Here is a 115,343-nt window from a genome sequence, read left to right as displayed (position 1 = left end):
CCCCCGTCACCTTGCGCAGCCGAACGAGCGGGGTGTTGCCCATCAGTTCGACGAGCGAGTCGTGTACGTGCACCGCGACATCCTTGTCGTTCAGTGATTGATCTGAGCGCCGCGACCCGGTGGCGCCGCCGGTAAAGCGGCGGAGCGGGTGCGGCTCCGGAAGGTTTCCCGTTTCCGACGTTAGCCGAGATCCAGCGGGCAGGCATCAAAGCGGCAGCGCGCGGGTAGAAAGATGATCACGGAGGGTCAAGGCAGCATGTTGAGAGCATTCACCGCGCGCCGGATCGCGGCGGCGGCGGCCTACGGCGGCGGTGGCATCACCGCCCTCGGCGGCATGACCTTCGGCCTCATCGTCGTCGAGGCCAGGCTCGCCCGCCGGATCATCCAGGCGACGCCCAACGGCGACCCGCCCGCCGCGGACGGCCTGTACGGCGAGCGGGCGGGCGGCGACCCGCTGTCGCTGGTCATGCTCGGCGACTCGACCGCCGCCGGCCTCGGCGTCCACACCTCGGCGGAGACGCCCGCCGCGCTGCTGGCCGGCTGGCTCGCCGAGGCCGCGGGACGGCCCGTCCGGCTGACCACCGTGGCCCGCTCCGGCGCCCGGTCGCAGGCCCTGCACGGCCAGGTCGACCGGGCGGTGCGGGCCCGTCCCGACCTCGCCGTCATCATGATCGGCGCGAACGACGTGACCGGCCGGGTCGGGCCCGCCGAGTCCGTCCGGCACCTGGCGGAGGCCGTCCGGCGGCTGCGCGCCGCGGGCGCCCACGTCGTCGTCGGCACCTGCCCCGACCTCGGCTCGGTGAAGCCGCTGATGCAGCCGCTGCGCTGGTTCGCGCGGCGCGCCTGCCGCCAGCTCGCCGCCGCGCAGACCATCGCCGTCGTCGAGCACGGCGGCCGCTCGGTCTCCCTCGGCGACCTGCTGGGGCGCGAGTTCGCCGCGGACCCGCTGTCGATGTTCTCCGAGGACCGCTACCACCCGTCCGCCCGCGGCTACGCCGCCGCGGCCGCGGCCGTCCTGCCGTCGATGGCGGCGGCGCTCGGCCTCGAGCCGGACCTGCCCGGCGCGGCCGCCCGCCCGGTCGCGCAGGCCGCCGCCGAGGCCGCCGAACGGGCCGGTACCGAGGTCAGCGGCGCCTCCGTCGCGGGCGACGACCGGGGCCCGCGGGGCCGCTGGGCGACGCTGCGGTACCCGCTGCACCGCCCGCTGCGGCGGGCGCTGGTCCGCCCGCTGTCGACCGGCGTCGCCGCGCTCGCGGCCGTCGCCCCGGCGCGCCGGCTGGCGCGCTGCGCGACCGGCATCGCCCAGGCCCGGCAGCGCCTCCGCGACCGCCGCGCACGCCGTCCGGCCGCAGAGACCGGCGGTGGCTGAGCCGACCGGGACCCGTCCGGTCACCGGTAGACGGGCCCCGGCGCCGCCGGGCGCCGTCCGGCCGGCCCGCCGCCCGCGCTTGCGGCGGCCCGGCCGGTGGCACGGCTCCCAGCGTCCGGCGACGCGCGTCCCGGGCGCATGGGGCGGCCGTCACCGCGGCGCCGGGATCCCGGTAAGCCCGCACTTATTGGACGCGCCGTCGACTAAGCCCGGGGGCCGCCGTGCACGGGGCGGCCGCCAGCGGTTAGATTGACCGGGTGACCGGTGAGTAAGTTGACACCGTTCCGGCCGCTGAGACAGGAGACCCGCTATGCCCGAGGCAGTCATCGTCGCGACCGCGCGCTCGCCCATCGGCCGCGCGTTCAAGGGGTCGCTCAAGGACATCCGGCCCGACGACCTCACCGCCCAGATGATCACCGCCGCGATGGCGAAGGTCCCGCAGCTCGGCCCGGACCAGATCGACGATCTGCTGCTCGGCTGCGGGCTGCCCGGCGGCGAGCAGGGCTACAACATGGCCCGCGTCGTGTCCGTCCTGCTGGGCTGGGACAACGTGCCCGGCGCCACGATCACCCGGTACTGCTCGTCCTCGCTCCAGACGACCCGGATGGCGCTGCACGCGATCAAGGCCGGCGAGGCCGACGTGATCGTCTCGGCCGGGGTGGAGACCGTCAGCCGGTTCGCCAAGGGCAGCAGCGACGGCCTCCCCGACACCCAGAACCCGCTGTTCGCGGACGCGCAGGCCCGCACCGCCAAGGCGGGCGAGGGCGGCGCGCCGGTGTGGCACGACCCGCGCGAGGACGGCACGCTCCCCGACATCTACATCGCGATGGGGCAGACCGCCGAGAACGTGGCCGGGCTGCGCGGCGTCAGCCGGCAGGCGCAGGACGAGTTCGGCGTCCGCTCGCAGAACCTCGCCGAGAAGGCGCTCGCCAACGGCTTCTGGGAGAAGGACATCACCCCGGTGACGCTGCCGGACGGCACCGTCGTCGCCAAGGACGACGGCCCCCGGCCCGGCACCACCTACGAGAAGGTGTCGCAGCTCCAGCCGGTGTTCCGCCCCGACGGGACGGTCACCGCGGGCAACTGCTGCCCGCTGAACGACGGCGCCGCCGCGGTCGTCGTGATGAGCGACACCAAGGCCGCCGAGCTCGGCATCACCCCGCTGGCCCGGATCGTGTCGACCGGCGTCACCGGCCTGTCCCCCGAGATCATGGGGCTCGGCCCGGTCGAGGCGTCCCGCAAGGCCCTCGCCAAGGCCGGCATGACGATCGGCGACATCGACCTCGCCGAGATCAACGAGGCGTTCGCGGCGCAGGTGCTGCCGTCCGCCGAGGACCTCGGCATCGACCACGACAAGCTGAACGTCAACGGCGGCGCGATCGCGGTCGGTCACCCGTTCGGCATGACCGGCGCCCGCATCACCTCCACGCTCGTCAACGGGCTCAAGTTCCACGACAAGCAGTTCGGTCTGGAGACGATGTGCGTGGGCGGCGGCCAGGGCATGGCGATGGTTTTGGAGCGCCTCTCCTGAGTCACTCTCCGGGTGGCCCGCGCCGCACGCCCCACAGGGGCGGGCATGCGGGCCACCTGCGCTTTTCCGGGGAATATCCCCGTTACAAATGATCTACGTAACGCAAAAGATAGGTCCCCGTTAGGGTCTTGTCACATGCGGAGAGGTGTTGCAGAGTCAGCAGGAAGAGCCCCGCGACCTGGAGGTGCCAATTGTCACTGAACCACTCGCCGGAGACGCACAGCAAGCTGATCGCCCGGATTCCGCAAGTCACAGGACGTGACATCCCCGAGTGGTTCACCGCCATCGAGAACGGCCCCTCGTTCACCCGCTGCGAGGAGCGCAGCACCTGGCTGGCCGAGGAGCACAACCTCTCGCACGGCTACGCCGCGGCCCTGGTGCGCGAGCACGAGCGCACCCGGCGCGAGCGCCACTACTGACGAAGCACGACCACGGACCCGGTGGGATCCCGCCGGCGGCTGCCCCCGCAGTCGTGCCGCGACGCCGGCACGACCTCGGCGCAGAGATCCCGCACGGATCAGCCCCGCACCGTCCGGCGCGGGGCTGATCATTGCGCGGGCTAGTCGCGCCCGCTGAAGTAGCTGACCAGCCGCAGGATCTCCAGGTAGATCCACACCAGGCTGAGCACCAGCCCGAACGCGCAGTACCACGCGAACTTCTCCGGCGCCCCCTGGCGGACGCCCTGCTCGACGGCGTCGAAGTCCAGCAGCAGGAAGAAGCAGCCGACGAGGATCGCGACGACGCTGAAGACGTAGGCGAGCGGGCTGCCCGGGTCGCGGATGCCGATGCCCTGGTCGCCGCCGAACAGGTGCACGAGCAGGTTGATGATCATCAGCCCGATGAGCGCGGCGCCCGCGGCGATGACGAACTTGGCGAACTTCGGCGTGACCCGGACGATGCGCAGCGCGTAGACGGCGAGCGTCGCGCCGAACGCCAGCGCCGTGCCGATCACGGCCTGGAAGACCACACCGTGGTAGACGTCGTTGTAGGAGTGGCTGACGATGCCGACCACGACCCCGTACACCGCGGCGAACGCCAGCACCAGAGGCGCGTTGGCCTTGCGCCCGAACGTGATGAACGCCCAGATCCCGATCTCGGCGATGAGCGCGACCACCAGCACCGGCACCGCCACCGAGGTGGGAACCGCGACCCAGGCAACAGCCGCAGCAACCACCAGCACGGCCAGGCTAAGAAACCCCCGAACGACAACATCGTCCAAGGTCATGGCCCGCGAGACCGGCGGCGCGTACCCGGGAGCCTGATAACCAGGCGCCCCGTACTGGCCGCCATACGCGGGCGCCCCATATCCGGCGGCACCGTACGCCGCCCCCCGCTGATCGAAGGCGTTCCCCCGAAACGCGGGGTTCCTACTCTCCATCAGAGTCACCACTTTCGGCAGAGATGACCTTCTAATTTACCCAGGGGGGCGACCCCCTGGAACCCCTGTGTTCACCCAGGGGGGCGACCCCCTGGAACCCCTGTGTTTTCCCAGGGGGGCGACCCCCTGGAACCCCCGTCACGGTCGAGAGGCCGTTTCCCCGATCCGCTGGCGCGTCTCGGCGAAACGGCCTCTCGACCGGCGGGCCGGCCGACCTACGGGCGCTGGGCGCCCTACGGCCGCCCGACCCGACCCCCCCGGCACCCGCACCCACACGGACAAACCACAAAAGACACACACAAAGCCGATACACCCAATCGGCGACAGTTCCCAGGCTTGAACCTCAGCCACAAGAACACGGGTCGGGCGGCCGGAGGGCGCCCAGCGCCCGGAGGCCGCACGCCCCGACGGTCGGCGGGCTGTTTCACCGAGACGCGCCAGCGGATCGGGGAAACAGCCCGCCGACCGTCGGGGGTTCCAGGGGGTCGCCCCCCTGGGATAAACAGTGCCCCTGGTCGGACTCGAACCGACACAATGGCTCTTTTAGGGAGCCTGCCTCTGCCATTGGGCTACAGGGGCGGCGTCATCATATCGAGTCAGGGGCCGCCAGCGGCGGGTCCTTTCACGGGGTTTGCGGCCGACGGCCGGGTCCGGCCAGTTCCACAGCGCCAGTCAAGAAGGACGTGCAGACGGCGGGGCGACGGCGGCCGGGCGGCGTTACCCCGTTTCACCTCGGCGGACGGCGATCAGACCGCCGCGTTCTCCTGTGTCTTGCCCGCGGCGAGTTCGAATTCCTGACGCGGCCGTTCCAGCTCGGCGAGCGAGACGATTTCACGGCGGAAGAAGAAGGCGAGCGTCCAGTCCATGGTGATGCGGAACTTGCGGTTGACGGTCGGCATCCGCGACAGGTGGTAGGTGCGGTGCATGAACCACGCGGGGAAGCCGCGCACTTGCAGTCCGTAGACGTTCGCGACGCCCTTGTGCAGGCCGAGGCTCGCCACCGAGCCGACGTAGGCGTGCTTGTACGGCTTGCGCTGCCTGCCGCGCACGTCCGCCGCGACGTTGTCGCCGAGCCGCTTGGCCTGGCGGACGGCGTGCTGGGCGTTGGGGGCGGTGAATTCGCCCTTGCCGCTGAGGTCGGGGACGGCGGCGTTGTCACCGGCCGTGTACACGTGCTCCAAGCCCTCGACGGTCAGTTCGGCGGTGGCCTTGAGACGCCCCTTGTCGTCCACCGGGAGGTCGGTCTCCTTGAGCAGGGGGTGCGGTTTGACGCCGGCCGTCCAGACGAGCGTGCCGGCCTCGAAGTCCTCGCCGTCGCTCAGCACGATGCGCCGTTTCACCGCGGATTTCAGCAGCGTCTTCATTTTGACCTCGATGCCGCGGGCCCGCAGCGCCTCGGCCGTCCAGCGGCCCATCTCCGGGCCCACCTCGGGCAGGATCCGGTCGGTGGCCTCGACCATCACCCAGCGCATCTCGCGGGGGTCGATGGTGGGGTACCACCGGCACGCGTCGCGCGCCATGTCCTCCAATTCGGCCATGGCCTCCACGCCCGCGAAACCGGCGCCGACGAACACGAAGGTCAGCGCCCGCTTCCTGACCTGCTCGTCGTCGGGGTTGGCGGCGGCGATGTCGAGCTGGTGCAGGACGTGGTTGCGCATGAAGATCGCCTCTTCGACGGTCTTGAAGCCGATCCCGCATTCGGCGAGCCCCGGGATGGGCAGGGTGCGCGAGATCGAGCCGAGCGCGATGACGAGCATGTCGTAGGGGATGTCGCGTTCGGCGACGCCGTCGGTCCGCGTCCCGGCCGGGCAGATGGTGACCCGTTTGGCCGCGTGGTCGATCCGCGTCACGAAGCCGTTCACGATCCGGCAGCGGTTCAGGACCTTGCGCAGCGACGCGACCACGTGCCGGGGCTCCAGGTTCCCGGCGGCGGCCTCGGGGAGGAACGGCTGGTAGGTCATGTAGGACTGGGGGTCGATGACGGTGACGGCGACCTCGCCCCGGCGCAGCTCCTTGCGGAGCTTGCGCTGCAGGCGCAGCGCCGTGTACATGCCGACGTACCCGCCGCCGACGATCAGGATCCGCGTCGTGGACCCCCCGTCGCGTGCCGCGGTCCCCGCCGGACCGCTCGGCCGAACTGTTGTTGAAGGCATGTCGGGAGCGATACCCGCCTGCCCGTCCGGCGAACTTCACGGCCACGTCCGGCATCTCACCCGATGTACCGCCGGAAAGGCGGCGGGCCAGGGCCGGACGGGGGCGCCAAGCGGCCGCGGGCGGTGACCGGGACAGGGGCCGGTCACCGCTTCCGGATCGCTTGGCCAAGGCCCTGCCCCGCCGTCGCGGCGGGCACGGCCCGGAACCGGGCTAGCGGTAGTCGCGGGCGCGGGTGAGGACCGCGTCCAGCATGTCCTCGGTGACGCGGCCGGTGAAGGTGTTCTGCTGGCTCGGGTGGTAGCAGCCCAGCAGCAGGACCGGGTCGCGGCGCGTCACCGCGGGCGGCGGCGCCAGCTCGGCCTCCGCGCCGTGGCCGAACTTCGGCCGGGGCCGCGGCACCTCGTAGCCCGCCTGCTTGAGCGCCGGCCACACGCCCTGCCAGGCGAACCCGCCGAGGCACACGATGCAGCGGACGCTCGGCGCGACCATCTCGACCTCGCGGGCCAGCCACGGCAGGCAGGTGGTGCGCTCCAGCGGCGTCGGCTTGTTGTCGGGCGGCGCGCAGCGGACGGTCGCCGCCATCCGCGCGCCGATGAGCCGCTGCCCGTCGCCCGCGTGGACGCTGGTCGGCTGTGAGGCGAGCCCCACCCGGTACAGGGACGCGAACAGCCAGTCGCCCGACCGGTCGCCGGTGAAGATGCGCCCGGTGCGGTTGCCGCCGTGCGCCGCCGGGGCCAGCCCGACGATGAGGACGCGCGGCTCCGGGTCGCCCCAGCCGGCGATGGGCCGCCCCCAGTACTCCTCGCCGGCGAACGCGCGGCGCCGCTGGACGGCGACCTTCTCCCGCCACGCCACCAGGCGGTCGCAGGCCCGGCACACCGACTGGCGGGCGCACAGCTCGGCCAGGCCGGGCGCCTGCGCGGCCAGCTCGACGACCTCGCCGGTGCCGTGCGCGACGGGGGTGTCCGGGGCGGCGGGGTCCTCCGGCCACCCGGATCCGGGCGGCACGAAGGGGGCGTTGGCGGTCGGCATACCACCGATCGTCCCACGCCGTGGCCGGTCGCCGGGCGGTGGCCGGGTTCCGCCGGTGGCGGGTGCGGAGCGGGCCCGGTCGGTACGATGCGTTCGCCGGTCGGGGAGGCGGGTGTCCGGCGCTGCCATTGGGCGAAAGCGGGAGGCGGGAGTGTCGAAACCGGGCTGGTACCCCGATCCCTACGGCACCGGGAGCCTGCGCTGGTGGGACGGCGCGACCTGGACCGAGCGCCTCAACCCCGAGCCGGACCGCCCGCCCCGGCTGCGCCCGCCCGCCCGCGCCGAGGCCGCCGAGCCCCACGCCGCCCCGCACGTCCAGCGACCGAGCTGGGAGCAGGCCCCGTCCGACCAGGCGCTGGACACCTCCGTGCGCGGCCTGCAGCTGCGCGCCGACGAGCAGGCCGTCGCGTACGGGAACGCGTCGTTCCCGTGGCCGCGGGTGGAGTGGGTGGCGTACTGGGCGGCCGAGCGCCCGGCCGGTTCCGGCCACCGGGCCTGCACGCAGTGGATCTTCCAGGCGGGCCGGTTCCCGTTCCACGGCGGCCCGCGCGTCGAGGTGGTGATCGAGCCGGACGGGCTGCCGGGCCGCGGCGGCGAGCCCGAGCAGGTCTGGGGCCGGCTGATCCAGCTGTGCCAGGAGCACTGCGAGCGGCGGCTGGTCACCGAGCTGGCCGGGCGGGTCCGGGCGGGCGAGTCGGTCGACGTGGCGCAGGGCCTGACCGTCCACCCGGGCGGGGTGCGCGGCAACCGGGTGTCGCTGAGCTGGTCGTCGATCTCCGGCGCGGTCGTCGACCGGGGCCGGGTCTGGATCCAGCAGGCCGCCGGCGGCTCCCCGATCCTCTACGTCCCGCAGCAGAACCCGAACGCGGTGCTGATCCCCGCGCTGCTGGCGCGGCTCAAGCGGCAGTAGCGGCCCGGCCGGCCCACCGGCTCACAGCAGGGACCAGGCGATGCCGTCCAGGATGTCGTGCTCGCTGACGACGACGGCGCCGAACCCGTACTCCCGCATGATCCGGTCGAGGATCAGCGCGCCCGCGCCGATCACGTCGACGCGACCCGGGTGCATGACGCCGAACTCGGCGCGCTCGGCCCGGGTGGCGTGCAGCAGGCCGCGCGTCACCTCGTGCACCTGGGTGGCGGTGATGCGCGACAGGTGGATCCGGGACGCGTCGTACTCCGGCAGGTCGAGCGCGATCCCGGCGACGGTGGTGACGGACCCGGCGAGGCCGACGAGCGTGCGCGCCTCGTCCACCGGGACCCGCTCCCGGACGACGGCGAGCGCGGCGTCGATGTCGGCGGCGGCGTTGGAGATCTGCTCGGGCGAGGGCGGGTCGTCCCGCAGGTGCCGCTCGGTCATCCGCACGCAGCCGATGTCGATCGAGCGGGACGCGTCGGCCGAGGAGCTGCCGAGCACGAACTCGGTGGACCCGCCGCCGATGTCGACGACCAGGTAGGGCCGGGCGGGACGCAGCTCGGCGAGCTCGCGGGTGGCGCCGAGGAAGGACAGCTCGGCCTCCTCGTCCCCGCTGATCACCTCGGGGACGACGCCGAAGATGTCGACGACGCCGCTGACGAAGTCGGCGCGGTTGGCCGCGTCGCGGGTGGCGCTGGTCGCCACCACCCGGGTCTTGATCGGGCCGTGCCCGGCGCGGCTGCCGTGCCGCTCGATCAGCGCGGCGTAGCCGCGCATCGCGGTGAACGTCCGCTCCAGCGCGGCGGGCGAGAGCCGGCCGGTCTCGTCGACGCCCTCGCCGAGCCGGACGATCTCCATCCGGCGCTCGACGTCGGTCAGCCGCCCGCCGCCCTCGCCCGGCACGATGTCGGCGATGAGCAGCCGGACGGAGTTCGTCCCGCAGTCGATGGCCGCGACCCGCGTCACGCGTCCTCCCCCGGTTCGGTCTGCGCACCCGGCTCGGCACCCGGCTCGGCCCCCGGCTCGACACAGGGCCCGGACCGCCACCAGTCGGGCAGCGCGTCGAGGGCCTCCCGGCCGAACGGGTTCGCCCCGGGCACCGCCAGCTCGTGCGCGACCAGGGCGTGCAGGCACTTGACGCGGTCGGGCATGCCGCCCGCGCTCTGCATGCCGGCGGGCAGCGGCTCGACGCCCTCCTCGCGGGTGGCCGCGTCCCTGCGGCGCAGGTAGTCCTCGTGGGCGGCGGCGTAGGCGTCCTTGAGGGACGGGTCGTCGGCGAGCCTGGCCTGCATGTCCCGCATGATGCCGCTGCCCTCCAGGGTGCCGATGGCCGAGGCGGCCTTCGGGCAGGTCAGGTAGAACAGCGTGGGAAAGGGCGTCCCGTCGGGCAGCCGGGGCGCGGTCTCGATCACCGCGGGGCGCCCGCACGGGCAGCGGGCCGCCACCGCGCGCACGCCGCGCGGCTCGCGCCCGAGCTGGGCCGCGACGGCGGCCGTGTCACCTGCTTCGATCATCTGTCCCCACCCGCGAGTTCAGCGCGGCCGGTCGGCGGCCTCCACCGATCGCCACAGCGTCTCGTACCAGGGCGGCTTGCGCGCCGGCCCGTCCTGCCGCGCCTGCCGGCCCTCCGCACCGCTGCCGTCCAGCACGATGTAGCACTTTACGTCAGGACGGCAGTAATGGAGCCTTCGCGTGGCCTCACGCTCAATGTACGACTTATCACCCAATTGTTGCTTGCGCAGGGCGAGCTGCTCGACCTGCCGGCGCGCCACCGCCTCCTGGTGCCGCAGGTCGGCGATCTCCTTGCGCTGGGCGATGTACTCCCGGACGGGGTAGGCGAGGCTCAGCGCGATCGCGCACACCACGACCGCGAGGATGGCGGCGCGGCTGGTCAGCGCCGGGTTGCCGCGGCGCCCCCCGGTGCCGTGCTCGTCCGCGGCGCCGTCCCCGGCCGCGCGGTCGCCGTCCCGCCCGCCCTTGCGGCCGGTGCGGTCGTCATCGTCGGCCATCGTCTCCCCTGCCTCCGGCTCGGCCGCCCGGGGCCCGGCGGGACGCGGTCGCCCCCGCCGGGCCCGGGCCTCGGCTCAACCCCGCGCGTCGAAGCGCGGGAACGCGGCGGCGCCGGCGTAGCGCGCCGCGTCGTCCAGCAGTTCCTCGATGCGCAGCAGCTGGTTGTACTTGGCGACGCGGTCGCTGCGGGCCGGGGCGCCGGTCTTGATCTGGCCGCAGTTGGTCGCGACGGCCAGGTCGGCGATCGTGGTGTCCTCGGTCTCGCCGGACCGGTGGCTCATCATGCACTTGAAGCCGCTGGTCTGCGCGAGCGAGACGGCGTCGAGGGTCTCGCTGAGCGTGCCGATCTGGTTGACCTTGACCAGCAGGGCGTTGGCGGCGCCGGACTTGATGCCGCGGCCGAGCCGCTCGGGGTTGGTGACGAACAGGTCGTCGCCGACGAGCTGGACGCGGTCGCCGACGGCGGCGGTCAGGCCCTCCCAGCCGGCCCAGTCCTCCTCGTCGAGCGGGTCCTCGATGGAGACCAGCGGGTAGCCGCTCAGCAGCTCGCCGTAGTAGGCGGCCATGTCGTCGGCGGACCGCTTGGTGCCCTCGAACGCGTACTGGCCGTCGGCGTGGAACTCGCTGGCGGCGACGTCCATCGCGAGCGCGATGTCGCGGCCGGGGGTGAAGCCGGCCTTGCGGATCGCCTCCAGGATGAGGTCGAGCGCGTCCCGGTTGCTCGGCAGGTCGGGGGCGAAGCCGCCCTCGTCGCCGAGGCCGGTGTTCAGGCCCTTGGACTTCAGCACCGACTTCAGCGCGTGGTAGGTCTCGGCGCCCCAGCGCAGCGCCTCGGCGAAGGTGGCCGCGCCGATCGGCGCGATCATGAACTCCTGGACGTCGACGTTGGTGTCGGCGTGCGCGCCGCCGTTCAGGATGTTCATCATCGGGACGGGCAGCAGGTGCGCGTTCGGGCCGCCCACGTAGCGGAACAGCGGCAGGCCGGCCGAGTCGGCGGCGGCCTTGGCGACCGCGAGGCTGACGCCGAGGATCGCGTTGGCGCCGAGCGCGGACTTGGCGGGCGTGCCGTCCAGGTCGACCAGGAGCTGGTCGATCAGCCGCTGGTCGGACGCCGGGTAGCCGACGAGCTTCTCGTCGATGGTCTCGTTGACGGCCTTGACCGCGTTGCGGACGCCCTTGCCGCCGTAGCGCTCACCGCCGTCGCGCAGCTCCACGGCCTCGAACTGGCCGGTGGACGCGCCGCTCGGCACGGCGGCGTGCGCCTCGGTCCCATCGGCGAGCAGGACCTCGACCTCGACGGTCGGATTGCCGCGGGAGTCGAGGATCTCCCGGGCGAGTACGGCCTCGATCGACGACACGGGGAACCCCCTGAGGAAAAGCGGATGGTCGGTGCGGTCACCGAGCCTATCCGCGCCGCCCCCGCGCCGACCAACGGGCTCGCCGTTCGCATAGAGGACAGCCATGACGAAACCGTTCCGGAACGGGGACTTGACGCAGGGCTTGCCAGCCATATCTACTATTCAGGTCTATCCGACTTGATTGATAGGAAAACAGGGCAATGCTTCGAGGACTCACCGGGCGCATCACCGCGGCGGCACTGGCCGCCCTGGTCACGGCGGGCGCGCTCGGCGCCTGCGGCGACGGCGGGGGAACCGGCGACGGTGGCGGGTCCGGGGGGCCGCTTAGGCTCGGGTACTTCCCCAACATCACGCACGCCACCGCCCTCGTCGGCGTCGAGAAGGGCATCTTCGCCAAGCACCTCGGCGCCGCGCCGAAGACGGCGACGTTCAACGCCGGCCCCGCCGCCGTCGAGGCGCTGTTCTCCGGCGCGATCGACGCGACGTTCGTGGGGCCCAACCCGTCCATCAACGCGTGGTCGAAGTCGCACGGCAAGGCCGTCCACATCATCTCCGGAGCGGCGTCGGGCGGCGTCTCCCTCGTGGTCAAGCCCGGCATCAAGGGCGTCCAGGACCTGCGCGGCAAGCGCATCGCGACCCCGCAGCTCGGCAACACCCAGGACGTCGCGCTCCGCCACTGGCTCAAGCAGAACGGCCTCACCGCCAACAAGGACGGCAGCGGCGACGTGAAGGTCGTCCCGCAGGAGAACGCGCAGACGCTCCAGACGTTCGCGCAGGGCGACATCGACGGCGCCTGGGTGCCCGAGCCCTACGCGTCCCGGCTGCTCCTGGAGAGCAAGGGCAAGCGGCTGCTGGACGAGAAGTCGCTGTGGCCGGGCGGCAAGTTCGTCATCACCAACCTCCTCGTCAGCCAGGAGTACGCGAAGAAGAACCCCGAGCAGGTGAAGAAGCTCCTCCAAGGCGTCGTCGAAGCGACCGACTACATCAACCAGAACCGGGCGGACGCGGAGAAGGTGACCAACGACGCGCTCACGAAGCTGAGCGGCAAGCCGCTCAAGCAGGACGTGCTGGCCTCGGCGTTCAAGGAGATCGACTTCACCGTCGACCCGGTCGCGTCCTCGCTCACCGCCGGCGCGCGGCACGCCGAGGAGATCGGCCTGCTCGACAAGACCGACCTCGCCGGGATCTACGACCTCGCGCCGCTCAACGCGGTGCTCAAGGCGGGCGGGAAGCCGCAGGTGGGCGACCGATGAGCGGGACGGCGGCGGTCCGCCTCGACGGCGTCTCCAAGGCGTTCGGCGGCGGCCGGTCGGCGCTGCTCGCGCTCGACCGGGTCTCCCTGGACGTGGCGCCGGGCGAGTTCACCTGCCTGCTCGGCGCGTCCGGCTGCGGCAAGAGCACGCTGCTGAACCTCGTCGCGGACCTGGAGGAGCCGAGCGCCGGGACGATCGACACCGCGGGCGCCCGCGTCGCGCTGATGTTCCAGGAGCCCGCGCTGTTCCCGTGGCTGACCGTGACGGGCAACCTCGAACTCGCGCTCAAGATGCGCGGCGTGCCCCGCGCGGAGCGGCGCGGGCGGGCGGCGGAGCTGCTCGACTCGGTGCACCTCGGCGACTTCGCCAAGAAGCGCCCGCACCAGCTGTCCGGCGGCATGCGCCAGCGCGTCGCGCTCGCCCGCGCGCTGTCGCTCACCGAGGGGGCGGGCGGCGACGCGGCCGGCAAAGGCGTGGCCGGCGGGGACGCGGGCGGGCGGCGGACCGTCCTGCTGATGGACGAGCCGTTCGGCGCGCTCGACGCCATGACCCGCGACCTCCTGCACGACGAGGTCGAGCGGATCTGGCGCGAGCGGAACCTGACCGTGCTGTTCGTCACCCACAACGTGCGGGAGGCGGTGCGGCTCGGCGACCGGGTCGTGCTGCTCAGCAGCCGTCCCGGCCGGGTGGTGGAGGAGTTCCCCGTCCCGATGGGGCGGCCCCGGCGGATCGACTCGCCGGAGGTCGCCGCGCTGGCGGCCGCCATCACCGACCGGCTGCGCGAGGAGGTCGTCCGGCATGGCGCATGAGGTGCTGAAGAAGGGCGGCCCGGCGGACGGCGGGCCCGCGGACGGCGGCGCCGCGGACGGGCGCCGCGACCGGGAGCTGGCCGGGCTCGACGCCCTGGAGCTCGGCGGCGGGACGCGGGTCCGGCTCGCCCGGCGGGCCTGGTCGGCGGCGTGGCCGATGGCCGCGGCCGTGCTGATCGCGCTCGCCGCCTGGCAGGTGGTGGTGTGGAGCGGCTGGAAGGACCCGTGGGTGCTGCCCGGCCCCCGTGACACGCTCCCGGTGTTCTGGGACCAGGTCACCAGCGGGCGGTTCTGGGAGGCGGTCGCGCTGACCATGCGCCGCGCGCTGGTCGGGTTCGCCCTCGCCGTCGCCGCCGGGGTGCTGACCGGCGTGCTGGTGGCGCGGTTCCGGGTGCTGCGGCGCGCGTTCGGGTCGCTGATCACGGGCCTGCAGACGATGCCGTCGATCGCGTGGTTCCCGCTCGCCATCCTGCTGTTCCGGCTGAGCGAGAGCGCGATCCTGTTCGTGGTGATCCTGGGCGCGGCGCCGTCGATCGCCAACGGGCTGATCGCGGGCGTCGACTACACCCCGCCGATCCTGCTTCGCGCGGGGCGGGTGATGGGGCTGCGCGGCGTCCTGCTGTACCGGCACCTGGTCATGCCGGCCTCGCTGCCGGCGTTCGTGGCCGGGCTGAAGCAGGGCTGGGCGTTCGCGTGGCGCAGCCTGATGGCGGGCGAGCTGCTGGTCATCATCGGCGACACGACGTCGCTCGGCGTGCTGCTCTCGCAGGCCAGGGAGCTGAACAACACCGCCGACATGATCTCCTACATGCTGGTGATCCTGATCATCGGGATCGTGATCGACCAGCTGTTCGGGGTCGCGGACGGCGCCGTCAGGCGGCGCTGGGGCGTGGACGCGGCATGACCGGGTTTTACCCGTCCCCCGCGGTGGCGTTTGCCGCATTCCGGCAAGAAATCCCGGGTACTGGCAGATACGTACCCGGGAGGTCGCCATACGCTTCCGGCTTCCCCGGCCGTCCACGGGACTGAGCCACTGGATCTGGCGGGCCGTCCTTCGTCGCCCGGAGATCCGGATCCGGGTGACGCTGGCGGCCGCGCTGGTCGCGCTGGTGCTGTCCGGCGTGCTGTGCACGGTGCTGCTGACGCTGATCAGGCAGCAGGCGCGCACGGACACGATCCGCGGCCTGGCCCGCGACGGGCGCCGGGTGGCGACCGCGCTCAACACCGGCACGCTGCACGGCCCGATCGCGGCGCCCGACGGAGAGCTGCTCCAGGTCACCGACCTGCACGACCGGGTGCTCGCGGCGTCGCCGCGGATGCGCGGCCGGGCGCCGGTGCGGCTGCCGCCGCTGCCGCCCGACGACGACCGCCGCGACGTCCGCCGGTGCGGGCTCGACGCGCCCGGCGGGCGCTGCTTCCTCATCGTCGAGTACCAGGTCGGGATCGGGCCGTCGGCGAAGCTCGTCTACTCGCTGGCCCCCGAGCCGGGGCTGGTGCCGCAGCCGGTGCCGGCGGCGCTGCTCGGGCTCAGCGTCCCGCTCATCACCGGGCTCGTCGGCTACGCGACGTGGCTGTCGGCCAACCGGACGCTGCGGCCCGTCGACGCGATCCGCCGGGAGCTGGACGAGATCACCGCCACCGACCTGGAGCGCCGGGTGCCGGTGCCGGCCCGCCGCGACGAGGTGGGGCTGCTCGCCGAGAGCGTCAACGCGACCCTCGACCGGCTGGAGCAGGCGGTGGCCCGGCAGCGCGGGTTCGTCTCCGACGTCTCGCACGAGCTGCGCAGCCCCCTCACCGCGCTGCGGATGGAGGTGGAGCTGGCGCTGACCGCGCCGGAGGACGCCGACGTGCCGGAGACGCTGCGGGCCGTCCTGGAGAACACCGAGCGGCTGTCGGCGGTGGTGGACGACCTGCTGGCGCTGGCGCGGCTGGAGGCCGACCGCAACTTCCCGCGCGAGGCGGTGGACCTGACGGAGCTGGCGGACGAGGAGGTCCTGCGCCGTCCCCGGCGCACCCAGGTGACCGTCCTGTCGGAGGGCTCGGTGACGGTGGACGGCGGACGCAGCGAACTGGCCCGGTTGCTGACGAACCTGCTGGACAACGCCGACCGGCACGCGGCGTCGGAGGTGACGATGATCCTGCGCGCGGAGCTGCCCGCGACCGCCGTCGTCGAGGTGATCGACGACGGCCCGGGCGTCCCGCCGGAGGACCGCGAGCGGGTGTTCGAGCGGTTCACCCGGCTGGCCGAGGGCCGGCACCGCGACGCGGGCGGCACCGGCCTCGGCCTCGCGATCTCCCGGGACATCGCGGTGGCGCACCAGGGGTCGCTGATCCTCACCGACCGCCTGGACGGCCGCACCGGCGCCCGGTTCGTGCTGCGCCTCCCCCGCCGGTGACCCGCCCGGCGGGGGCGTGCCGACGCGGTGTCAGGCCAGGTCGGCGGCGGTGACGGAGACCTCGACGCCGGGCGCGGGCTCGACGCCCATCGCGCGGGCCAGCTTGCGGAACCTGCCCGCCTCCGCCGCGCGCCCGCGCCGCTCCAGAGTGCGGGCGAGCGCCTCGTGGGCCCAGCCGTTGCAGGGGTCGAGGTCCACGAGGCGGCGGAAGACCGCCTCGGCGCGGCCGAGCTGCGCGCTGTGGAAGTAGGCGCGGCCGAGCAGCTCGACGGCGGCGCGGTTGCCGGGGTCGCCCTCGACGATCGGGGCGAGCAGGCGCGCGGCGCCGGCGTAGTCCTTGGCGTCGAAGAACAGCGTGGCGCGCTCGAACTCCTCGTAGACGGTCATCCCGGCCTCCCCTCGGTCGCGTGGTACAACCCCGCCAACCGGGAGTGCCCCGCCTTTGTTCCCGGCCTGCTCCGGGCGGGTCGCGGCCGGGTTCAGCCGAGGCCGAGCGCGTCGCGGAGGCGCTCGCGCTCGTTCTCGAGCAGCTCGATCTGCCCTTCCAGCTCCTCCCGCTGGGCGAGGTACTGCCCGGAGTCGACGAAGTCGCCGGCGTCACCGGGCGGGTCGGGCAGGTCGGCGCGGAGCCGGTCGAGGGAGTCCTCGACCTGGCCGAGCCTCTCGCGCAGCTCCCCCTCGGACTGGTTCATCTGGTCCTCCCGTCTCGGGCCGCCCGCGCGGGCGGCCCCTGCATGCACCTCTGCATGCCCGCCTCCCGCCGCTCTGCACGCCGCCGCCCCGCCCTGAGACGCTGATCACTGTCAGAACCGGATCACTGTCAGATGCGGATCACTGTCAGATGCGGATCACGGTCTTGCCGCGGGCGCCGCCGGCCCGGTTGGCGGCCAGCGCGCCGGCGGCCTCGGCGAACGGCGCCTCCCACTCGACCCGGACGCGCAGTTCCCCCGCGTCGATGATGTCCGACAGCCGGTCCAGCAGCTCCGCCGACGGCGCGACCTCGAAGTTGATGCCGCGCAACTCCCGCGCCGCCATCGCGTCCGGGTTCACCGCCCAGACGGTGCTCAGGTAGGTGCCGCCGGGGCGCAGCAGCTGCGCGAGGTGCTCGGCCGCGGTCGTGTCGCTCGCCATGTCGAGGATCGCGTCGACCCCGCCGGAGTGGACGGCCAGCACCTGCCCGTTGAGGTCGCCCTTGGAGTGGTCGACGGTCTCGTCCGCGCCGAGGCGCCGCATCGTGCCCGCCATGTCGTCGCGGGCGGTCGCGATCACCTTGGCGCCCGCGCGGGCGGCGAGCTGCACCGCGCTCTGCCCGGTGCCGCCGGTGGCGCCCACGACCAGCACGGTCTGCCCGGCGTCGACGCGCGCCCGGTCCACCATGGCGAGCGCGCTCATGCTCGCGATCGGCACCGCCGCCGCCTGCGTGTAGATCATGCCCGCCGGCATCTTCGCGACCGGCCCGTCGTCGCGGGCGATCGCGTACTCGGCGTAGCTGCCGAGGCCGCGCTCGGGCGCGCCGAAGACCCCGTAGACCTGCTCGCCGTGCCGCAGCCGGGTCACTCCGTCGCCGACCGCGTCCACCACGCCCGCGCCGTCCTGGCCGATGACCAGCGGGAACGACGCGTCGACGGAGTCCTTGAGCAACCCGTCGGCGATCTTCCAGTCCATCGGGTTGAGCCCGGCCGCGATCAGCTTCACCAGGATCTCGCCGGGCCCCGGCTCGGGGCGCGGCAGGTTCATCGGCGCCGGCGTGGCACCGTACTCGGACACGGCGATGGCTCGCATGACGATCGTCCCCCCGATCGGATCCCGCGGGGGTCCCGACGCCCCTGTCGAGCCCTACCCGATCATCGCGACGATCACACGGACCCGCAGGTCGGACGGGTCACATCCCGGCCCCCGCGCGGCGTCACGGCGGCGGCGGCCGGGCCGGGTCGCCGGGCAGCGGCGGGATCGTCACCGGCGGGCGCGGCGGCTGCGGGCCGTCCGGTCCCTCCGGGTCCCCGGGCTGCTCGGGCCGCTCCGGGCCCCGGCTGGCGCGCAGCGTGATGGTCGTGCCGGGCTCGGCCGGGCCGGGGGCGGGCGACATCTCGGCCACCGTCCCCTTCGGGTACCGGTCGGAGGCGACCTGCGCGCCGACGTTGGTGGTGAAGCCCGCGGCGCGGAGCTTGGCGACGGCGTCCCTCAGCTTCATCCCGCGCACGTCGGGCACCTTCACCCGGTCCTCGCCGGACCCCTTGCTGAAGTAGAGCGACGGCGGCCGGTGGAACGACGACGGCTCGGTGTGGCGCAGCGCCCCCGTCATGCTCTGCTGCCAGATCGGCGCGGGGATCGTCGCGCCGAACACGGCGCCGTAGCACCGTCCGTCCATGCAGAGGTTCTCCATCGGGTGCCGGTAGCCGCCGCGCGGGTCGCCGACCCAGACGGCCGCCGCGAGGTCCGGGGTGTACCCGGCGAACCAGGCGGCGGAGAAGTCGTCGACGGTTCCGGTCTTGCCGGCGGCGGGCCGGCCGAGGCCCATCCCCCGCGCCGTGCCCTTGGTGAGGACGCCCTTCAGCACGTAGTTGACGGCGTCGGCGACGCCCTCGTCCAGCACCTGCTCGCAGTCGCGCGGCGGCACCTTCAGCTTGTGCCCCGCCGCGTCCTTGACGGACTTGATGGCGACCGGCTCGCAGTACTCGCCGCGCGCGCCGAACGCGGCGTAGGCGGCGGCGAGCCGCAGCGGGGAGACGGGGTTGAAGCCGAGCGTGAAGGCCGGGTACTGCTCCAGCGGCTTGCCGTTCGCCTGCTTCATCCCGAGCCGCTCGGCCATCCGGACGGTGTCGCAGAGCCCGACCTCCTTCTCCAGCGCGAGGAAGAAGGTGTTGACCGAGTGGTGCGTGCCGGTGACGAGGCTGAACTGCCTGCCGCCCTCGCCGTCGGCGGCGTTGCGCAGCGACGCGCTCGGGTCGCCGACCCGGTCGCCGTCGCAGTTGCGGAAGCCGACCGGGGTGTAGGCGCGCGGCGCCATCAGCCGGGTGCCGAACGGCATGCCCTCGTCCAGCGCGGCGGCGAGCGTGAACGCCTTGAACGTCGACCCGGCCTGCATGCCGATGCTGGAGCCGTGGCTGGCGTCGGCCGCGAAGTTGATCCAGGTCTTGCCGCGCTCCTTGTCGGGCCCGAGGTCGCGGTCGACGACCATCGCCTTGATCTCGCCCGTGCCCGGCTCGACCATCGCCTCGGCGGCGGCCTTGTGCGCGGAGTTCTTCGGCGGGACGTGCCGGTCCACCGCGCGCTGCGCCGCCTTCTGCGCCCGCGGGTCCATGGTGGTGCGGATCGTGAGGCCGCCGCGTTTGAGCAGCTTCTCCCGGTCCTTGGCGGTCTTGCCGAACACCGGGTTGGTGAGGATCTCGCGCTGCACGTAGTCGCAGAAGAACGGCGCCTTACTGGACACGCAGCCGCTGCGGATGTTGTCGATCTTCAGCCCGATGGGCCGGCGCTTGGCCTCGGCCGCCTTGGCGGCGTCGATCCAGCCGAGCGCGGCCATCCGGTCCAGGACGGTGTCGCGGCGCTGCCGGGCCTCGCCGGGGTGCCGGGTCGGGTCGTAGGCGTAGGGGTAGCGGATGATCCCGGCGAGCAGCGCCGCCTGGGGGAGGTCCAGCTGGGAGGCGTGCTTGGAGAAGTAGTGGCGGGACGCGGCCTCGATGCCGTACGCGCCGTCGCCGTAGTAGGCGATGTTGAGGTAGCGGCGCAGGATCTCGTCCTTGCTGAACTTCTCCTCCACCGCGACCGCGTAGCGCAGCTCGCGGATCTTGCGGGCGGTGGTGACCTCCTTGGCGGCCTGCCGCTCCTCGTCGTTGTCGGCCTGGGTGAGCAGCAGGTTCTTCACGTACTGCTGGGTGATGCCGGACCCGCCCTGCGTGACCTGCCCGCTGCTGAGGTTGCTCGCCAGCGCCCGCAGCGTGCCCTGGAGGTCGATGGCGCCGTGCTCGTAGAAGCGGCTGTCCTCGATGGCGAGCACCGCCGTGCGCGCGACCGGCGCGATCTTGTTGAGCGGGACGTCCACCCGGTTCTGGTAGAAGAACGTCGCGAGCTTCGAGCCGTCGGCGGCGAGGATCGTGGACCGCTGCGGGACGCCGGACGTCGTCAGGTTCACCGGGTCGCTGTCGAACCAGCGGGCCGTGTCGCGGGCGCCGACGCCCGCCGTGCACGCGGTGGGCAGCAGCATCAGCGCCACGAGCACCCCGGCGAGGCCGCCGAGCGCGCCCAGCCCGCGCAGCGCGCGGAGCTTCTCGGCGCGGGTCGTGGACGCGGTCAGGATCCGGTGCGGCCGAGGGCGCGGCGGAGCCGGGACACCGCTTCCCGCGTCGCGATTCCCTGGGTCACCATCCGCCCCGGTCGGCACGCGCCTAGAGTAAACGCGCCTTCGCGGACGGACCACCCCATTGCCGATGTTCCGCCCTAATCCCGGCGATCCACGTCCCCGCGACCCGGGCTTCCCCCGTGGATCAGGCGCGCTGCCGCCGTCGTTCCCACGCTTGGACACGTTCGCGGAATACCCGGGAAACGGCGCGCAACTCCGCTTCGGGGTCGGCTCCCCGCTCCACCGCCTCGCGGACGAGGGCGAAAAGCCGCGAACCCAGATCATTCGCCCCGGCCGCGTCGTCCCCGGGCGCCTCACCGGGCCCGGCGAGGCCGGCGGCGAGGTCGGCCGGGGCCTCCATCCGCGCCGCGCGGCGCTGGAGCTGCGCCGCCAGCGACAGCGCGGGCTGCCCCATCGGCACCCCGTCCAGCGCGGACGCCTCCGCGCCGCTCTTGGCCGCCCGCTCGGCCGCCTTGATCTGCTCCCAGTTCGCGTTGACCTCGTCGGCGCCGGAGACGGTCACGTCCGCGAACACGTGCGGATGGCGGCGGACCAGCTTCTCCACGATCGCGGCGGCGACGTCGTCGATGGTGAACGCGGTCTCGTCGTCGCGCTCGGCGGCCACCACCGAGTGGAACGCCACCTGCATCAGCACGTCGCCGAGTTCCTCGCGGAGCGCGCCGTAGTCGCCCGACTCGATCGTGTCGAGGACCTCGTACGCCTCCTCCAGCAGGTACGGGACGAGCGTGGTGTGCGTCTGCTTGCGGTCCCACGGGCATTCGCGGCGCAGCGTGTCCATGACGGAGACCAGGTCGAGCAGCCGCGCGCCGGGCAGGTCGTAGGAGCCGTGCAGCACCTCGACGTCCAGCGGGTCGCTGACGACGAGCGTCCCGACCTCGCGCATCAGGTCCTCGTCGCCCTCGGGGGCGGCGACCCACACGACGTCGGCGGCCCGCGCGTCCGCGACCAGCCGCGCCGCGTCGGGCTCGGCGACGGTCTCGGCGGCGACCCCGGCGTCGCGCAGCGACGGCAGCAGCGGATGGCCGTCGCGCAGCCGGACGGCGCCCGCCGAGCGGAGCGCGTCCCACGCCCGCCAGGTCAGCAGCCCCGGCGCGACCCGGTGCGTGGTCGCCAGCAGTGTCAGCGCCATGCGCCTCAGATACCCGAGTCGGGGCTGGACAGCCGGTAGGTGATCGGAGCGATCTCGAACTTGCCGGGGTCGTAGGTCCCGTAGCGGGGGTTGACCTCGATGTGCATGCCGTTCGCGGTCTGCTGGAACAGCTCGTTCCAGCGCCGGCCGGCCTGCTGCGTCGCCGGGCTCAGCCGATTGTTCATGTCCGCGCCGAACCGCTGCATGACCGCCGCCTGCGTCGCCACCAGGCGCGCCAGGTCGCGGGTGTGGTCGCGGGGCAGCCCGCTCGCCAGCGTGATCGAGCCGGCGCCGCCGCGCCCGTCCAGCGCCCGCACCGCGGTGTCCACCTGCCCGTCGGTGACCTTCACCCCGGCCCGCTCGGCGACCTCGCCGGCGACCTGGAAGTTGATCAGCAGGGTCAGCGCGCCCTGCAGGTCGGACTCGGACTCGCCGGCGAGCTGCGGCGCCGGGTTCGCGGGGTTGGCGCGCAGCTCGTTGGCCGCCGGGTCGGCGCGGAACTGGGTGCGCCAGTCGCGGACGGTCTGGCTGAGCTCGGTGACGGTGATGCGGTCGTCGCCGACGAGGGCGGCGGTGCCGACCTTCGGGGAGCCGCCGCAGCCGGCCAGCGCGCCGGCCGCCAGCGCGACCGCCACCACCGCCTTCACGGACTTACCAGGCACGGAATCCTCGTCTCGTCATGGATCTCGTCGTCGGGGCGGGCCCAGGCTACCGCTTGGCGGCGGTGGACGCCGGTTCGAGGAACAGCGCCTCGACCAGGCCGGTCGCCCACGTCAGCAGCTCCTGGTCGCGCAGCGGCCGGCCGCCGAGCGGCGCGGTCTTCGGCATCGGCACCAGCAGGGTGTCGGTCGCGGGCTTCAGGATGCTCTTCGGGTACAGCCGCTGGAGCCTGACCTGCTTGGAGTCGGGCAGGTTCACCGGCGTGAACTTCACGAAGTTGCCCTGCAGGGTGACGTCGCTCAGCCCGGCCCGGCGCGCCTTCGCGCGGAACCGCGCCACCTCCAGCAGGTTCAGCACCGGGACGGGCAGCGGGCCGAAGCGGTCCTTCAGCTCGTCGTGCACGGCGCCGATCTCGTCGTCGGAGGTGATCGCGGCGATGCGGCGGTAGGCGTCCAGCCGGAGCCGCTCCCCCGGCACGTACTCGTGCGGCAGGTGCGCGTCGACGGGCAGCTCGACCTTCGTCTCGACGGACTCGGCCGCGCCGGCGCCGCCCTCCTTCAGGTCCCGGACGGCCTCCCCGACCATCCGGACGTACAGGTCGAACCCGACCCCGGCGACGTGCCCGGACTGCTCCGCGCCGAGGATGTTGCCCGCGCCCCGGATCTCCAGGTCCTTCATCGCGACGTACATGCCCGCGCCGACCTCGGTGTGCTGCGCCAGCGTCGCGAGCCGCTCGTGCGCGGTCTCGGTCAGCGGCTGCTCCGGCTGGTACAGGAAGTAGGCGTACGCGCGCTCCCGGCCGCGCCCGACGCGCCCGCGCAGCTGGTGCAGCTGCGACAGCCCGTACATGTCGGCGCGGTCGACGATGAGGGTGTTGGCGTTCGGCACGTCCAGGCCGGACTCGACGATCGTGGTCGCGACGAGGACGTCGTAGTTCTTCTCCCAGAAGTCGACCATGACCTTCTCGAGCTCGTTCTCGTTCATCTGCCCGTGCGCGACCGCGACCCGCGCCTCCGGGACGAGCCGGGCCAGGTTCGCCGCGACCTTGTTGATCGAGCGGACCCGGTTGTGCACGAAGAACACCTGGCCCTCGCGCAGCAGCTCGCGGCGGATCGCGGCGGCGATCTGCTTCTCCTCGTACGGGCCGACGAACGTCAGCACCGGGTGCCGCTCCTCCGGCGGGGTGAGGATCGTCGACATCTCCCGGATGCCGGTCAGCCCCATCTCCAGCGTGCGCGGGATCGGCGTCGCGGACATGGCGAGCACGTCCACCTGCGTCCGGAGCCGCTTCAGCTCCTCCTTGTGCTCGACGCCGAACCGCTGCTCCTCGTCGATGATGACGAGCCCGAGGTTCTTGAACCGGGTCTGCGACGACAGGATGCGGTGCGTGCCGACGACGACGTCCACGGTGCCGTCCGACAGCCCGCGCAGCGTCTCCTCGATCTCCTTGTCGGTCTGGAACCGGCTGATCGGCTTCACCACGACGGGGAACGCCGCGAACCGCTCGCTGAACGTCGACATGTGCTGCTGCACCAGCAGCGTCGTCGGGACGAGCACCGCGACCTGCCGGCCGTCCTGCACCGCCTTGAACGCCGCCCGCACCGCGATCTCGGTCTTGCCGTAGCCGACGTCGCCGCAGATCAGCCGGTCCATCGGGGTGGGCTTCTCCATGTCGCCCTTGACCTCGTCGATGGCGGCCAGCTGGTCGGGCGTCTCGTTGTAGGGGAACGCGTCCTCCAGCTCGCGCTGCCAGGGCGTGTCGGGCGCGAACGGGTGGCCGGGGCTCGCCATCCGCGCCGAGTACAGCCGGATCAGCTCCCCGGCGATCTGCTTGACCGCCTTGCGGGCGCGGGACTTGGCCTTCTGCCAGTCGGCGCCGCCGAGCCGGTGCAGGCTCGGCGCCTCGCCGCCGACGTAGCGGGTCAGCTCCTCCAGCTGGTCGGTCGGGACGAACAGCCGGTCGCTCTTGGCGTACTCCAGGATCAGGTACTCACGGGTGGCGCCCTGCACCGTCCGGCTGACCATCTCCACGTACCGGCCGACGCCGTGCTGCTCGTGCACGACGTAGTCGCCCGCCTTGAGCTGCAGCGGGTCGATGCCGCCGCGCCGCCGCGACGGCATGCGCCGCGCGTCCTTGGTGGAGGACTTCTGGCCGGACAGGTCGGTCTCGGTCAGCACCGCGAGCTTGACCGACTCCCAGACGAAGCCGTTCTCCAGCAGCCCCGTCGCGACGGTCACCACGGACGGCTCGGGCGGCGCCGCGAGGTCGGCGCGCCGCGCTCCGATGCCCTCCTCCCCGACGAGCTGGACGAGCCGCTCGGCGGGCCCGTGCCCGGCGGTGACCATCACGACGCGCCAGCCGCCGTCGATCCAGCCCTTCAGGTCGCCGACGACGCGGGACGTGTCGCCCCGGTACGCCTCCGCCGGGACCGCGCCCAGGCTCAGCGCGTCGCCTTCGGGATTGAGCGCCGTCACGCTCCAGCGCGGCAGCCCCAGCTCCGTGCTGTGCTCGCGGACCTCCTCCAGCGAGCGGAACGCGGCGGCGCCGAGGTCGATCGGCGCCTCTCCCCCGGCAGCGGCGTTGACCCAGCTCGCCTCCAGGAACTCCTGGCTCGTGCGGACCAGCTCCACCGCCCGGGTCCGGATCCGCTCCGGCTCGCACACCAGCAGCGCCGACCCGTCCGGCAGCAGGTCGGTGAGCAGCTCCATCCGCTCGGCGAGGACGGGCGAGAACGCCTCCATGCCCTCGACGGTGTCGCCGTCGGCGATCCGGCCGAGGATCTCCTCCAGCGCCGGGTGCTCCTCGGCGAGCAGCTTCGCGCGCTCGCGCACCTGCTCGGTCAGCGGCAGCTCGCGGCACGGCGGCGCCCACAGCCCGCCCTGCGCGACCTCCAGCGACCGCTGGTCGGCGGCCTTGAAGTAGCGGATCTCCTCGACGGTGTCGCCCCAGAACTCCACCCGCAGCGGGTGCTCCTCGGTGGGCGGGAACACGTCCAGGATCCCGCCGCGCACCGCGATCTCGCCGCGCTTCTCCACCAGGTCGACGCGGTGGTACCCGGCCTCCACCAGGCGGCGGACGGCCTCGTCCATGTCGGCGTCCCCGCCGGAGACGAGCCGCACCGGCTCCAGGTCGGCGAGGCCCGCCACGATGGGCTGCAGGACGGCGCGGACCGGCGTCACGACGACGTCCAGCGCGCCGCCCTTCGCCGACCCCTCCTGCGCCTCCTCCTCGGTGGGCGGGCCGCCGGCGCCCGGGTGGACGAGGCGGCGCAGCACCGCGAGCCGCTGCCCGACGGTGTCCGAGCGCGGCGACAGCTTCTCGTGCGGCAGCGTCTCCCACGCCGGGAAGTGCGCGACCCGCGCCGGGTCGATCAGGCTCGACAGCGCGGCGGTCAGGTCCTCGGCCTCGCGGCCGGTCGCGGTCACCGCGAGCACCGTGCCGCCGCCACCGCCGTCACCGTTGCCGCCGTCGCCGCCGCGGTCGCGCAGGGCGCGGCTCAGCGCGGCGGCGAGGACCGGCCAGAGCGCGCCCGGCGCCACGACCTCCTGGTCGGCGCGCGCCCGCCGCAGGGCCTGCTCCAGCCCGGAGTCGGTACACGCAAGGTCAACAAGTCCAGAAAGCGTCATCTTCGCCCGCACATTCGCCGAATAACCCCGAGGCAGGGCAGCCCGAAAACCCGGAAATCCCCTCGGACCCCGGTACCGCCTACCAGACTACGCGCCCGCCGGCCCGCCCCGTGACGTGCCGGGCGCGGCGCTCACGTGCCCGCGATCATCCGCCGCAGCGCCGTGCTGGAGGTGTGCACCGTGTAGGGGAAGTAGACGACCCGCACCCCGACCGCGCCGAGGTCGGCCTCCAGCCGGTCGCCCTTCTCGGTGCCCTTCCAGTCGTCGCCCTTGAACAGCACGTCGAAGCCGAGCTCGCGCCACATGACGACCTTGTCGCTGGACACGTCGGTGACGACCTCGTCCACGCACTCCATGCTGCCGACGATCGCCAGGCGCTCGGCCAGCGGGACGATCGGAGGCCGGCCCTTCACCCGCTCCAGCACCTCGTCGGTGACGACGCCCGCGATCAGCCGGTCGCACTCGCCGCGCGCCCGCCGCAGGATGTTCAGGTGCCCGATGTGGAACATGTCGTAGGCGCCCGGCACGTAGCCGACGACCCCGCTCACCCCGGCGCTCACCGCAGCGCCGCCTCGCGCTCACGGGCCGGCGCGTCCAGCGCGCCGACCTCGCGGAACCACTTCACGGCGGCGGCCAGCAGGAACAGCAGGTTGCCGAGGAAGATCAGCCCGTACAGCGGACGGAACACCGAGGGCGCGCCGAGCAGCAGGAACGCCACGCACAGCAGCCCGTAGTCGGTGGGCACGACCAGCAGCGAGCGGACCAGGGACGGCGCGGCCGCGGGCGGCACCTGCGCGCCGGTCCGGGCGCGGTGCGCGCGGGCCAGCAGGTCCTTGAGGATCATGCCGAAGAACATCACCGCGGCCACGACCGTGAAGCCGACCGGGATCAGCAGGTACGCGGCCTCGTCGAGGTCGCCGAACCGGTACCAGGAGATCAGCACGGCCAGGTGCAGCGCGGAGATCTTGGCGCTGTCGACCATGTGGTCGAGGTACTCGCCGGACATCGAGCCGCCGCCGCGCAGCCGGGCCAGCTGGCCGTCCGCCGCGTCGAAGGCGTACCCGACCATCAGCGCCAGGCAGACCGCGACGCCCAGCCAGGGCGCCGGATCCACCAGCGCGATCAGCGCGATGCCGGTGAAGGTGAACGCGGCGCTGATCCCCGTCACCATGTTCGGGGTCAGGCCGAGCACGTAGGAGGCGGCCGCCAGCAGCCGGCCCAGCTTGCGGTTGACGAACCGCGAGTACGCCGGGGCGCCCTTGGCGGTCTTCTGCGCCATGGCGAGCCGGGACAGCGCGTCCCGGAAACCGGAGGGCCCGCTCACGCGACCGACGCCCTCGGGCCCGCGCCCGGCAGCGCCCCGCGGAGCACCGCGCTGCGCGTCTCGGCCAGGCCGTCGAGCGCCACCACGGCGACGCCCGTCCCGTCCAGGTCGCGCTCGACGTCGGCGGCGGCCGGGGCGTCCAGGGTGCCGGTGAAGACCCGGTGGAAGCCGACGGCCTCGCGGACACCGCGCAGGCCGGCCCCCGCCAGGGGGACGACGTCGGCCACGTACCGCACGTTGGAGACGATCTCCATCCGCTCGATCGCCGGGACGATCGGCCGGGCGCCGAGCAGCTCCTCGGCCGCCTCGTCGGCGAGCACGCCGACCACCAGGCGGTCGCACTGCGCGGCGGCGCGGGTCAGCAGGTCCAGATGCCCCACATGGAAGAGGTCGAAAACCCCCGGCGAGAAGCCGACCACGTGGTGCATGAATTCCCCCTGATAGCGCGCGATGACCGACATGCGGGTGGGTCACGCGTACGTTAGCAGCAATCAAACGCCCAGATGGGGCGGTCGCCGCGACACGGCATCGGCCAAGAATGCGCAAATAGCGGACGGAGCGCAGTCGTGCGGTTACGCTGCGGAATTGTGACCGATCTGCGTACGCCGCCGGTCAGCGACGGCGATCTCTTCTCAGAACGCGCCCGTCAGTACGCCCTAGAGAAGCCCCTGCAGCGGATCCACGTCCTGGAGGCGGGCTGCGGCTGGGGCACGGGCCTGGACCTCGGCGACCACGAGCACCACGTCACGGGCGTCGACATGGAGGCCCCGGAGCTGCGCGCCTACACCTGCGAGCGGCCCGACCTCGACACCTGGTACCTCGGCGACCTGCGCACCGCGCCGATGCCGCCGCGCGCCTTCGACATCGTGCACGCCTCGTACCTGATCGAGCGGGTGCCGCACGCCGAGCTGGTGCTCGACCGGTTCGTCGCCGCGCTGAAGCCCGGCGGGCTGCTGCTGGTCCACCTGCGCGACCGCAACACCGCGTTCGCCTTCCTGGACCGCACGCTCCCCAGCTGGCTGCGCACCGGCCGCCGGAGCCGCACGCGTCCGGTCCGGGCGCCGCGCGCGGGGCGGGGCGGCGGCCGCGGCGGGCGGGGGCCGCGCGGCGCGCACGCCCGCGTCCCCAGCCCGGGCGATGAGCGGGTCGCCGGGCCCGAGTCGGGCACCGCCGCGCCGACGCGGGAGGCGCGCGTGCCGGAGGCCCGTGCGCCTGAGGCCCGTGCCCCTGAGGCCCGCGCGTCGGAGGGCCGTGCGTCGGAGGGCCGGGCCGCCGCGCGGCCGGTCCCGGTCGTCCGGACGAGCCCGCCGCCCGCGGTGTACGGCAAGGTCGCGTCCCGCTCGGGGATGCGCTGGTACTGCGTGATGCGCGGTCTGGTGATCTCCGAGGAGTACACGTCCCGGCAGGCCATCGACGCGCTCGGCGCCGGGACCGGCGTCGCCGATCTGCTGTGCCGGCTGGTGTCGGCGCTCACCCGGGGCCGCCTCACCGCCGACCACAGCGAGATCACCCTGGTCATCCGCAAGCCCGAGAACCGGTTCGCGCGGGTCATCTGACCGGGCCGCCGGGCGGGGCGGGTGTGCGCGGGTCCGGGCCGGCGCAGTATTTTTCCTGCGGAAACTCCCACTGACACGGACGAGCCCGGCTCCCCGCCGCCGGGCGGGATCGGAGATCGCGGTGACCGCCGAAGCCGGCCTTCCCGACACGCTGCGCGACCTGCCCGCCTGCACCCCCGACCCGGTGGAGCTGGCCGATCTGGAACTGCTCCTCGCCGGGGTGTACCGCCCGCTGAGCGGCTTCCTCGGCTCCTTCGACACCGCGATGGTGATCGCCGGCGGGCGGCTGTCGGACGGCACCCCGTGGCCGGTCCCGGTCACGCTGACCGTCCCGAAGGACCTGACCGGGCACGAGCGGATCGTCCTGCAAGACCCGGAGGGCGTGCCGCTCGCCGTGCTCACGGTCGCCGAGGCGTGGCAGGACCCGACCACCCAGGCGTGGCGGCTCGCCGGTCCGCTGGAGGGCCTGCGCGCCCCCGCGCACGGCCCCTTCCACGCCCTGCGCCGCCGCCCCGACGAACTCGACCCCGCTGAGGGCAACCTGCTCGCCGTGGCCACGCGCGAGCCCCTCCACCGCAAGCAGCTCGGCCAACTGCGGCAGGTCGCCGAGCGGCTCAGCGCACAGGTGCTCGTGCTGCCGCTGCTCGGCGGTGAGCACGACGAGTCGCTCGTCCGCGCGCTGCTGGGCGTCCGCAAGGAGCTGCCGGACGGGGCCCGGATCATCCCGGTGCCGCTGCCCGCGCGCGGCACCGGCCCGGAGCAGGACGAGCGCGACGTCCGCCTGCGCGCGCACGTCGCCGCCGCCTACGGCGCCACCCACCTGCTCGCCGACGCCGAGCTGGCGGGCACCGCGATCCCGCTGGTCGTCCCCGAGCCGTGGGCCTACGACGCCGACGTGGAGGTATGGCGGCCGGTCGCGCGCATCGAGCCCGACCACGTGCAGGCCGAGCTGACGCGGGAGCGGCTGCACGAGCTGCTGGACGCGGGCGAGCCCGTGCCCGACTGGTTCACCCCGCCGGCCGTCGCCGCCGAGCTGGCGCTGGCCCGCCCGCCGAAGCGCTCGCGCGGGATCACGGTGTTCTTCACCGGGCTGTCGGGCTCCGGCAAGTCCACGATCGCGCGCGGCCTGTCGGACGCGCTGATCGAGCGCGGCGGCCGGACCGTCACCCTGCTGGACGGCGACGTCGTGCGGCGGATGCTGTCGGCCGGCCTGACGTTCTCGCGTGCCGACCGCGACCTCAACATCCGCCGGATCGGGTTCGTCGCCGCCGAGATCACCCGGCACGGCGGCACCGCGATCTGCGCGCCGATCGCCCCCTACGCGGCGACCCGCGCCGAGGTCCGCCGGATGGTGTCCGCCGTCGGCGACTTCATCCTGGTGCACGTCGCGACGCCGCTGGAGGAGTGCGAGCGCCGCGACCGCAAGGGCCTGTACGCCAAGGCCCGCGCGGGGCAGATCCCGGAGTTCACCGGCATCTCCGACCCCTACGAGGAGCCGGACGACGCCGACCTGACGCTGGACACCTCGCGGATGGCACCGCAGGAGGCGGTCGGCAAGGTCGTCGACCTGCTGGTGGCTGGGGGCTGGGTCCGTCCCGCATAGCGGGCTTTGCCTCTTCTATCCCGTCCGTCTCGTTTGTCCGTCTATAGCCGGGTTACCACGCCCGAGTGGCGTCCTCTACTCTGTAGACGAGTTTTCCTACATGTCAGGTAGGTCATGCCGATGGACTTCGATTGGACGATGGCGCTGGGCTCGTTCCTCGTCGCCATCATCGTCGGGCTCACCGGGATGGGCGGCGGCGCGCTGATGACACCGATGCTCGTCACGTTCTTCGGCGTCAGCCCGCTCGCCGCCGTGTCCAGCGACCTGGTCGCCGCCGCCGTGATGAAGCCGGTGGGCAGCGCCGTCCACTACCGGCAGGGCACGATCAACATGCGGCTGGTCGGCTGGCTGTGCGCGGGCTCGGTGCCCGCCGCGTTCTCCGGCGTGCTGCTGGCGCGGGCGCTCGGCCACGGCGACTCCGTCGAGGACCTGATCAGCAAGGCCATGGGCGTCGCGCTGATGATCGCGGCGATCGGCCTCGTGCTGCGCGCCTACCTGGCCCACCGGGGCCGCGCCGGCGGCGAGGAGGGCGCGGCGGGGAACGAGGCCCCGCAGGTGGTGGTCCGGCCCGTCCCGACGGTGCTCATCGGGATCGTCGGCGGCCTCGTCGTCGGCATCACCTCGGTCGGGTCCGGCTCGCTCATCATCGTCGCGCTGCTCGCCCTGTACCCGGCGCTGAAGGCCAACCAGCTCGTCGGCACCGACCTGCTGCAGGCCGTCCCGCTGGTGTTCGCCGCCGCCATCGGCCACCTGCTGTTCGGCGACTTCCGCATGGAGGTCACCGCCGCCCTGCTCGTCGGCTCCGTCCCCGGCGTCTACCTCGGCTCCAGGATCTCCTCGCGCGCGCCGGGCGGGCTGATCCGCCGCGTGCTGGCGCTCGTCCTGGTCGCGTCCTCGCTGAAGATGTTCGGCGTCGGCGCCGTCCCCCTCGCCTGGACGATGGTGGCCCTCACCGCCGCCACGGTCGCCGCCTGGCTCGTCCTGCGCCGCCGCCCCTCCCCCGCCGCGGCGGGGCCCGGGGACGCGGTCGCGGCCTCAGCCGACGAGCTGGTCCGCTGACGCCGGCACCGGCCGGCCGCCGCGCGGCGGATCGGTCCGGCGCAGCATCCGCCACAGCATGAACGCCGACACCAGCCCGCCCGCGCCCAGGCAGTACGGGGCGAGCGAGGCGTGCCCGGAGTCGGTGGCCAGCAGCACGAGCAGGACGGTCAGCCCGCTCGCGCTCTCCACCCCGCGGATGGCGAACACCGACCGGGACAGCTTGCGCGCCGTCGCCAGGCTGGCCAGCGGCAGCGTGCACGCGAAGCACACCGCGTAGACGCCCCAGCCGCCGAGCGCCACCGCGTCCACCTCGAACGAGCCGCCGGTCACCAGCGGGCCGAGCCAGTCGACCAGCAGGATCCCGGCGAGGCTCATCACCAGCGCGATGCCCGCCATCAGGCCGCAGGCCCGCACCGCCTGCGGGGCCCGCATGGGCGTGCCGGCCCGCTCCGCCTTCGCGAAGTCGCCGAGCAGGAACCAGCCGGCGCCGTTGACGAACGTCAGCGCGGGCGCGAGCAGCAGCCGCGCGGCCTCCACCCCGGCGAGCGCCGCCGTCGACGCGAAACCGGCGATCATGACGCGGGCGAGCAGCAGCGCGGTCGGCCGGATCCCGGCCTGCACCGACCGCCACGCGGAGAACTCCAGGATCTCCCGGAACGCGGTGCCGCGCAGCGGGGCCCGCGCGTACTCGCGGGCGGGGAGCCGCAGCCGGGCGAGCGTGATCGAGGCGACGCACCCCGCGCACATGGCGCCGAGCAGCACCGCAACGGAGGCGTCCGCGCCGAGGGCGAGCGCGCAGCCGAGCACCGCGAGCGTCGTGCCGAGGTAGCAGGCGTCGTTGGCGGCCAGCCGCCAGAACTCCATCCGGGCGGTGAAGATCCGCCGGCCGGTCTCGTTCAGCAGCCACAGCGCCACCAGCAGCGCGAAGACGCCGATGGTGCCGGGCCCGGCGAGGCCCATCAGCGCGGAGACGAGCGCCCCCGCCGCCGAGCCGGCCAGGACGGTGCCCGCCACCGACAGGATCAGCGCGCCCCGGATGCGCGGGTCGAACCGGTCGAAGACGGTGAGGGTGTCGCCGACCCAGCTCGTCTGCACCGCCGTGATCATGACGATGACGGCGAAGAACAACGCGTAGGCGCCGTAGCCGGACGCGCCGAGCGTGCGCGCCCCGAGCGCCTGGACCACCAGGCTGCCGCCGGCCGTCACGAACTGCACGGTGACGGCGCCGCCCGCCGACGCGAGCAGCCGCCCCGCCTTCCCGGCGAGCCCGCCGGCCTTCGCCACGCCCTTCCCCGGCGCCTCCGGGCTCACCTGTCCGCGTCGTAGCGCATCAGGGACGAGTCCTCTTTTCCCTCGCCGTCCGAGGCGGAGGCGGAGGCGGACTCGGCGTCGGCCGCCGGAGTGCGGCCCGGCGCGGACTCCCCGGACTTCGGCTTCCCGGACGACGACCGGCTCGACGAGGACCGGCCCGACGACGACCGCCCCGACGAGGACCGGCTGGACGAAGACGAAGAAGACGACGAGGACGAGGACGACGACGAGGACCGCCCGGTCGACGAGCGCCCGGCCGAGAGCAGCTGCTCATCGGTCACGAAGGTGAGGTCCTCGACGGTGCGGGTGGGGTCGAGGGCGGGGGCGTCGCCGCCGAGCAGCGGATCCGCGGGCGAACCGGTCGCCGGGCGTGTTTCATCCTCCGCGGAGGACTCACCGGCGCGGCCCTTGCCGCGCGTGCCCCGGCGCGGCGGCTTGCCGGACGCGGCGGAGTTCTTGCTCGCGACGCGCGTGCCCCACGTCCCGGAGGAGGACCGCGAGGCCGACCCCGAGCCCGAGCGGGACGCGCCCGCGCCGTTCACCCGGGACGGCCGGCCCGCGTCCCGCTCCGCCGGGGGCGGCGGCGGGGCGGCCGGCATCATCTGCGTCGCCGAGGCCGACGGGGCGGCGAGGCCCGCGTCGTCGGCGTGCCGCGGCCGGCCGTTCCGGTCGGCCGGGGGCGGCGGCGGGGCCTGCCGGCCGCGGGGCCGGCGCCCCCGGCCCCCGGCCGGCGCGGCGGACGGCGGTTCCATGCCGTAGCCGTCGTCGGCGCGACCCCGGTACTCGTCGTAGGGGCGCCCGACCGGAAGCTCGGGCACGCCGCCGCCGGGACCCGCGAGGGCCGGGCCCGCCGGGGCGCCGGCGGGCACCGGGCCGGGCCGCGACCGGCCGCCGCGGTGCGGCGCCGACGCGCGCAGGAACGACACGATGCAGGCGAGGATCGCGCCGATCGCGAACCCGATCGCGGCGTTGCGCGGCAGCTTGCTGGGGTTCGGCGCGGTCGGGTCTGCGGTGTCGAGGAACTGGACGCCGTCGTTGCTCTTGGACCGGGCCGACAGCAGCCCGCTCTCCTCGGCCTGGTACTTGCCGAGCTGGTTGGCGAGCAGCTTGTAGGCCCGGCTGCCCGGCTGGAGCTGCTCCATGTCCTGCGTGACCTTGGTCTCCAGGTCCTTCAGGTTCTGGATCCGCTCATTGAGCTTCGCCACGCTGCTGGAGACGGTGACCTCCTGGTAGGCCTGCAGCACCGCGTTGGCGATGATCGCGGCCTCGGGCATGCTGTCGCCCTTCGCGGTCACCACCACCACGCCGCCGTCGGGCTTGCTGGAGGTCTCCACCCGGCCGCGGAGCTGCTCGCCGCTCAGGCTCGGGCCGCGCTTGCTCTTGACGATCTGGGCGGCGCGGGCCATCACCGGCGTCGAGCCGGCGAACACCGCGCGCTGCGCGGTGTAGGTGGCGTAGCCCTGGCCGGAGACGACGCCCACGCGCAGCGCGTTGTTGTTGTTCGTGGGGTCGGTGACGGCGAACCTGGCGGTCGCGGTGGCGCCGCTGAACAGGATCTGTGTGGCCGCGACGGAGGCGAGCAGCGCGGCCAGCACGATGACGAGCGACATCAGCCGGTAGCGCCAGACGGCCTCGACGAGGCTGATCTCCGGGGTTGCGGGGGTCTGTGCTGTCATCGGGGGCTCTGGGTCCTCAGAACGGCGGACAGGTGGCTAGGCGGGTCGGGTCAGGCCGCGGACGGCCTCCCGCAGCTCGCGGTGGTAGCGGTCCTTGCCGAACCGCCGGGCGGCGTCGGCACGGGCCCGTTTGGCCATCACCAGCGCGCCGTTCCAGTCGTCGAGCAGACGGGCGATCCCGTCGGCGAGGGCCGCGGGGTCGTCGGGCGGCACGCTGATGCCGTTGTCGCCGTCGGTGACGATCTCGACCAGCCCCTGGGTGGCGCTGGCGACCACCGGCCGGCCGGCCAGCATCGCCTCGACCGCGACGTTCCCGAAGGGTTCGACGCGCGAGGGGACGATCGCGATGTCCGCCGCGGCGAACGAGTTCCACACCGAGGCGCGGAAGCCCGCGAACTCCACCCCGCCGTCATCGCCCGCGAGGTCGCGCAGCTCGTCCTCGAACCACTCGTAACCCGGAAAGACGCTGCCGATCAAGGTCAGGGTCGTATCGTACCCGCGCTCCCGGAGCATCCGGACGGCTTTGACCGCGACGTCCGAGCCCTTGCGCGGGGACAGCCGGCCGACCAGCGCGATCCGCGCGGGCGGGCCCGGCTCGGCGCGCGGCGCGACCACCTCGGGCGGCTCCTCGACGCCGTTGTAGATGATCTGGGCGCGGCGCCCGGCGCGGCCGAGGGCGGCGGCGCTGGCCCGGCTGTTCACCACCAGGGACCTCGCCAGCCGCAGCGGCGCCGACAGCGCGGCGCGCACGGGCGCGGGCACGCCGTCCTCGGCCTCGTGGACGTGGCAGAGCGCGGGCACGCGGGCGAGCTTGCCGGCGGCCAGCCACACCGGGATCGTGACGGTGTTGACGTAGAGGGCGGCGGCCCGCTCCCGGCGCAGCAGCCGCCGGGCCGCCGGCAGCGCGCGCAGCGTCGCGACGGCGAGCCGGACGAGCCCGAGCGGCGACATGTACGCCTTGCGCAGCACCGGGACGGGCAGCACGACGATCTCGGCGCCCGCGTCCCGCAGCGCCTCCGACAGCGGCCCGTCGGCGGGCAGGGTGACGATGACGCGCCACTGCGACGCGAGCGAGCGCACCGACTCGATGAGCATCCGGTCGGAGCCGTAGAGGTCGGGCGAGGGGTGCGCCAGCACCACCGTGGACCTCGCGTCCGTGGACCTCGCGTCCGTGGACCTCGCGTCCCGTTCGGCCACTTGCCCTCCTTCTGGCGCGCCCGCCCCCGGGGTACCAGTTCGCGCGACCTTTAGATTAACTGCCTTTTAACGCCGGGGTGCCCGGCTCCCGACGCGTACCCTGAGCCGGGTCGTCAACGGCAGGATTCCGTAAAGAGGTGGGGGTAAGGGTGCGCATCGCCATGGTAGGTACTCGCGGGGTGCCGGCGCGGTACGGCGGGTTCGAGACGGCGGTCGAGGAGATCGGCAAGCGGCTCGCGGCGCGCGGCCACGAGGTCATGGTCTACTGCCGCGGCGAGCGCCATCCCGAGCCCGAGTACCTCGGGATGCGGCTGATCCACCTGCCCGCCATCGAGAAGAAGGTCGCCGAGACGCTCAGCCACACCGGGCTGTCGGTGCTGCACGCGTTCCGCGGCAAGATCGGGCGGGAGGGCGCGGACGTCGCGCTGGTCTTCAACGCCGCCAACGCGCCGCTGCTGCCGGTGCTGCGGACGCTGCGGATCCCGGTCGCCACCCATGTCGACGGGCTGGAGTGGAAGCGCACCAAGTGGAGCGGGACGGGGCAGCGCTACTACCGGGCCGCCGAGTCCATGGCGGTGCGCTGGTCGGACGCGCTCATCGCCGACGCCGTCGGCATCCAGGAGTACTACCGCGAGCGGTTCGGCGCGGAGTCGGTGTTCATCCCCTACGGCGCGCCGATCCTCGCGGAGACCGACACCGCGAAGCTCGCCGAGGCCGGCTACGAGCCCGGCGGGTACCACCTGGTCGTCGCCCGGTTCGAGCCGGAGAACCACGTGCACCTGGCGGTGGAGGGGTACCGGCGGAGCCGGGCCGGGAAGCCGCTCGTGGTGGTGGGGTCGGCGCCGTACGCCGACGAGTACACCGCGCGGGTGAAGGAGCTCGCGGGCGACGACCCGCGCATCACCTTCCTCGGCGGCGTGTGGGACCAGGACCTCCTGGACGCCCTGTACGCGGGCGCGCTGACCTACGTGCACGGCCACTCTGTCGGCGGGACGAACCCGTCGCTGCTGCGCGCGATGGGCGCGGGCGCGTCCGTGCTCGCCTTCGACGTCAACTTCAACCGCGAGGTGCTGGGCGAGGACGCGGGCCGCTTCTTCGCGGACGCGGCCGAGCTGGCCGAGCGGATCGAGGCGGCGGAGGCCGACCCGGGCGCCGCCGCCGACCGCGGCGCGGCGGCGCGCAAGCGGGCCGCCGAGCGCTACGTGTGGGACGACGTGGCCGACTCCTACGAGCGGCTCTGCGCGGACCTGATGGAGCGGCGGCTGTCCCGCAAGACCGTCCGGCCCCGGTGACCGTCCCGCCCGGCTGACCGATTGTGGTCACCGTGAATCGTGGACATAGAACCTCATGGACATGAAGAACGCCCCCCGGCGATCCGCCGGGGGGCGTTCTTCAGGTGCGGACGGTCAGCCGACCGCCTTGGAGGCGGCGCTGGTGATCGTGTTGCCCATGGCGTCCTTCACCCGGATCTTGTAGGTGTGCTTGCCCTTGGGCGGGTTGGCGTCGGTGAAGCTCATCTTCGGCAGGTTCCAGAAGCTGGAGTTCTTCTTCAGCGTGGCGACGGGCGTGGTGCCCTTGTCGCGCAGGACCTCGTAGGTGAGCGCCGTGTTGTCCATGTCCCAGGTGGCCTTCCAGGACACGGTGATCTTCTTGGACCACGCCGTCTTGTACGCGGTGGGCGCGGCGAAGCCGGAGGTCAGCGGCCCCGACTTGTTCGGCGCCTTGGCCTTCGTGGCGAACCGCACGAGGCCCTGCTGGGCCTTGCCGTTCACCCTCGGGAACTCGCCGCCCATGGCGATGTAGTCGGCGTTGCCGGTGACCGCCCAGGCGGCCTGGTACTGCTTGGTGAACGACCCCATCGCCAGGCTCGGGAACCAGTGCAGCAGGCTCGGGACGGGCTGCTTGCGGTAGTTGCTGTTGTTCGACGGGGGCGCCTTGTCGGTGCCGGTGGCGACCCTGGTCTCGGCGAGGGCGCGCTGCCAGCGCCTCGGGGTGACCTCGGGGAACGCGCCGAGCGAGGCGCAGTCGTGCGCGTGGGACACGCTGTAGATCGACTGGCCCTGCGCGAAGATGCCGTAGGTCGCGCCGTAGCAGTTGTCCAGCCACACCAGGTCGCCGTTGGAGGCCTTGGCCGCGAACCGCCCGTCGAACCAGTGGACGCCCTCGCCGTCGGCCGAGGCGAACACGGTGTCGCCCGACACGAACAGGTCGGTCACGTAGGAGAACTTCGAGCCCTGGCGGGCTGGGACGGGCTTGCTCGTCCAGGTCGCGGACGCGCCGTTGGTGGCGTTGACCGCGCCGATGCCGACGCGCTGCGCGCCGTTCAGCTTCTGGAACCGGCCGCCGATCAGCACCCGCTCGTTGCCCGGCGCCATCGCCAGCGCGAACACCTCGTCGTCGTCGGCGGTGGGCCGCCACGTGTCGACGTTGGCGCCGTTCGAGGCCTTCACCGCCGCCAGCCGCGTCCGCGACTTGCCGTTGACGTTGAAGAAGTTCCCGCCGAAGTACACGGTGGAGTTCGTGGCCGCGATGCCGCGCACCTTGTTGGACACCTTCGGCGCGAACGCGTCGACCAGCTTGCCGGTCGCGGTGTCGAACGCGGCGAGGCGGCTGTGGGCCTTGCCGTCGACGCTGGTGAACTCGCCGCCGACGTACACCCGCTTGCCGTCGGGGGACGCCACGATGCGCAGGCCCTGCCCGTTCAGCGAGTGGTTGAACGAGGTGATGAGGTTCCCGGTCGTCAGGTCGAACGCCAGGATGTTCTTCCGCACCACCTCCTTGGCGTTGCCCGGCGCCGTACCCGGCGGGCGCGCCTTGGTGAAGTTGCCGGTGGCGTACACGGTCTTGCCGACCGTCGTCATGCTCCAGACGACGCCGTCGACCTGCCAGGTCGGCAGCGGATCGACGCTCACCGTCGCCGGCGTCCCCGACGGCGGCGCGGTGTCCGCGGCCGCGGCGCCGGCCGGCATGTAGGAGGCGCCCGCGAGCGTGAGCGCGGCGGCTGCCGCCACACCCACCCGCGTGCCGCTCCGGCGCTGACGCAAAAGAGCTCTCACGAGTCGCATCCCCTAGCGCATATGGCCCGAGTGACCCCTGAGGTCACTCCGATCCCCGGAATCCTAGTGGTCGCCGACGGCGCCGGATCGGGCACCTTATGAAATCGTGACCGAAGTCCAGAAGTATGGATTCGCGGTTCGCCCCGCGGGACGAAACGCCGGATGAAGAAAAGTGCCCCGAGGCGTAAACCTCGGGGCACTTTCGCGCGTCGGCGGTCATTTCGCCGCGGCCGGTCAGCCGGTGGCGCGCACCGGTCAGCCGGTGGCGCGCACCGCCTTCAGGTCGTCCACCGACACGACGATGGGCGCGTTGGTGGTGCTGCCCGCCAGGTACGTGCGGAGCCCGACCGCGCCGGGGACCTGCAGCCCGGCGGTGTCGTCGGTGCCGGTCAGCTGCCAGCCGGGCTCGGTGGCGCCGTCGGCCCACACCTTGCCCTTCAGCGTCGTCGGCGCCGTCCCGGTGACCTGGAACCGCAGCCGCAGCCGCTGCCCGGGCGTGTAGGTCAGGCCTGCGACGTTCTGCTCCGCCACGATGACCGTCTCGGCGTTGCCCGCGTCCGTGCGGCTGAGCTGGAACGACACCACGCCGGACGGCCGGAGCCTGACCCTGGCCCGGTAGTCGCCGGCGCCGGGGATCCGGCGCCCGGCGGCCCACACGTACACGCCGTTGCCGGTGCCCTCCTTGTCGACCGACAGCTTGAACGACAGGTCGGTGTCCTGCTCGGACACCGTGCTGAGGTAGCCGCCGCCGCTGTTGGTGGGCGCGCCCAGCGAGACCTTCGCGGCGCCCCCGTCGACCGACAGGACGCCGCCGGAGCCGTTCCGGCTCCACGCGCCGCCGGTGTCGGCGGTGCCCCAGCCGTCGGCGACCGTCCGGCCGAACGCGTCCTCGGCGAGGATGTTCGACGTCGCGTTGACTGCGTGCACCACCTCGCCGGTCGCGCCCTGGTCGTCGGTGACCGTGAGCTTGACGTTGTAGCTCCCGGCCGACTCGTAGGTGTGCGACGGCGTGGCGCCGGTGCCGGTGTGCCCGTCACCGAAGTCCCACGCGTAGCTCGCGATGGACCCGTCGGAGTCGGCGGAGCCGGACCCGTCGAAGGCGCACGCCAGCATGTCGCAGGACGAGGTGAACGCCGCGGACGGCGGCTGGTTCGGCTGGACGGCGCCGGTGCCGACGCCGTGGTGGCGCGTCACCTGGGCCGCGGTGAGCGCGCGCGGGTAGACGGCGACCTCGTCGATCGTGCCGTTCAGGTAGCCGCTGGCCGGCGCGCTCGGCCAGCCGGTGAGGTTGTCGCCGCCGATGCGCCAGTAGCCTGCGTAGGACTGCGCGCTCTTGACGGCCGGGTCGGCGCCGACCTGGGCGCCGTCGACGTACAGCTTCATGCCGTCGGTGCCGGAGAGGCTGCCGACGACGTGGTGCCACTGGCCGTCGTTCAGGCCCGCCGCGCTCTCGACCGTCTTGGTGGCTCCGGGGTAGACGCCGAACACGACGCGCCCGTTGTTGGTCATGTACAGGTGGCGGTCGTTCTTGCTGCTGTTGCCGCTGGTGGCGTTCCCGTACCCGATGATCTTCCCGCCGGCGGTGGACGTCGTCTTCACCCACGCCTCGATGCTGAATTCCTCCGGGGTCGGCGCCGTGCCGCTCGCCGCGGTCCCCGTGGAGCCGCCGCCGAAGCGCACCGCGCGGTCGGGGTCGCCCGACAGCGCGCCCGCCTGGCCGCGGGTCGTGCCCGAGCCGAGCGTGAGGTCGTTCACCCCGGCGTAGTCGTAGCCGGGGCCGCTGGTCTCGCCGAGGCGCCAGTAGGCGGCCGCCCCGTCCTCGCCGACCTCCGCCGTGTACGGACCGGGGGTGCCGCTGCCGGCCGTCGCTGAGTTGGACGCGCCGCTGGTGGCGGCGTTGCCCGCGGGGTCGACCGCGCGGACCCGGTAGGTGTGCGCGGTGCCCGGCTCGGCGGTCGTGTCGAGGAACGCCGCGGTCGGCATGTCCCAGAAGCTGGAGGACTTCTCGACGCTGCCGATCGGCGTCGTGCCGCCGTCGCGGAGCACCTCGTACTTCAGCGTGGCGTTGTCCATGTCCCAGGTGGTCTTCCACGCGACGCGGACGCTGCCGTCGGCCATGCTCTTGGCGGTCGGGGTGCCGAGCTCGCCGCCGTCCGGGCCGGTCTTGTTCGGCGCGTCGGCCTTCAGCGCGAACCGGACGAGCCCCTGCTGGGCCTTGCCGTTCACGCGGGGGAACTCGCCGCCGAGCGCGATGTAGCGGTCGTTCCCGGTGATCGCCCAGGCGGCCTGGTACTGCTTGGTGAACGACCCCATCGCCAGGCTCGGGAACCACTGGAGCAGGCTCGGGACCGGCTGGCCGTTGTAGTTGCTGTTGTTCGACGGGGGCGCCTTGTCGGTGCCGGTCGGGTACGCCGTCTCGGCGAGGGCGCGCTGCCAGCGCCTCGGGGTGACCTCGGGGAATGCGCCGAGCGAGGCGCAGTCGTGCGCGTGGGACACGCTGTAGATCGACTGGCCCTGCGCGAAGATGCCGTAGGTCGCGCCGTAGCAGTTGTCCAGCCACACCAGGTCGCCGTTGGAGGCCTTGGCCGCGAACCGCCCGTCGAACCAGTGGACGCCCTCGCCGTCGGCCGAGGCGAACACGGTGTCGCCCGACACGAACAGGTCGGTCACGTAGGAGAAGTGGGTGCCGTCGCGCGCCGGGACGGGCTTGCTCGTCCAGGTCGCGGACGCGCCGTCGGTGGCGTTGACGGCGCCGATGCCCACCTGCTGGACGCCGTTCAGCTTCTGGAACCGGCCGCCGATCAGCACCCGCTCGTTGCCCGGCGCCATCGCCAGCGCGAACACCTCGTCGTCGTCGGCGGTGGGCCGCCAGGTGTCGACGTTGGTGCCGTCGGACGCCTTCACCGCCGCGAGCCGCGTCCGCGACTTGCCGTTGACGTTGAAGAAGTTCCCGCCCAGGTAGACGGTCGTGTCCGTCGCGGCGATGCCGCGCACCTTGGCCGAGACGTTCGGCGCGAACCCGGCGACGAGCGCGCCCGTCTCGGTGTCGAAGGCCGCGACGTGGTTGCGCGCCTGGCCGTCGACCGCGGTGAACTCGCCGCCGACGTAGACGCGGTCCCCGCTCGGGGACGCCACGATCCGCAGGCCCTGGCCGTTCAGCGAGTGGTCGAACGAGGTGATGAGGTTCCCCGTCGTCAGGTCGAACGCCAGGATGTTGTTACGTTCCACCTCCTGCGCACTGCCCGCCGCCGTCCCCGGCGGGCGCGCCTTGGTGAAGTTGCCGGTGGCGTACACCGTCGTGCCGACCGTCGCCATGCTCCACACGACACCGTCGACCTGCCAGGTCGGCAGCGGGTCGGCACTGACCGTCGCCGGCGTGCCCGGCGGCGGGTCGGTGTCGGCCGCGGCACCGCCCGCGGGCACGAAGGCCCCGAGCAGTGCGGCCGAGAAAGCGGTGACGGCGGCTATCGCCGTTCTGCGGACGCGCGAGACGCGCCGATGCGAAGGTACAGATCTCACTGAGCCGTTCCCCTGAACTTCCGCTCCAGTGGCCCCCACGGTCACCGGAGTAAAGGCAGAGTAACCGAGGCCCCACGTCTACACTGTTCACCCCACGGTTTGACTTTTCCCGGAACCGGTCCTATTCCGGTCACTCACCCCTCTTTCATGGTTCGAGGAGAATGCCGCATGTCCCATCGGGGAGCGCGTCCGCGCAAGCATCTCGTCGCGACGGGGGCGGTACTGGCCCTCGCATTGACGGTGACGGGCTGCTCGGACGGCAAGAAGAAGACGGAGGGGAAGGGAACCCCGCCCCCGCCGCCGAGCACGCAGCCGGAGACGTCGGCGAACGCCGCGCCCGGCTCGCTCGACCTGAAGTCCTCCGAGGGCCTGCGCAAGCCGGTCACCTACAACGACAAGATCAGCGTGCGGATCAGCGGCATCCGCTACGTCAAGAACAAGGCGACCGGCCCCGGCGAGATCACCGGCCGGGTGCTCACCATCTTCACGCTCCGCTTCACCAACGGGTCGGCGAAGCCCCTCGACCTCAACAAGGTCCGCGTGGTGGCCAGGTACGGCCCGCGCAAGGCCGAGGCGCGGCCCACCTCCTACGCCGACATCAACGACTTCTACGGCACGGTGGCGGCCGGCGCGCAGAAGTCGGCGTCCTACGCCTTCGACCTGCCGGCCAGCGGCTACAAGTCGGTGGTGATCGGCGTCAAGTTCGACGAGCGGCACAAGACGGCCCTGTTCACCGGCTCGCTGCAGCGCTGACCGGCCGTTGCCGGTGGCCGGCCGCAACCGGTGGCCGGGCGGGCTCGGCATGGGTACGTTCTGAGTGAGGATCCCGGGGGCAAAGGAACAGGTCACGCCATGGCACGTCATCCGCAGCGCGCCGCACGGCCGCGCCGAGTCATCGCCGTCAGGGTCCTGGCGCTGCCCCTCGTCCTCGGCGTCGGCCTGCTCGGCTGGCAGATCCCCGGTGACAACGACACCGTCCCCGCCACCGAGAACGCGGACGGGCCGCCCGGCGCCGCGCCCGTCGGCAGCACCTCCTACCGGGTGCCGGACGGCGCGCTCTTCGTCTCCCCCTCCGGGGAGGACGGCGCCGACGGCGGCCGCGACCACCCGCTGCGCACCCTCGCCGCCGCGATCGCGAAGGCGCGCTCGGGCGGCACGATCGTCCTGCGCGGCGGTGTCTACCACCAGACCGCGACCGTCCCGGCGGGCAAGCGGCTGACGATCCAGCCGCACCCGCGCGAGGCGGTGTGGTTCGACGGCAGCACGCCCGTCGCGGGCTGGCGGGCGGCCGGCGGCGCCTGGGTCCGGGACGGGTGGACGGCGAAGTTCGACTCCAGCCCGACCTACACCGCCGGCGCGAAGGCCAGCCCCGACGCCGACTTCCAGTTCGTCTCGCCCGACCACCCGATGGCCGCGCACCCCGACCAGGTCTGGGTGGACGGCGTCCCGCAGCGGCAGGTCGGGTCGCTCGAGGAGGTGAAGGGCGGCCGCTTCTACGTGGACGAGCGGGCCCACCGCCTCTACCTGGGCTCCGACCCGCGCGGCCACGACGTCCGCGCGAGCACGCTCGGCGAGGCGTTCACCATCGCGGGCGCGGGGTCCCGGCTGCGCGGCGTCGGGGTGCGCCGGTACGCGACCGCGCTGCCGCGGCTGGGCACCGTGCGGGTCACCGGCGCGGACGTCACGGTGGAGAACGTCGCGGTCACCGACTCGGCCACCACCGGCCTCAGCGTCCTCGCGTCCGGTGCCCGGGTCCGGCGGGTCACCAGCACCCGCAACGGGATGCTCGGCGTCCACGCCAACCAGGCCGACGACCTGCGGCTGGAGAGGGTGCGCAGCGCCGAGAACAACCTGGAGCACTTCAAGTACGCCCCGGTCTCCGGCGGGATCAAGGTCACCCGGTCCCGCAAGGTGGCGGTGACCGACGCCGTGGTCACCGGCAACCTCGGCAAGGGCGTGTGGATGGACGAGTCCGTCTACGACATCACGCTCACCGGCAACCGGATCACCGGCAACGCCGACCACGGCGTCGCCCTGGAGCTCAGCGCGAAGGCGGTCGTCGCGGGCAACGTCATCGCCGCCAACGACGGCGACGGGCTGAAGATCAACAACACCTCCGACGTGCAGGTGTGGAACAACTCCATGGCCGGGAACGGGCGGACGATCCGCATCGTCCAGGACGCCCGCCGCCGCGACGACCCGGGCACGCCCGGCCGCGACCCGCGCCAGAAGGGCCCCGACCCGGAGATGACCTGGCGCATCGGCAAGACGACCGTGAGCAACAACACCCTCGCCGACCCGAGGCCGGGCAGCCCCTGCCTGCTCTGCGTGCAGGACCACACCAACGAGCGGTCCGCGCGCGAGATCGGGCTGACCGTCAACGGCAACGTCTACGTCCGGCCCGACGCCGCCGACCCGCGCGCGCTCATCGTGTGGATGGGCAAGCCCTACGCCGATCTCGGCCGGTTCCGGTCGGTGACCGGGCAGGAGGCGCGGGGCCGGCTCCACGATTCCCGGGCGGCGGCCGGGGCCGAGGGCATGCTCGAACGCACCCTGGGCGCGGACGCCGACGCCGAGGCGGCGGTCCCGCTGCCGCCCGCCGTCGCGAAGCTGCTCGGCAAGCGGCCCGGCACCCGCCACATCGGCGCCTGGACGTCCTGACGCGCCCGCACGCACGCTCTGGGCGGGGGCCGGTCCCGGGCGGTCGCGACGCAGCGGGGACACCCGCCCCGCACCCGTATTCTTGGTCGCGTCCTCAGTGAGCCGGGAGCCTTCCATGACCACCGTTAGGGGCCTGTTCCCGCGTCGCAGGCCGCCGGCGCCGAGCGCCGGCTGGTGGGCCGCGACGCTGCCGCTGGCACTGATGCTCGCCAGCGACTACAAGCTGCGGAGCCGCGACGTCGACCAGGCGGTCGGCGGCAGCGCCGACCTGACCGTGCTGGTGGAGATCGCCGTCTACGGCCTGGCGGCGCTGTACCTGGTGAACAGCTTCGGGCTGCGGCTGCCGCGGCGCCGCGTCTCCGGCCTGCTGCTGTCGGCGTGGGTGTTCGTCGGGTACGCCGCCTTCTCGGCGCTGTGGTCGCCGTTCAAGTCGCTCGGCATCGTGCGCGGCACGCAACTGGTGATCACGATGCTGCTGGCGCAGTTCCTGGCGACCCGCGCGACGCCCGCCGACCTGCGGCGGCTCTCGCACGCGTTCATCGCGATCGTGGTGGCGTCGGTCGCGATCGGCGTCGCGCACCCGTTCCCGCGCACCTCGCACACCGAGGAACGGTTCAACTGGCTGTACGTCCACCCCGTCCAGGCCGGGATCTACCTCGCGGTCGCGGTGCTGCTGACGGTCGGCTACCTGATCCGCTGGACGACGCCGCAGGACCGGCTCTGGCATCCCGCCGTGTACCTGACCGCGCTGGCGGTCCTGACGGGCGCGCTCGTCGCGACCGGGACGCGCGGCGCCGCGCTGGGCTGCGCCGCCGGGCTGGTCGTGCTGCTGTTCGCCGCGCGCGGGCCCAAGGGCCGGGTGGACGTGGTGGTGATGGGCGCGGCCGTCTCCGTCGTCGCGGTCCTCGCGTTCTCCGACAAGATCCTCGCGTTCGTGGCGCGCGGCGAGTCCGCGGAGAAGCTCGCCTCGCTGAACTCGCGGACCGAGCTGTGGACGTTCGCGATGGACGCCTTCGCCAAGGAGCCGTTCTTCGGGCACGGGCTCGGCGCGTCGCGCGGGCTGTTCCTCGACGACATCGGCCTCGGCGGCGGGCACAACGCGTTCGTCAACGCCCTGGTGGACGAGGGGGTGCTCGGCGCGGCGGCGTTCACGGCGCTGCTGATGACGCTCGCGTTCGTGTTGACGATGATGTCCAGGCAGCGGACGCTGCGCGCCGACTCCGGCATGCTGCTCGGCCTGCTCGCCTTCTTCCTCGTCGACAGCATCACCACCGAGGGGCTCGCCGCCCCCGCCAACGTGGCGAGCGCCTGGCTGCTGCTCATGGTCGCGTGGGCGGAGACGCTGCGCCGCCAGGGCGGCGACCCGCTGCCGGCCGCCGCCGCGGCGCCGATCACCGTCCGCGCCGAGGTCGACGACCGCGCGCTCGGCACCGGCGGCGCGAACGGCGCGGGCGGCGCGCTGGGCCCCGGCCCGGTGCCCGGACGGGCCGGGTCAGCCCTGCCGGCGCCCGCGTATGTAGAAGCCCCCGACGAGCACGCCTAGCAGCACCAGGCCGGCGAGCGCGCCGGTGCCGATCACCCCGCCGGGCAGGCCCGACTTGTCGGGGATCGCGACGGGAGCGGCCCGCTCCGTCACCGGCAGCGAGATGGTCGGCCGGGCCCGCGTGGCCGCGTTCGGCTCGGGCAGCACGACCGACCGGAAGACGGGCCGCAGGCCGCCGCCGGCGAGCAGCACCTGCTTGCCGTCGGAGGTGACGCCGAACGCCTTCCCGGCCATCGAGGCCGCGGTCCGCACGACCTGGCCGACGTCCTCGCGGATCCCGCCGAGGACCCGCACGTCCTTGGTGGACTTCAGGACGACCCGGCCGTCCCGGGCGAACTGGCCGCCGCGCACGGGGAACGGCAGGCTCCGCAGCCGGGTCAGCGCGTTCTTGCCGGGGCCGAGGATGCTGGGCAGCGCGAAGACGGCCGCGGAGTCCTCGCCCGTGGTGATGACGTAGAGCCGGCTCTCGTCGGGGTCGGCGATGAGGGTGCTGGCCGCGTGGCCGCCGTCCGGGTAGGCCACCTTGAACGACTTGACCGGCAGCGTGCCGCCCGTCAGCTGGGCGGGCTCGGCGACGCGGTGCAGGGTGAAACCGCCGCTCTGCCCCGCGTTCAGCTCGCAGAGGAACAGCCCGGCCTCGCCGGCGGAGTTCTTCACGACCGTGACCGCGTCCAGGCGCGTGCCCGCCGACGCCCCGGCCAGCGTGTACGCGGCGCGGGTGCGGCCCTTGGTGTCGAGCGCGAACAGCATGGGCCGGCCGCCCGCCGTCGCGACCGTCCACCAGATGTCCGGGTGGGCCATCCCGGCGACCAGGGCGGCGGGCCGGGTGAGGCGGGGGTCGGCCGGGCGGAAGCGGGCCTTGGCGGGGGCCGTGCTCGTCACGGCCGGTGACGGTGACGGTGTCGGTGCCGCCAGCGCCGCCGGCCCGGTCAGCACCACGAGCGCCACCGCCGCGCCGCCCGCGGCGGACCGAAGCACTCGGGGAGGGTGTGCTCTCACAGTGACGTCCAAATCTACGGGGAACCGTGTGGCATTCTTGCGTATGTGGATCCACTCGGCATTAAAGGTACGTACTTGTTCAACCCTCGCGTACACGGCGACGATCGGGGGTCGTTCCACGAGTGGTTCCGCGCCGAGGACCTCCACTCCCGGCTCGGGCACGGGCTGAACCTCGCCCAGGCGAACTGCTCGGTGTCGTCACGCGGAGTGCTGCGCGGCGTGCACTTCGCCGACGTCCCGCCGGGCCAGGCGAAGTACATCACCTGCGTCCGCGGCGCGATCCTGGACGTGGTCGTCGACCTGCGCGTCGGGTCCCCCACCTTCGCCCAGTGGGAACCGGTGCGGCTGGACGAGGAGAACCGCTCCTGCCTGTACGTCGCCGAGGGCATCGGCCACGCCTTCATGGCGCTCACCGACGACGCCACCGTCGTCTACCTGTGCTCGGAGCCGTACGCGCCCGGCCGCGAGCACGGCGTGCACCCGCTCGACCCCGACCTCGCCATCCAGTGGCCGGCGGACGTCGAGCCGGTCCTGTCCGACAAGGACGCGCAGGCCCCCAGCCTGATGGAGGCGCGCGAGCGCGGCCTCCTGCCCGACTACCAGGCCTGCCTCGACCACTACACCAAGCTCGGCCTGCCCAGCTGACGCCCCGTCAGGCGGGCGCCGTCAGGCGGGCGCCGTCAGGCCCACGCGATCAGGCCCGTGCCATCAGGCCCACGCCATCAGGCCCACGCCATCAGGCCCGCGCCGCCGGGCGCCGCGCCTGCGTGAGCGCCGGCCAGGCCGCGTGCAGCGCGGCGCGCCAGTCCCGCATGGGCGGCAGCCCCGCCGCCGCCCAGCGGTCGTGCCCGAGGACGCTGAACGCCGGACGCGCCGCGGGCCGGGGGAACCGGTCGCTCGTCGTCGGCCGCACCCGCCCGGGATCGAGCCCGAGCAGCGTGAACACCTCGCGCGCCAGCCCGTACCAGGTCGTCCGACCCGCGTTCGTGCCGTGGTACACCCCGGGCGGCGCCCCGGACCCGGCCAGCGCCACGACGCGGGCCGCGAGGTCGCCCGTCCACGTCGGCTGGCCGACCTGGTCGTCCACCACCTCGACGCCGTCGCGCTCGGCCGCCAGCCGCATCATCGTGCGGACGAAGTTGGGCCCGTGCGCCCCGTACAGCCACGCCGTCCGCACCACGTAGCCGCGCTCGTAGCCGAGCACCGCCCGCTCCCCCGCGAGCTTCGTGCGGCCGTAGGCGTTGACCGGCGCCGGGACGGCGTCCTCCGGGTACGGCTCGCTGCCCGCGCCGTCGAGCACGTAGTCGGTGGAGATCTGGATCAGCGCGGCGCCGGTGCCCGCGCACCCTTCGGCCAGCGCCGCGGCGGCGGCGCCGTTCACCGCGAGCGCGTCGTCCTCCCGCGCCTCCGCGTCGTCCACGGCGGTCCACGCGGCACAGTTCACCACCGTCGCCGGCCGGTGGCGCCGCAGCGCCGCGCGCACGGCCGCCGGGTCGGTGACGTCCAGGACGTCCCGCCCCGCCGCGACGCACTCGGCGCCGTCCGCGCGCAGCCGCGCGACGAGGTCGGTGCCGAGCATCCCGCCGGCACCGGTGACGAGCCAGGTCACCTCGCGTCCTCCGACCGCTTCTTCAGCGGCTCCCACCAGTCGCGGTTCTCCGCGTACCAGCGGACGGTCGCGGCCAGGCCCTCCTCGAAGCCGACCTCCGGCGCGTACCCGAGCGCGCGCAGCCGGGCGTCCGACAGCGAGTAGCGGCGGTCGTGGCCCTTGCGGTCCGCGACGCGCTCGACCCGGTCCCAGCCGGCGCCGAGCGCCGCCAGCAGCCGGTCGGTCAGCTCCAGGTTCGTCAGCTCCGCCGTCCCGGCGATGTGGTACACCTCGCCGGCGGCGCCCCGCTCGGCCACCACCTGGATGCCGCGGCAGTGGTCGGCCACGTGGATCCAGTCGCGGACGTTGCCGCCGTCGCCGTACAGCGGGACGGTGCGCCCGTCCAGCAGGTTCGTCGCGAACAGCGGGATGACCTTCTCCGGGTACTGGTACGGCCCGTAGTTGTTGCCGCAGCGGGTGATGGACACCGGCAGCCCGTGCGTGCGCGCGTAGGCGCGGGCCATCATGTCCCCGCCCGCCTTCGCCGCCGAGTACGGCGAGTTCGGCGCGAGCGGCGCGTCCTCGTCCCAGCAGCCCTCGTCGACGCTGCCGTACACCTCGTCGGTGGACACCTGCACCACCCGCGGCGTCCCCGCGTCCAGGCACGCCTGCATCAGCGCCTGGACGCCCAGCACGTTCGTGCGGGCGAACTCGGCGCCGCTGGCGATCGACCGGTCCACGTGCGACTCGGCCGCGAAGTTGATCACCACGTCGTGGCCGGGCACCAGCCCGGCGAGCAGCTCGCCGTCGCAGACGTCGCCGTGCACGAACGTGTACCCGCCCTCGACGGGCTCCAGGTTGCGCAGGTTGCCCGCGTAGGTGAGCTTGTCCAGCACCGTGACCTCGGCGCCCGCCCACGCCGGGTAGGCGCCGCCGACCAGTTCGCGGACGTAGTGCGAGCCGATGAACCCGGCGCCGCCGGTGACGAGCACGCGCGGGGCGCCGTCCCGGGGGGCGCGGGCCTGGGGCACGCTCATTTGCTGATCTGCACTTTGCTGTGGTCTCCCAGTACGAGCCGGTGCGCCTTCGGCACCCGGGGGGCGGGCGTGACCTGCGCCTCGCGTCCGATCAGCGAGCACTCGATGCGGCCGACGCCGTCGATGGACGCGCCGCGCAGCACGATGGAGTACTCGATCTCGCTGTCGAGGACCGCGCAGTCACGGTCGATCGAGGTGAAGGGGCCGACATAGGAGTCGCGGATGTCGGAGCCCGCGCCGACGACCGCCGGGCCCACGATGCGGGACCCCGCGACGCGCGCGCCCTTCTCGACCACGACCCGGCCGATCAGCTCGCTGGCCGCGTCCACGTCACCCTCCACACAGGGTTCGACGCCCTCCAGCACCAGCCGGTTGACCTCCAGCATGTCGGTGACGTTGCCGGTGTCCTTCCAGTAGCCGGTGATGGCCGTGGACTCCACGCGGCGGCCGCGCTCGATCAGCCACTGGATCGCGTCGGTGATCTCCAGCTCGCCGCGCCGGGACGGTCGCAGCTCCGCGACCGCCGCGTGCACCGCTGGGCTGAACAGGTACACCCCGACCAGGGCCATCTCGCTCTTCGGCCGCTCCGGCTTCTCCTCCAGCGCCACGACCCGGCCCGCGTCGTCCAGCTCCGCGACGCCGAACGCCCGCGGGTCCGACACGCGGGTCAGCATGATCTGCGCCTCGGGCCGCTCCTCGCGGAACCGCTCCACCAGGTCGGCGATGCCACCGACGATGAAGTTGTCGCCCAGGTACATCACGAAGTCGTCGTCGCCCAGGTACTCCCGGGCGATGAGGACCGCGTGCGCCAGCCCGCGCGGCGCGTCCTGCGGCAGGTAGGTGACCTCCAGGCCGAACCGCGACCCGTCGCCGACCGCCGCGCGGATCTCCGCCGCGGTGTCGCCGACGACGATGCCGACCTCGCGGATCCCCGCGTCCCGGATCGCCTCCAGGCCGTAGAACAGCACCGGCTTGTTCGCCACCGGCACGAGCTGCTTCGCGAACGAGTGAGTGATCGGACGCAGCCGGGACCCCGACCCGCCCGCCAGCACCAGCGCCTTCACGCCGCTACCGCGCCCCGATGATCATGCCCGCCGCGACGGTGTTGTTGGTGGCCTCGTCGATCAGGATGAAGCCGCCGGTGAGCCGGTTGCGGCTGTAGTCGTCCACGAACAGCGGCTGCGTGACGCGCAGCGACACCCGGCCGATCTCGTTCAGGCCGAGCTCCGCCGCCTGCTCGTCGCGGTGCAGGGTGTTGACGTCCAGCCGGTAGTGCAGGTTCTTCACCATCGTCTTCGCGGTGCGGGTCGTGTGCTTGATGACCAGCTTCGAGCGCGGCGTGAGGGTGCGGTCCGGGGTCATCCAGCAGACCATCGCGTCGATGTCCTGCGCGACCTCGGGCCGGTTGTTCGGCCGCGCGATCATGTCGCCGCGGGAGATGTCGATGTCGTCGGCGAGGCGCAGCGTCACCGACATCGGCGCGAACGCCTGCTCCACCGGGCCGCGCGGCCCGTCGATGCGGGTGATCGTCGTGGTCAGCCCGGACGGCAGGTGCACGACCTCGTCGCCCGGCTTCAGCACACCGCCCGCGACCTGGCCCGCGTAGCCGCGGTAGTCGTGCAGGTCCGGGTCGGTCGAGGCGTGCGGCCGGACCACGTACTGCACCGGGAACCGCACGTCGATCAGGTTCCGGTCGGAGGCGATGTGCACGTGCTCCAGGTGGTGCAGCAGCGACGAGCCCTCGTACCAGGGCATGTTCCCGCTGCGCTCGACGACGTTGTCGCCGTGCAGCGCCGAGATCGGCACGAACGTCAGGTCGGTCACGTCCAGCTTGGACGCGAACGCGGTGAACTCGTCCACGATGCGCTCGTACACGCCGCGGTCGTAGTCGACGAGGTCCATCTTGTTGACCGCCACGACCAGGTGCGGGACCTGCAGCAGCGTCGTCAGGAACGCGTGCCGGCGCGACTGCTCCAGGATGCCCTTGCGGGCGTCCACCAGGATGATCGCGAGGTCGGCGGTGGAGGCGCCGGTCACCATGTTCCGGGTGTACTGGATGTGCCCCGGCGTGTCCGCGATGATGAACTTGCGGCGCGGCGTCGCGAAGTAGCGGTACGCCACGTCGATCGTGATGCCCTGCTCCCGCTCGGCGCGCAGCCCGTCGGTCAGCAGCGCGAGGTTGGTGTACTCCTCGCCCCGCTCGGTGCTCGTGCGCTCCACCGACTCCAGCTGGTCCTCGAAGATCGACTTGGAGTCGAACAGCAGCCGGCCGATCAGCGTCGACTTGCCGTCGTCCACGCTGCCGGCGGTGGCGAACCGCAGCAGGTCCATCGGCTTGCCCGCGGGCTCCTCGTTGCCGGCCATCAGAAGTAGCCCTCCTTCTTGCGGTCCTCCATCGCGGCCTCGCTCGTCCGGTCGTCGGCGCGGGTCTGGCCGCGCTCGGTGATCCGGGTCGCCGCGATCTCCTCGATCACCTCGTCCAGCGTCGCCGCCGCCGACTTCACCGCGCCCGTGCAGGACGCGTCGCCGACCGTCCGGTACCGGACCGTCGCCTCGAACTCCGGCTCGTCGTCGCCGCGGTTCGCAAAGCCCGTCTCGGCGTCCAGCAGCAGCCCGTCGCGCTCGAACACCCGCCGGGAGTGCGCGAAGTAGATCGAGGGGAGCGCGATCTCCTCCCGCCGGACGTAGTCCCAGATGTCGAGCTCCGTCCAGTTCGACAGCGGGAACACCCGGACGTGCTCGCCCTGCTCGATCCTGGTGTTGAACAGGTTCCACAGCTCGGGGCGCTGGTTCTTCGGGTCCCACTGGCCGAACTCGTCGCGGAACGACACCACCCGCTCCTTGGCGCGGGCCTTCTCCTCGTCGCGCCGCGCCCCGCCGAACGCCGCGTCGAACCGGTGCTCCTCGATCGCCTCCAGCAGCGGCACGATCTGCAGCCGGTTCCGGGACGCGCGGCGCCCCTTCTGCTCGGCCACCCGGCCGCTGTCGATCGCGTCCTGCACCGACGCCACCACCAGCCGCACGCCGAGCTCGGCGACCCGCCGGTCGCGGAACTCGATCACCTCGGGGAAGTTGTGCCCGGTGTCGACGTGCATCACCGGGAACGGGATCGGCGCCGGCCAGAACGCCTTCTCGGCCAGGCGCAGCATCACCAGGCTGTCCTTGCCGCCCGAGAACAGCAGCACCGGCCGTTCGAACTCGGCCGCCACCTCCCGGAAGATGTGGATCGACTCGGCTTCAAGGACGTCCAACTGCGACAGCAGGTAATCGGAACGCTGCATGGTCTGGGGCTCTCTCCACGCTGTTCTGGCAGATGCAACCGGTGGCCACGGGACGGGACGTCCCACCGGGTCGAACGCCGGCCCGCGGCGGATCAGTCCCGCCCGGCCGGACAAGCTCGGCGGGCCTCAGCCCGGCACGGCACCGGCGGCTCCCGCGATGCCGGTCAGCAGCATCGATGCCGACGCGGGATGGCACACCAGGATATCCGGCAGCCGGGGGTCCTCCCGGTTGTACTCCAGCGGCGACCCGTCGACCCGCGACGCGTGCGCGCCCGCGCCGAGCGCCACCGCCGCCGGCGCCGCCGAATCCCACTCGTACTGGCCGCCCGCGTGCACGTACGCGTCGACCTCGCCGAGCAGCACCGCGGAGATCTTCGCCCCCGCCGACCCGATCGGCACCAGCTCCACGTCCACGTCGAGCCGCTCGGCCAGCTGCCGCACGAACTCCGGCGGGCGCGTCCGGCTCACCGCGACGCGCAGCTTGCCCGCGTCCGGCGCCGGGACGTGCAGCGGCACCTCGCGCGGCTGCGCCCGCACCGGACCGGCCGTCACCGGGTCGGGGGCGCCCGCGTCCGTCCGGACGAGCGCGGCGCCGCCCGTCGCGTCCGTGCGGAGCGTCAGGCCCTGTGCCGGCAGCGCCACCGCCCCGGCGGCCAGCCGGCCGCGCCCGGCGGCGTCCCGCTCCCACAGCGCCACATGGACCGCCCAGTCGCGGCGGCCCTCCTCGGCGAACTCCCGCGTGCCGTCCAGCGGGTCGACGATCCACACCCGCCCGGCCGTGCGCCGCTCGGCGGCCGCGGTGTTGCGGGTCGGGGCGCGGTCATCGCCCTTCGACCGCTTCCCCGCGACGGAGGAGCGCCCCTCCTCGGACAGGACGGCGTCGCCGGGACAGCGCTCCGCCAGCGCGGCCATGAGGTGCTCGTGCGCCCGCAGGTCGCCGGTGTCCTTCAGGACCCGCGCGTCCGCGAACCCGACCTCGTCCCGCACGCCCAGCAGCAGCCGCCCCGCCGCGCCGGCGAGCTCCGCGGCCAGCGCGTGGTCGTCCACATCCGTCATCCGCTGATCACATTCCCGACTCGCACGGTCTGTTGGGTCTACTTTCTCATGCCTACCCGAGCCGGCCCGATGCCCGGTCCCGGTCAGTGAGGTCAGTAGGCCCCGGAACCCCGGAAGACCGCGCTCCACGTCTTCCACATGATCTGCAGGTCGAGGGCGAGGGTCCAGTTGTCGACGTAGCGCAGGTCGAGCCGGACCGACTCCTCCCATGTCAGGTCGGAGCGGCCGCTCACCTGCCACAGGCCCGTCAGCCCCGGCTTCACCACCAGCCGCCGGTACACGTCGCCGCCGTACTGGGCGACCTCCTCCGGCAGCGGCGGCCGCGGCCCCACCAGCGACATCTCGCCGCGCGCCACGTTGAACAGCTGCGGCAGCTCGTCCAGCGAGTACCGGCGCAGCCACCGCCCCACCCGGGTGATCCGCGGATCCTCCCGGATCTTGAACAGCACCCCGTCGTTGTCGTTGGACGCCAGCAGCTCCGTCCGCCGCGCCTCCGCGTCCTGCACCATCGTGCGGAACTTCAGCACGGTGAACTCCCGGCCGCCGCGCCCGACGCGGGTCTGCCGGAACAGCACCGGGCCGTGGTCCCCGTCGAACTTGATCAGCACCGCGACCAGCGCCAGCAGCGGGCTCAGCACCACGATCCCGGTCAGCGCCGCGACCCGGTCGAACAGGCCCTTGAACAGCTTGCGGCCGCCGTCCAGCTCCGGATGCTCCACATGCAGCAGCGGCAGCCCCGACACCGGGCGGATCGAGATCCGCGGGCCGGTCACGTCCATCAGCGCGGGCGCGACCACCAGCTCGATGTCCTCGCGCTCGATCTGCCACGCCAGCCGGCGCAGCGCCACCCCGTCCATCTCCGGGCAGGCCAGCACCGCCACCGAGTCCGCGCCGGCGCGCTCGGCGACCGCCGCCGCCTGCGCGAAGTCGCCCAGCACCGGGACTCCCTCGACCTCGGCGACCGCGTCCTCACCGGACGCCAGCGCCGGCGGCAGGCACACCGCCACGATGTCCATGCCGTGGTAGCGCTTCGTGCGCAGCAGCCGGATCAGGTCGGCCACCGACGTGCGGTGCCCCACCGCGACCACGCGGCGCATGCACTCGCCGTTCCAGCGCCGCTTGTGCAGCCACTTGCGCAGCCGGTACCGCGCGACCAGCGCGAGGAAGGTGCCGAGCGGCAGCGCCATCACCACATAGCCGCGCGCCACCTCGGTCTTCGTCGCGTACGCCACGATCGCGACCGCCGCCGTCAGGATGAACCCGGCGCGGATCACCCGGTGGAACTCCTCGTAGCCGACCCCGACGTACCGCGGCTGGTAGGCCCGGCACATCATCAGCGTCGGCACCCACAGCAGCGGCAGCGCGACGGTCAGCGCCACGTACGGCGCGTTCAGCTCCGTCGGCACCCCCGGGAACCGGAGCACGAACGCGATGACGCCGGCCATCAGCATGCTGAGGAAGTCCAGCCACGTCGCGACCCGCCGATACGCGCCGCTCCAGTTCTGCGACTGCGCGCGCTTCTGCTCATGGCGGGTCGATGACTCGGCCTGGACCTTGTCAACGACGGCCATAAACCACTCACCAATCCCCTGTAACGCGCGCCACGACAGCGCGATTCACACCGAAGACGGTTGAACGTCGCTCTAGGTTCACATGCATCTCGAACCTCATCCGGGCGCCATCCTACGGATGCTTTGCCATGGTCAGCGGCGGAACGCCGGCGGCGCCGACAAAGCCGGGCACAGGCCGACAGAACGAACATGGTCGGGGCATGATCATCGACCGCTCGTGGCCGGAACCGGTCACCCCGCGTGGAACACGTTCTGCGCCGCCTCCAGCCCGTCCGACAGCAGCGCCTCCACCGCGTCCGCCGCCCGGTCCACCTCCAGGTCGAGGCTCTTGCGCTCCGCCGCGGAGAAGTCCTTCAGCACGAACGCCGCCGCGTCCATCCGCCCCGGCGGCCGCCCCACCCCGAACCGCACCCGCAGGTACTCCTTGGTCCCGAGCGACCGCGTCACCGACCGCAGCCCGTTGTGACCATTGTCACCGCCGCCGCGCTTCAACCGCACCGCCCCGAACGGGATGTCCAGCTCGTCATGGACGACGACCACCCGCTCCTCCGGCACCTTGAAGAAGTCCCGCAGCCCCTTCACCGGCCCGCCCGACTCGTTCATGAACGACCGCGGCTTCGCCAGCACCACGCGGCTCCCCGCGAGCCGGCCCTCCAGCACGTCCGCCCGCGACCGGTGCGACTTGAACCGGCCGCCGGCCCGCGCCGCCAGCACGTCCAGCACCATGAACCCCGCGTTGTGCCGGTTCCCCGCATACGACGGCCCCGGATTGCCCAGCCCCACGACCAGCCAGAGATCCACCCGAACTCCTCACCGACGAGCACGGCCCCCGCGGGTGCGCGCACCCGCGGGGGCCGTGGAAGAACCATGCGGCCGCACGGCCGCGCCTGCGCTACTCGCCGGCGGACTCGCCCTCGCCCTCGGCGCCCGCACCCTCGGCCGCGCCCGCCTCGGCGCCCGCCTCCGGCTCCGGCTCCGTCGCCGCCGTCGCGTCGACGATCTGCAGGACCAGCGTCTCCTCGTCCGCCGCCAGCGTCGTCCCCGACGGCAGCTTCAGGTCCTTCGCCAGCACCTGCGAGTCGACCCCGAGGCCGGAGATGTCCAGGTCGACCGACTCCGGAATGTGGGTCGCCTCCGTCTCCACGGAGATCTCCACGACCGTCTGCGCCACCTGGCCGCCCGCGACCACGTCGCCGACGATGTTCACCGGCAGGTCGACGACGACCTTCTCGCCGCGCTTCACCAGCAGCAGGTCGACGTGCTCCAGGAACCCCTTGACCGGGTCGCGCTGCACGTCCTTCGGCAGCGCCAGCTCCGAGCCGTTGCCGAGCCCCTCGATGGTCAGCAGCACGTTCGGCGTCTTGAGCGCCAGCATCAGGTCGTGACCCGGCAGCGAGATGTGCTGCGGGTCGGTGCCGTGACCATAGAGGACGGCGGGCACCTTGCCGGCCCGGCGGGTGCGCCGCGCGGCACCCTTACCGAACTCGGTGCGCGGCTCGGCGGCAATGCGTACCTCGGACACGGCGAAAACTCCTCGTTGTTGCGATCCACGGCCGTCCGGCACTGGACGTCCGCTACGGACAGAGCGAATCAGGCGATGCTCGACGCGTCAGGCGCCTCGAAGATTCTTTGCGTTCCCGGGGAGTGCGGCTCCTGTACCGGCACCGCACTGAACGACCCGAGGCATGCGCGATTCAAGGAGTCTACTGTATTTCCCAGGGGGGCGACCCCCTGGAACCCCCGTCACGAGCCGGTCGATCCTCACGCCACGGTGCGGGTGGGTTGTGACCGTGCGGCTTTGCGTCGTGTCGCTGCGGTCGCCCGGCTCGACGGGCATGCCCGCTCCACTCGCTAGCGCTCGCTCCGCGTGCCTGCCCGTGCCCCGGTCGCGGTTCAGGCATAGAAGAGAAACGACTCCTCCAACATCCACCCCTCACCCCAAGCCCAACCCCCGCTCAGCCCGAACCCCAACCACCACTCGGTTCGAACCCCAACCACGCCTGTGTTTGAAGCTCAGCCACCGGTCACGGGTCGGGCGGCCGGAGGGCGCCCTAGCGCCCGGAGGTCGCCCGACCCGACGGTCGGCGGGCTGTTTCACCGAGACGCGCCAGCGGATCGGGGAAACGGCCCGCCGACCGGGCGGGGGTTCCAGGGGGTCGCCCCCTAGGGAGTTAGCTATGCCCGCCGAACAAGCTTGTTACTGAGCCGTCGCTGAAGACCTCGTTGATGGCTCGGGCCACCAGGGGGGCGATCGGGAGGACCGTGAGCTTGTCGAACTGCTTCTCTTCCGGGATCGGCAGGGTGTTCGTCAGGACGACCTCGGAGATGCGGGAGTTCTTCAAGCGGTCCACGGCCGGGCCGGAGAGGACGCCGTGGGTCGCTGCGACCACGACCTTCGCGGCGCCCTGCTCGAAGAGGGCGTCGGCCGCCTTCACGATCGTGCCGCCGGTGTCGATCATGTCGTCGACCACGACGCAGGTGCGGCCCTTGACCTCGCCGACGACGTCGAAGACCTTCACCTCGTTGGCCACGTCCGGGTCGCGCTTCTTGTGGATGATCGCCATCGGCACGCCGCCGAGCCGGTCCGACCAGCGCTCGGTCACCCGCACCCGGCCCGCGTCCGGCGCCACCACGGTCACCTGGGAGGTGTCCAAGCGGCTCTCGAAGTGGCGGGCCAGCAGGTCCAGCGCGAACAGGTGGTCCACGGGGCCGTCGAAGAAGCCCTGGATCTGCGCGGTGTGCAGGTCCACGGTGATCAGCCGGTCGGCGCCCGCGGTCTTGAACAGGTCCGCCATCAGCCGCGCCGAGATCGGCTCCCGGCCCCGGTGCTTCTTGTCCTGCCGCGCGTAACCGAAGAACGGCGCCACCACGGTGATCCGTTTGGCGGACGCGCGCTTGAGCGCGTCCACCATGATCAGCTGCTCCATGATCCACTGATTGATGGGAGCCGTGTGGCTCTGGATCACGAAGGCGTCCGACCCGCGGACCGACTCCAGGAACCGCACGAACGTCTCACCGTTGGCGAAGTCATACGCGGACGTCGGTGTGAGCTCGATGTGGAGGTTGTCGGCGACTTCCCTGGCCAGGTCCGGGTGGGCTCGGCCGGTGAAGAGCATCAGCTTCTTCTGACCGCTCGCTTTGATCCCACTCACCTCTGACAACTCCCCCTCAATGGAACTGTGCCTTACATGTGGGTTGTTGTCCCCACTCCCCGCGCACCACAAGACTCCGGCTCACGGGTTGCTCTGTTGTCACGGAGGACATCGGTGTCCTCCACATCCCCACCGGGCGGCGGGAAGTACCTCGCGCACGGGGCGCGGCGCTACGGCGCGTCCTCGCCCTTGGCGCGCCGGGCCGCGTCCGCCGCCGGCGTGCCCGGCCTGCGGCGCTCGACCCAGCCCTCGACGTTGCGCTGCCGCGCCCGCGCGACCGCCATCGCCCCCGGCGGGACGTCCTGGACGATCACGGACCCGGCCGCGGTGTAGGCGCCGTCGCCCACCACCACCGGGGCGACGATCATGTTGTCGCTGCCGACCTTCACATGGGAGCCGATGACGCTGCGGTGCTTCTCGACGCCGTCGTAGTTCACGAACACCGAGCTCGCGCCGATGTTGGAGCCCTCGCCGATCTCGGCGTCGCCCACATAGGTCAGGTGCGGCACCTTCGTGCCCTCGCCGATGTCGGCGTTCTTGGTCTCGACGTAGGTGCCGATCTTGGCCTTGCGGGCCAGCTTCGTCCCGGGTCGCAGGTAGGCGTAGGGGCCGACGGACGCCTCCGGCCCGATCTCGGCCTCCACGCACACGGCGTTGACGACCGAGGCGCCCTCGCCGACCGCCGTGTCGGTCAGGGTGCAGCCCGGGCCGACCCGGGCGCCCTCGCCCACGTGCGTCGTGCCGTGCAGCTGCGTGCCGGGGTGGATCTCGGCGTCCGGCTCGGCGGTCACGCCCACGTCGATCCAGGTGGACGCCGGGTCGATGATCGTGACCCCGGCCCGCATGTGCGCTTCGAGGATGCGGTCGTTCAGCTGCCTGCGCGCCTGCGCGAGCTGGACCTTGTCGTTCACGCCCTGGGTCTCCACCCAGTCGGCGGCCAGGTGCGCGCCGGCCCGGTGGCCGTCCCCGCGCACGATCGCCACCACGTCGGTGAGGTACTCCTCGCCGCCCGCGTTGTCGGTGGTGACCCGCTTCAGCGCGTCCGCCAGCAGGGCGCCGTCGAAGGCGTACATGCCGACGTTGATCTCGTTGATGGCCCGCTGCGCCTCGGTGGCGTCCTTGTGCTCGACGATCGCCTCGACGCCGCCGTCCGCGGCCCGGACCATGCGCCCGTACCCGGTGGCGTCCGGCATCTCGGTCGTCAGCACGGTGGCGGCGTTGCCCTCGCTCTCGTGCGTCCGGACGAGCGCCTGCAGCGTCTCGCCCCGCAGCAGCGGGTGGTCGCCGTTGGTGACGACGACGGTGCCGTCCAGCGCGCCGGTCTGCTCCAGCGCCATGCGCACCGCGTGCCCCGTCCCGCCCTGGTGGTCCTGGACGACGGCCTCGGCGTCCGGCGCGTGCGCGGCGAGGTGCTCGACGACCTGCTCGCGCCGGTGCCCGACGACCACGACGAGCCGCTCGGGCTCCAGCTGCCGCGCGGCGGCCAGCACATGCCCGAGCATGCTGCGCCCGCACAGCTCGTGCAGGACCTTCGACTGACGGGACTTCATGCGGGTGCCCTCGCCCGCGGCGAGAACGATGACGGCGGCCGGTCGGCTCGCAGCGCTCACAAGGAGGCTCCTCGGCATCGCGGACGGGATCGGTCTCGGACGCGCCCACCTGCGAGTTCACAACACCGCAGGCCGGAACACACCCGACACGGGCAGGATACCGCCCACCCGCGACCTGTCACCCCGCCGCCCACCCCGGGGCCGGCTACCTGGGCCGTCTCAGACAGCTCCGGCGCAAGGACTCGAACCTTGTCTAAGGGCACCAAAAACCCTTGTGCTGCCGATTACACCACGCCGGAATAAAGCGGACGGCCCGGACAGGGTCTCGAACCGACCGGGCCCAACGATACCGACACCCGCCCAGCGAAACCCACCTCATTCCCCGGCGGCGGGGCCGCGCCCGTCGAGAGTCGTTCGCGGACCCGCGGCGGGGGTGGGGATCGTCGCGGTGAAGGTCATCCTGATCGATTCGTCCTGATCTGTGTAGAACGTCCACCATGGAGCATGAAACTCCCATGTCGCCCGACCAGAACCTCGGCGCGGCCGGCCGCCGCGCGGACACTCCCCCTGAGGGGTGGAGGTGTGAGGGGTTTGTGGCTTGAGGGGCAGTTTCTTGCTCAATTTACTGTTCGGGCTCTGGGCAACCTACGCTTGCGTAGGTTACGTTGGCGTAGGTAAGGCTCACCTAGTCGCAGGAAGTGGTGACGCATGACAACCGTTCCGACCATGGACCCCCCTCGACCGCAACCGCGGCCGGAGTTCGCGCCGGAGGCGCGCGGCAACGCGGAACGGGTGCTCATCGCCGCGTTCACGGGCGTGCCGTTCCTGGCGCTGTTCGCGGCGGTCCCGCTGGCGTGGGGCCGGTTCCTCGGCTGGACGGACGTCGCGCTCACCGCCGTGTTCTACGTGCTGTCGGCGGGGGGCATCACGGTCGGGTACCACCGGTACTTCACGCACGGGTCGTTCAAGGCCAGGCGCGGCCTGAAGATCTTCATGGCGCTCGCCGGGAGCCTCGCGGTCGAGGGGCCGGTCATCACGTGGGTCGCCGACCACCGGCGGCACCACAAGCACTCGGACAAGGAGTTCGACCCGCACTCGCCGTGGCGGTTCGGGGACGACTGGAAGGCGCTGGCGAAGGGGCTGGCGTGGGCCCACTACGGCTGGCTGTTCGACGCCAACCGGACGTCCAAGAAGCGGTTCGCCAAGGACCTGCTGAACGACAGGGACATCCGGCGCATCCACCTGGCGTTCCCGGGGCTGGTCGCGGTGTCGTTCCTGCTGCCGGCTGTGCTCGGCGGGCTGATCACGATGTCCTGGATGGGCTTCTTCACCGCGCTGTTCTGGGCCGGGCTGGTCCGGATCACGCTGGTGCACCATGTGACGTGGTCGATCAACTCGATCTGCCACACGTTCGGCACCGAGGACTTCGAGGTCCGCGACAAGTCCCGCAACGTGTGGTGGCTGGCGATCCCGTCGCTGGGCGAGTCGTGGCACAACCTGCACCATTCAGACCCGACCTGCGCGCGGCACGGGGTGCTGAAGGGGCAGGTCGACATCAGCGCGCGGATCATCCAGGCGTTCGAGAAGGCGGGCTGGGCGCACGACGTCCGGTGGCCGAACAGCGACAGGCTCGCCGCGAAACGCACGAAGCAGGCGGTTTGACCGCCACAATTGGTCCCGTGACAGATCCCGCTCCCAGGTCCCGCAGAAAGCGGATGACGGGCAAGGAACGCCGCGAGCAGCTGCTCGACATCGGCCGGTCGCTGTTCGCCGACCGCGGCCTGGACGGCACCTCGGTGGAGGAGATCGCCTCCGCGGCCGGCGTGTCGAAGCCCGTGGTCTACGAGCACTTCGGCGGTAAGGAGGGGCTGTACGCGGTCGTCGTCGACCGCGAGTTCGAGCGCCTCCTGCGGCTGGTCACGGACGCGCTGAACTCGGCCATCCACTACCGGGGGAAGCTGGAGAAGGCGGCGCTGGCGCTGCTGGAGTACATCGAGGGCCATCCGGACGGGTTCCGGATCCTGGTCCGCGACTCGCACGGCGGCACGGGCACCGGCAGCTACGCCAGCCTGCTGAGCGAGATAGCGGGCGAGGTGGAGTACGTCCTCGCGCAGGAGTTCGACCGGCACGACTACGACGACAAGTTCGCGCCCATGTACGCGCAGATGCTGGTCGGCATGGTCGCGATGACGGGCCAGTGGTGGCTGGACGTCCGCAAGCCGCGTCGGGAGGAGGTCGCCGCGCACGTGGTGAACCTCGCGTGGAACGGCCTGGCGGCGCTGGAGCCGAAGCCGTCGCTGGATCCGCGCCGGCGGCGCAAGGAGCAGGAGCGCCGGGAGCGGGCCGCCGAGAAGGCCGCGGCGAAGGCCGAGAAGGCCGAGGAGAAGGCGGCGGCGAAGGCCGAGCGGGAGCGGCGCCGGGCGCGCCGGGAGCTGGACGGGATCGCCGACCCCTCGACGTGAGACGGCCGGTGGCCGCCGGAGTTCGTCCGGGCGGCCACCGGCCAGGGGTCGCCGGGCTCGGGTCACGAGTCCGGGAGCTACGGACGCCGCCCTTCCGTCCGAGTCGAGCACCGCAGGGGAACGAGTCGCTTCCCTCGGCGGCGGGGCGGCATCCCGTCTAGGTGGTGTTCCGGGTGGCGATCACGAAGATCCTCCGGAACGGGAACACGGTGCCGTAGGGGGCCGCGGGGTAGGCGCGGCGGAGCCGGGCGGCGTAGTCGGCGAGGAATTCGGCGGCCTCGGCGTTGTCGAGCGCGGCGAGGACGGGCCGCAGCGCGGTGCCCTTGACCCATGCGAGGACGGGGTCGTCGCCGTGCAGGACCTGCGCGTAGGTGGTCTCCCAGGCGTCGACGGCGCAGCCGTGGCGGGCGAGGAGGTCGAGGTACCCGGCGGGGTCGAGGACGGGCGCGTCGTGCTGGAGGTGCCCGAGTTTGGCGCGCCAGCGGTCGGAGCGGCCGAGTTCGCGGAGCAGCACGTGGCTGGGCGCGTCGAAGTTGCCGGGGACCTGGAAGGCGAGGCGCCCGCCGGGGGTGAGTGCGTCGACCCACCGGGGCAGCAGGTCGGGGTGTTCGGGGACCCAGTGCAGGGCGGCGTTGGAGACGATCAGGTCGACGGACCGCTCGGGGCGCCAGGCGGCGAGGTCGGCGACGCGGAAGGCGAGCCTGCCGGGGATCTCGTGCGCGCGGGCGGCGGCGATCATGTCGGGTGAGCTGTCGAGGGCGTCGACGGTCGCGCCGGGCCAGCGGGCGGCGAGGGTGGCGGTGAGTTCGCCGCTGCCGCAGCCGAGGTCGGTGACGCGGGCGGGCGCGGCGCCGCCGAGGCGGGCGACGAGCTCGGCGAACGGCCGGGCGCGCTCGTCGCCGAAGATCCCGTACTGGACGGGATCCCACACGGCAGCGGTTTCTCTCGACATCAAGACAGAGCATGCCCGGCCCATATCTTGATGTCAAGAGTCCTTCCGGCGTGTCGCGAACACCCGCCGGACCTGGTCCGAGCGGTCGACGGCGGGCCGCGGCCGCTGTCCCGCTGCCGGAGGGATCGTCATCCGGGGAATCGCGGAGTGTGTCTCGATATCGAGACAGGTAGTGTGGCGGGATGCGCGATGAGGTCGACGAGCTGGTCGAGGCGTGGCGGGCGGAGCGTCCGGACCTGGACGTGCGGCCGCTGCAGGTCCTCAGCCGGGTGTCCCGGCTGGCCCGGCACCTCGACCGGGCCCGGCGGGCGGTGTTCGTCGCGCACGATCTGGAGTCGTGGGAGTTCGACGTCCTCACCGCGCTGCGCCGGGCGGGCGCGCCGTACCAGCTGAGCCCGGGGCGGCTGCTGCGCGCGACGCTGGTGACGTCCGGCACGATGACGAACCGCATCGACCGGCTGGCGGCGGCGGGGCTGGTCGAGCGGCATCCCGACCCGCAGGACAAGCGCGGCGTGCAGGTCCGCCTCACCGAGGCGGGCCTGACGCGCGTCGACGCGGCGTTCGCCGATCTGCTCGGCCGGGAGCAGACGATCCTGGAGGGCCTCAGCCCCGAGCAGCGGGACGTGCTGGCGGGCCTGCTCCGCACCCTGCTGGTCCCCTTCGACCGGGACTAGGCCCCCCGGGTCACGACAGCGCGGCCTCCAGCGCGGCGGCCAGGCCGCAGAGCCGCTCCTCGCCGCCGGCGGGCCCGATGAGCTGGACGGACGCGGGCAGGTGCGAGCCCGGCAGCGGGACGGGCAGCGCGAACGCGGGCAGCCCGGCGGCGTTGACCTGGCCGGTCAGCGTGGTCAGCTCCAGGTCGGATTCGTCGGCCTCGCCGGGTTCGGGGGCGACGCAGGTCAGCACGGGCAGCGCGATCGCGGCGTGCCGGGCGAGGATCGCGTCCAGCTCGGCCCGCAGCTCCTCGCGGGCGCGGAGGGCCCAGTCGAGCAGCCCGGCCTCCGAGACGTCCCGCATCTGCTGGATGCGGCGGTAGATGCGGCCGCTCAGCTTGGACGGGTCGTCGAGCAGGCGGCCGTTGTGCCGCCAGCCCTCCGCGCTGACGATCACGCCGTTGACGGTGGCGCCCTGCTCGTAGTGCGCGGACGTGACGTCGGTGACGGGGCCGAGGCGGCGGAGCGCGTCGTCCACGGCGGCGTCGATCGCGGGGTCCACGCCGGGGACGCGCAGCCGCGCGACCGGCAGGGACGCGTCGTACGGGACGGGCGTGAACCCGGGCTCGATGAGGCCCATGCCGAGGACGACGGCGGCGACGTCGCGTCCCATGGGCCCGACGACGTCGAGGGTCTCCGACAGCGGGTGGACCCCTTCGAGGGACACCCGCCCGTGCGTGGTCTTCAGCCCGGCGATGCCGCAGCAGGCGGCGGGGATGCGGATCGACCCGGACGTGTCGGTGCCGAACGCGACGTCGGCCTCGCCGGTGGCGACGGCGACGGCGGAGCCGCTGGACGAGCCGCCCGGCACCCGGGACGGGTCGAGCGGGTTCACCGGCATCCCGGACCACGGGTTGACGCCGTCGGCGGCCATGCACAGCTCGTTCAGGTTGGCCTTGCCGGCGATGCGGGCGCCCTGGGCGCGGGCGGAGGCGATGACGGGCGCGTCCGCGGCGGCGGGCTCGGCGCGCTCGGCGATGGCCTGGCAGCCCGCCGTGGTGGGCAGGCCGGCCACGTCGATGGCGTCCTTGACGGCGAGCCGGGGGCCGTCGCCCGGCGCGTCCGTCTTGATGATCCAAGTCGTCATTGGGGGATGATGCCCGGTCCGGGGCGGTACGCGCACCGCGGCCGTCCTGCTAGCCGAGATCCTCGGCGAGCATGAGCCACTCCTCCTCGACCCGGGCGGCCTCGGCCTGGATCTCGCGGAGCCGGCCGTCCAGCTCCTGGAGCTTGGCGTAGTCGGTGGCGTGGGCGGCGAGCTGCTCGTGGAGCTCGCCCTCCTGCGCGGCGAGCTTCTCCAGGCGGCGTTCGAGCCGGTCGAGCTCCTTGCGGGCCTTCCAGTCCTGCCCGCCCTTGGGCTTGGGCGGCGCCGGCCCGTCGGCGGCCGGGGCGGCGCCCGTCTTCGGGGCGGCGCCCGGCTTGGGGGCGGTCCCGGCGGCGCGGCGTTCGAGGTACTCGTCGACGCCGCCGGGCAGCATCGACACGCGGCCGTCGCCGAGCAGCGCGACGACGTGGTCGGTGATGCGCTCCAGGAAGTACCGGTCGTGGCTGACGACGACGAGGGTGCCCGGCCAGCCGTCGAGGAGGTCCTCGACCTCGGTGAGGGTCTCGATGTCGAGGTCGTTGGTGGGCTCGTCCAGCAGCAGGACGTTGGGCTCGCCCATCAGCAGCCGGAGCAGCTGGAGGCGGCGGCGCTCGCCGCCGGACAGGTCGCCGACGGGCGTCCACTGCCGGTCGCCGGGGAAGCCGAGCCGCTCCAGGAGCTGGCTGGCGGTCCAGTCGCGCTTGCCGACGGTGATGCGGCGCTGGATCTCCTCGACCGACTCCAGGACGCGCCGGGACGGGTCGAGCTCCTCCAGGTTCTGCGACAGGTGCGCGAGCTGGACGGTCTTGCCCTGCACCACCTGCCCCGACACCGGCCGGACGGCGCCGTCGAGGAGGCGCAGCAGGGTGCTCTTGCCGCTGCCGTTGACGCCGACGAGCCCGACCCGGTCACCGGGCCCGAGCCGCCACGTCATCCGGGAGAACAGCTCCCGGCCGCCGACCTCGACGGTGGCGTCCTCGATGTCGTAGACGGTCTTGCCGAGCCGCGCGGTCGCGAACCGGGTCAGCTCGACGGAGTCGCGCAGCGGCGGCTCGTCGGCGATGAGGGCCTGCGCGGCGTCGACCCGGAACTTGGGCTTGGACGTCCGGGCCTGCGGGCCGCGGCGCAGCCACGCCAGCTCCTTGCGGAGCAGGTTCTGCCGCTTGGCCTCGGTGGCGGCGGCGATCCGGGAGCGCTCGGCCTTGGCGAGGACGTAGGCGGAGTAGCCGCCCTCGTAGCGTTCGACGCGGCCGTCGACGACCTCCCACGTCCGGTCGGTGACCTCGTCGAGGAACCAGCGGTCGTGGGTGACGATGAGCAGCGCGACCTTGCGCGCCCTGAGGTGCCGGGCGAGCCAGTCGATCGCCTCGATGTCGAGGTGGTTGGTGGGCTCGTCGAGCATCAGCAGGTCGGACTCGGGGACGAGCAGCCGGGCCAGCGCGACGCGGCGGCGCTCCCCGCCGGACATGCCGTCGAGCGGGGCGTCCAGGTCGAGGTCGGCGAGCAGCCCGGCGAGGACGTCGCGGGCGCGGACGTCGCCCGCCCACTCGTGCTCGGCGCGGTCGCCCAGCACGACGGACCGGACGGTGGCGCCCGCCGGGAACGCGTCCCGCTGGGTGAGGTAGCCGAGCCGCAGGCCGCGCGCGTGGGTGACGCGCCCGGCGTCGGGGTCGGTCTCGCGGGCGAGGACGGCCACGAGGGTGCTCTTGCCACCGCCGTTGCGGCCGACGACGCCGACGCGGTCGCCCTCGTCCAGGCCGAGGGACACGGCGTCGAGCAGCGGCTGGGGCCCGTAGGCCTTGGCGACGTTCTCAAGGTTGATCAGATTCACGGCACCGTCAACCCTATTGCCCCCGCCGCACCGCTCGCGCGGTCAGGCGCCGGGCGGCGGCTGCTGCCCCTGCGGTTCGGACGGCGGCGGCGGGTATCCCGGCTGCTGCCCGTACCCCGGCTGCGCGTATCCCTGTCGGCCATATGGCTGGCCATATCCCTGCTGCCCGTATCCGGGCGGGGCGTATCCCGGCGGGGCGCCGGCGCCGCGGGACCTGCGGCTCACCGCCACGATCACGATCACGACCCCGGCGATCAGCACGATGGGGACGAGCAGCAGCACGATGAGGGTCAAGATGCCGAGGCCTCCTCCGGCAGTCGTCACCGTCGTCGCCTTCCAGGGGTGCGGCGTCTCTCAGCGGACGGCCGGGGGTGCGGACCGCTCCCCGGCGTGCCCCTGCACAGTAGCGTTCCGCATGACGGCGCCTGGGGCGTTGTGGCGTATGTCACGGTCGCGGCGCACGGCCAGCACGACGAGCGCCACCATCATGGCGAGCGCGACCAGACCGAGCAGCCCGGACAGAATCGTCATCGCTCCACCTCGCCGGAGGGATCGGTGCGGCAGTGATTCGCTGTCACGGAGAGTAGGACGTCCGTCGCGGGCGGGTGGTTCGCTTGTGTGCCGAGCGCACCTAGTTGGCGCCCTGACAACGCGGCGGCACGCCAGAGCGCGGAAGCGCCCGGATCCGGCCGCGTCAGATCAGGGTCGCGCCGGGTACCGGGCCGGACGCCCGGACGACCTGCGCGGCGACGCCCGCGCCGGCCAGCGCGTCCGCGAGGTCGGCGGCGTCCTCGTCGGTCTCGGCGAGGAACGCGCAGGTCGGGCCGGAACCGGAGACCAGCGCGCCGATCGCGCCGAGGTCGCGGCCGGCGTCGACGGTGCGGCGCAGCGACGGGCGCAGCGACAGCGCGGCGGGTTGCAGGTCGTTGGTCAGCGCGGCGCCGAGGGCCTTGGCGTCGCCGGTGGCGAGCGCGGTCATCAGCGGCTCCGACACCTCCGGCCGCGCCGGCGGCAGCCCCTCCTCCAGGCGGAGCCGGTCGCACTCGCCGTAGACGGCGGGCGTCGACAGGCCGCCGTCGGCGGTGGCGAACACCCAGTGGAACACGCCCCGGGTGAGGGCGGGGGTGAGCCGCTCGCCGCGCCCGGTGCCGACGGCGGTGCCGCCGAGGACGGCGAACGGCACGTCGCTGCCGAGACCGGCGCCGATCTCCATCAGGTCGTCGCGCGACAGCGCGGGCCGCTCCCGGTCGTCCCACAGCCGGGCGCAGGCGACCAGCGCGGCGGCGGCGTCGGCGCTGCCGCCCGCCATCCCGCCCGCGACGGGGATCGCCTTGCGGATCCGCAGCGCGACCCGGGGCTCGGTGCCGAGCCGGGCCGCGACGGCGCGGGCGGCCCGCGCGGCGAGGTTGTCGTCGTCGGTCGGGACGCCGCCGATCTCCACCCGCGAGTAGGGCGCGGCCTCGACGCGGATCTCCAGCCGCTCCGCGGGCCGCGCCGTCACCTCGTCGAACAGGGACACGGCGTGGAACACGTTGACGAGGTCGTGGTACCCGTCGTCGCGGAGGGGCCCCACGCCGAGCTGGAGGTTGACCTTGGCGGGGACGCGTACCGTCACTGCGCTCACGTCCGAAACCCTACGGGACCGCTACCCGCCGCTGATGACGGGGAGGTTGCGGGGATTGAAGTAAGGCGCCGTCGCCAGCTCCCGGAGCGCGGACATCGCGTGCTTGTCCGCGGTGACCGAGTAGGCGCGGCGGGTGTCGCGGGCGCCCTGCGCCTCCTCGTTGGAGTTGAAGTACACGACGGCCTTGACCTGCGGGTCCTGCAAGGTCTTGGCGGCCTCCCGGAGCCATTCGGCGCGGCGCGTGCCGTAGGACTTCGGCACCCCGAACTCGGCGACCATGATGGGCTTCTGCCGCTTGCGGGCCCATTCCAGGAACGTCTTCATGACCTCCGACAGGTCGCGGTAGTCGTAGCCGCCGCCCGCGTCGGCGTCGGCGCAGATCCAGTCGACCTGGTCGTCGCCCGGGTAGTAGTCGCCGGCGCGGCCGCCGAACCCGCGGGCGGTGGGGCACCAGACCCAGGCGACGTTGTCGACCTTCTCCCGCTTGAAGACCGCCCGCAGGTGCTTCCAGGCGGCGACGAAGTCCGCCGGGGAGTGGACGCGGTCGTTCAGCGACGCCTTGTCCATGTCGCGGGACCAGCGCAGGAACACCGGCTTGCCGAGGGCCTTGATGGCGCGGGCGCGGCGCGCGATGAGCTCGTCGTGGTCGCCCTTGACGATCTCCTGGGTGTCGGCGCCGCCCCAGGTCAGCAGGAGGTAGCGGTTGCCGTCCGCGACGGACTTCTCCAGGTCGCGGGGGAAGTCGCTCTTCCAGCCCCGGTAGCTCTGCACGATGTCGAGCTGCCGGCCGAGCCGCTGCTCGAAGCCCGCGACGGGCGCCATGCCCGGCTTCCCGGCGTCCTTGGCCGACGGGGCGCCCGACGGCGTCCCGGTGGGCGTCTCGGAGCCGGACGGCTTCGGCTTCGACGACGCGAGGCCGGTGCCCTCCGGCGGCACCCACGCGCCGAAGTAGGCGCCCTGCTGCGGCGGGACGGGCGCGACGCCGGCCCGCGCCGTCGTCGTGATCTTGGGCACCGCGTCCGCGCCGTCCCCGCAGCCGGCCGCCACCGTCGCGACCACGACCGCGGTCGCGAGCAGCGCCGTCCCCACGAGGGGCAGCCTCGACCCCCCGAAGGGCACCCTGGTCCGCGCCGTACGCGAACGCGCCTTCACATCGACCTCCGGCTCGTGCTGGTGTTGTGCCGCCCCGCGCGGGGACCGCCCCCGGGGGAGATGCCCGCCGCTAGGGGGCTGGGGACCGATCTCCCCGGCGGAAAGGACCATACTCGGCAATCCGGGCGAAGGCGGCCACGTCCAGCGCTTCGCCCCGCGACCTGGGGTCGACGCCCGCGGCGCGCAGCGCCTCCTCCGCGGCGGCGGCCGAGCCCGCCCATCCGGCGAGGGCCGCGCGCAGCGTCTTGCGGCGCTGCGCGAACGCCGCGTCGACCACGGCGAACACCGCCTCGCGGGACGCCGCGGTCGGCGGCGGGTCGCGGCGGGTGAACGCCACGAGCCCGGAGTCGACGTTCGGCGCGGGCCAGAACACCGCGCGCCCCACCGCCCCGGCGCGCCGCGCCTCCCCGTACCAGGCGAGCTTCACCGACGGGACGCCGTAGATCTTCCCGCCGGGCGCCGCGACCATCCGGTCGGCGACCTCGGCCTGCACCATGACCAGCGCGGACCGCAGCGACGGCAGCGCCGCCAGCAGGTTCAGGACGACCGGGACGGCGACGTTGTAGGGCAGGTTCGCGACGAGCGCCGTCGGCGCCGGCCCCGGCACCTGTGTGATCTTCATCGCGTCGGCCCGCACGACCTCCAGCCGCTCCGCGAGATCGGGCTCGCGCGCCGCGACCGTGGCGGGCAGCTCCGCGGCGAGCACCGGGTCGATCTCCACCGCGACCACGCGCCGCGCCGCCGGCAGCAGCGCGAGCGTGAGCGACCCCAGGCCCGGCCCGACCTCGACGACGACGTCGCCGGCGGACAGCCCGGCGGCCCGGACGATGCGCCGGACCGTGTTGGCGTCGATGACGAAGTTCTGCCCGAGCGTCTTCGTCGGCCTGATGCCGAGCCGCGCCGCCAGCTCCCGCACGTCCGCCGGCCCGAGCAGCCCCCGTGTCTCCCCCATCCGCCGATTGTTTCAGCTCAGGAGAACAGGAACTTGCCGCAGTTGGGCCACTGGCCCTGCCAGCGGCCGTTCACCTTGTTGTAGAGCTTCTGCGCGCGGTAGGTCTGCTCGCCCGCGCTGGCGTCCGACGGCTTGCCCGAGCCGCCGACGGACGTCCAGGTCTGCATGGAGAACTGGTAGAGGCCGTAGTACCCGGCCGGGTTCACCGCCTTGGGGTTGCCGCCCGACTCGCACTTGGCGAGCCCCGCCCAGTTCAGCCGTGCCGCCGAGCCGGTGCCGGCCGACTTCGGGCCGACCGCGAGGATCCGGGTGACCGGCTTGCGCTTCACCTTCTGCGCGAGGACCTTCGGGACCTTCTTGCCCTTGCGCCGGACGTACGCCCACTTCACGATCTTGATGCCGTCCTTGCCCTCGCGCAGCACCTTCTCGCTCCACGGCGGCACCGACGAGCTGTTCTTGCGGACCGTCTTGGCCGGCGTCCGGACGACCTTGAGCTTCGGCTCCGACAGCAGCCGGGTGATCGAGATCTTCTCGCCCGGCGGCTCATCGGCGGCGGGCTTGACCAGGTCGTGCGGGCCGAGCGCGATCTTCGCCTGCGCCAGCACCTGCTGGACGGTGGTGCCGGTCGTCATCGTCTCGGTCGGCTTGCCGTCGACCAGCACGACGACCTTGCGCGGCGTGGGCGTGTCGGCCTTCGGCGCGTCCGCGACCGGCGCGGTGCTCTTCGGCGCGGCCGTCTCGCCGCCGCCGCACGCCGAGGCCAGCAGCGCCGTCGCCACGACGACGGAGACGGCCGGGAGCAGGGGCGTACGGCGCATGGGAACGCGCGGCGCTCTATTCCGAAGCAAGGGGGGTTTCCTCCAGGGGGGCCGGGCTCGGGGGCGCCCGCTCGATGGGCCAGAGATTAGAGGCACTCGGACGTTCTCCGCCACCTCATCGCCCTCACACGCCACATCCGCGGGCCGTATCCCCCTTGATCCCCTCTTGGAGGCATTACCGCAAGAATCCGTTCCCGCCCCCCTGAAATCGCCGATCATGGCCTGGCGGCGCGACTGAGGCCCGCCACCCGTCCGACCGAAGCGGCGATCACCAGGGGCCGAAGACGCGCTCCCCGTTCGCGGCGATCGCCGTGCACAGCTCCGCCACGTCCACGCCCTTGACCTCGGCCATCGCCCGGACGGTGTGCGGGATCAGGTACGAGGCGTTCGGCTTCCCCCGGTGCGGGATCGGGGTGAGGAACGGCGCGTCGGTCTCCACGAGCAGCAGGTCCAGCGGGGCGGCGCGCAGCGCGTCGCGCAGCGGCTCGGCGTTCTTGAAGGTGACGTTCCCGGCGAAGCTCATCACGTAGCCGCGCTCGGCGCAGACCTCCGCCATCGCCGCGTCGCCGGAGAAGCAGTGGAACACCACCTTCTCCGGCGCGCCCTCCTCCGCCAGGATCGCGAGGACGTCGTCGTGCGCGTCGCGGTCGTGGATGACCAGCGCCTTCCCCAGCCGCTTGGCGATCTCGACGTGGCCGCGGAACGAACGGTGCTGGTCGTCCTTGGGCGCCCAGTCGCGGTAGTAGTCCAGGCCGGTCTCGCCGATCGCGCGGACCTTCGGGTGCGCGGCCAGCCGCGCGATGTCCTCCAGGACGGCGTCGGAGATCCCCGTCGTGTCGTTCGGGTGCATCGCGACCGCCGCGTACACGTCGTCGAACTCGGCGGCGGCCTCCACCGCGAACCGGGACGACGGCAGGTCGCAGCCGATCGTGACGATCCGCGTGACGCCCGCGGCCTTCGCCGCCTTCAGCTGCTCGTCCACCGGTGTCTGGACGACGTCGAGGTGGCAGTGGCTGTCGAAGACGTCCACGGGCAGGCGCTCGGGCAGCGGCGGGTAGGACCGGGCGGCCTGCCCGTCCCCGTCTCGGGTCACGTGTTCTCCAGCCTGGCGAGTTCCTCGTCCACGACGGACGGGTCCAGCTTCTTGAACAGCGGCGTCGGCTTGGCCAGCGGCACGCCCGGCTTGATCGGGACGGACTCCCAGCGCGCCTCGGTCGCGTAGTCGCCGGTGAGGACGCGGTAGTCGGGGCCGCCGTCCTCCGACACGGTCTCCAGCCGCGGCATGCCGCTCCACACGCCCTCGCCGCCGAGCATCTCGTAGACCTTCTGCGAGGAGGTCGGCAGGAACGGCGTCAGCAGCGTCTTGGCGTCGTCGACCACCTGGAGCGCGGTGTGCAGGATCGACTTGACCCGCTCGGGGTCGTCCTTCAGCTTCCAGGGCGCCTGATCGGACAGGTACTTGTTGGCGTCGCGGACGACGTCGAGCGCCTCGGTGATCGAGCTCTTGAACCGGGAGCGGCCGAGTTCGGCGCCGACCGCGCCGAAGGCGTTGCGACTGCGCTCCAGCAGCGCCCGGTCGGCGTCGGTGAGGTCGCCCGCGTCCGGGATCGCGCCGAAGTTCTTCGCTGCCATGTTCACCGACCGGTTGACGAGGTTGCCCCACGCGGCGACCAGCTCGTCGTTGTTGCGGCGGACGAACTCCGACCAGGTGAAGTCGGTGTCCTGGTTCTCGGGCCCCGCGACCGCGACGTAGTAGCGCAGCGCGTCGACGTCGTAGCGCTCCAGGAAGTCCTTCACATAGATGACGACATTGCGGGACGAGGAGAACTTCTTGCCCTCCATCGTCAGGAACTCCGACGACACGACCTCGGTCGGCACGTTCAGCGCGCCCAGCGAGCCCGGCTTGCCGCCCTTGTCGCCCTGGCCGCTGTAGCCGAGCAGCATCGCCGGCCAGATCTCGGCGTGGAAGACGATGTTGTCCTTGCCCATGAAGTAGTAGGACAGGGCCTCAGGGTCCTGCCACCAGGCGCGCCACGCCTCGGGGTCGCCGGACCGCCGCGCCCACTCCACCGACGCGGAGAAGTAGCCGACGACCGCGTCGAACCACACGTACAGCTTCTTCGCCGGGTTGTCGCGCCAGCCGTCCAGCGGGATCGGCACGCCCCAGTCGAGGTCGCGGCTGATCGCGCGCGGCTGCATGTCGTCCAGCAGGTTCAGCGCGAACTTCAGCACGTTCGGCCGCCACTGCCCCTGCTTGCCGCGCAGGTACCGGCCGAGGACCTCGGTGAACGCGGGCAGGTCGAGCATGAAGTGCTCGGTCTCCACGAACTTCGGCGTCTCGCCGTTGATCCGCGACACCGGGTTGATCAGGTCGATCGGGTCGAGCTGGTTGCCGCAGTTGTCGCACTGGTCGCCGCGCGCGCCGTCGTACCCGCAGATCGGGCAGGTGCCCTCGATGTAGCGGTCCGGGAGGGTGCGGCCGGTGGACGGCGAGATCGCGCCCATCGTCTTGGTCGGGAAGATGTAGCCGTTGTCGTACAGGCCCTTGAAGAGCTCCTGGACGACCGCGTAGTGGTTCAGCGTCGTCGTCCGGGTGAACAGGTCGTAGGTCATGCCGAGGCCGTGCAGGTCCTCGGCGATCACGGAGCTGTACCGGTCGGCCAGCTCGCGGGCGGTCACGCCCTCCTTGTCGGCCTGCACCTGGATCGGCGTGCCGTGCTCGTCGGTGCCGCTGACCATCAGGACCTTGTTGCCCGCCATCCGCTGGTAGCGGCTGAACATGTCGGCGGGCAGCGCGAATCCGGAGACGTGCCCGATGTGACGGGGCCCGTTGGCGTACGGCCAGGCGGGCGCGGTCAAGATGTGACGGCTTGACGAGGACATGCAATCAAGGGTAGTCGCGTCACGGGGGCACCGGCACGCGAGTAACCTGGTCCGGGTTCCGGGGCAGGTTGATCAGCGGAGGCGGGGGACCCCAGGCATGGCCCAGACCACGTCCGACGAGGCCGTCGGCCGGCCCCGGAGCGACCCCGCGCCGGACGCGCCGGCCCGCGCCGGCCTCGGCCCGCGGCTGCTCGCCCGGCTGCGCCGCACCCGGCGGGTGGTGTGGCTGTCCCTGCTGGTCTCGGCGTCCGCGGTGCTCGCCCAGTGGGTGATCATGACGCCGCCGCTGTACTTCGACCCGTACTACGTGTGGCTCGCCGCCCGCGACTGGCCCGACATCCCGCTCACCCAGTGGCCGTTCGACGAGGTCCCCCACCAGGTCACGCGGATCGGGCTGGTGCTGCCGGCGCGGCTCGTCCAGGAGGTCCTCGGGCCCGGGCAGGCCGCCTACTTCACGATCGCGGCGCTCGGCGGCATCGCGTTCTTCACCGGCACGTACCTGGTCGTCCGGTCCCTGTTCGGGGACGTGGCCGGGGTGCTGTCCGCGCTGGTCCTGCTGATCCACCCGTTCTTCACGATGACGAACCCGTTCGGCCACGAGATCACCTGGTCGACCGGGGTGATGCTGCCGGACATGCCGGGCGCCGGGCTGTTCGCGATCGGGATGGCGGGCCTCGTCGTCGCGAGCCGCCGCACCGGGCGGGCGCAGACCCGGATGCTGCTCGCCGCCGGGGTGCTCCTCGGCACCTCGTTCCTCGTCCGCGAGTTCCTCGCGTTCCTGTTCCTCGCGATCCCCGCCTACCTGGCGCTGCTGCGCATCCCGTGGCGGCGCAACATCACGGTCGGCGCGCCGATGCTCGCGATCCTGCTGCTCAACTTCGCGCACAACCAGCTCGTGTGGGGCAGCCCCCTCGCCGGGCTGATGTCGGCGGCCGAGCACGGCGGCCAGTCCCGCGACTACGTCACCCGCGAGCTCGCCGCCCGCTCGTTCCTGCGCGCGATGCACGACTGGAACCCGCTCGGCCTCGTGTTCACCGCCGCGCTCGCCCTGACGATCGTCGGCTGGGCCGTCACCCGCGACCGGCGCCTCGCGCTCGTCCTGGTGTGGTTCCTGACCCTGGCGATCCCGCTGACGCTCTGCGCCGGCGTGCTCGACCCCGATGACATCAAGCTGCGGGCGTGGCTCCAGCGGTACTGGTTCGCGGTGCTGCCCGCGCTGCTCGCCGGCGGGTTCGGGTCGCTGATCCTGATGTTCCGGATGCTGCCCCGGCAGTGGGTCTCCCGGCTGCGGCTGAGGACGGTCGTGGTGCCGGTCCTCGCGGTCGCGCTGGGCGGGACGTACACGGTCGCCGCCGTCCGCGCCGTCCCCGACCTGCCGCGCGACAAGGCGTGGGGCGAGCTGCGCGGCTACCTCGCCGGCCACCGCGACATCACGCTGATCTGCGCCGACCGGCGGCTCGCGCAGACCCTGACCTTCTACACCCGCGACATGTGGGGCGACCCGGTCTGGCGCGGCGAGATCCGCGACTTCCCGCACTACATGCCGGTCCCGCGCGACGCGATGGAGGGCCCGATGCTCTACACGCGGTGGCGCGGCATGGAGTCGCAGATCGGCGGCGGCTGGCGCCCCGACCCCGCCCAGGGGTGGACGCTGATGTGGCGCTCGTCCGACAACGTCCTGCAACTATGGAATCCGCCGCCCCGGCCCGCCTCCCCGTAAGGATTCAGCGGGTCCAGGCGACCCAGTCGCCCTGGACGGTGCGGCGGCTGTCGGCGACGTGCCAGCCGGGCGGGGCGCCCTTCGGCCAGGACGCGGTGGCGGGGACGTCCTTCGGCCACGCCAGCACGACCATGTCGACGTCCTGCGGCGGCGCGACGTCGCGGGCGTTGAAGACGATGCCGTCGCTCCACCACGCCCAGTAGAACTGCGACAGCCGGATCGTCCACGGGACGTTCCAGTCGACGGCGACCGACCGCTGCGCGCGCAGGGCGACGCGGTCGCGCAGGTCGGTGTGCGCGGTCTCGGCGCGCACCAGCGGCTGCGCGATGCGGTCGGTGGCGGTGGCGCACATGGCGACCGCGACGACGGCGAGCAGCGCCGCGAGAAGCGGCGGGCCGTGCCGGCGCAGCCGTACGGCGGCCACCGACAGTGCCAGCAGGACGAGGCCCGCCACGGTGGCGTGCCAGAGGCGGAACGACGTCCAGTCCCATGTGAGCAAGGACGTCTCGGGGAAGTCGTAGGAGGTGTAGGTGTACTGGCTGAGCAGGTCGCCCGCGTACCACTGGACGACGCACGCCGCGGCGACGGTCAGCACGGCCGCCGAGGACGCCGCCCACAGCAGCGTCTTGGCCGAGGCCCGCAGCAGGACCGCGACCCCGACCGCGAACAGCACCGGGGTGATGGACGCCAGGTAGCGGCCGTAGACGTAGTTGCCGATGCGGTACTCGACGGGCAGCGCCGCCGACGTCGCGACCGCGATGCCCGCCACGGTCCCGAGGACGGCGAGGGCCAGCGCCCTGGTGCGGCCGGGCGAGCCCGGCAGCGCGAGCGGCGGCCGGACCACGGCGTACACCGCCGCGAGCAGGCCCATCGCGGCGATGCCGCCGGTCGCGACGGCCTGGTACCAGACCTGGCCGGTGCCGAGCGACAGCATCCAGCCCCAGCCGTCGGCGGTGGTGAGCCGCCGCACGACGTTGCCGCCGAGGTCGTTGTCGCCGTAGGGGTACATGTGCGGCAGCAGCGAGCGGTTCAGCAGCGTCCCGGCGCCGGTCGCGGCGGCGAGGACGAGCCCGGCGGCGGACGCGTTCCGCCACGACCGCCACCGGAACACCGGCGCGGCCACGATCAGCGCCGCGTGCACGGCCAGCAGGATCGCGCCGCGCGTGTGGCAGGTGACGGCGTAGGCGACGATGAGGGACGCGCCCGTCCCGCACAGCAGCGGGCGGCGCGCGGCGCGCCCCCGAAGCGGCTCGCCGAGCCGCTTCGCGGGCGCGGCCAGCCACGCGTGGGCGAGCAGCAGCCAGCCGGCGAACAGCACCGGCAGGATCGCGTCCGTGAGGACGAACTCGGAGTAGAACAGCACGCACGGCAGCAGCGCGGTGACGTGCGCGAACACATACGACCAGCGGGGCCGCACCTGGAGGCGGCGCAGCAGCAGGTAGGCCAGCGGCAGCATCAGCGCGCTGATCAGCGCGTTGATGACGAGAGCCGTCCGGTAGACGCCGACCGGGCCGGTGCCGAGCCAGATCGCGGGGGTCAGCAGCAGCGGGTAGCCGCCGCGGTAGACCGTTCCGAACGACATGTCCGCGTCGGGGCCGCCGGTGAGGACGCGGGCGGCGAACAGGTAGCCGGACTCGTCCGGCGTCGCGACCGGGATCGTCTGGCCGGAGCCGAGCCACAGCCGCAGCGCGACCTGCGCCGCCCAGCCCAGCAGGAACAGCCAGGCCCAGCGGCGACGGCCCGCCGGAGACGCGGCGGCGCGGGACTCCGCCGGGGCGGCCGGGGGCCGCGCGGCGGTGCGCGACGCGGTGCCGGTGCCCGCCGGCGGACGGGTGCTCATCGGGCCGCGGCGCGGGCAGTCGGTGAACGAAGATCCATTGCAGGTCAAGCCTGTCACAGTGCGGGCGGGGCGCCGGTCTCCGGCCCGGAAACGCTCAGCAAGTTCTCGGCATGAGCGCCCGCGGGGCGCCCGCCGGCGCCGGTCAGCGCTCGGCGCCGTCCTCGCCGTCGGTCTCCTTCGCGGCCTCCGCCGTGCCCGCGGCGACCTTCTCCTCCGCGTTCTCGGTCTTCGCCCGCTCGGCGTTCTCGGCCTTGGCCTTCTCCGCCTTCTCGGCGGCGCGCTTGGCCTTGTGCGCGGCGGCGTCCACGACGCCCGCGGCCTCCTCGGCCGCGTCGGTGAGCGGCGGGTGCTGGCGGCGGCGGATGCCGAGGATGCTGACGAACAGCGAGGCGAAGATGGCCTGGAAGCTCATCACCAGCGCGGTCGCGGCGGGCACGACGATGCGCAGCGAGTGCCGCGGGTCGAGTTCGCCGAAGCTGTTGACGCGCCAGTGCAGCAGCGACGCGACGAGGCCGGCGAGGCCGGCGACCGCGAGCAGCCCGCCGATCAGCAGGCCGCGCTCCAGGCTCCACCAGTCGATGATCTTCTGCACCCGGCGGTCGTGCGGGAGGAACCCCTCCTGCATCGCGTAGACCTTCGTGAGCAGCGCGAACAGCACCGCCTGGAAGCCGATCACCAGCGCGGCGGACGCGCCGACCAGCGTGTCGACGTCGAAGGCGATCTCCCCGACGGTCACCGGGCCGGTCGACAGCGCGATCCCGGCGACGAGGCCGAGAGTCATGAAGACCAATCCGGGGATGAGGAACAACCAGCGGGGGCTGTAGAGGAGGAGGAAGCGCAGATGGCGCCATCCGTCACGCCAGGTGTTGAGGTGCGGGGCGCGGGTGCGGCCGTCGGGCGACAGGGTGGTCGGCACCTCGCGGATGTCGTAGCCCTGCAGGGTCGCCTTGACGACCATCTCACTGGCGAACTCCATGCCGCCGGTCTGCAGGCCGAGCCGCATGATGGCGTCCTTGTCGAAGGCCCGCAGCCCGCAGTGGAAGTCGCCGATCTTGCTGCCGAAGAACAGCCGCCCGACGAAGCTCAGCACCGGGTTGCCGAGGTAGCGGTGCAGCGGCGGCATGGCGCCGTCGGCGATGCCGCCCTTGAACCGGTTGCCCATGACGAGGTCGGCGCCGTCGCGCAGCTCGTCCAGGAACGGGCCGAGGGTGGTGAAGTCGTAGGAGTCGTCGGCGTCGCCCATCGCGACGTACTTGCCGCGCGCGGCCCGGATCCCGCCCATGAGGGCGTTGCCGTAGCCCTTGTCGATCACCGGCACGACGCGGGCGCCGGCGTCCCTGGCGAGCTGCTGGCTGCCGTCCGTGCTGCCGTTGTCGGCGATGACCACCTCGCCGTCGATGCCCTTGTCCTCGAAGAAGCCGATGGTCTTGCGGACGCAGGTCTCGACCGTTTCGGCCTCGTTCAGACATGGCATCACTACGGAGAGTTCCACGCGATCTCCTTCGTTACCCCTGGTGACCGTCTGCGGTGTTTTCCACTAATCTCAGTTGTTCCGCGCGGCGGCCCGTCGTCGTTCATGATGCCTGCCGGGGACGGGTAATGATGGCAGCTCTCGTCAAGAGCACCCGTATCGTGTTGCGCACTTGCAACCGAAAGACCCTCTCCGCCACGGTCGCGGGCGGCAGGCTAGGACGTCAAGCATACGGGCACGGCGGCCCGGAAAGGGTGGGTCTGCTGTGACGCGCGCCGGAGAACGCAGTGTCGGCGGAGAGAGCAGTGCCACCGGACCGGGGGCCGGACACCGAAGGGGAGGTGCGGCAGTGGCGGGGGAAGCGCCGCGGGGCACCGCGCTGGAGACAGGGCTCGGCACCGCGGACGACGCCGCCGGGGACGGCGGCGCGGAGGCGTCCGCCGAGGTCGGAGCGGCCGCCGAGGCCGGCGGCACCGCCGCGGGCACCACCGGGAAGGCGGCCGGCAAGGCCGCCGCCGGAGGCGACACGCCCGGCGGCGCGACCACCGGGGGAAATTCTGGCAAAGCCATTGCGGACACCCCCGAATCCCCCACTGGGGCCGGCCGGAAGAAGGGCCGCGCCGCCGCCGGGAAAAAGACCGGAGATGTCCCGCCGATTGACGGAACCTCCGGAGACGCACCGCTTTCAGGTGGTAAGCGGCGCGCGCGCGGGCTGTGGACGCTGGCGCGCCGGCATCCGGCATTCAGTGTGATCATTGCCACAGCGGCACTGCTCCGGCTGGTCGCGATGCTCGGCTACCAGCCGGTCATGTACTTCAACGACAGCTTCGACTACCTGCACGTCGCGACCGACCCCTATCCGCACCCGCTCCGCCCGGACGGGTACGCGTTCCTGCTCTGGATCCTCAAGCCGCTGCACAGCTTCGCGCTCATCGCCGGCCTCCAGCACCTGATGGGCCTGGGCATGGGCGTGATGATCTACGCGCTGCTGCGGCGCCGGTTCGGGCTGCCCGGCTGGGGCGCGGCCCTCGCCGCGGCCCCGGTCCTGCTGGACGCCTACCAGCTCCAGCTGGAGCACCTCGTCCTGTCGGACACGCTGTTCACCTTCCTGGTCGTGAGCGCGGTCACGCTGCTGCTGTGGCGGGACCGCCCGTCCTGGAAGATCGCCGCGGCGGTCGGGCTGATCGTCGGGATGGCGTGGCTGACCCGCTCGGTCGGCATGCCGGTGCTGCTCGGCGTGCTGGTCTTCCTGTTGATCCGGCGGGCCGGCTGGAAGCCGATCGCGATCACGCTCGCCGCGTGCATGCTGCCCGTGGTCGCCTACATGGGCTGGTACAAGGTCGACGGCGGCAAGTTCGCGATCACCGAGAGCAACGGGATCTTCCTGTACGCGCGGGTCTACAAGTTCGCCGACTGCCACCAGATGAAGGACCTGCCGGTCCGCGAGTACCCGCTGTGCACCGAGCCCGCGAACCGGCTGCCCAACTCCCAGGACGGCATCTGGAACGCCCAGTCCCCGCTCAACCGCTACACCGGCACCCGGTTCAGCCCCGAGAACAACGCGCTCGGCAACGACTTCGCCAAGCGGGCGATCATCGCGCAGCCCGGCGACTACCTGCAGGTCGTCGCGCACGACTTCTTCCGGGTCTTCCGCTGGGACCGGACGGTCTTCCCCGACCCGGCCACCTACTCGCAGTACGAGTTCGAGAAGACCAGCCGCCCCCTGCCGGACTGGCACATGCCGGGCGGCGGGGTCGCCTCCCAGGAGGCCAAGGGCTACGAGCGCGGCAACGCCCGGACGCAGGTCGTGGAGCCGTTCGCCGGGGTCGCCCGCGGCTACCAGGACGTCTTCTACCTGCGCGGGACGATGCTCGGCGTCGTGCTGCTGCTCGGCCTGGCCGGGCTGGTCCCGCTGTGGCGGCGGTTCGGCGGCGCGGCGCTGCTGCCGTGGACGCTCGCGACCGGGCTGCTGCTCGCGCCGGCCGCGACCGCCGAGTTCGACTACCGGTACGTGCTGCCCGCCGTCCCGCTGGCGGCGCTCGCCGCCGGTGCGGCGTTCGCGCCCGACGTCCGCGCGACGGTCGCCGGGTGGGGGCGCTGGCTGCGGCGCGGGCCCGCCGCGGCGGCGGCGCCGGCGGCCGACGCGCCGGAGATCGAGACCAAGGTCCCCGAGGTCGCCGCGAAGTGACCCGCGCCCGGCGCCTCGCGCCGAGCCGGGGCCGAGCCGGGCCCCGCTACCAGGCGTGCATGCGGCGCAGGTGGAAGACCATCGCCACGTCGCTGCCGGCGCGGGCCTTCGGGACCTCGCCCTCCTTGCCGCGCATCGCCGACAGCGCCTTGACGTTCTGGCTGCCGCACTTCGGGCAGGAGCGGTCCGTCCAGGGCGTCGTGCAGGGCTGCCCGCCGCGCTCGTAGATGACGGCCTCGTTGCCGTGCCCGTCGCCCGCGTGCCGGACCTCGAACTCCTCGTTCCAGGTCGTCGTGCAGTTGAGGCACTCCAAGACCCATACTTCGTGGCTCGTCCATGTGTCCAGCACGGCATTCACCCCCTCGGAGACCGTCTCGGCGCGTCCCGCCGACCGCGCCCAGTTCCATGGTGGCCCCGACGAGCCCATAGTGCGCCCGCCGAGCGGCCACCGATAGGGGTTATTCCCAGAAAGAACCGGTTGGACCAGTCCGATGCCGTGGCTACTTCCTGGACTTCACAACGGCGTCGTAGACGACGCGCTTGGGGGCGCCGTTCTCCTTCGCGACCTCCGCGATCGCCTGCTTGCGGGGCGTCCCGGCCTCCTCGCGGGCGGCGACGGCCGCGGCCAGTTCGGCCGGTTCGCGCAGCCCGGACGGCTCCGGCGCGCCCCCGACCACCAGCGTGATCTCGCCGAGCACCCCGTCCGCGGCCCAGCCGGCCAGGTCGCCGAGCGTTCCGCGCCGGATCTCCTCGTAGGTCTTGGTCAGCTCGCGGCAGACCGCGGCGGGACGGTCCGCGCCGAACGCGCCGGCCATCGCGGCGAGGGTGTCGGCCAGCCGGCGGGGCGACTCGAAGAAGACCATCGTGCGGGGCTCCTCGGCCAGGGCGCCGAACCGGCGGGCCCGCTCGCCCGGCTTGCGGGGCGGGAAGCCCTCGAAGCAGAACCGGTCGCTGGGCAGCCCCGACACGGCCAGCGCGGTCGTGACGGCGGACGGCCCCGGCAGCACCGAGACCGGCACCTGCGCGGCGACGGCCGCGCGCACCAGCCGGTAGCCGGGGTCGGACACCCCGGGCATGCCCGCGTCGGTGATCACCAGCACGTCCCGCCCGGCCAGCAGCTCCTCGACCAGGCCCTCGGCCCGCGCCCGCTCGTTCAGGTCGTTGTAGGACACGACGCGGCCGGTGGTCCGCACGCCGAGGTCGCCCACCAGCCGGCGCAGCCGCCGGGTGTCCTCGGCCGCGATCACCGGCGCGGCCGCGAGCGCCGCGCGCAGCCGCGCCGACGCGTCCTCGGCCCGCCCGATGGGCGCCGCCGCCAGCAGCAAGGTCCCGGTCACGCGGATCATTGTCCCACCCGGCCGCTCCCCCTGACGCGCACGGCGGGCCCGGCACCGCGCCCGGCACCGCGCCGGGTGGGGCCGCGCGGGGCGGGGCCGCCCGTACGATGACGGGATGGCGACGACGGATACGGCCCCCGCTCCTGTCACCGCGTCCCGGAGCCGGACGTCCCCGCTGCGGGACTGGCTCGCGCCCGCGATCCCGGGCAGCGCGCTGCTGTCCTGGCTGGGCCCGCTGCTGGTGACGGCGCTCGCCGGGTACCTGCGCTTCGACCGGCTGGGGTCGCCGAAGGCGGTGGTCTTCGACGAGACCTACTACGCCAAGGACGCGCTCGCCCTGCTGAAGTTCGGCTGGGAGCACAACACCGTCGAGAACGCCGACAAGATGCTGATCGCCGACCCGGACGCGCACATCTGGGGGAACGGGCCGGCGTTCGTCGCGCATCCGCCGTTCGGCAAGTGGATGATCGCCATCGGCGAGTGGATGTTCGGCGCGACGCCGTTCGGCTGGCGGTTCATGCCCGCGCTGGTCGGGACGCTGTCGGTGCTGATCCTGTGCCGGGTCGCCCGCCGGATGACCGGGTCGACGCTGCTCGGCTGCGCCGCCGGGCTGCTGCTCGCGCTGGACGGGCTCGCGTTCGTAACCAGCCGGGCCGCGCTGCTGGACGTCTTCGTGATGTTCTGGGTCCTCGCCGGGTTCGCGTGCCTGGTCAACGACCGGGACCGGTCCCGCCGCGTCCTCGCCGAGCGGATCGACCGGGGCGAGACCTCGGTGTACGGGCCGTGGCTCGCGCACGGGTGGCGGTGGGGCGCCGGGGTCTGCCTCGGCCTGGCCTGCGCCACCAAGTGGACGGGCGTCTTCTACGTCGCCGCGTTCGGGCTGATGGTCGTCCTGTGGGACTACGGCGCCCGCCGCGCGGCCGGGGTGCGCGCCCCGTTCACCGGGACGCTGCTGCTGGAGGCCGTCCCCGCGTTCGTGCAGCTCGTCGTGGTGGGGCTGGTGACCTACCTGGCGACCTGGTGGGGGTGGATCTTCAAGCCGGGCGGCTGGGGCCGCGGCGAGGTGTCCGGGAGTCCGCTGTGGCGGCCGTTCGAGGCGATGCCGAACCTGTGGGACTACCACTCGCAGATCCTCGGCTTCCACACCGGGCTGGACGCCAAGCACCCGTACCAGTCGTGGCCCTGGGACTGGCCGATCCTGCGGCGCCCGGTCGCGTTCTTCTACACCGAGCCGAAGGGCGGCGGCTGCGGCGCGGCGCGCTGCTCGCGGGAGATCCTCGGGATCGGGACGCCCGCGCTGTGGTGGGGCGCGCTGGTCGCGCTGGTCGTCGTCGTGTTCCTCTGGCTGCTCCTGCGGGACTGGCGGGCGGGCGCGATCCTGCTGGGCTTCCTCGCCGGCTGGGCGACCTGGTTCCCGTCGGCGTTCGCGGACCGGACGATGTTCCTGTTCTACGCGACGCCCGTGATCCCGTTCATGGTGCTGGCGGTGGTGCTGGTGCTCGGCTACCTGATCGGCCCGGCGCCCGCCTGGGCGAGGGGCGCGCACGCGGCGCGTCCCGGTGAGGCCGCTGACTCCGTTCCCGACGTCCCCGCCGGCCCTTACGAGGAGGGCGCCTACGGGGACGGTGCCTACGGGGAGGGCGGGGCGTACGCGCCCGCCCCGGTCCAGGCGGCGGGGGTGCGGCGGCTGGTCGGCGCCGCCGCCGCGGGCGCGTTCCTGCTGGTGGTGCTGGCGAACTTCGCGTACTTCCACCCGATCCTGTCGGCGCAGACCATCCCGTACGACGACTGGCACGAGCGGATCTGGTTCCAGTCCTGGGTGTGATCCCCGCCGCCGAGCCCGGCCGGCACGGCGAGCCCGGCTAGGCGGTGACGGCCGCGCGATGGCCGGAGCGGAGCGTCCGGCCGCCGAGCAGGAAGAGGGCCAGCGCGAGCGCGCCGCCCACGCCGGCGCCCGCGAAGGCGCCCGGGACGCCCGCCGCGTCCTGCCCGACGCCGGCGACGAACGAGCCGAGCGACCCGCCCGCGCCGATCGCGGCGACGACCCACGCGAACGCCTCGGTGACGGTCCCGGCCGGGGCGAGCCGGTCGACGAGCGCGAAGCTGCACGCCAGCACGGGGGCGAGGGAGACGCCGGACACGAACGCCAGCACCGACATGACCGGCAGGGACGGCGCGAGGACGAGCGGGACGTACCCGGCGGCGAGCGCGGCGAGCAGCCAGCGCAGCCGGCGGTGCGGCTCGCCCGGCCACGGCCGGGCGCCGTAGCCGATCCCGCCGGCGAGGGCGCCGCCCGCCATGCACGCCAGCAGCAGCCCGGAGGCGAGGTCGCTGCCCTGCTCCTCGGCGTAGGCGACGACGGCGACGGCGTAGACGCCGAGCGCGATCCCGGCGCAGCCGAGCGACAGCAGCAGCACCCGCAGGCCCGGGGAGCGCAGCGGCCCGGCCCAGTCGGCGGCGCGCGGCGCGCTCCGCCACCGGCGGGACGGCCCGGACAGCGCGACGACGAGCGTCCCGGCGACGCCGAGCGCGCCGGTGAGCAGCAGCGCGGCCTCGGTGTTGAGCGCCGCCGCCGCGACGACGAGGAGCGGCCCGACGGTGAAGAGGATCTCCTGGGCGGCGGCGTCGAGCGCGTAGGCGGCGTCGACCTGCTCCTGGCCGTCCAGGACGTCCGGCCAGAGGGCGCGCAGCCCGGCCTCCAGCGGCGGGGTGGCGAACCCGGCGAGGACGACGGCGGCGACGGCCACCGGCAGCGGGTGGGCGCCGACGAGAGCGAGGAGCGCGAATCCGGCGGCGGCGGCGCAGGCGGCGGGGAGCAGGACGGGCGGCTGGCCGTAGCGGTCCATGACGCGGCCGAGCACGGGCTGGCCGGCGGCGGTCGCGAGGCCGAACAGCGCGGCGAGCGTCCCGGCGAGCGGGTAGCCGCCGTCGTCCGCCCGGACGTGCAGCACGACCGCGAGCATGCCCATCCCGTTGGGCAGCCGGCCGAGCAGGGTGCCGCCGAGCAGCCGCGCCGCGTACGGCCTCCGCAGGAAGACGACATAGCCGCGCATTCGATGGCCCCCGGAGATCCCCGTCGTGCGTACTCGCGTCGCACGCCGTCTCGTCATACGTATTACTGAACCCGTCATACGTACCACTTCCGGGGCCCTCGGCTCTAGTCTGTTTTCGTCCCAATGTCCGCACAGGGAGGCGCGGGTGCCGGCCATCAGCCGTCCCACCAGCAAAGACGTGGCCCAGGAGGCCGGGGTCTCGCAGTCCACGGTCTCGCTCGTGCTGGGCGGCAAGTGGAGCGGGCGCGTCTCCCCCGCCACCGCGCGCAGCGTCCGGGACGCCGCCGAGCGGCTCGGCTACCGGCCCAACCAGGCCGCCCGGAACCTGCGGCTCGGCACGACCCGGACCGTCCTGCTGATGGTCCCGACCCTGACCGCGCCGTTCTTCGGCCCCGTCTACACGGGCGCGGCGCGGGTCGCGGCCCGGCACGGCTTCGGCGTCGTGGTGTCGACGTGGCCGGACGACGCGGAGGGCCCGGCGGACAGCCCGTTCGGCTCGGAGGAGGCGATCGACGGGGTGCTCGCGTCCTCGATGGCGGTGGACGCCCTCGGCCGGTTCGGCGGGACGCCCGCCGTGATGCTCGACAGCGGCCCCGACCCGCGGACCGGCGGCACCGTCCCCACGATCGACTTCGGCGTGGCGGACGGCATGCGCGCGATCGCCGGGCACCTCGCCGGCCTCGGCCACCGCCGGTTCGGGCATGTGGCCGCCGCCGTCGACCAGTGGACGTTCCGCGCTCGCGCCGCCGCCCTCGCCGCCGTCGTCGCGGGCCTGCCCGGCGGCGCCCTGCTGCGGGAGGAGTGCGCGATCGACGTCGCGTCCGCGAAGGCCGCCGCGCTGCGGCTGCTGTCGGCCGCCGACCCGCCGACCGCGCTCGTCTGCGACGACGACCTGATCGCCGCGGGCGCCTACAAGGCGGCGCGGGCGCTCGGGCTGGACGTCCCGTCCGAGCTGTCGGTCACCGGGTTCGACGACGTGCTGCTGGCGACCGCGCTGGAGCCGGAGCTGACGACCGTGCGGCTGCCCGCCGAGGAGCTGGGCGCGCAGGGCATGGCCGCGCTGCTCGACCTGCTCGCGGGCCACCGGCCCGCCGCCCGGGTGCTGCCGGGCGATCTCGTCGTGCGCGCGTCGACGGCCCCGCCGCGGGCAGGGTCGCGCGCGAAGGGGGTGTGAGGGGGCCGTGCATCCGTCCGAGACCGACGTCGACGGGCACCCGGAGAACCGGATCGGCAGCGCGCCGCCGCGCACGCGGGCGTGGCGCGGCGGCGAACTGCTGGCGGAGGGCTTCCCCGTCGCGGAGGTGAGCGAGTACCTGTCCCGCCCGGACGTCGTCGTGTGGCTCGACCTGTGCGCGCCGCGCCACCAGGACCTGCGCGTCATCAGCGACGAGCTCGGCCTCGACCATGTCGCCGTGGAGGACGCGGTCTCCCGGCACGAGCGCGCGAAGCTCGACCGGTACCGGGGCTACGCGTTCCTCAACGTCTACGTCCCGTACGTCGCCGGCGGCCACCTGACGCTGCACGAGCTGTCGGCGTTCATCGCCGAGCGCGCCCTGGTCACCGTCCGGCAGGACCCCGATCTCGACATCGACGCGCTCATCGCGCGGTGGGACGCGAGCCCGGACGCGGGCCTCGCCGAGCCGACCGCCGCGTTCCTGCTCTACGGGATGCTGGACCTCGTCGTCGACCTGCAGCTGGCCGCCGTGCAGGCGCTCGACGACGAGGCGGACGCGGTCGAGGACCTGGTGTTCGCCGACGCGTTCCCGGTCAAGGAGATCCAGCGGCGCAGCTACGCGCTCCGCAAGAACCTGGCCGCGCTGCGGCGGGTCGCGGTGCCGATGCGGGAGGTGCTGAACACGCTGCTGCGCCGCGACCTGCCGATCGTCCCGGCGCCGCTGGTCCCCTACTTCCAGGACGTCTACGACCACACGCTGCGCGTCGGCGAGTGGACCGACGGCCTGCGCGATCTCGTCGCCGACCTGCTCGACACCCGGCTGGCGCTGCAGAGCAACCGGATGAACGAGGTGATGAAGAAGGTCACCAGCTGGGCGGCGATCATCGCGGTGCCGACCGCCGTCACCGGGTTCTACGGGATGAACGTCCCCTACCCGGGCTTCTCGGAGCACGCGGGGTTCATCGCCGCCACCGCCGTGATCGTGGTCTGCAGCCTCATCCTCTACACGGTCTTCAAGCTCAGGGACTGGCTGTGACCCCGGACGGGCGGCCAGGTCAGGGCGCATACATATGAGGTCCGATATCGCTCGCCGACCAATATCAATATTGGACACCGGCTCCGCGCCTCTGGTCTGCTCACCGGCATGACGAAACACGCTCCCGCCTTCCGGGCGGTCGCCGCCGCCGTCCTCGCCCTGTCCGCCGCCGCAGGGTGCGGCGCGGACGCGGACCCGGCCGTCAAGAGCGCGGCACCGCAGAGCACGACCTCGCAGACCGCCTCGCAGACCGCCGTCCAGACCGCCGAGACGCAGCCGGAGGTGACGAAGCAGCTGACCCGCCTGGAGACGACCCGCCGGACGCGCATCGGCGCGTACGCGATCGACACCGGCAGCGGGCGCGCCGTCGGCCACCGGGCGGACGAGACGTTCCCGTTCGCGTCCACGTTCAAGGCGATGGCGTGCGGCGCCGTGCTGCGCAAGGCCCGGCAGAGCGCCCCCGGCCTGCTCGACAAGGTGATCCACTACACGAAGGACGACCTCCAGGAGTTCTCCCCGGTCACCGAGAAGCACGTGGACACCGGGATGACGGTCGCGGAGCTGTGCCGCGCGACGATCACCAAGAGCGACAACACCGCCGGCAACCTCGTGCTGACGGAGATCGGCGGGCCCGCCGGCCTCACCGCCTTCCTGCGCTCCCTCGGCGACACGGTCAGCCGCAGCGACCGCACGGAACCCGGGCTGAACGACTGGAAGCCGGGCGAGAAGCGCGACACGACGGCGCCGCGCTCCTGGGCGAACGACCTGCGCGCGCTCACCGTGGGCGACGCGCTCGTCCCCGCCGACCGCACGCAGCTGATCGACTGGCTGAAGGCGACCGTCACCGGGGACAAGCGGATCCGCGCCGGGCTGCCGAAGAGCTGGACGGTCGGCGACAAGACCGGCACCGGCGGCACCTACGGCAGCGCCAACGACATCGCGATCGCCTACCCGAAGCCCGGCGGCGCCCCGCTGATCATCGTGGTCACCACGACCCGCAAGGGCGCGGAGGCGGACACGGACGAGAAGTCCATAGCCCTGACGGCGGGCATCCTGGCAACCGCCCTACGAAAGAAGCCCTGATGCGCTCCCGCAGGACATCGACCGTTCACCTGCGGCGAGTTGTTGTTTTGGCAGGGCTGATAGCAACAACTCGCCGCAAGTGAACGTATCGAACGCACCGGGTGATCTTGGCCGCGTTGCCGCTGCTCCCGCCGTCCCGGTCGAGAGCGCTTCGCGGGAGCGGCGGGTCGTCGCGGTGCTCGCCGCCGTGCAGGTGGCGATCGGGCTCGGGTACTACGCGGTGTTCGGGCATGTGGTCGTCCATCTGCGGGACGACGTGGGGCTCGCGGCCGGGACCATCGGGCTGGTGCTCGGCACCCGCCTGCTCGTCCAGTACTCGCTGCTGCTCCCGGTCGGCGCGCTGACCGACGCGCTCGGGGCGCCGCGCGCCGGGATGCTCGCCTGCGTCGTCCGCGCCGCCGGGTTCGCCGTCCTCGGCGCGGCGGACGGGCCCGCCGGGCTCGCCACCGCCGCCGTCCTGGTGGGGGCCGGCGGCGCGCTGTACCACCCGGCCGCCCAGTCGCTGCTCGCGGGCCTGTCCCCCGGCCGGCGGCCTGGCGGTTTCGCGGTGTACCTGGTGAGCGGGCACATCTCCGCCGTGCTCGGCCCGTCCGCCGGGCTGGCGCTGCTGGCGCTCGGCGGCTTCCCGCTGCTCGCGGCGGGCGCGGCGGCGGCCTGGTGCGCCGCCGCCGTCCTCTTCCCGCTGCTGCCCGCGCGGCGCGCACGGCCCGTGGCGCACGCCTCACCGGCGAGCGCCTCCCGGACGGTGCTCCAGGGCGTCCGCGCGGTGGCGCGGGACCGCGGCTTCGTCCGCTTCGCCGTGATCGTCGCGCCGTCCACCCTGCTCGTGACGGAGGCCGCCACGGTCGTGCCGCTGCGCGGGTTCGGCGCCGGCTGGACGGCCGCGTTCCTCTGCCTGGCCGCCGCCGTGGTCGCCGCCGTCCAGCCGTGGTGCGCGTCCCGGTCGGAGCGGCCCGGCGTCCTGCGGGCCGGGCTGCTGCTCTCCGGCGCCGGCTTCCTCGCCCTCGTCCCGCTGGACGGGGACGCGGACGGCCCCTGGCAGGTCGCGGGGCTGCTGGGCGCGGCCGTCCTCACCGGGCTCGGGCAGGGGCTGATGCAGCCGCCGATCTTCCAGGCCGTCGCCCGGTACGCGCCGCCGGAGCAGGTCGGCGCGTACCTCGGGGCGTCGTCGTTCCTGGCCGGGATGACGGCGTTCGGCGGCGGACTGGCCGTCGGCGCGCTGTTCGACACCGGGTCCGGCGGCGCGGTGGCCGCGCTCGCCGGACTCGCCGCGCTCGGGTTCGGCGCCGCCGCCGCCCGCCCCCGGACGGCGCCGTGACCCCGGCCGCGGGCTCAGAGGGAGCGCAGGAACTTCGCGGCGATGGGCGCGGCCGCCTCGGCGCCGGTGCCGCCGTCCTCGACGATCACCGCGAACGCGACGTCCTTGCGGTAGCCGATGAACCAGGCGTGGGTGGGCGGGTTCTCGCCCTCGCCGAACTCGGCGGTGCCGGTCTTGCCGGCCGTCCCCGCCGGGAAGCCGACGCCGGACGCGGTGCCCTCGCTGACGACGGCGGGCATCAGGGCGTGCAGCGCCTTCTCGACGGCGGGCTCCAGCTTCTTCGGCGCCTCCGCCTTGCGGCCCTTGGCGTCGGCGGCCTGGCTCACCAGGGAGGCGTCGACCACGCGGGGCGAGCGCCAGGTGCCGTCGGCCGCGGCGGCGGCGACGCTCGCCATGTTCAGCGGGCTGGTCAGCACCTGGCCCTGCCCGAACGAGGCGGCGGCGAACGCGGTGTCGTCCTTGTTGGGCGGGAACGCGGCGCGGACGGAGGGCAGCCCGGAGATGATCGGGGCGTTGAAGCCGAACTGGGCGGCGACCTCCGCGAGCCGCTTCTCGCCGAGCTTGTCCACCGCGAGCCGCGCGAACGTGGTGTTGCAGGAGTGCGCGAACGCCTCGCGGAACGGGACCGTCCCGAAGTCCTCGTGCTGGTAGTTGTGGAACGACCGGCCGCCGACGGTCGTGGTGGCGGGGCAGCCGACCTTCGTGGCGGGGGACACGCCGTCGGCCACGAGGGCGGCGGCGGTGACGACCTTGAACGTGGAGCCGGGCGGGTACTGGCCCATCAGCGCCCGGTTGTAGCCGCCGGGCTTGTTCGCGACGGCGAGGATCTCGCCGGTGGACGGGCGCAGCGCCACCATCGACGCCGGCTTGCTCGCGCCGGTCAGGGCCTTGCCCGCGGCGGCCTGCACCTTCGGGTCGATCGTCGTCTTGAGCGGCTTGCCGTCGGTGCCGCCGAACCGCTTCAGCGTCTTCACCGCGTTGCCCTCGGCGTCCACGATCTGGACGGCGAGCGCGGGCGTGCCGGCGAGCCGCCGCTCGTACTGCTTCTGCAGGCCGTCCGCGCCGACCGGGTCGCCCTTCTCGTAGGGCGCGCCGAACCGCTTGGCGGCCTCCGCCGACGCGGCGGCGACCGGGCCGGCGAGCTGCCGCGCCGACCCCGACGGCGAGGAGCCGAGGTCGCTGCCGTCCGCGGCGAGGACGGCGGCGCGGTCGGGCCAGGCGCGGGCGGCGCGCAGCCGCTGCCCCTCCGCCAGCTCCGGGTACAGCACCTTCGGCGACCACTGGACGAGCCATTCGCCGTCCCGCTCGACCAGCGGCAGCGCGCCCTCGTAGGTCCACTTCCGGTCGCCGGCGAGGGTCAGCTCGGCGCTGTAGGAGCCCCCCGCCTTACCGCCGTCCGGGTCGCCCACCGAGGCGACGGTGAAGCGCTGCTCGGTGACGCCGAGTTCCTCGCGCATCTTGGTGAGCCGCTGCTCGAAGTCGGCGGGCGGACTGTCGGTCAGCTTGCGCATGGCGGCGAGGTCGCCGCCGCTCCACGCCGCGAGGTAGCGTCCGGCGGCGTCGTCCGGGCCCTCTCCGTCGCGCAGGAACCACACCGCCCCCGCCCCCACGATCAGCACCGCCACCGCGATCGCGGCGGCGGTGAGCACACGGGATCGGCGCATCGTCGATCTCCCTTCCCCCTGGTATGGAGGCACAAGGACACCAGGCATCGCCTGGAAAGTCCAAGATTGATATCAATGTCACAGATATATCCGATTCGATATCATCGCTGGTCGTGAACCTGGTCGGGCATCTGCGATGCTTCGTCGTCGTCGCCGAAGAACTCCACTTCGGGCACGCGGCGGAGCGGCTCGGCATGGCCCAGCCGCCGCTCAGCCAGCGGATCCAGCGGCTGGAACGGGAGCTCGGAGTGCGGCTGTTCGACCGGTCCAGCCGGAAGGTGGAGCTGACCGCGCCCGGCCGGCTGCTGCTGGACGAGGCCCGTGACATCCTCGCCCGGGTGGAACGCGTCTACTCCGTCGCCGAGCGCGCCCGGCTCGGCGAGGTCGGCGCCGTGCGCGCGGGCCTGCCGGGCGGCCTCGGCGGCCGGGTCGTCGCCGCGCTGATCGCCGCGTTCCGGGACCGCCGCCCCGACCTGCGGCTCGACCTGCGCGAGACGGGGACGGACGAGCAGGTGCGCGCACTCGCCGACGGCACCCTGGACGCCGGGGTGGTGCGGCACCCGTGCGACTCCCGCGACCTGGAGCTCGGCCCGGTGCTCGGGCAGCCGCTCGGCGTGCTGCTGCCCGCCGGCTCCGGCCTCGCCGCCGCACCGGAGGTGCACCTCGCCGACCTCGGCGGCCGCGACCTCGCGGTGGCCCCGCGCGAGGAGGCGCCCGGCGCGCACGACGAGCTCCTCGCGGGCTGCCGCCGGCACGGGTACGCGCCCGCGGCCGTCCACGAGGCGCGGGACCCGGAGTTCGCGCTCGGCCTCGTGCTCGCGGGCACGGCCGTGGCGCTCGTCCCGCGCACCGGCGACGCCGCCGGCGCGGTCTGGCGGCCGCTGGTGGGCGAGCCGCTGGCCTGGCGGACGTCCTGCGCGTGGCGGCGCGCCCGCGACCCCGAGCACGCCCGCGCGATCGCCGACTTCAGCGCGGTCGCGACCGGCGTCCTGCGCCGCGAGGCGGGCATGGTGCCGCTGGACGCGCCGCCCGTCCGCCGCGTCGTGCCCCGCCCGTCCTCCGGGTTCCTGGCATGAGCGGGGCGAGCGGTGTGGGCGGGGCGAGCGGTGTGGGCGGGGCGAGCGGTGTGCACGCGGCGGTCCGGCGGATCGAGGCGGAGTTCCGGTCGGCCGGGGTGACCGGCGTGCTGCACGTCGTCGACGTCGACACCGGGCGGGAGGTCGCAATCGGCGCGGCCGAGCCGGTGGTGCTCGCGTCGGTGTTCAAGGTGCCGCTGCTGGTGGCGTTCCACCGGCTCGCCGCCGCGGGCGCTCTCGACCCGGCCGAGCAGGTCACGCTGCGTCCGGAGGACCGCACCGCCGGGCCGACCGGGGTGTCGGCGCTGCTGGACGAGGTGCGCATGTCGCTGCGCGACCTCACCTGCCTGATGATCACCGTGAGCGACAACGCCGCCGCCGACACCGTGCTGGACCGGGTCGGCGGCCGGGACGCGGTGAACGCGGCCGCCGCCGAACTGGGGCTGCGCGACACGGTCGTCGAGGTCACCGGACGCGAACTGCACGAGGGCCTGCTCGCCGACGCCGGCGCCGACACCTTCGCGGACGTGTGGGCGAAGCTGGACGACCCCGGCCTGCTCGGCCGCCTGCGCGCGCTCGACCCGGCCCGCACCAGCCGCAGCACGCCCCGCGACATGACCCGGCTGCTGTCGATGATCTGGCGGGACGAGGCCGCGCCCGCCGCGGACTGCGCGGCGATGCGGCGGCTGCTCGGGCTGCAGGTGTGGCCGCACCGGCTCTCCTCGGGCTTCCCCTACGACGACGTCCTCGTCAGCGGCAAGACCGGGACGCTGCTGACCGTCCGCAACGAGGTCGGCGCGGTCGAGTACCCCGACGGCGCCCGCTACGCCGTGGCGATCTTCACACGGTCGCTGCTGCCCACCGCCGTGCTGCCGCGCGCGGACGCCGTGATCGGCACCACGGCGCGGCTGGCCATTGAGTTTCTCCGCCGGCCTTGACCCCGGGGTGCACTGGCCCCGGTGGAACGTGTTGCATCCGATACCGCCGAACGGTCCGACAATTAGCCCGGCACCGCCCCGGTAAACGTAGGCTGTACCCCGGTTTTGACTGTTCTTGGGGAGTGTTCTTTGCGGCTGCCGGAGCATCTGGAGCTACTGCTCACCGACGAGCCGGTGCTCGACGTCTATTCGCACGGTCCGTGGCGGGTCCCGGACGGGCTGTTCGAGGAGATCGCGGCGCGGATCGACGGGCTGGCGGCCGATCCGCGCGCGGTGGAGCTGACCACGGAGGAGCACAAGCTGCTCACCCTGCCCGCGTCGCTGGTCACCGCGGAGATCTTCGGCATGCTGGCGTTCCTGCCGGGCGGCGGCGCGATCAAGGCGGGGTCGTGGTCGCAGCTGCCGGAGCGGCTGCTGTACCGGCACCTGGCCGGGCCGGGGCCGCTCAGCACCCGGATGACGCGCTGGGACGCGCCGGGCGGCCGGTGGCGGCCGCCGGTGGACTGGCTGATCGAGGCCCCGGACCGGGGCCTCGCGATCGAGCTGGCGCGCGACTGCCTGTCGGTGCTGGAGGGCATCGAGCCGCTGGAGGAGCGCCGCAAGGCGCTGCTGCGGCTCTACGACGACCCGCCGCAGTGCGAGATCGGGCTGCCGAAGCAGGAGCTGCGCGAGCACTGGCACGCCCACGCCGGCGACGACATCGTCGCGGCGGTGCCGGAGCTGCTCGGCCCGGTCGGCTACCTGGAGTGGGTGTGCGCGGGCCTGCTCGCGGCGTACGAGCGCGTGATCGAGGCGGCGCCGCGCGACGAGACCGTCGAGGGCCATCTGCTCCACCTGCTGCTGCAGGGCAGCCTTGAGCAGGTCCCGGCGGAGCTGGCGGTCGCGCTCGGCGAGGACCGGTACGGCGCGCTGCGGCAGCGCTTCGCCGCCGAGCGCCGCGGGTTCAAGGCGGGCGCGTGGCAGGAGCGGACGCGGGCGTGGCTGGCCGAGGCGCTGGTCGCGGGCGCGGCGGACGCGTGCCGCGGCTGGCTGGACATGGCGATGCGGTTCATCGCGACCGTGCAGGGCCTGCCGGGCGACCCGTGGTTCCCGAAGGCGGAGTGGATCCCGGTCGGCCAGTTCCAGACCGACCTGCGGCGGCTGTACGCGCCGCGCCGCCGGGTCGTGAACCCGCTGACCGAGACGCTGCGCAGCGTGCCCGGCGCGGGCGCCGGCACCGCGGCGGGCGGGGCGGGGCACGGCGCCCGGCCCGACATCGCGTCCGCGCTGGTCGAGCAGCCGGAGGTGACGGCCGCGCTGGCCGAGCTGACCGGCGGCGCCGGCGGCACGGGCGGCGGCGCGCCGGTCCGGCTGCTGCTGGCGGGCCCGGACGGCACCGGCAAGCGCGACGCCGCGCAGGAGCTCGGCCGGGCGCTCGCACTCGGCCGCGACCCGCACTGGGTCACCGAGAACCTGTTCGCGGGGCAGCGGCTGCCGGACGCCGTCGCCCGGCTGCACGCCGACGCCCGCGACTGCGCCGGCGACCGGCTGCTCGTCATCGACGGTCTGGACGGCATCGTCGCCGACCCCGGCAACGGGGAGGCCCTCGCCGCCGAGCTGCACCGCCTGCTCGCCGTCCACCCCGACCTGCACCTGGTGGCGCTGTGCGACGCGGGCGGCGAGGAGCGGATCCGGGAGATCAACCCGGTGCTGCCGCAGCTGTTCCGCGTCGCGCGGACGCAGCCGTTCACCGCCGACGGGCACGCCGAGCTGTTCCGCCGGGCGCTCACCGCCCGCGGCGCCCGCGGCACCCGCCCGGCGGTCACCGCGGCGGGCGCGCTGCTGGCCGCGACGCCGCCGATGCAGACGCTCCGCAACGCGCGGCTCGCCCCGCACCTCGCCGACCAGGTCGTCGCGGCGGCGCGGGCGCGACAGCAGGCGGCGGACACGGCCGGCACGGCGAACGCGGGGGACGCCGAGATCGTCGTCCGCAAGCAGGACGTCCCCGCCGCGCTGGACACCGCGCGTGCCGCCGGGAACCCCCTCGCCGAGCTGCACGACCTCACCGGGCTCGACACCGTCAAGCACGAGATCGCGCTGCTCGTCGCCGGGACGCACGCGGCGCGGCTGCGCAGCGAGAACGGGCTGAAGATCACCCCGCCGACCCGGCACATGGTGTTCACCGGCAACCCCGGGACCGGCAAGACGATGGTCGCGCGGCTGCTCGGCCGCATCTACAAGCGGCTCGGCGTCCTGTCGTCCGGGCACCTGGTCGAGGCGTCCCGCGCGCACCTCGTCGGCGAGTACATCGGGCAGACCGCGCCCCGCACCCGCCGGCTGGTCGAGCGGGCCCTCGGCGGCGTGCTGTTCATCGACGAGGCGTACACGCTGACGCAGTCGCCGCTGAAGGGCGACTACGGGCACGAGGCGATCGCCGAGCTGGTCAAGCTGATGGAGGACCACCGCGACGACCTCGTCGTGGTCGTCGCGGGCTACCAGCAGGAGATGGCGGAGTTCCTCGCCGCCAACCCCGGCCTGGACTCGCGGTTCCCCAAGCAGATCCACTTCCCCGACTACACCGACGACGAGCTGATCACCGTGTTCGGGCAGCTCGCCGCCGCGGACGGGTTCGAGCTGGCGCCCGGCACCGAGGACGTGCTGCGGGCGATGCTGCGCCGCGCGCCGCGCGGGCCGTCGTTCGGCAACGGACGGCTGATGCGCAACATGCTGGACGTCGCCGTCGCCAACCAGGCCGACCGGGTCGCCTCCGCCGCCGTCCACGCCAAGACGGCCGCGCAGGCCACGAAGGCGGGCGGCGCGGAAGAGGGGGAGCCGCCGGCGACGCCCTCCAGGGAGGACCTGGTGACGCTCACCGCCGACGACCTGCCCCCGCTGCTGGACTACCCCGAGGAGTTCTTCGGGCTCTACCTGTAGGGGCTCTACCTGTAGGGGCTCTCCCGGTAGCGGCGGGTCACCCGCGGCCGAGGCGCTCGGCGGCGCGGAACAGCACGTCCTCCGCGCCGCGCCGGGTGACGAGCTGCACGCCGACGGGCAGGCCGCCGACCGTCCCGGCGGGGACGGTCAGCGCGGGCAGCCCCAGCACGTTCCACGGCGAGGTGAGGCTGACCAGCAGCGCCGTCAGCGGGCCGAACTCGCACTCGGTCGCGCCGATCTTCGGCGCGGTGATCGGCATGGTCGGCATCACCAGCAGGTCGTAGCGCTCCAGCAGTTCCGCGATCTCCGCCGCGTACCGGTCCCGCTCGCGCAGCGCGCGGACGAGCCGCCAGCCCGGCATCCGGCCCGACTCCTCCAGCCGGCCGAGCGTGACGGGCAGGTACCGGTCGGGGGCCGCGGCGATCCGCTCGGCGTGCACGTCGTAGGCCTCGCTGAACTCGATCGCGAGGAACACCTCGCGCAGCCCGGCGAAGTCGAGCGGCTCGGCCGGGGCGTCCGGGACCAGGGCCCGGACGGTCCGCACCACCTCGGGGTCGGCGGCGGGCGGCTCGATCCAGGCGGCGCGGCCACCCGGCACGGCACCGTCCCGCGCCAGGGGCCCGGTCAGCGCCTCGTAGCCGAGCAGGCAGTCGGCGGCGGTCCCGGCGAGGACGCCCACGTGGTCAAGCGAGCGCGACAGCGGGAACACGCCGCCGGCCGGGACGGCGCCGTGCGCGGGCTTGAACCCGGCGACCCCGCAGAACGCGGACGGGATGCGCACCGACCCGCCCGTGTCGGTGCCGAGGGCGAGCGGGACCGTGCCGGCCGCGACGGCGGCGGCGCTGCCGCTGCTGGAGCCGCCCGACATCCGCTCCCGGTCGTGCGGGTTGCGGACCGGTCCGCTCGCCGACACGTCGCCGGTGGCGCCGAACGCGAACTCCTGCGTGCCCGTCTTCCCGACGATCACGGCGCCGGCGTTCCGCAGCGCCGCCACGCAGGCCGCGTCCGCTTCGGCGACGTGCCCGGCGAAGTGCGCGGACCCCATCCCGGTCGGCAGCCCGGCGACGTCGATGATGTCCTTCACCGCGACGGGGATCCCGTGCAGCGGGCCCCGGTCGGTGCCGGACGCCAGTTCCTCGTCCGCCCGCTCGGCCGCGACCGCGGCGCCCTCGGGGTCGAGGGCCGCGAACGCGTTCAGGTCGGGATCGACCGAGTCGAGGGCGCGTGCGACGAGGTCGCGCGCCGTCTCCTTCCCGGAACGCAGCCCCTGCCCGAGGTCCGCCAGCGTGCGCCCGGTGAAGAACCCGCCCATACCGCCTCCTACCTGATCAGCCGTCCCGCATTGCCTAGCACACCGGGGCCCGCGCGGGACAAGCCGAGCGCCCCTTCGTAGCACTCTGTCCGCAATAGGTCGCTCTGCGTGAGCCGTTCATCGCAACCCTCCTACCGCTGACCGACCGCACGCCCCGACCCGTGAACCTACGGGCGAGTACGAGGCAGGCTTCAACACGCCCAGAGGAGACGCCTCCACCGGTTCGCTGGGGGGCGGGGCGGAGCCCGCGCGGGATCCGCCCCTGTAACCGGTCGCGTCCACCCTGATACCGCGGCGCCTCCGGTGCGCGGACGCCGAGCCGTCCGGCACCGGAGGCGCCCGGCGGCACCCGGCTCCACCTGGGGACGTTGGGCCCTGGGCGCGCCATCCCCCGCGTGATGGGGTTTCTGTGACGGTTCAGGCCGCCGATGCGGGGGACGTGATCCCCCTGAGACGGGACCGACAGCGGAGAGGACGCGCCATGGCCGAGCCCGTGATGTCCGACGACGAGGTACGGGCGATCGACGCGTACTGGAGAGCCGCGAACTACCTGTCCGTCGGGCAGATCTACCTGCTCGCGAACCCGCTGCTGCGCGAGCCGCTCGCGCGCCGGCACATCAAGCCGCGGCTGCTCGGGCACTGGGGCACCTCCCCCGGCCTGAACTTCTGCTACGCGCACCTCAACCGCGCGATCCGGGCGCGCGACCTCGACATGATCTACATCATGGGGCCGGGGCACGGCGGTCCGGCGGCGGTCGCGAACGCGTGGCTGGAGGGCACCTACAGCGAGGTGTACCCGGACGTCTCGCGGGACGCCGAGGGGATGCGGCGGCTGTTCCGCCAGTTCTCCTTCCCCGGCGGCATCCCGTCCCACGTGGCGCCGGAGACGCCGGGCTCCATCCACGAGGGCGGCGAGCTGGGGTACTCGCTCGCGCACGCGTTCGGCGCGGTGTTCGACAACCCGGGCCTCGTCGTCGCGTGCATCGTCGGGGACGGCGAGGCCGAGACCGGGCCGCTGGCGGCGAGCTGGCACTCCACCAAGTTCCTGGACCCGGTGCGCGACGGCGCCGTCCTGCCGATCCTGCACCTCAACGGCTACAAGATCGCGAATCCGACGGTGCTGGCGCGGATCCCGGAGGAGGAGCTCGTCCAGCTGCTGGACGGCTACGGCTACCGGCCGCTGCTCGTCAGCGGCGACGAGCCGGCGTCGATGCACCGCAAGATGGCCGCCGCGCTCGACCAGGCCCTCGACGAGATCGCCGGCATCCAGCACGACGCCCGCGAGGGGCGCACGTCGCAGCGGCGCCGCTGGCCGATGATCGTGCTGCGCTCCCCGAAGGGCTGGACGGGTCCGAAGGAGGTGGACGGCCTCCCCGTCGAGAACACGTGGCGCTCCCACCAGGTCCCGCTCGCGGGCGTGTGCGACAACCCCGAGCACCTCGCGCAGCTGGAGGAGTGGCTGCTCTCGTACCGCCCGGACGAGCTGTTCGACGCCGACGGCCGCCCGGTCGAGGCGCTGCGGGCCCTCGCCCCCGAGGGCGAGCGGCGGATGAGCGCCAACCCGCACGCCAACGGCGGCCTGCTGCTGAAGCCGCTCGCCCTGCCCGACTTCCGGGACTACGCCGTGCCCGTCGACAAGCCCGGCACGACGTCCACCGAGCCGACCCGGACGCTCGGCACCTGGCTGCGCGACGTGATCAAGGCCAACCCGGCCAACTTCCGGATCATGGGCGCGGACGAGACGGCGTCCAACCGGCTCGGCGACGTGTTCCAGGCGACCGACCGCGTCTTCGAGGGCGAGCGGCTCCCGACCGACGAGCACCAGGCGCCGTCCGGGCAGGTCATGGAGGTGCTGAGCGAGCACCTGTGCCAGGGCTGGCTGGAGGGCTACCTGCTCACCGGGCGGCACGGGCTGTTCAACAGCTACGAGGCGTTCGTCCACATCGTCGACTCCATGTTCAACCAGCACGCGAAGTGGCTGAAGGTGACCCGGCACCTGCCGTGGCGGCGGCCGATCGCGTCGCTGAACTACCTGCTGTCCTCGCACGTGTGGCGGCAGGACCACAACGGATTCACCCACCAGGACCCGGGCTTCCTCGACGTCGTCATGAACAAGAAGCCGGAGATCGTCCGGGTGTACCTGCCGCCGGACGCGAACACGCTGCTGTCGGTCGGCGACCACTGCCTGCGCAGCCGCGACTACGTCAACGTGGTCGTCGCGGGGAAGCAGCCCGCGCTGAACTGGCTGCCGATGGACGCCGCGATCGCGCACTGCACCCGCGGCATCGGCATCTGGGAGTGGGCCTCCACGGACGGCGGCGCGGACCCGGACGTCGTGCTGGCCTGCGCGGGCGACATCCCCACCCTGGAGACGCTCGCCGCCGCCGACATGCTCCGCCGCCTCTTCCCCGACCTGCGCGTCCGGGTCGTGAACGTCGTGGACCTCATGCGGCTGCAACCGCCCAGCGAGCACCCGCACGGGATGCCGGACCGCGACTACGACGCCCTGTTCACCACCGACAAGCCCGTCATCTTCGCCTTCCACGGCTACCCCTACCTCGTCCACCGGCTCACCTACCGCCGGGCCGGGCACGCCAACCTGCACGTCCGCGGCTACAAGGAGGAGGGGACGACGACCACTCCGTTCGACATGGTGATGCTGAACGACCTCGACCGCTACCACCTGGTCATGGACGTCATCGAGCGCGTCCCGTCGCTCGGCGGGCGGGTCGCGCACATCCGGCAGCGGATGGCCGACCAGCGCCTGGCGATGCGCGCCTACACGCGTGAGCACGGCGAGGACGCGCCGGAGGTCCGCGACTGGACCTGGCCGTACTAGAGAGGGCCGGACCGATGCGCGTCCTCACGGTCAACCCCGGATCGAGCAGCCTCAAGGTGAGCCTGCTCGACGCCGGCGACACCGTCCTCGCCGAGGACTCCGGCGCCGGCCACGAGATGGCGGGCCTGGTCGCGGACATGCCGCGGCCCGACGCGATCGGCGTCCGGTTCGTCCACGGCGGCACCGACTACACCGAGCCCGTCCGCGTCGACGCCGCCGTCACCGAGCGCCTGCGCGCCCTCGCGGACCTGGCCCCGCTGCACCAGCCCGCGTCCCTGCACGCGCTCGCCGAGATCACCGAGGCGCTGCCGGGCGTCCCGGCCGTGGCCTGCTTCGACACCGCGTTCCACGCGACGATGCCGGACGCCGCCGCGACCTACGCGCTGCCCGCGGGCTGGCGCGAGCGGTTCGGGCTGCGCCGCTACGGCTTCCACGGGCTGTCGTTCTCCTACGCCGCCCGCCGGACGGCCGCGATGCTCGGCGCCGTCCCGCCCCGGGCGGTGATCTGCCACCTCGGTTCCGGCGCGTCCCTGTGCGCCGTCGCCGAGGGCCGCTCGATCGACACCACGATGGGGTTCACGCCCCTCGAAGGGCTGGTCATGGCGTCCCGCGCGGGCAGCATCGACCCGGGCATCCCGCTGTGGCTGATCAAGCACGGCCTCGATCCCGCCGACGTCAACCGGGCCCTCGAACGCGACTCCGGCCTGCGCGGCCTCACCGGCACCGGCGACATGCGGCGCGTCCGCGAACTGGCCGAGGCGCGGGACGTGAACGCCCTGGCCGCGCTCGACGTCTACCACCACCGCCTGCGCGCCTGCGCCGCCGCCATGGCCGCCTCCCTCGGCGGCCTGGACGCCCTGGTCTTCACCGGCGGCGTCGGCGAGCACGACCCGTCCGTCCGGATGCGGCTCGCCGAGGACCTCGCCCACCTCGGCGCCTCGATCGACCCCGACCGGAACGCGGCGGCGGACGGCGACACCGACGTCACCGCGTCCGGCGCCGCCGTCCGCACCCTGGTGGTCGAGGCCCGCGAAGACCTGGAGATAGCCGCCGGCGTCCGCGCCGCGATGGGCGGTTAGGCGCCGGGGCCGCGCTACGCGCCCGGCTTGCCGTCCTTGGCCTGGCGGGCGCGGCGCTCTTCGTCCTCCAGGAGAGGACCAATGCGGAACGGGACCTGGTGGGTCAGGACGATCGACGTGGTGCTGCGGCGGACGCCGGGGCAGGCGAGGATCGAGTCGATCACCTCGTGGAGCTGCCTGCCGTTCGGCGCGACCGCGCGGACGAGGAGGTCCCCCTGGCCCGTGATCCCGAGCACCTCCAGCACGCGCGGGATCGCCGACAGCGCCACGGCGGCCTCGCGCAGCCGCCCCTGCGCGACCTCCAGGGTGACGAAGGCGGTCAGCTCGAAGCCGATGGCGCCGAGGTCGACCTCCCGGCCGCGGTGCCCGATGACGCCCTCGCGCTCCAGGCGCTCGACGCGCGCGTGCGCGGTGTTGCGGGCGATGCCGAGCTTGGCGGCCAGTTCGGTGACGCCGATGCGGGGCTGCTCCACCAGGCGGCGGAGGATCTGGAGGTCGAGGAGGGTGGCGCGGGTCACAATGCTCAGCTCCAGCGGGTAACTCGGTTCTGACTTGAGCAATCTGCTCAAGTATTGCCCTGACATCTTGCACACCGCTCAGGGAAATGGGCTCAATGCAAGCATGAGCACCACCGTTTCTTCCTCCCCGTTCCGGGACCGGCTGGAGCTGGAGCGCGGCCGGATCGCGCTCGGCGGCGTGCACGCGCTCGTCCGGCTGCTGCTCGACCAGCGGCGGGCGGACGCGCGGCGCGGCCTGCGGACCGCCGGGTTCGTGTCCGGCTACCGGGGATCGCCGCTCGGCGGGCTCGACCAGCAGCTGGTGCGGGACGCGGCACTGCTGGAGGGCAACGACATCCGGTTCGTCCCCGGCGTGAACGAGGAGCTGGCGGCGACGGCCGTGTACGGGTCGCAGCTCGCCGAGCACCTGCCGGGGCCGCTCTACGAGGGCGTCTTCGGGCTCTGGTACGGCAAGGCGCCCGGCGTCGACCGGTCGCTGGACGCGTTCAAGCACGCCAACTGGCTCGGCACGTCCGCGCTCGGCGGCGTGCTCGCGGTGGTGGGCGACGACCCGTCGTGCAAGTCGTCCACGCTGCCGTCGGCGACGGAGGGCGCGCTGGCGGAGGCGTTCATGCCGGTGCTGGTGCCGGCCTCGGTCGCGGACGTGCTGCGGCTGGGACGGCACGGGTTCGAGATGTCCCGGTTCAGCGGTGCCTGGACCGGTTTCAAGGTCGTCACCGACGTCGCCGACTCGCTCGAGGTCATCGCCGCCGAGCCGGTCCCCGACCCGGTGCTGCCGGAGTTCGCGTGGCGGGGCCGCCCGTGGCGGCCGACGCGCAGGCCGGGCGTCGACCTGAAGGACACGACGTCCCTGGAGCCCGAGGTCCTGGAGGGACGGCTCCAGGCCGCGGCGGCGTACGCGGCGGCCAACGGGCTCGACCGGATCGAGGGCGCCGGCGACGCCGCCCTCGGGCTCGTCGCCGCCGGGCGCACCTACCTGGAGCTGCGCGAGGCCCTCGACCGGCTCGGGCTGGACGAGGCGGCGCTCGAACGGCGGGGCGTCCGGCTGCTGCGCCTCGCCATGATCCACCCGCTCGACCGGGACCGGATCCGCGCGTTCGCGCACGGGCTCCGCGAGATCGTCGTGGTGGAGGAGAAGCGCGGGTTCGTCGAGGCGCAGATCCGCGACGTGCTGTACGACCAGGCGGAACGTCCCGCCGTGTACGGCAAGTACGGGCCCGGCGGCGCCGCCCTCGTCCCGCCCGACGGGGGCCTGGACGCGGACCGGCTCGTCACGGCCCTCGCCCGGCTCCTCGCCGACCGCGTCGGCGCCGAGCACGTCGACCTGCGCGACCCGGTGCTGGCCCCGCGCAAGCCCGCGATCAACCTGCTCGCGCCGGCGCGCACCCCGTACTTCTGCTCCGGTTGCCCGCACAACCGGTCGACGGTCGTCCCGGCCGGGTCGGTCGCGGCGAGCGGCATCGGCTGCCACGTCATGACGGTGTTCCAGGACCGGAGCATCGGCACGACGCAGATGGGCGGCGAGGGCGCGATGTGGGTCGGCGCGGCGCCGTTCAGCGGTACCGGGCACCTGTTCCAGAACCTCGGCGACGGGACGTTCTTCCACTCCGGCAGCCTCGCCGTCCGGCAGGCCGTCGCGGCGGGCACGAACATCACCTTCAAGCTGCTCTACAACGCGGCGGTCGCGATGACCGGCGGGCAGGACGCCGACGGCGGCTCCGACCCGGCCGCGATCACCCGGATGCTGCACGCCGAGGGCGTCGCGAAGATCGTCGTGGTGGCGGACGACCCGTCCCGCTACCCGCGCGGCACCGCCTGGGCGCCCGGCGTCCGCGTCCGGCACCGCGACGACCTCGACGCCGTGCAGCGCGAGCTCCGCGAGATCCCCGGCGTGACCGTGCTGCTGTACGACCAGGCGTGCGCGGCCGAGTCGCGGCGCAAGCGCAAGCGCGGCCTAGCCCCGGACCCGCAGACCCGGGTGCTGATCAACGAGGCGGTCTGCGAGGGCTGCGGCGACTGCGGCGTGAAGTCGAACTGCCTCAGCGTGGAGCCGGTCGAGACCGAGTTCGGGCGCAAGACGCAGATCAACCAGACGTCCTGCAACAAGGACTACTCGTGCGTGGACGGCGACTGCCCCTCGTTCGTCACCGTGACGCCGGGCGAGAAGAAGGCGCGGCCGTCACTGCCGGAGATCGGTGAGCTGGACGAGCCGCAGACCCGGCCCGACACGGCGGACGTCCTGCTCGTCGGCATCGGCGGCACCGGCGTCGTGACCGTCAACCAGGTCCTCGCCACGGCGGCGCTGATCGACGGCCGGCACGCCCGCGCGCTCGACCAGACCGGGCTCAGCCAGAAGGCCGGCGCGGTCGTGTCGCACCTGCGGATCGGGGACGCCGAGCGCGACCGCCCCGGCATGGTCGGCGCGGGCGGCGCCGACGCCTACCTGGTGTTCGACGCGCTCGCCGCGACCACCGAGCCGAACCTGCGGCGCTGCGCGCCCGGCCGGACCGCCGCCGTCGTGTCGACCAGCGAGGTCCCCACCGGCCGGATGATCACCGACACGTCGGCGGCGCTGCCGCCGAGCGCGTCGCTCGTCCAGCGGATCGCCGGCCGGACCGACGCCGGCCGCCTCGTCGCGCTGGACGCCCTCGCGCTCGCCGAACGCTGGTTCGGGAGCACCACCACGGCCAACCTCATCGTGGTCGGCGCCGCGTACCAGGCGGGTCTGCTGCCGCTGTCGGCGAAGGCCATCGAGGAGGCGCTCGCGCTGAACGGCGTGCAGGTGGCGGCGAACGTCCAGGCGTTCCGGGCGGGGCGGCGCCTCGTCCTCGAACCGGACTGGGCCGCCGAGCCCGCCCCGGCCGCCGCCACCGCCGTCGCGCCGCGCCCGCTGGACGCGACCGCACCGGCCGCGACGGCGCTGGTCGAGTCGTCCGGCGTGGACGGCGAGCTGGCCCGCGTGCTGCGGATCCGCGTCCCCGACCTCGCCGCCTACCAGGACCTCGCGCTCGCCAAGCGGTACCTGGACGCCGTCCTGCGCGTCGCCCGCGCCGAGCGGGAGGCGGGCGGCGGCGAGCAGCGGCTCGCGGTCGCCGTCGCGCGCAACCTGTACAAGCTGATGGCCTACAAGGACGAGTACGAGGTCGCGCGCCTGCACCTGGACCCCGAGCTCGCGCGCCGCGTCGAGGAGCAGTTCGGGCCGGGCTCGACCGTGTCGTACATGCTGCATCCGCCGCTGCTGCGGGCGGTCGGCCTCGACCGGAAGATCGCGCTCGGCCGGACGGCCCGCCCGGCGTTCCGCGCGCTGCGCGCCATGCGGCGGCTGCGCGGCACCCCGTTCGACCCGTTCGGCGCCGCCGCGCAGCGCCGCGCCGAGCGCCGCCTCGTCACCGGCTACGTCGCCGTCGTCAACGAGCTGGTCGCGGGCCTGCGCGCCGGAGCGGACGGGGACCGCCGCGACCTCGCCGTCCGGATCGCGGAGCTGCCCGACATGATCCGCGGCTACGAGGACGTGAAGACCGCGAACGTCACCCGGTACGAGGAGGCCCTCGGCGAGCTGCTCGCGGCGTGGCGCGCGGAGCGCGCCCCGGCCCGGGTGTGAAGATCAGGTGATCGCGCTGGTCACCGCGCCGACCAGCGCGATCACCCGCCCGCGCGGCCCGTCGAACCCGGCGGGGCCGGGCGCGCGTACCTCCTGGCGTACCGGGGGACCGCACCCGGGCACCGACGTGCGGACGCCGACATCGAGCGCGGACGAGGGTGACGTCCAAGTGGAATCGGGCTTGCGGCTGACGGAGCGCTACCGGCTCGTGGAGCGCCTCGGCGACGGCGGGACGCTGGAGGTCTGGCGCGCCTTCGACGAGCTGCTCGACCGCCCCGTCGCGGTCAAGCTCCCGGCGCCCGGCGGGCCGCCCCGCGCGTTCCAGGACGGCGTCAACCGCGCCGCAGGGCTGTCGCACCCCGCGCTGGAGACGGTCTTCGACGGCGACCTGACCCGGGACGCCTCCGGACGCCTCGTCCCCTACCTGGTGACCGAGTTCCTGGACGGCGAGTCCCTCGCGGGCCGGCTCCGCCGCGGCCGGCTCACCGCCCGCGAGGCCGCCTCGGTCTGCGGCCGCGTCGCCGCCGCGCTGGCGGCCGCGCACGCGGCGGGGGTGACGCACGGCGACCTGCGGCCCGGCAAGATCATGCTGCTGCGGGACGAGGTCAGGCTGGTCGACACCGGCATCGGCGGGATCGTCCGGGGCGCCGCCGCGCCGGTCCCGGCGGCGGCCGACGTCCGCGCGCTCGGCGCCGTCCTGGCCGCCTGCCTGCCGTCCGGGACGTCCGGGGAGCTGCCCGCGCTCGCCGCCCGCTGCCTGAGCGAGGACGCCCCGTCCGCCCGGCAGGTCGCCGACGCGCTGATCCGCGACGACCCGCCGCCGCGCCGCGTCCGCATGGCACCCGCGATCGCCGCCGCTCCGCAGCGGACCAGGGCCCTGCGCCCGCCCGCCATCCCGCGCCCGCGCCACCGGCGGGGCGCCCGCATCGCCGCCGCGACCGTCGCCGCCACGGTTCCGGCCGCGGTCGCCGTGGTCCTCGCCTCGGCGCCGCGCGCCCCGGTGACCGTCGCGCCGCCCGTCCGGTCTGCCACGGTCCCGCCCACCACGGTCCCGCCCGCCACGGTCCCGCCCGCCACGGCGCCCGAGCGCCCGCCGGCCGCCGAGCCCGCCGGGACGCGGGTGCGCGGCGCGCTCGGACGGCTGCGGCCGATCGTCAGCCGCGGCCACGCCGCCGGCCAGATCCGCTCCGACGTCGCCCTCGACCTCACCAACGTGATCACCAGTCTGGAGCACGACCTGACCGCCGACCGGGACGTGGACGTCGGCCGCCGGATCGCCCTGCTGCACGACAAGATCGCCACCCGGCGGCGCGAGCACGCGCTCAGCCCCGGTCTCGCGGACGAGCTGAACCGCGTCCTCGCGACCATCGCCGCATGACCGCCGGGCCGGACCCCGGCGGCTGGCGCCGGGAGGAGATCCGCCACCCCCGGCGCGGCCTCCGGGTCCCGTGGCTGGCGCTCGCGGGCGCCGCCGCCACGGCCGTCGCCGCCACCGTCCTCGTCGCCGGGATCGGCGACGCGCTCGCCGGCCCGGACCGCTCCGCCGGCCGCCTCCTCCCGCTGCAGGCCGCCTCCCCGCCCGCGACGAAGACCCCGTCCCCGCCACCGTCCTCACCACCCGCCGCCCCGACGCCCGCGCCGTCCTCCAGCCCGCCCTCGAGCAGCCCGCCGCAGTACCGGGTCCCGCCCGGCCTCCTCATCGACGAGGCGCTGGTCAGGCTGCGCGCGTCGGTGGACCAGGGCGTCGCGGCCGGCGACGTCCGCGACGACGTCGGCCGCGACCTGGCCAACGTGATCGACGGCATGCTGGACCGCCGGCACTCCCCCCTCGACCGCCGCCGCGCGGACGTCGCCGCGCTCCAGCGCAAGATCTCCACCCGCGCCCGCGAGGGCGCCATCACCGCCGCCCGCGCCGCGGGGCTGCACCGCATCCTGGCGGACGCCCGCGATTAGCCGCCGCTAGACGCAGCCCTCGAACTGCGGCACCTCGATGATCGACAGGTCGAGGCCGGTGCCGCCGAACCACTTGTCCATCAGCCGCGCCGCGGTGCCGTCCTGGTACATCCGGGTGATGACGCGGTTGAGCGCCTCGCAGCCGTCGGTGTCGCCCTGGCGGATCCCGATGCCGGTGTTCTGCTCGCTGATCCGCGCGTTCACCAGCCGGAAGCCGCCGCCCTCGCGCCGGATGAGCCCGGCGAGGATCACGTCGTTGGTGGTGATGGCGTCCACCGTCCGCGCCTTGATCATGCGCATGCACTCGTCGTAGCTCTTGGCGGGGACGGTCCGCGCCGTCATGCCGCTCAGGGCGCGGAGCCGCTGGATCGGGTCCGCGCCCTCGACGGCGCAGAACCGGCGCCCGCTCAGGTCGCGCACGCCCTTGATGTCGCGCATGTCCGTCCGCACGAGGACGTCCTGGTAGGACATGTAGTACGGGCCCGCGAACGCGACGCGCGTCTTGCGCTCGGGCGTCACCGACAGCGTCGCGAGGACGAGATCGGCCCGGCCCGACGTCAGCGCCGGAAGCCGTTCGGACGCCAGCACCTGGACGAACTCGATCTTCTTCCCGAGCCGCTTCCCGACGTACCGGGCCACGTCGATGTCGAACCCCTCGAACCGGCCGTCGGAGTGCCGCAGCCCCAGCCCCGGCAGGTCCGGCCGCACCCCGACCACCAGCGTCGACTTGTCGAGCAGCGACTCCTCACCGCTCTGCCCGCATCCAGCGAGCAGCCCTGCGGCCAGCACCACCGCCCCGAGCACCCGCCCCCTGCCCATCCCCGTCCTGCCCGTCCCAGCCCTGCCCATCCCAGCCCTGCCCATCCCCGAACCTCCACCGAGTCGACCATTCGGGCGTTGCACTCAGAACCGGAGCAGCCCGGGAATTCGGTAGAGGCACTCTATTTCTCCCCACGGAGATCGTCACGGGTTCGCCCGAAGTACGGCGGACGCCACCGGCCCGACGGCACAGCGCCCGAACACGCAGGGTGAAGTAGCATCGGAGCACCACAGACCGGACTCTCACCTCCAGGGACGGGGAACGCGTGCAGCAGCTCAGCCAGGAGGAGTTCACCGCGCTGCTCGCCTTCCGCACCGGGCTGCGCCGCTATCTCCGCTGGAGCGAGGAGGCGGCGCGCGGCGCCGGGCTGACGCCGGCCCAGCACCAGCTGCTGCTCGCCGTCAAGGGGCACGGCGGCGCGCGCCCGCCCACGATCGGGGACCTCGCCGACTACCTGCTGCTGCGCCACCACAGCGCCGTCGAGCTGATCAACCGCGCCGAGCACGGCGGCCTCGTCGTCCGCGAGCGCGACCCGGACGACAACCGGGTGATGCGGGTGCGGCTGACCGGCGCCGCCGAGCGCGTCCTGGCCGACCTGACCCGCGTGCACATCGCGGAACTGCGCGACCTCGCGCCGATCCTGGACCGCCTGAGCGCCGAGCTGAAAACCCTCGAAGAGGGCTAGCCGGCCAGCCCTCGAAGAGGGCTAGCCGGCCACCGCGGCGGCGACCGCGCCCAGGGCGGCGACCGACACCACGAGCACCGCCGTCAGGATCCAGCACAGCCGCCGGCTCGGTTCGAGATCCTCCCGGCGCGGCGGCGGATCACCCGCCGCCAGCCGGTTGAACATCGCGAACCGGGCCGCCAGCTCCCGGTCGTCCCGGCACAGTCCCATCTCGATGAGCGCGAGAACGCGGCTCTCGTGCAACGGCAGGCTCATCGCTCGCTCCTCCGACTAGACCTCCCTGACTGCCTAACCGGGAGAAGCAAGATCTATCGCCCAAATCCATCGCAACCCGATACGAACCGGACGGATCACTCGTCGCGCGGGCCGAACTCGACGCAGCAGTAACCCTCGGCCGGGGCGAGCGTCGCCTGGACGCCGGACGCGCCGAGACCGTCCACCACACCGGACAGGAACGCGTGGTTCACCCCGCACACCAGGCCCGGATCGTCCGCCGCCATGGGGTGGAACGGGCAGTTGCGCAGCCGCAGCCGCTCGGGGCTCTCCCGCTCCGGCTCGAACCCGTGCCGCTCCAGGACCTCCTGCGCCCGGGTGAGTGCGCGCTCGGTGCCCAGCCGCCCGCCCCGGACGGGCCGGCGCTCCGCCTCGCCCAGCGCGCGGCCCCGCTCGCCGGCGGCCCGCAGCGCCGCGTCCTGCCCGCTCTCCCCCGGCTCCTGCCCGCGCACGGCGTCCAGCAGGATGCCCGCGAGCAGCCCGTGCTCGCGCTGCGGGATGCTGACCCGCACGTCGATCCCGGACGGCTCGTACACCTTGGGCGCCCGGCCCACCCGCCGGACGCCGGACGGGTTGGCGTAGCGGGCGCACAGCAGCCCGGCGTCCACGAGCTTGTCGAGGTGGAAGGCGGCCAGCTTCCGGGAGATGCCGACGCTCGCCGCCGCCTCGTCCCGGGTCACCGGCGCCCTCGCCGCGCGGATGAACGCGTACATCCGGCGCCGCAGGTCGTCGCTGAGGATCGCGGCGGCCTCCAGCCCGGCGGAGTCCGAAGTCACCCCACCACCCTAACCGGCGATCACCATAACACCCAAAAACAGCACCGAGCCATGCCAACACCCCAGCCGACCTCCCATCATTGACGCGCGGCTGCTATAACACCAATACTTGTTGGTGAAATAGGAGGTCGTCATGGACGATCCGCAGCGGCAGTCGAAACACCCGGTGAGCGCGCTCGCCGGCGGCTACGGCCACCCCCTGCACCCGGTCCTCGTGACCGTGCCGATCGGGGCGTGGGTGGGCAGCCTGGTGTTCGACGCCGCCTCGCACCTGGTCGACGACCCGGACTTCCTGGCCCAGGGCTCGCTGTGGCTCATCGGGCTGGGCATCGCGGGGGCGCTCGCCGCCGCCGCGACCGGGTTCCTCGACCTGCTCGCCGTCCCGCCGGGGACGCGCGCCTTCCGCACCGCGCTGGTCCACATGTCCCTCAACCTCGCCGTCACGGCCGCCTACGCGGGCGGCTTCGGCTGGCGCTACGGGGACGTCACCGGACCCGTCACACCCGGCCCGATCGCCCTGTCCGCCGTGTCGCTGGCGGCCCTGGCCGTGTCCGGCTTCCTGGGCGGCAGGCTCGCCTACCGCTACGGCGTCCGCGTCGCCGACGAGCAGACCCAGTCCGAGGGCTTCGCCCGCACATCCCGTCCCACCGCCGACCGAGGAGAGAACACATGACCATCGCCGCACTCGTCACCTGGCTGATCACCGCCCTGGGCGGCTTCCACATGCTGGGCACCTGGATCGCCCGCGGCGGCGTCCGCGGCGGTACGTCCCGCCTCCCCGTCCCGGTGATCTTCGGCCACTTCCTGCTCGCCGCCGCCGGCCTGGTGGTCTGGATCATCTACCTGTTCGCCGACGCCGCCGCCCTCGCCTGGACGGCCTTCGGCCTCCTGCTCCCGGTGGCCCTGCTCGGCTTCGTGATGTTCTTCCGCTGGCTCTCGGTGACCCGCGCCCCGTCCGTCCGCCCCGCCGGCGCCCCCGGCTCCGCCCAGGCCGCCGCCACCCCGCCCGAGCGCAGCTTCCCCGTCCCGGTGGTCCTGGGCCACGGCCTCTTCGCAGTGGCGACCCTAGTTCTGGTCGTCCTAGCCGCTCTTCAGTCCTGACCGACAACCCCAGCCACCACACCAGCCCCGCGCGGACCGGGACCGTCGCGATTGCGACCGAAGGCAGGTTCGAGCGAAGCAAGAACCTGATCGCGCAGCGAGCCGCAAGGCGAGCCGAAGCGATGCGGCAATCGCACGTTCTGCCCGCCGAAGGGAGGGCCCCCAAGGCCCGACCGCCAAGGGCAGAACAATAAATACAGCAGGCACCTCATCCGGATTGAGGTGCCTGCTGTGGGTCGGGCGGTCGGGCGAACCGGGCCTTTCGGTCCGGGTCAAGGCTTCGCACGATGCCCGGGTTCTGCGGTTCTCCGCAAGGCGGGGTCAGGTGCCGGCGACCACTTCCTTCTCTGGCTCGGGGACGGTTGTCGGGGAGGGCTGGAGGCGGCGCGGGGTCATGCCAAGGGCGGCGATCGCTGCGATCACCATGAACCCGCCGACCATCAGCCAGGCGTTGGTGTAGGCGGCGTGGGCGTCGGGCCAGCCGCGGGGGGTGCCGAGGGCGGCGACGGCGAGGCTGACGCCGAGGACGGTGCCGATCTGCCGGCTCATGTTCACCACGGCGCTGCCGGTGGCGTAGCGGTGCGGCGGCAGTTCGACGGCGGCGGCCGACAGGATGGTGGGGAGGGCGAGGCCGACGCCCGTCCCGCCGATGAGCCAGCCCGGCAGCAGCTGCGTGGCGTAGGCCGGTGCCGGGCCGAGGCTCATCGCGATCATGACGACGCCGAACGCGCACAGCATGCACCCGACGGCGGTGATCAGGCCGACGGGGACGCGGGCGGCGGCCAGCCGGCCGGCGACGAGCGCCATGACGGGCACCATCAGCGGGCCGGGTGCGACGGCGAGCCCGGTCCTGATGGGCGAGTAGTGCCAGACCTGCTGCATCCACAGCACGCCGAGCAGGAGGTTGGCGGCGAACGCGACGGTGAACAGCAGGACGGTCGCGTTCGACCAGAAGAAGGTGCGGACGGCGAGCAGCGCGGGCTCGATGACCGGGGCGGGGTGCCGCAGCGAGCGCAGCCAGAACCAGGCGAGGCCGAGCAGCGCGGCGCCCACCACGAGGACGGTGTGCTCGGCGGGCCAGTCGTTGATCTTCACCAGGCCGAGCGCGAGCAGCGCGATCGCGGCGGTCAGCACCGCGGTGCCGGACAGGTCGGGGACGCGGGCGGTGGCGCCCTCGCGGGAGTCGGGGACGAGCCGCGCCGCGAGCAGCACCGCGGCGATCCCGATGGGGACGTTGACCTCGAACACCCAGCGCCAGGAGACGTCCACCAGGACGCCGCCGACCGCGGGGCCGGCCGCCGCGGCGAGCGCGGAGGCGGCGGACCAGATCCGCACGGCGCCGCCGCGCCGGGCCGCGGGGAAGGCCGACAGCAGCAGGCCGAGGCTGGTGGGGATGAGCGCGGCGGCGCCGGCGGCCTGGAGTACGCGGAAGCCGACGAGCCACCACAGGTCGGGCGCGGCGGCGCATGCCTGGGAGGCGACGGTGAAGACGGTCAGGCCGAGGATGAGCCCGGCCTTGCGCCCGTACCGGTCGGCGAGCCGGCCGAGCGGGACGAGCAGTGCGGCGAACACGATCGCGTACCCGTTGAGCACCCAGGACAGGTCGGCCATCGGGGTGCCGGCGAAGTCGCGGCCGATGTCGTCGAAGGCCACGTTGACGATGAACAGGTCGAGGCCCGCCATGAAGGAGGCGACGGAGAGCACCGCGAGGACGGGACCGGTGCGTACCTGACTTTGTTCCACCATAGTCAGGGACGCTAGCGCCCGACCTGACTTTGGTCAAGCGAAGTCAGCAGGTTTATAGTGGAGGGGTGACAATCGCACTTGAGGGGCACTTCGCCGACCGCGACGCGTGGTCGATGCAGAACTGCCCGGTCGCCCGGACCCTCGCCGCGCTCGGCCCGCCGTCGGCGGTGCTGGTGCTCAGCGAGGCGTTCTTCGGGACCAATCGTTTCGGCGACTTCGTGCGCAACCTCGGCATGACCGAGTCCGCCGTCACCGCCCGCCTGCGCCACCTCGTCAAGGCGGGGCTGCTCACCCGGGAGCCGTACCAGGAGCCCGGCCAGCGCACGCGCTACGAGTACCACCTGACGAAGATGGGCCTGGACCTCGCGCCCACCCTCGTCAGCCTCATGGAGTGGGGCGAGACCTACCTGCCCCACGAGGAGGGGCGCCAGGTCATGCTGACCCACGCCCGCTGCGGCGAGCGCGTCTCGGCGCAGGTCCGATGCGCGGACGGCCACGACGTCGGGGTGGACGAGATCATCATGGGCCCGCCGGCCACCGAGGAGGAGTAAGCGGCGGGTCAGCCGGCCCGGCGGGGGCTCGCCCCGCCGGCGAGCCGCAGCGCGTGCTCGACCAGCGACACCAGCACCTGCTTCGCCGACACCGTCCGGCGCGCGTC

The 115,343-nt window shown here is 73.5% G+C and carries 97 protein-coding genes and 2 tRNA genes (2 of these 99 running past the window's edge); 38 read left to right on the top strand and 61 right to left on the bottom strand.

Annotated features, from left to right (window positions below; genetic code table 11):
* Positions 1–73, bottom strand: the 5' portion of a protein-coding gene (locus HUT06_RS08740) for a cystathionine beta-synthase (protein WP_176195249.1). Its footprint begins 1,304 nt before the window's first position; 73 of the gene's 1,377 nt are visible here — the first part of the coding sequence; its start codon is at positions 71–73; its stop codon lies off the left edge, out of view.
* Positions 74–256: 183 nt separating this feature from the next.
* Here HUT06_RS08740 and HUT06_RS08735 point away from each other — a divergent pair, with 183 nt between their 5' ends.
* The 3 genes from HUT06_RS08735 to HUT06_RS08725 all read left to right on the top strand — a co-directional run bounded on the left by HUT06_RS08735 (position 257) and on the right by HUT06_RS08725 (position 3,319).
* A complete protein-coding gene (locus tag HUT06_RS08735; RefSeq protein WP_176195248.1) occupies positions 257–1,369 on the top strand; it encodes an SGNH/GDSL hydrolase family protein in 1,113 nt (370 codons plus the stop codon).
* A gap of 310 nt (positions 1,370–1,679) precedes the next feature.
* Positions 1,680–2,900 (top strand): acetyl-CoA C-acetyltransferase, encoded by a 1,221-nt coding sequence (locus tag HUT06_RS08730; protein ID WP_176195247.1) that lies wholly within the window; start codon positions 1,680–1,682, stop codon positions 2,898–2,900.
* 191 nt (positions 2,901–3,091) lie between these two features.
* Entirely contained in the window at positions 3,092–3,319 is a 228-nt protein-coding gene (locus HUT06_RS08725; protein ID WP_176195246.1) for a DUF4287 domain-containing protein, read from the top strand.
* 140 nt (positions 3,320–3,459) lie between these two features.
* Here HUT06_RS08725 and HUT06_RS08720 read toward each other — a convergent pair whose 3' ends face one another.
* The 4 genes from HUT06_RS08720 to HUT06_RS08705 form a co-directional block, all read right to left on the bottom strand.
* Positions 3,460–4,278: a Bax inhibitor-1/YccA family protein gene (locus HUT06_RS08720; protein ID WP_176195245.1), complete on the bottom strand. Its 819-nt coding sequence runs from the start codon at positions 4,276–4,278 to the stop codon at positions 3,460–3,462.
* Positions 4,279–4,784: 506 nt separating this feature from the next.
* A tRNA-Leu gene (locus HUT06_RS08715) sits at positions 4,785–4,857 on the bottom strand.
* Between the two features lie 167 nt (positions 4,858–5,024).
* A complete protein-coding gene (locus tag HUT06_RS08710; protein ID WP_176195244.1) occupies positions 5,025–6,431 on the bottom strand; it encodes an NAD(P)/FAD-dependent oxidoreductase in 1,407 nt (468 codons plus the stop codon).
* A 211-nt stretch (positions 6,432–6,642) separates the two neighbouring features.
* The gene (locus HUT06_RS08705) at positions 6,643–7,464 is read right to left on the bottom strand and encodes a uracil-DNA glycosylase (RefSeq protein ID WP_176195243.1); all 822 of its coding nucleotides are present in this window, start codon (positions 7,462–7,464) and stop codon (positions 6,643–6,645) included.
* A gap of 151 nt (positions 7,465–7,615) precedes the next feature.
* Here HUT06_RS08705 and HUT06_RS08700 point away from each other — a divergent pair, with 151 nt between their 5' ends.
* The gene (locus HUT06_RS08700; protein WP_176195242.1) at positions 7,616–8,374 is read left to right on the top strand and encodes a DUF2510 domain-containing protein; all 759 of its coding nucleotides are present in this window, start codon (positions 7,616–7,618) and stop codon (positions 8,372–8,374) included.
* 21 nt (positions 8,375–8,395) lie between these two features.
* Here the strand turns inward: HUT06_RS08700 and HUT06_RS08695 are convergent, their stop codons facing one another.
* The 4 genes from HUT06_RS08695 to eno all read right to left on the bottom strand — a co-directional run bounded on the left by HUT06_RS08695 (position 8,396) and on the right by eno (position 11,745).
* A complete protein-coding gene (locus HUT06_RS08695) occupies positions 8,396–9,343 on the bottom strand; it encodes a Ppx/GppA phosphatase family protein (protein WP_176195241.1) in 948 nt (315 codons plus the stop codon).
* Complete coding sequence (locus HUT06_RS08690; protein WP_176195240.1) at positions 9,340–9,891, bottom strand: DUF501 domain-containing protein; 552 nt, start codon at positions 9,889–9,891, stop codon at positions 9,340–9,342. Before HUT06_RS08690 ends, HUT06_RS08695 begins: the two co-directional genes overlap by 4 nt.
* Positions 9,892–9,909: 18 nt before the next feature.
* Positions 9,910–10,386, bottom strand: coding sequence for a septum formation initiator family protein (locus HUT06_RS08685; protein ID WP_176195239.1), 477 nt, complete (start codon positions 10,384–10,386; stop codon positions 9,910–9,912).
* A gap of 75 nt (positions 10,387–10,461) precedes the next feature.
* On the bottom strand, positions 10,462–11,745 hold the full coding sequence (eno, locus tag HUT06_RS08680; RefSeq protein ID WP_176195238.1) for a phosphopyruvate hydratase: 1,284 nt from the start codon (positions 11,743–11,745) through the stop codon (positions 10,462–10,464).
* 200 nt (positions 11,746–11,945) lie between these two features.
* Here eno and HUT06_RS08675 point away from each other — a divergent pair, with 200 nt between their 5' ends.
* The 4 genes from HUT06_RS08675 to HUT06_RS08660 all read left to right on the top strand — a co-directional run bounded on the left by HUT06_RS08675 (position 11,946) and on the right by HUT06_RS08660 (position 16,203).
* Entirely contained in the window at positions 11,946–12,998 is a 1,053-nt protein-coding gene (locus tag HUT06_RS08675; protein ID WP_176195237.1) for an ABC transporter substrate-binding protein, read from the top strand.
* Positions 12,995–13,807 carry an ABC transporter ATP-binding protein gene (locus tag HUT06_RS08670; RefSeq protein WP_176195236.1) on the top strand — a complete coding sequence of 271 codons (813 nt, stop codon included), beginning with the start codon at positions 12,995–12,997 and terminating at the stop codon, positions 13,805–13,807. Before HUT06_RS08675 ends, HUT06_RS08670 begins: the two co-directional genes overlap by 4 nt.
* A complete protein-coding gene (locus HUT06_RS08665) occupies positions 13,797–14,711 on the top strand; it encodes an ABC transporter permease (protein ID WP_176195235.1) in 915 nt (304 codons plus the stop codon). The genes HUT06_RS08670 and HUT06_RS08665 overlap by 11 nt, the downstream gene beginning before the upstream one ends.
* Before the next feature lie 175 nt (positions 14,712–14,886).
* Positions 14,887–16,203, top strand: a complete 1,317-nt coding sequence (locus HUT06_RS08660; RefSeq protein ID WP_254715054.1) for a cell wall metabolism sensor histidine kinase WalK — start codon at positions 14,887–14,889, stop codon at positions 16,201–16,203.
* 30 nt (positions 16,204–16,233) lie between these two features.
* Here the strand turns inward: HUT06_RS08660 and HUT06_RS08655 are convergent, their stop codons facing one another.
* From HUT06_RS08655 to HUT06_RS43775, 10 genes are all read right to left on the bottom strand, one after another.
* Complete coding sequence (locus HUT06_RS08655) at positions 16,234–16,590, bottom strand: M48 family metallopeptidase (RefSeq protein ID WP_176195234.1); 357 nt, start codon at positions 16,588–16,590, stop codon at positions 16,234–16,236.
* 92 nt (positions 16,591–16,682) lie between these two features.
* The gene (locus HUT06_RS08650; protein ID WP_176195233.1) at positions 16,683–16,895 is read right to left on the bottom strand and encodes a hypothetical protein; all 213 of its coding nucleotides are present in this window, start codon (positions 16,893–16,895) and stop codon (positions 16,683–16,685) included.
* A gap of 145 nt (positions 16,896–17,040) precedes the next feature.
* Positions 17,041–17,985: an NADP-dependent oxidoreductase gene (locus tag HUT06_RS08645; protein WP_176195232.1), complete on the bottom strand. Its 945-nt coding sequence runs from the start codon at positions 17,983–17,985 to the stop codon at positions 17,041–17,043.
* A 124-nt stretch (positions 17,986–18,109) separates the two neighbouring features.
* A complete protein-coding gene (locus tag HUT06_RS08640) occupies positions 18,110–20,584 on the bottom strand; it encodes a transglycosylase domain-containing protein (protein WP_176195231.1) in 2,475 nt (824 codons plus the stop codon).
* Between the two features lie 103 nt (positions 20,585–20,687).
* On the bottom strand, positions 20,688–21,692 hold the full coding sequence (locus HUT06_RS08635) for a YabN family protein (RefSeq protein WP_176195230.1): 1,005 nt from the start codon (positions 21,690–21,692) through the stop codon (positions 20,688–20,690).
* Positions 21,693–21,697: 5 nt separating this feature from the next.
* Positions 21,698–22,354, bottom strand: a complete 657-nt coding sequence (locus HUT06_RS08630; protein ID WP_176195229.1) for a hypothetical protein — start codon at positions 22,352–22,354, stop codon at positions 21,698–21,700.
* A gap of 46 nt (positions 22,355–22,400) precedes the next feature.
* Positions 22,401–25,979, bottom strand: a complete 3,579-nt coding sequence (gene mfd / locus HUT06_RS08625; protein WP_176195228.1) for a transcription-repair coupling factor — start codon at positions 25,977–25,979, stop codon at positions 22,401–22,403.
* 131 nt (positions 25,980–26,110) lie between these two features.
* Positions 26,111–26,539, bottom strand: a complete 429-nt coding sequence (locus HUT06_RS08620) for an adenylyltransferase/cytidyltransferase family protein (protein WP_254715053.1) — start codon at positions 26,537–26,539, stop codon at positions 26,111–26,113.
* Complete coding sequence (locus HUT06_RS08615) at positions 26,536–27,303, bottom strand: CDP-alcohol phosphatidyltransferase family protein (RefSeq protein WP_254715052.1); 768 nt, start codon at positions 27,301–27,303, stop codon at positions 26,536–26,538. The genes HUT06_RS08620 and HUT06_RS08615 overlap by 4 nt, the downstream gene beginning before the upstream one ends.
* Positions 27,300–27,731, bottom strand: a complete 432-nt coding sequence (locus HUT06_RS43775; RefSeq protein ID WP_217711257.1) for an adenylyltransferase/cytidyltransferase family protein — start codon at positions 27,729–27,731, stop codon at positions 27,300–27,302. Before HUT06_RS43775 ends, HUT06_RS08615 begins: the two co-directional genes overlap by 4 nt.
* Positions 27,732–27,890: 159 nt before the next feature.
* Between HUT06_RS43775 and HUT06_RS44420 the strand changes: the two genes are divergently transcribed.
* The 3 genes from HUT06_RS44420 to HUT06_RS08595 all read left to right on the top strand — a co-directional run bounded on the left by HUT06_RS44420 (position 27,891) and on the right by HUT06_RS08595 (position 31,521).
* On the top strand, positions 27,891–28,859 hold the full coding sequence (locus HUT06_RS44420; RefSeq protein ID WP_254715051.1) for a bifunctional 2-polyprenyl-6-hydroxyphenol methylase/3-demethylubiquinol 3-O-methyltransferase UbiG: 969 nt from the start codon (positions 27,891–27,893) through the stop codon (positions 28,857–28,859).
* A 121-nt stretch (positions 28,860–28,980) separates the two neighbouring features.
* On the top strand, positions 28,981–30,462 hold the full coding sequence (gene cysC / locus HUT06_RS08600) for an adenylyl-sulfate kinase (protein WP_176195227.1): 1,482 nt from the start codon (positions 28,981–28,983) through the stop codon (positions 30,460–30,462).
* 120 nt (positions 30,463–30,582) lie between these two features.
* On the top strand, positions 30,583–31,521 hold the full coding sequence (locus tag HUT06_RS08595; RefSeq protein ID WP_176195226.1) for a sulfite exporter TauE/SafE family protein: 939 nt from the start codon (positions 30,583–30,585) through the stop codon (positions 31,519–31,521).
* Here the strand turns inward: HUT06_RS08595 and HUT06_RS08590 are convergent.
* From HUT06_RS08590 to HUT06_RS08580, 3 genes are read right to left on the bottom strand one after another with little or no spacing between them, the layout of a single operon-like run.
* Positions 31,498–32,814 (bottom strand): lipopolysaccharide biosynthesis protein, encoded by a 1,317-nt coding sequence (locus HUT06_RS08590; protein ID WP_176195225.1) that lies wholly within the window; start codon positions 32,812–32,814, stop codon positions 31,498–31,500. The genes HUT06_RS08595 and HUT06_RS08590 overlap by 24 nt on opposite strands.
* The gene (locus tag HUT06_RS08585; RefSeq protein ID WP_176195224.1) at positions 32,811–34,490 is read right to left on the bottom strand and encodes a hypothetical protein; all 1,680 of its coding nucleotides are present in this window, start codon (positions 34,488–34,490) and stop codon (positions 32,811–32,813) included. Before HUT06_RS08585 ends, HUT06_RS08590 begins: the two co-directional genes overlap by 4 nt.
* 36 nt (positions 34,491–34,526) lie before the next feature.
* Positions 34,527–35,687, bottom strand: a complete 1,161-nt coding sequence (locus tag HUT06_RS08580) for a glycosyltransferase family 4 protein (protein WP_254715050.1) — start codon at positions 35,685–35,687, stop codon at positions 34,527–34,529.
* 161 nt (positions 35,688–35,848) lie between these two features.
* Between HUT06_RS08580 and HUT06_RS08575 the strand changes: the two genes are divergently transcribed.
* On the top strand, positions 35,849–36,979 hold the full coding sequence (locus HUT06_RS08575) for a DUF1972 domain-containing protein (RefSeq protein ID WP_176195223.1): 1,131 nt from the start codon (positions 35,849–35,851) through the stop codon (positions 36,977–36,979).
* Positions 36,980–37,093: 114 nt separating this feature from the next.
* On the opposite strand, the gene HUT06_RS08570 is transcribed toward HUT06_RS08575, so the two are convergent.
* Together HUT06_RS08570 and HUT06_RS08565 are read right to left on the bottom strand one after the other, a co-directional pair.
* The gene (locus HUT06_RS08570) at positions 37,094–38,704 is read right to left on the bottom strand and encodes a hypothetical protein (protein WP_176195222.1); all 1,611 of its coding nucleotides are present in this window, start codon (positions 38,702–38,704) and stop codon (positions 37,094–37,096) included.
* A gap of 294 nt (positions 38,705–38,998) precedes the next feature.
* Positions 38,999–42,166, bottom strand: a complete 3,168-nt coding sequence (locus tag HUT06_RS08565) for a LamG-like jellyroll fold domain-containing protein (protein ID WP_176195221.1) — start codon at positions 42,164–42,166, stop codon at positions 38,999–39,001.
* A 264-nt stretch (positions 42,167–42,430) separates the two neighbouring features.
* Here HUT06_RS08565 and HUT06_RS08560 point away from each other — a divergent pair, with 264 nt between their 5' ends.
* The 3 genes from HUT06_RS08560 (at position 42,431) to HUT06_RS08550 (ending at position 46,466) form a co-directional block, all read left to right on the top strand.
* Complete coding sequence (locus HUT06_RS08560; RefSeq protein WP_176195220.1) at positions 42,431–43,015, top strand: hypothetical protein; 585 nt, start codon at positions 42,431–42,433, stop codon at positions 43,013–43,015.
* A gap of 99 nt (positions 43,016–43,114) precedes the next feature.
* Positions 43,115–44,923, top strand: a complete 1,809-nt coding sequence (locus HUT06_RS08555; RefSeq protein ID WP_176195219.1) for a right-handed parallel beta-helix repeat-containing protein — start codon at positions 43,115–43,117, stop codon at positions 44,921–44,923.
* A 115-nt stretch (positions 44,924–45,038) separates the two neighbouring features.
* Positions 45,039–46,466: an O-antigen ligase gene (locus HUT06_RS08550; RefSeq protein WP_176195218.1), complete on the top strand. Its 1,428-nt coding sequence runs from the start codon at positions 45,039–45,041 to the stop codon at positions 46,464–46,466.
* Here HUT06_RS08550 and HUT06_RS08545 read toward each other — a convergent pair.
* The gene (locus tag HUT06_RS08545) at positions 46,416–47,444 is read right to left on the bottom strand and encodes a hypothetical protein (protein ID WP_176195217.1); all 1,029 of its coding nucleotides are present in this window, start codon (positions 47,442–47,444) and stop codon (positions 46,416–46,418) included. The two genes, HUT06_RS08550 and HUT06_RS08545, sit on opposite strands and share 51 nt — an antisense overlap.
* A gap of 9 nt (positions 47,445–47,453) precedes the next feature.
* Here HUT06_RS08545 and rfbC point away from each other — a divergent pair, with 9 nt between their 5' ends.
* Entirely contained in the window at positions 47,454–48,110 is a 657-nt protein-coding gene (gene rfbC / locus HUT06_RS08540; protein WP_368406959.1) for a dTDP-4-dehydrorhamnose 3,5-epimerase, read from the top strand.
* Positions 48,111–48,201: 91 nt separating this feature from the next.
* Here rfbC and rfbD read toward each other — a convergent pair whose 3' ends face one another.
* From rfbD to HUT06_RS08480, 12 genes are all read right to left on the bottom strand, one after another.
* Positions 48,202–49,074: a dTDP-4-dehydrorhamnose reductase gene (rfbD, locus tag HUT06_RS08535; protein WP_176195215.1), complete on the bottom strand. Its 873-nt coding sequence runs from the start codon at positions 49,072–49,074 to the stop codon at positions 48,202–48,204.
* The gene (gene rfbB, locus HUT06_RS08530; protein WP_176195214.1) at positions 49,071–50,090 is read right to left on the bottom strand and encodes a dTDP-glucose 4,6-dehydratase; all 1,020 of its coding nucleotides are present in this window, start codon (positions 50,088–50,090) and stop codon (positions 49,071–49,073) included. Before rfbB ends, rfbD begins: the two co-directional genes overlap by 4 nt.
* Entirely contained in the window at positions 50,087–51,154 is a 1,068-nt protein-coding gene (locus tag HUT06_RS08525; RefSeq protein WP_176195213.1) for a glucose-1-phosphate thymidylyltransferase, read from the bottom strand. The genes rfbB and HUT06_RS08525 overlap by 4 nt, the downstream gene beginning before the upstream one ends.
* 4 nt (positions 51,155–51,158) lie before the next feature.
* Complete coding sequence (locus HUT06_RS08520; protein WP_176201230.1) at positions 51,159–52,421, bottom strand: sulfate adenylyltransferase subunit 1; 1,263 nt, start codon at positions 52,419–52,421, stop codon at positions 51,159–51,161.
* Between the two features lie 32 nt (positions 52,422–52,453).
* Complete coding sequence (gene cysD / locus HUT06_RS08515) at positions 52,454–53,371, bottom strand: sulfate adenylyltransferase subunit CysD (protein WP_176195212.1); 918 nt, start codon at positions 53,369–53,371, stop codon at positions 52,454–52,456.
* A gap of 126 nt (positions 53,372–53,497) precedes the next feature.
* Positions 53,498–54,427, bottom strand: a complete 930-nt coding sequence (locus HUT06_RS08510; RefSeq protein ID WP_176195211.1) for an inositol monophosphatase family protein — start codon at positions 54,425–54,427, stop codon at positions 53,498–53,500.
* A 92-nt stretch (positions 54,428–54,519) separates the two neighbouring features.
* Entirely contained in the window at positions 54,520–55,998 is a 1,479-nt protein-coding gene (locus tag HUT06_RS08505) for a sugar transferase (protein ID WP_176195210.1), read from the bottom strand.
* Positions 55,999–56,229: 231 nt separating this feature from the next.
* Positions 56,230–56,799, bottom strand: a complete 570-nt coding sequence (gene pth / locus HUT06_RS08500; RefSeq protein WP_254715048.1) for an aminoacyl-tRNA hydrolase — start codon at positions 56,797–56,799, stop codon at positions 56,230–56,232.
* 91 nt (positions 56,800–56,890) lie between these two features.
* Complete coding sequence (locus HUT06_RS08495) at positions 56,891–57,520, bottom strand: 50S ribosomal protein L25/general stress protein Ctc (RefSeq protein WP_176195209.1); 630 nt, start codon at positions 57,518–57,520, stop codon at positions 56,891–56,893.
* A 649-nt stretch (positions 57,521–58,169) separates the two neighbouring features.
* Entirely contained in the window at positions 58,170–59,150 is a 981-nt protein-coding gene (locus tag HUT06_RS08490) for a ribose-phosphate diphosphokinase (protein ID WP_176195208.1), read from the bottom strand.
* Between the two features lie 170 nt (positions 59,151–59,320).
* Positions 59,321–60,760, bottom strand: coding sequence for a bifunctional UDP-N-acetylglucosamine diphosphorylase/glucosamine-1-phosphate N-acetyltransferase GlmU (gene glmU / locus HUT06_RS08485; protein ID WP_302931794.1), 1,440 nt, complete (start codon positions 60,758–60,760; stop codon positions 59,321–59,323).
* Between the two features lie 167 nt (positions 60,761–60,927).
* A tRNA-Gln gene (locus tag HUT06_RS08480) sits at positions 60,928–60,999 on the bottom strand.
* Between the two features lie 409 nt (positions 61,000–61,408).
* Here HUT06_RS08480 and HUT06_RS08475 point away from each other — a divergent pair.
* Together HUT06_RS08475 and HUT06_RS08470 are read left to right on the top strand one after the other, a co-directional pair.
* Positions 61,409–62,362: a fatty acid desaturase gene (locus tag HUT06_RS08475; protein ID WP_176195206.1), complete on the top strand. Its 954-nt coding sequence runs from the start codon at positions 61,409–61,411 to the stop codon at positions 62,360–62,362.
* A gap of 53 nt (positions 62,363–62,415) precedes the next feature.
* Positions 62,416–63,162: a TetR/AcrR family transcriptional regulator gene (locus HUT06_RS08470; RefSeq protein ID WP_176201228.1), complete on the top strand. Its 747-nt coding sequence runs from the start codon at positions 62,416–62,418 to the stop codon at positions 63,160–63,162.
* Positions 63,163–63,319: 157 nt separating this feature from the next.
* Here HUT06_RS08470 and HUT06_RS08465 read toward each other — a convergent pair whose 3' ends face one another.
* Positions 63,320–64,114, bottom strand: coding sequence for a trans-aconitate 2-methyltransferase (locus HUT06_RS08465; protein WP_176195205.1), 795 nt, complete (start codon positions 64,112–64,114; stop codon positions 63,320–63,322).
* Positions 64,115–64,296: 182 nt separating this feature from the next.
* Between HUT06_RS08465 and HUT06_RS08460 the strand changes: the two genes are divergently transcribed.
* Positions 64,297–64,788: a MarR family winged helix-turn-helix transcriptional regulator gene (locus tag HUT06_RS08460; RefSeq protein WP_176195204.1), complete on the top strand. Its 492-nt coding sequence runs from the start codon at positions 64,297–64,299 to the stop codon at positions 64,786–64,788.
* Positions 64,789–64,798: 10 nt separating this feature from the next.
* Here the strand turns inward: HUT06_RS08460 and HUT06_RS08455 are convergent, their stop codons facing one another.
* The 10 genes from HUT06_RS08455 to metG form a co-directional block, all read right to left on the bottom strand.
* Positions 64,799–65,914, bottom strand: a complete 1,116-nt coding sequence (locus HUT06_RS08455; protein ID WP_176195203.1) for an amidase — start codon at positions 65,912–65,914, stop codon at positions 64,799–64,801.
* Between the two features lie 49 nt (positions 65,915–65,963).
* The gene (locus HUT06_RS08450; RefSeq protein WP_176195202.1) at positions 65,964–67,742 is read right to left on the bottom strand and encodes an ABC-F family ATP-binding cassette domain-containing protein; all 1,779 of its coding nucleotides are present in this window, start codon (positions 67,740–67,742) and stop codon (positions 65,964–65,966) included.
* Between the two features lie 42 nt (positions 67,743–67,784).
* A complete protein-coding gene (locus HUT06_RS43770; RefSeq protein ID WP_217711905.1) occupies positions 67,785–68,036 on the bottom strand; it encodes a hypothetical protein in 252 nt (83 codons plus the stop codon).
* A gap of 60 nt (positions 68,037–68,096) precedes the next feature.
* A complete protein-coding gene (locus HUT06_RS08440) occupies positions 68,097–68,273 on the bottom strand; it encodes a hypothetical protein (protein WP_176195201.1) in 177 nt (58 codons plus the stop codon).
* 163 nt (positions 68,274–68,436) lie between these two features.
* Entirely contained in the window at positions 68,437–69,357 is a 921-nt protein-coding gene (locus tag HUT06_RS08435) for a 4-(cytidine 5'-diphospho)-2-C-methyl-D-erythritol kinase (protein ID WP_217711717.1), read from the bottom strand.
* A 30-nt stretch (positions 69,358–69,387) separates the two neighbouring features.
* Positions 69,388–70,455, bottom strand: a complete 1,068-nt coding sequence (locus HUT06_RS08430; RefSeq protein WP_254715047.1) for a glycoside hydrolase family 26 protein — start codon at positions 70,453–70,455, stop codon at positions 69,388–69,390.
* A gap of 133 nt (positions 70,456–70,588) precedes the next feature.
* Positions 70,589–71,470, bottom strand: a complete 882-nt coding sequence (gene rsmA, locus HUT06_RS08425) for a 16S rRNA (adenine(1518)-N(6)/adenine(1519)-N(6))-dimethyltransferase RsmA (RefSeq protein WP_176195199.1) — start codon at positions 71,468–71,470, stop codon at positions 70,589–70,591.
* 17 nt (positions 71,471–71,487) lie between these two features.
* The gene (locus HUT06_RS08420; RefSeq protein ID WP_176195198.1) at positions 71,488–72,288 is read right to left on the bottom strand and encodes a resuscitation-promoting factor; all 801 of its coding nucleotides are present in this window, start codon (positions 72,286–72,288) and stop codon (positions 71,488–71,490) included.
* A gap of 268 nt (positions 72,289–72,556) precedes the next feature.
* Positions 72,557–73,381, bottom strand: a complete 825-nt coding sequence (locus tag HUT06_RS08415; RefSeq protein ID WP_176195197.1) for a TatD family hydrolase — start codon at positions 73,379–73,381, stop codon at positions 72,557–72,559.
* Positions 73,378–75,171 (bottom strand): methionine--tRNA ligase, encoded by a 1,794-nt coding sequence (gene metG, locus HUT06_RS08410; RefSeq protein WP_176195196.1) that lies wholly within the window; start codon positions 75,169–75,171, stop codon positions 73,378–73,380. Before metG ends, HUT06_RS08415 begins: the two co-directional genes overlap by 4 nt.
* A 97-nt stretch (positions 75,172–75,268) precedes the next feature.
* Between metG and HUT06_RS08405 the strand changes: the two genes are divergently transcribed.
* Positions 75,269–76,891: a glycosyltransferase family 39 protein gene (locus tag HUT06_RS08405; RefSeq protein WP_176195195.1), complete on the top strand. Its 1,623-nt coding sequence runs from the start codon at positions 75,269–75,271 to the stop codon at positions 76,889–76,891.
* Positions 76,892–76,895: 4 nt separating this feature from the next.
* Here HUT06_RS08405 and HUT06_RS08400 read toward each other — a convergent pair whose 3' ends face one another.
* Together HUT06_RS08400 and HUT06_RS08395 are read right to left on the bottom strand one after the other, a co-directional pair.
* On the bottom strand, positions 76,896–78,779 hold the full coding sequence (locus HUT06_RS08400; RefSeq protein WP_217711256.1) for a hypothetical protein: 1,884 nt from the start codon (positions 78,777–78,779) through the stop codon (positions 76,896–76,898).
* Positions 78,780–78,873: 94 nt separating this feature from the next.
* Entirely contained in the window at positions 78,874–80,223 is a 1,350-nt protein-coding gene (locus HUT06_RS08395) for a glycosyltransferase family 2 protein (protein WP_254715046.1), read from the bottom strand.
* 328 nt (positions 80,224–80,551) lie between these two features.
* On the opposite strand from HUT06_RS08395, the gene HUT06_RS08390 reads away from it, so the two are divergent.
* Positions 80,552–82,390 carry a hypothetical protein gene (locus HUT06_RS08390; protein ID WP_254715045.1) on the top strand — a complete coding sequence of 613 codons (1,839 nt, stop codon included), beginning with the start codon at positions 80,552–80,554 and terminating at the stop codon, positions 82,388–82,390.
* A gap of 46 nt (positions 82,391–82,436) precedes the next feature.
* Here the strand turns inward: HUT06_RS08390 and HUT06_RS08385 are convergent, their stop codons facing one another.
* Positions 82,437–82,739 carry a hypothetical protein gene (locus tag HUT06_RS08385; RefSeq protein ID WP_176195193.1) on the bottom strand — a complete coding sequence of 101 codons (303 nt, stop codon included), beginning with the start codon at positions 82,737–82,739 and terminating at the stop codon, positions 82,437–82,439.
* 151 nt (positions 82,740–82,890) lie between these two features.
* Positions 82,891–83,736, bottom strand: coding sequence for a 16S rRNA (cytidine(1402)-2'-O)-methyltransferase (gene rsmI, locus HUT06_RS08380; RefSeq protein ID WP_176195192.1), 846 nt, complete (start codon positions 83,734–83,736; stop codon positions 82,891–82,893).
* Between the two features lie 106 nt (positions 83,737–83,842).
* Between rsmI and HUT06_RS08375 the strand changes: the two genes are divergently transcribed.
* Positions 83,843–85,552 carry a dolichyl-phosphate-mannose--protein mannosyltransferase gene (locus HUT06_RS08375; protein WP_176195191.1) on the top strand — a complete coding sequence of 570 codons (1,710 nt, stop codon included), beginning with the start codon at positions 83,843–83,845 and terminating at the stop codon, positions 85,550–85,552.
* 37 nt (positions 85,553–85,589) lie between these two features.
* On the opposite strand, the gene HUT06_RS08370 is transcribed toward HUT06_RS08375, so the two are convergent.
* Positions 85,590–86,780: an MFS transporter gene (locus tag HUT06_RS08370; RefSeq protein WP_176195190.1), complete on the bottom strand. Its 1,191-nt coding sequence runs from the start codon at positions 86,778–86,780 to the stop codon at positions 85,590–85,592.
* 145 nt (positions 86,781–86,925) lie between these two features.
* Here HUT06_RS08370 and HUT06_RS08365 point away from each other — a divergent pair, with 145 nt between their 5' ends.
* From HUT06_RS08365 to HUT06_RS08350, 4 genes are all read left to right on the top strand, one after another.
* A complete protein-coding gene (locus HUT06_RS08365; protein ID WP_176195189.1) occupies positions 86,926–87,954 on the top strand; it encodes a LacI family DNA-binding transcriptional regulator in 1,029 nt (342 codons plus the stop codon).
* Positions 87,955–87,961: 7 nt separating this feature from the next.
* Positions 87,962–88,990, top strand: a complete 1,029-nt coding sequence (locus HUT06_RS08360; protein ID WP_217711255.1) for a magnesium transporter CorA family protein — start codon at positions 87,962–87,964, stop codon at positions 88,988–88,990.
* Positions 88,991–89,098: 108 nt separating this feature from the next.
* Positions 89,099–90,073 (top strand): class A beta-lactamase, encoded by a 975-nt coding sequence (bla, locus tag HUT06_RS08355; RefSeq protein WP_176195188.1) that lies wholly within the window; start codon positions 89,099–89,101, stop codon positions 90,071–90,073.
* Between the two features lie 79 nt (positions 90,074–90,152).
* The gene (locus HUT06_RS08350; protein ID WP_176195187.1) at positions 90,153–91,391 is read left to right on the top strand and encodes an MFS transporter; all 1,239 of its coding nucleotides are present in this window, start codon (positions 90,153–90,155) and stop codon (positions 91,389–91,391) included.
* 14 nt (positions 91,392–91,405) lie between these two features.
* Here the strand turns inward: HUT06_RS08350 and HUT06_RS08345 are convergent, their stop codons facing one another.
* Entirely contained in the window at positions 91,406–93,055 is a 1,650-nt protein-coding gene (locus tag HUT06_RS08345; RefSeq protein WP_176195186.1) for a penicillin-binding transpeptidase domain-containing protein, read from the bottom strand.
* A gap of 113 nt (positions 93,056–93,168) precedes the next feature.
* Here HUT06_RS08345 and HUT06_RS08340 point away from each other — a divergent pair, with 113 nt between their 5' ends.
* From HUT06_RS08340 to HUT06_RS08330, 3 genes are all read left to right on the top strand, one after another.
* A complete protein-coding gene (locus HUT06_RS08340) occupies positions 93,169–94,131 on the top strand; it encodes a LysR family transcriptional regulator (RefSeq protein ID WP_176195185.1) in 963 nt (320 codons plus the stop codon).
* Positions 94,128–95,069 (top strand): serine hydrolase, encoded by a 942-nt coding sequence (locus tag HUT06_RS08335; RefSeq protein WP_176195184.1) that lies wholly within the window; start codon positions 94,128–94,130, stop codon positions 95,067–95,069. Before HUT06_RS08340 ends, HUT06_RS08335 begins: the two co-directional genes overlap by 4 nt.
* A gap of 129 nt (positions 95,070–95,198) precedes the next feature.
* The gene (locus HUT06_RS08330) at positions 95,199–97,982 is read left to right on the top strand and encodes an AAA family ATPase (RefSeq protein ID WP_176195183.1); all 2,784 of its coding nucleotides are present in this window, start codon (positions 95,199–95,201) and stop codon (positions 97,980–97,982) included.
* Positions 97,983–98,019: 37 nt separating this feature from the next.
* Here HUT06_RS08330 and HUT06_RS08325 read toward each other — a convergent pair whose 3' ends face one another.
* Positions 98,020–99,294: an amidase gene (locus HUT06_RS08325; RefSeq protein ID WP_176195182.1), complete on the bottom strand. Its 1,275-nt coding sequence runs from the start codon at positions 99,292–99,294 to the stop codon at positions 98,020–98,022.
* Between the two features lie 481 nt (positions 99,295–99,775).
* On the opposite strand from HUT06_RS08325, the gene HUT06_RS08320 reads away from it, so the two are divergent.
* Positions 99,776–102,133, top strand: a complete 2,358-nt coding sequence (locus tag HUT06_RS08320) for a phosphoketolase (RefSeq protein ID WP_176195181.1) — start codon at positions 99,776–99,778, stop codon at positions 102,131–102,133.
* A gap of 14 nt (positions 102,134–102,147) precedes the next feature.
* Entirely contained in the window at positions 102,148–103,212 is a 1,065-nt protein-coding gene (locus HUT06_RS08315; RefSeq protein WP_176195180.1) for an acetate/propionate family kinase, read from the top strand.
* 14 nt (positions 103,213–103,226) lie between these two features.
* On the opposite strand, the gene HUT06_RS08310 is transcribed toward HUT06_RS08315, so the two are convergent.
* A complete protein-coding gene (locus tag HUT06_RS08310; protein WP_254715044.1) occupies positions 103,227–103,781 on the bottom strand; it encodes an Lrp/AsnC family transcriptional regulator in 555 nt (184 codons plus the stop codon).
* Positions 103,782–103,833: 52 nt separating this feature from the next.
* Here HUT06_RS08310 and HUT06_RS08305 point away from each other — a divergent pair, with 52 nt between their 5' ends.
* From HUT06_RS08305 to HUT06_RS08295, 3 genes are read left to right on the top strand one after another with little or no spacing between them, the layout of a single operon-like run.
* Complete coding sequence (locus tag HUT06_RS08305) at positions 103,834–107,331, top strand: indolepyruvate ferredoxin oxidoreductase family protein (RefSeq protein ID WP_176195178.1); 3,498 nt, start codon at positions 103,834–103,836, stop codon at positions 107,329–107,331.
* Between the two features lie 7 nt (positions 107,332–107,338).
* Positions 107,339–108,709, top strand: a complete 1,371-nt coding sequence (locus HUT06_RS08300) for a hypothetical protein (protein ID WP_176195177.1) — start codon at positions 107,339–107,341, stop codon at positions 108,707–108,709.
* Complete coding sequence (locus HUT06_RS08295) at positions 108,706–109,284, top strand: hypothetical protein (RefSeq protein ID WP_176195176.1); 579 nt, start codon at positions 108,706–108,708, stop codon at positions 109,282–109,284. Before HUT06_RS08300 ends, HUT06_RS08295 begins: the two co-directional genes overlap by 4 nt.
* A gap of 6 nt (positions 109,285–109,290) precedes the next feature.
* Here HUT06_RS08295 and HUT06_RS08290 read toward each other — a convergent pair whose 3' ends face one another.
* Positions 109,291–110,103 (bottom strand): glutamate ABC transporter substrate-binding protein, encoded by an 813-nt coding sequence (locus HUT06_RS08290; protein WP_176195175.1) that lies wholly within the window; start codon positions 110,101–110,103, stop codon positions 109,291–109,293.
* 266 nt (positions 110,104–110,369) lie between these two features.
* On the opposite strand from HUT06_RS08290, the gene HUT06_RS08285 reads away from it, so the two are divergent.
* A complete protein-coding gene (locus HUT06_RS08285) occupies positions 110,370–110,789 on the top strand; it encodes a MarR family winged helix-turn-helix transcriptional regulator (protein WP_176195174.1) in 420 nt (139 codons plus the stop codon).
* Between the two features lie 21 nt (positions 110,790–110,810).
* Here HUT06_RS08285 and HUT06_RS08280 read toward each other — a convergent pair whose 3' ends face one another.
* Both HUT06_RS08280 and HUT06_RS08275 read right to left on the bottom strand, forming a co-directional pair.
* Positions 110,811–111,044, bottom strand: coding sequence for a DUF3040 domain-containing protein (locus HUT06_RS08280; protein ID WP_176195173.1), 234 nt, complete (start codon positions 111,042–111,044; stop codon positions 110,811–110,813).
* Between the two features lie 95 nt (positions 111,045–111,139).
* Complete coding sequence (locus HUT06_RS08275) at positions 111,140–111,838, bottom strand: metalloregulator ArsR/SmtB family transcription factor (protein ID WP_176195172.1); 699 nt, start codon at positions 111,836–111,838, stop codon at positions 111,140–111,142.
* Positions 111,839–111,971: 133 nt separating this feature from the next.
* Between HUT06_RS08275 and HUT06_RS08270 the strand changes: the two genes are divergently transcribed.
* Both HUT06_RS08270 and HUT06_RS08265 read left to right on the top strand, forming a co-directional pair.
* Positions 111,972–112,511, top strand: coding sequence for a DUF2231 domain-containing protein (locus HUT06_RS08270; protein WP_176195171.1), 540 nt, complete (start codon positions 111,972–111,974; stop codon positions 112,509–112,511).
* Positions 112,508–112,939 carry a hypothetical protein gene (locus HUT06_RS08265; RefSeq protein WP_176195170.1) on the top strand — a complete coding sequence of 144 codons (432 nt, stop codon included), beginning with the start codon at positions 112,508–112,510 and terminating at the stop codon, positions 112,937–112,939. The genes HUT06_RS08270 and HUT06_RS08265 overlap by 4 nt, the downstream gene beginning before the upstream one ends.
* A 321-nt stretch (positions 112,940–113,260) precedes the next feature.
* Here the strand turns inward: HUT06_RS08265 and HUT06_RS08260 are convergent, their stop codons facing one another.
* Positions 113,261–114,685, bottom strand: a complete 1,425-nt coding sequence (locus tag HUT06_RS08260; protein WP_176195169.1) for an MFS transporter — start codon at positions 114,683–114,685, stop codon at positions 113,261–113,263.
* A gap of 65 nt (positions 114,686–114,750) precedes the next feature.
* Between HUT06_RS08260 and HUT06_RS08255 the strand changes: the two genes are divergently transcribed.
* A complete protein-coding gene (locus tag HUT06_RS08255) occupies positions 114,751–115,236 on the top strand; it encodes a helix-turn-helix domain-containing protein (protein WP_217711254.1) in 486 nt (161 codons plus the stop codon).
* A gap of 8 nt (positions 115,237–115,244) precedes the next feature.
* Here the strand turns inward: HUT06_RS08255 and HUT06_RS08250 are convergent, their stop codons facing one another.
* A protein-coding gene (locus HUT06_RS08250; RefSeq protein ID WP_176195168.1) for an ATP/GTP-binding protein crosses the window boundary here: on the bottom strand, positions 115,245–115,343 show its final stretch. Its footprint extends 537 nt past the window's final position; 99 of the gene's 636 nt are visible here — the last part of the coding sequence; its start codon lies beyond the right edge, outside the window — the gene reads right to left on this strand; the stop codon is at positions 115,245–115,247.

The sequence above is a fragment of the Actinomadura sp. NAK00032 genome (genome assembly GCF_013364275.1).
Taxonomy (GTDB): Bacteria; Actinomycetota; Actinomycetes; order Streptosporangiales; family Streptosporangiaceae; genus Spirillospora.
Note: the sequence above shows the minus strand (reverse complement) of the source record. Positions and strands in the feature narration are given on the sequence as shown.

What these genes read in the sequence shown, in the direction of transcription:
- HUT06_RS08675 (WP_176195237.1), top strand. Translation starts at nt 11,946, where the DNA reads ATGCTTCGAGGACTCACCGGGCGCATCACCGCGGCGGCACTGGCCGCC.
- HUT06_RS08290 (WP_176195175.1), bottom strand. Translation starts at nt 110,103, where the DNA reads ATGGGCAGGGGGCGGGTGCTCGGGGCGGTGGTGCTGGCCGCAGGGCTG.
- HUT06_RS08420 (WP_176195198.1), bottom strand. Translation starts at nt 72,288, where the DNA reads ATGCGCCGTACGCCCCTGCTCCCGGCCGTCTCCGTCGTCGTGGCGACG.
- HUT06_RS08345 (WP_176195186.1), bottom strand. Translation starts at nt 93,055, where the DNA reads ATGCGCCGATCCCGTGTGCTCACCGCCGCCGCGATCGCGGTGGCGGTG.
- mfd (WP_176195228.1), bottom strand. Translation starts at nt 25,979, where the DNA reads ATGACGCTTTCTGGACTTGTTGACCTTGCGTGTACCGACTCCGGGCTG.
- HUT06_RS08655 (WP_176195234.1), bottom strand. Translation starts at nt 16,590, where the DNA reads ATGACCGTCTACGAGGAGTTCGAGCGCGCCACGCTGTTCTTCGACGCC.
- HUT06_RS08650 (WP_176195233.1), bottom strand. Translation starts at nt 16,895, where the DNA reads ATGAACCAGTCCGAGGGGGAGCTGCGCGAGAGGCTCGGCCAGGTCGAG.
- HUT06_RS08510 (WP_176195211.1), bottom strand. Translation starts at nt 54,427, where the DNA reads ATGACGGATGTGGACGACCACGCGCTGGCCGCGGAGCTCGCCGGCGCG.
- HUT06_RS08575 (WP_176195223.1), top strand. Translation starts at nt 35,849, where the DNA reads ATGGTAGGTACTCGCGGGGTGCCGGCGCGGTACGGCGGGTTCGAGACG.
- HUT06_RS08265 (WP_176195170.1), top strand. Translation starts at nt 112,508, where the DNA reads ATGACCATCGCCGCACTCGTCACCTGGCTGATCACCGCCCTGGGCGGC.
- HUT06_RS08710 (WP_176195244.1), bottom strand. Translation starts at nt 6,431, where the DNA reads ATGCCTTCAACAACAGTTCGGCCGAGCGGTCCGGCGGGGACCGCGGCA.
- HUT06_RS08735 (WP_176195248.1), top strand. Translation starts at nt 257, where the DNA reads ATGTTGAGAGCATTCACCGCGCGCCGGATCGCGGCGGCGGCGGCCTAC.
- HUT06_RS08455 (WP_176195203.1), bottom strand. Translation starts at nt 65,914, where the DNA reads ATGACGACTTGGATCATCAAGACGGACGCGCCGGGCGACGGCCCCCGG.
- HUT06_RS08470 (WP_176201228.1), top strand. Translation starts at nt 62,416, where the DNA reads ATGACGGGCAAGGAACGCCGCGAGCAGCTGCTCGACATCGGCCGGTCG.
- HUT06_RS08440 (WP_176195201.1), bottom strand. Translation starts at nt 68,273, where the DNA reads ATGACGATTCTGTCCGGGCTGCTCGGTCTGGTCGCGCTCGCCATGATG.
- bla (WP_176195188.1), top strand. Translation starts at nt 89,099, where the DNA reads ATGACGAAACACGCTCCCGCCTTCCGGGCGGTCGCCGCCGCCGTCCTC.
- HUT06_RS43775 (WP_217711257.1), bottom strand. Translation starts at nt 27,731, where the DNA reads ATGCACCACGTGGTCGGCTTCTCGCCGGGGGTTTTCGACCTCTTCCAT.
- HUT06_RS08585 (WP_176195224.1), bottom strand. Translation starts at nt 34,490, where the DNA reads ATGACAGCACAGACCCCCGCAACCCCGGAGATCAGCCTCGTCGAGGCC.
- cysD (WP_176195212.1), bottom strand. Translation starts at nt 53,371, where the DNA reads ATGCAGCGTTCCGATTACCTGCTGTCGCAGTTGGACGTCCTTGAAGCC.
- HUT06_RS08505 (WP_176195210.1), bottom strand. Translation starts at nt 55,998, where the DNA reads ATGGCCGTCGTTGACAAGGTCCAGGCCGAGTCATCGACCCGCCATGAG.
- metG (WP_176195196.1), bottom strand. Translation starts at nt 75,171, where the DNA reads ATGTCCTCGTCAAGCCGTCACATCTTGACCGCGCCCGCCTGGCCGTAC.
- HUT06_RS08705 (WP_176195243.1), bottom strand. Translation starts at nt 7,464, where the DNA reads ATGCCGACCGCCAACGCCCCCTTCGTGCCGCCCGGATCCGGGTGGCCG.
- HUT06_RS08260 (WP_176195169.1), bottom strand. Translation starts at nt 114,685, where the DNA reads ATGGTGGAACAAAGTCAGGTACGCACCGGTCCCGTCCTCGCGGTGCTC.
- HUT06_RS08475 (WP_176195206.1), top strand. Translation starts at nt 61,409, where the DNA reads ATGACAACCGTTCCGACCATGGACCCCCCTCGACCGCAACCGCGGCCG.
- HUT06_RS08595 (WP_176195226.1), top strand. Translation starts at nt 30,583, where the DNA reads ATGGACTTCGATTGGACGATGGCGCTGGGCTCGTTCCTCGTCGCCATC.
- HUT06_RS08375 (WP_176195191.1), top strand. Translation starts at nt 83,843, where the DNA reads ATGGCGACGACGGATACGGCCCCCGCTCCTGTCACCGCGTCCCGGAGC.
- HUT06_RS08320 (WP_176195181.1), top strand. Translation starts at nt 99,776, where the DNA reads ATGGCCGAGCCCGTGATGTCCGACGACGAGGTACGGGCGATCGACGCG.
- HUT06_RS08315 (WP_176195180.1), top strand. Translation starts at nt 102,148, where the DNA reads ATGCGCGTCCTCACGGTCAACCCCGGATCGAGCAGCCTCAAGGTGAGC.
- HUT06_RS08645 (WP_176195232.1), bottom strand. Translation starts at nt 17,985, where the DNA reads ATGCGAGCCATCGCCGTGTCCGAGTACGGTGCCACGCCGGCGCCGATG.
- HUT06_RS08520 (WP_176201230.1), bottom strand. Translation starts at nt 52,421, where the DNA reads ATGGACCTGCTGCGGTTCGCCACCGCCGGCAGCGTGGACGACGGCAAG.
- rsmI (WP_176195192.1), bottom strand. Translation starts at nt 83,736, where the DNA reads ATGATCCGCGTGACCGGGACCTTGCTGCTGGCGGCGGCGCCCATCGGG.
- HUT06_RS08550 (WP_176195218.1), top strand. Translation starts at nt 45,039, where the DNA reads ATGACCACCGTTAGGGGCCTGTTCCCGCGTCGCAGGCCGCCGGCGCCG.
- HUT06_RS08460 (WP_176195204.1), top strand. Translation starts at nt 64,297, where the DNA reads ATGCGCGATGAGGTCGACGAGCTGGTCGAGGCGTGGCGGGCGGAGCGT.
- HUT06_RS08635 (WP_176195230.1), bottom strand. Translation starts at nt 21,692, where the DNA reads ATGGCGCTGACACTGCTGGCGACCACGCACCGGGTCGCGCCGGGGCTG.
- HUT06_RS08280 (WP_176195173.1), bottom strand. Translation starts at nt 111,044, where the DNA reads ATGAGCCTGCCGTTGCACGAGAGCCGCGTTCTCGCGCTCATCGAGATG.
- HUT06_RS08370 (WP_176195190.1), bottom strand. Translation starts at nt 86,780, where the DNA reads ATGCGCGGCTATGTCGTCTTCCTGCGGAGGCCGTACGCGGCGCGGCTG.
- HUT06_RS08665 (WP_176195235.1), top strand. Translation starts at nt 13,797, where the DNA reads ATGGCGCATGAGGTGCTGAAGAAGGGCGGCCCGGCGGACGGCGGGCCC.
- HUT06_RS08405 (WP_176195195.1), top strand. Translation starts at nt 75,269, where the DNA reads ATGGCCCAGACCACGTCCGACGAGGCCGTCGGCCGGCCCCGGAGCGAC.
- HUT06_RS08560 (WP_176195220.1), top strand. Translation starts at nt 42,431, where the DNA reads ATGTCCCATCGGGGAGCGCGTCCGCGCAAGCATCTCGTCGCGACGGGG.
- HUT06_RS08720 (WP_176195245.1), bottom strand. Translation starts at nt 4,278, where the DNA reads ATGGAGAGTAGGAACCCCGCGTTTCGGGGGAACGCCTTCGATCAGCGG.
- HUT06_RS08465 (WP_176195205.1), bottom strand. Translation starts at nt 64,114, where the DNA reads ATGTCGAGAGAAACCGCTGCCGTGTGGGATCCCGTCCAGTACGGGATC.
- rfbB (WP_176195214.1), bottom strand. Translation starts at nt 50,090, where the DNA reads ATGAGCGTGCCCCAGGCCCGCGCCCCCCGGGACGGCGCCCCGCGCGTG.
- rsmA (WP_176195199.1), bottom strand. Translation starts at nt 71,470, where the DNA reads ATGGGGGAGACACGGGGGCTGCTCGGGCCGGCGGACGTGCGGGAGCTG.
- HUT06_RS08295 (WP_176195176.1), top strand. Translation starts at nt 108,706, where the DNA reads ATGACCGCCGGGCCGGACCCCGGCGGCTGGCGCCGGGAGGAGATCCGC.
- HUT06_RS08335 (WP_176195184.1), top strand. Translation starts at nt 94,128, where the DNA reads ATGAGCGGGGCGAGCGGTGTGGGCGGGGCGAGCGGTGTGGGCGGGGCG.
- HUT06_RS08270 (WP_176195171.1), top strand. Translation starts at nt 111,972, where the DNA reads ATGGACGATCCGCAGCGGCAGTCGAAACACCCGGTGAGCGCGCTCGCC.
- HUT06_RS08730 (WP_176195247.1), top strand. Translation starts at nt 1,680, where the DNA reads ATGCCCGAGGCAGTCATCGTCGCGACCGCGCGCTCGCCCATCGGCCGC.
- HUT06_RS08555 (WP_176195219.1), top strand. Translation starts at nt 43,115, where the DNA reads ATGGCACGTCATCCGCAGCGCGCCGCACGGCCGCGCCGAGTCATCGCC.
- HUT06_RS08690 (WP_176195240.1), bottom strand. Translation starts at nt 9,891, where the DNA reads ATGATCGAAGCAGGTGACACGGCCGCCGTCGCGGCCCAGCTCGGGCGC.
- HUT06_RS08670 (WP_176195236.1), top strand. Translation starts at nt 12,995, where the DNA reads ATGAGCGGGACGGCGGCGGTCCGCCTCGACGGCGTCTCCAAGGCGTTC.
- HUT06_RS08685 (WP_176195239.1), bottom strand. Translation starts at nt 10,386, where the DNA reads ATGGCCGACGATGACGACCGCACCGGCCGCAAGGGCGGGCGGGACGGC.
- HUT06_RS08305 (WP_176195178.1), top strand. Translation starts at nt 103,834, where the DNA reads ATGAGCACCACCGTTTCTTCCTCCCCGTTCCGGGACCGGCTGGAGCTG.
- HUT06_RS08325 (WP_176195182.1), bottom strand. Translation starts at nt 99,294, where the DNA reads ATGGGCGGGTTCTTCACCGGGCGCACGCTGGCGGACCTCGGGCAGGGG.